At 38.9% G+C, this 115,343-nt stretch carries 108 protein-coding genes and 2 pseudogenes (1 of these 110 running past the window's edge); 89 read left to right on the forward strand and 21 right to left on the reverse strand.

What is annotated here, in order from left to right; translation table 11 throughout:
* The 3 genes from OMU_RS23105 to OMU_RS23260 all read right to left on the reverse strand — a co-directional run.
* The coding region (locus tag OMU_RS23105) for a hypothetical protein (RefSeq protein WP_016177938.1) at positions 1-699 on the reverse strand (699 nt) is incomplete at its 3' end.
* 162 nt (positions 700-861) lie between these two features.
* Positions 862-1,326, reverse strand: coding sequence for a GNAT family N-acetyltransferase (locus OMU_RS00165; RefSeq protein ID WP_051122615.1), 465 nt, complete (start codon positions 1,324-1,326; stop codon positions 862-864).
* Between the two features lie 240 nt (positions 1,327-1,566).
* Positions 1,567-1,713 carry a hypothetical protein gene (locus OMU_RS23260; RefSeq protein WP_016177940.1) on the reverse strand — a complete coding sequence of 49 codons (147 nt, stop codon included), beginning with the start codon at positions 1,711-1,713 and terminating at the stop codon, positions 1,567-1,569.
* A gap of 405 nt (positions 1,714-2,118) precedes the next feature.
* Here OMU_RS23260 and OMU_RS00170 point away from each other — a divergent pair, with 405 nt between their 5' ends.
* The 15 genes from OMU_RS00170 (at position 2,119) to OMU_RS00245 (ending at position 20,511) form a co-directional block, all read left to right on the forward strand.
* Complete coding sequence (locus tag OMU_RS00170; RefSeq protein ID WP_016177941.1) at positions 2,119-2,778, forward strand: WxL domain-containing protein; 660 nt, start codon at positions 2,119-2,121, stop codon at positions 2,776-2,778.
* Positions 2,779-3,086: 308 nt separating this feature from the next.
* Positions 3,087-3,428 (forward strand): EF2685/EF0750 family sortase-dependent surface protein, encoded by a 342-nt coding sequence (locus OMU_RS00180; protein WP_016177942.1) that lies wholly within the window; start codon positions 3,087-3,089, stop codon positions 3,426-3,428.
* Positions 3,429-3,633: 205 nt separating this feature from the next.
* Positions 3,634-5,697, forward strand: a complete 2,064-nt coding sequence (locus tag OMU_RS00185; RefSeq protein WP_016177943.1) for a pectate lyase-like adhesive domain-containing protein — start codon at positions 3,634-3,636, stop codon at positions 5,695-5,697.
* Between the two features lie 785 nt (positions 5,698-6,482).
* The gene (locus OMU_RS00190) at positions 6,483-6,722 is read left to right on the forward strand and encodes an AbrB/MazE/SpoVT family DNA-binding domain-containing protein (RefSeq protein WP_016177944.1); all 240 of its coding nucleotides are present in this window, start codon (positions 6,483-6,485) and stop codon (positions 6,720-6,722) included.
* The gene (locus OMU_RS00195) at positions 6,722-7,069 is read left to right on the forward strand and encodes a type II toxin-antitoxin system PemK/MazF family toxin (protein WP_016177945.1); all 348 of its coding nucleotides are present in this window, start codon (positions 6,722-6,724) and stop codon (positions 7,067-7,069) included. Before OMU_RS00190 ends, OMU_RS00195 begins: the two co-directional genes overlap by 1 nt.
* Before the next feature lie 540 nt (positions 7,070-7,609).
* Positions 7,610-8,518 (forward strand): tyrosine-protein phosphatase, encoded by a 909-nt coding sequence (locus OMU_RS00200; protein WP_016177946.1) that lies wholly within the window; start codon positions 7,610-7,612, stop codon positions 8,516-8,518.
* 551 nt (positions 8,519-9,069) lie between these two features.
* Complete coding sequence (locus OMU_RS00205) at positions 9,070-11,133, forward strand: BglG family transcription antiterminator (RefSeq protein WP_016177947.1); 2,064 nt, start codon at positions 9,070-9,072, stop codon at positions 11,131-11,133.
* A 2-nt stretch (positions 11,134-11,135) separates the two neighbouring features.
* On the forward strand, positions 11,136-11,417 hold the full coding sequence (locus OMU_RS00210; RefSeq protein ID WP_016177948.1) for a PTS sugar transporter subunit IIB: 282 nt from the start codon (positions 11,136-11,138) through the stop codon (positions 11,415-11,417).
* Positions 11,418-11,434: 17 nt separating this feature from the next.
* Entirely contained in the window at positions 11,435-12,709 is a 1,275-nt protein-coding gene (gene ulaA / locus OMU_RS00215; RefSeq protein ID WP_016177949.1) for a PTS ascorbate transporter subunit IIC, read from the forward strand.
* A 35-nt stretch (positions 12,710-12,744) separates the two neighbouring features.
* A complete protein-coding gene (tkt, locus tag OMU_RS00220) occupies positions 12,745-14,721 on the forward strand; it encodes a transketolase (RefSeq protein ID WP_016177950.1) in 1,977 nt (658 codons plus the stop codon).
* 662 nt (positions 14,722-15,383) lie between these two features.
* Entirely contained in the window at positions 15,384-17,393 is a 2,010-nt protein-coding gene (locus OMU_RS00225) for a BglG family transcription antiterminator (protein ID WP_016177951.1), read from the forward strand.
* Complete coding sequence (locus tag OMU_RS00230; RefSeq protein ID WP_016177952.1) at positions 17,386-17,856, forward strand: PTS sugar transporter subunit IIA; 471 nt, start codon at positions 17,386-17,388, stop codon at positions 17,854-17,856. Before OMU_RS00225 ends, OMU_RS00230 begins: the two co-directional genes overlap by 8 nt.
* On the forward strand, positions 17,843-18,142 hold the full coding sequence (locus OMU_RS00235; RefSeq protein WP_016177953.1) for a PTS sugar transporter subunit IIB: 300 nt from the start codon (positions 17,843-17,845) through the stop codon (positions 18,140-18,142). Before OMU_RS00230 ends, OMU_RS00235 begins: the two co-directional genes overlap by 14 nt.
* 1 nt (position 18,143) lies before the next feature.
* Positions 18,144-19,421: a PTS transporter subunit IIC gene (locus tag OMU_RS00240; protein WP_016252563.1), complete on the forward strand. Its 1,278-nt coding sequence runs from the start codon at positions 18,144-18,146 to the stop codon at positions 19,419-19,421.
* Positions 19,422-19,518: 97 nt separating this feature from the next.
* Positions 19,519-20,511: a phosphotriesterase family protein gene (locus OMU_RS00245; RefSeq protein ID WP_016177955.1), complete on the forward strand. Its 993-nt coding sequence runs from the start codon at positions 19,519-19,521 to the stop codon at positions 20,509-20,511.
* 156 nt (positions 20,512-20,667) lie between these two features.
* On the opposite strand, the gene OMU_RS00250 is transcribed toward OMU_RS00245, so the two are convergent.
* The 5 genes from OMU_RS00250 to OMU_RS00270 all read right to left on the reverse strand — a co-directional run bounded on the left by OMU_RS00250 (position 20,668) and on the right by OMU_RS00270 (position 22,785).
* The gene (locus OMU_RS00250; protein WP_016177956.1) at positions 20,668-21,099 is read right to left on the reverse strand and encodes a phage holin family protein; all 432 of its coding nucleotides are present in this window, start codon (positions 21,097-21,099) and stop codon (positions 20,668-20,670) included.
* An 89-nt stretch (positions 21,100-21,188) separates the two neighbouring features.
* Positions 21,189-21,746 (reverse strand): DUF2922 family protein, encoded by a 558-nt coding sequence (locus tag OMU_RS00255; protein ID WP_016177957.1) that lies wholly within the window; start codon positions 21,744-21,746, stop codon positions 21,189-21,191.
* A gap of 44 nt (positions 21,747-21,790) precedes the next feature.
* A complete protein-coding gene (locus OMU_RS00260; protein WP_016177958.1) occupies positions 21,791-22,174 on the reverse strand; it encodes a hypothetical protein in 384 nt (127 codons plus the stop codon).
* Between the two features lie 157 nt (positions 22,175-22,331).
* Positions 22,332-22,565, reverse strand: a complete 234-nt coding sequence (locus OMU_RS00265) for a DUF2922 domain-containing protein (protein ID WP_016177959.1) — start codon at positions 22,563-22,565, stop codon at positions 22,332-22,334.
* Positions 22,566-22,581: 16 nt separating this feature from the next.
* Positions 22,582-22,785, reverse strand: a complete 204-nt coding sequence (locus tag OMU_RS00270; protein ID WP_016177960.1) for a DUF1659 domain-containing protein — start codon at positions 22,783-22,785, stop codon at positions 22,582-22,584.
* A gap of 894 nt (positions 22,786-23,679) precedes the next feature.
* Between OMU_RS00270 and queG the strand changes: the two genes are divergently transcribed.
* Positions 23,680-24,822, forward strand: a complete 1,143-nt coding sequence (gene queG, locus OMU_RS00275; protein WP_016177961.1) for a tRNA epoxyqueuosine(34) reductase QueG — start codon at positions 23,680-23,682, stop codon at positions 24,820-24,822.
* Positions 24,823-24,922: 100 nt separating this feature from the next.
* Here the strand turns inward: queG and OMU_RS00280 are convergent, their stop codons facing one another.
* Together OMU_RS00280 and OMU_RS00285 are read right to left on the reverse strand one after the other, a co-directional pair.
* Complete coding sequence (locus OMU_RS00280) at positions 24,923-26,218, reverse strand: PTS sugar transporter subunit IIC (protein WP_016177962.1); 1,296 nt, start codon at positions 26,216-26,218, stop codon at positions 24,923-24,925.
* Positions 26,219-26,229: 11 nt separating this feature from the next.
* Positions 26,230-26,847 (reverse strand): AAA family ATPase, encoded by a 618-nt coding sequence (locus tag OMU_RS00285; protein ID WP_016177963.1) that lies wholly within the window; start codon positions 26,845-26,847, stop codon positions 26,230-26,232.
* Positions 26,848-26,886: 39 nt separating this feature from the next.
* Between OMU_RS00285 and OMU_RS00290 the strand changes: the two genes are divergently transcribed.
* The 12 genes from OMU_RS00290 (at position 26,887) to OMU_RS00335 (ending at position 35,822) form a co-directional block, all read left to right on the forward strand.
* On the forward strand, positions 26,887-27,579 hold the full coding sequence (locus OMU_RS00290; RefSeq protein ID WP_016177964.1) for a MurR/RpiR family transcriptional regulator: 693 nt from the start codon (positions 26,887-26,889) through the stop codon (positions 27,577-27,579).
* A 301-nt stretch (positions 27,580-27,880) separates the two neighbouring features.
* Positions 27,881-28,048: a hypothetical protein gene (locus OMU_RS23110; protein WP_016177965.1), complete on the forward strand. Its 168-nt coding sequence runs from the start codon at positions 27,881-27,883 to the stop codon at positions 28,046-28,048.
* Positions 28,049-28,388: 340 nt separating this feature from the next.
* Positions 28,389-28,685: a hypothetical protein gene (locus OMU_RS00295; RefSeq protein WP_016177966.1), complete on the forward strand. Its 297-nt coding sequence runs from the start codon at positions 28,389-28,391 to the stop codon at positions 28,683-28,685.
* 4 nt (positions 28,686-28,689) lie between these two features.
* On the forward strand, positions 28,690-28,971 hold the full coding sequence (locus OMU_RS00300) for a hypothetical protein (protein WP_248620878.1): 282 nt from the start codon (positions 28,690-28,692) through the stop codon (positions 28,969-28,971).
* 519 nt (positions 28,972-29,490) lie between these two features.
* Entirely contained in the window at positions 29,491-29,646 is a 156-nt protein-coding gene (locus tag OMU_RS22745; RefSeq protein ID WP_016177968.1) for a CAT RNA binding domain-containing protein, read from the forward strand.
* Between the two features lie 132 nt (positions 29,647-29,778).
* The gene (gene rarD, locus OMU_RS00305; protein ID WP_071879952.1) at positions 29,779-30,699 is read left to right on the forward strand and encodes an EamA family transporter RarD; all 921 of its coding nucleotides are present in this window, start codon (positions 29,779-29,781) and stop codon (positions 30,697-30,699) included.
* Positions 30,644-30,976: a PTS sugar transporter subunit IIA gene (locus OMU_RS00310; protein ID WP_016177970.1), complete on the forward strand. Its 333-nt coding sequence runs from the start codon at positions 30,644-30,646 to the stop codon at positions 30,974-30,976. Before rarD ends, OMU_RS00310 begins: the two co-directional genes overlap by 56 nt.
* Positions 30,969-32,315 (forward strand): PTS sugar transporter subunit IIC, encoded by a 1,347-nt coding sequence (locus tag OMU_RS00315; RefSeq protein WP_016177971.1) that lies wholly within the window; start codon positions 30,969-30,971, stop codon positions 32,313-32,315. The genes OMU_RS00310 and OMU_RS00315 overlap by 8 nt, the downstream gene beginning before the upstream one ends.
* A 19-nt stretch (positions 32,316-32,334) precedes the next feature.
* Complete coding sequence (locus OMU_RS00320; protein ID WP_016177972.1) at positions 32,335-32,643, forward strand: PTS sugar transporter subunit IIB; 309 nt, start codon at positions 32,335-32,337, stop codon at positions 32,641-32,643.
* Positions 32,640-34,127 carry a M81 family metallopeptidase gene (locus OMU_RS00325; protein ID WP_016177973.1) on the forward strand — a complete coding sequence of 496 codons (1,488 nt, stop codon included), beginning with the start codon at positions 32,640-32,642 and terminating at the stop codon, positions 34,125-34,127. The genes OMU_RS00320 and OMU_RS00325 overlap by 4 nt, the downstream gene beginning before the upstream one ends.
* 400 nt (positions 34,128-34,527) lie before the next feature.
* Positions 34,528-35,112, forward strand: coding sequence for a hypothetical protein (locus tag OMU_RS00330; RefSeq protein WP_016177974.1), 585 nt, complete (start codon positions 34,528-34,530; stop codon positions 35,110-35,112).
* A gap of 191 nt (positions 35,113-35,303) precedes the next feature.
* Positions 35,304-35,822: a class I SAM-dependent methyltransferase gene (locus tag OMU_RS00335; RefSeq protein ID WP_123864336.1), complete on the forward strand. Its 519-nt coding sequence runs from the start codon at positions 35,304-35,306 to the stop codon at positions 35,820-35,822.
* 116 nt (positions 35,823-35,938) lie between these two features.
* On the opposite strand, the gene OMU_RS00340 is transcribed toward OMU_RS00335, so the two are convergent.
* Complete coding sequence (locus OMU_RS00340; protein WP_016177976.1) at positions 35,939-36,757, reverse strand: helix-turn-helix domain-containing protein; 819 nt, start codon at positions 36,755-36,757, stop codon at positions 35,939-35,941.
* A 441-nt stretch (positions 36,758-37,198) separates the two neighbouring features.
* Here OMU_RS00340 and OMU_RS00345 point away from each other — a divergent pair, with 441 nt between their 5' ends.
* The 12 genes from OMU_RS00345 (at position 37,199) to OMU_RS00400 (ending at position 56,087) form a co-directional block, all read left to right on the forward strand.
* The gene (locus OMU_RS00345) at positions 37,199-38,032 is read left to right on the forward strand and encodes a DNA adenine methylase (protein ID WP_016177977.1); all 834 of its coding nucleotides are present in this window, start codon (positions 37,199-37,201) and stop codon (positions 38,030-38,032) included.
* Positions 38,033-38,034: 2 nt separating this feature from the next.
* The gene (locus OMU_RS00350; protein ID WP_016177978.1) at positions 38,035-40,284 is read left to right on the forward strand and encodes a DGQHR domain-containing protein; all 2,250 of its coding nucleotides are present in this window, start codon (positions 38,035-38,037) and stop codon (positions 40,282-40,284) included.
* A gap of 938 nt (positions 40,285-41,222) precedes the next feature.
* A complete protein-coding gene (locus tag OMU_RS00355) occupies positions 41,223-42,836 on the forward strand; it encodes a type I restriction-modification system subunit M (RefSeq protein WP_016177979.1) in 1,614 nt (537 codons plus the stop codon).
* A complete protein-coding gene (locus OMU_RS00360; protein ID WP_016177980.1) occupies positions 42,826-44,019 on the forward strand; it encodes a restriction endonuclease subunit S in 1,194 nt (397 codons plus the stop codon). The genes OMU_RS00355 and OMU_RS00360 overlap by 11 nt, the downstream gene beginning before the upstream one ends.
* A gap of 11 nt (positions 44,020-44,030) precedes the next feature.
* Positions 44,031-47,183, forward strand: coding sequence for a type I restriction endonuclease subunit R (locus OMU_RS00365; protein WP_016177981.1), 3,153 nt, complete (start codon positions 44,031-44,033; stop codon positions 47,181-47,183).
* A gap of 10 nt (positions 47,184-47,193) precedes the next feature.
* Entirely contained in the window at positions 47,194-50,040 is a 2,847-nt protein-coding gene (locus OMU_RS00370) for an AbiH family protein (RefSeq protein WP_233421613.1), read from the forward strand.
* Positions 50,033-50,989, forward strand: coding sequence for a restriction endonuclease (locus OMU_RS00375; RefSeq protein ID WP_016177983.1), 957 nt, complete (start codon positions 50,033-50,035; stop codon positions 50,987-50,989). The genes OMU_RS00370 and OMU_RS00375 overlap by 8 nt, the downstream gene beginning before the upstream one ends.
* A 161-nt stretch (positions 50,990-51,150) precedes the next feature.
* Entirely contained in the window at positions 51,151-51,981 is an 831-nt protein-coding gene (licT, locus tag OMU_RS00380) for a BglG family transcription antiterminator LicT (RefSeq protein ID WP_016177984.1), read from the forward strand.
* 101 nt (positions 51,982-52,082) lie between these two features.
* Positions 52,083-54,008: a beta-glucoside-specific PTS transporter subunit IIABC gene (locus tag OMU_RS00385; protein WP_016177985.1), complete on the forward strand. Its 1,926-nt coding sequence runs from the start codon at positions 52,083-52,085 to the stop codon at positions 54,006-54,008.
* Positions 54,009-54,992, forward strand: coding sequence for an ADP-ribosylglycohydrolase family protein (locus OMU_RS00390; RefSeq protein ID WP_016177986.1), 984 nt, complete (start codon positions 54,009-54,011; stop codon positions 54,990-54,992).
* Between the two features lie 233 nt (positions 54,993-55,225).
* Entirely contained in the window at positions 55,226-55,573 is a 348-nt protein-coding gene (locus OMU_RS00395; RefSeq protein ID WP_016177987.1) for a hypothetical protein, read from the forward strand.
* Positions 55,574-55,589: 16 nt separating this feature from the next.
* Positions 55,590-56,087 (forward strand): type II TA system antitoxin MqsA family protein, encoded by a 498-nt coding sequence (locus tag OMU_RS00400; protein WP_016177988.1) that lies wholly within the window; start codon positions 55,590-55,592, stop codon positions 56,085-56,087.
* 199 nt (positions 56,088-56,286) lie between these two features.
* On the opposite strand, the gene OMU_RS00405 is transcribed toward OMU_RS00400, so the two are convergent.
* Positions 56,287-56,799 (reverse strand): hypothetical protein, encoded by a 513-nt coding sequence (locus OMU_RS00405; protein WP_016177989.1) that lies wholly within the window; start codon positions 56,797-56,799, stop codon positions 56,287-56,289.
* A gap of 452 nt (positions 56,800-57,251) precedes the next feature.
* Here OMU_RS00405 and OMU_RS00410 point away from each other — a divergent pair, with 452 nt between their 5' ends.
* Both OMU_RS00410 and OMU_RS00415 read left to right on the forward strand, forming a co-directional pair.
* Positions 57,252-57,482, forward strand: coding sequence for a hypothetical protein (locus OMU_RS00410; RefSeq protein ID WP_016177990.1), 231 nt, complete (start codon positions 57,252-57,254; stop codon positions 57,480-57,482).
* A gap of 13 nt (positions 57,483-57,495) precedes the next feature.
* Positions 57,496-58,929, forward strand: coding sequence for a MucBP domain-containing protein (locus OMU_RS00415; protein WP_016177991.1), 1,434 nt, complete (start codon positions 57,496-57,498; stop codon positions 58,927-58,929).
* Between the two features lie 184 nt (positions 58,930-59,113).
* Here OMU_RS00415 and OMU_RS00420 read toward each other — a convergent pair whose 3' ends face one another.
* The gene (locus tag OMU_RS00420; RefSeq protein WP_016177992.1) at positions 59,114-59,419 is read right to left on the reverse strand and encodes a YrhK family protein; all 306 of its coding nucleotides are present in this window, start codon (positions 59,417-59,419) and stop codon (positions 59,114-59,116) included.
* 175 nt (positions 59,420-59,594) lie between these two features.
* Positions 59,595-60,470 carry a thymidylate synthase gene (gene thyA, locus OMU_RS00425; protein ID WP_016177993.1) on the reverse strand — a complete coding sequence of 292 codons (876 nt, stop codon included), beginning with the start codon at positions 60,468-60,470 and terminating at the stop codon, positions 59,595-59,597.
* Between the two features lie 832 nt (positions 60,471-61,302).
* Between thyA and OMU_RS00430 the strand changes: the two genes are divergently transcribed.
* The 8 genes from OMU_RS00430 to OMU_RS00465 all read left to right on the forward strand — a co-directional run bounded on the left by OMU_RS00430 (position 61,303) and on the right by OMU_RS00465 (position 68,006).
* On the forward strand, positions 61,303-62,187 hold the full coding sequence (locus OMU_RS00430; protein ID WP_016177994.1) for a sulfite exporter TauE/SafE family protein: 885 nt from the start codon (positions 61,303-61,305) through the stop codon (positions 62,185-62,187).
* 22 nt (positions 62,188-62,209) lie between these two features.
* Positions 62,210-62,524: a pyrimidine/purine nucleoside phosphorylase gene (gene ppnP / locus OMU_RS00435; RefSeq protein ID WP_016177995.1), complete on the forward strand. Its 315-nt coding sequence runs from the start codon at positions 62,210-62,212 to the stop codon at positions 62,522-62,524.
* Between the two features lie 136 nt (positions 62,525-62,660).
* Positions 62,661-63,434 carry an HAD hydrolase family protein gene (locus tag OMU_RS00440; RefSeq protein WP_016177996.1) on the forward strand — a complete coding sequence of 258 codons (774 nt, stop codon included), beginning with the start codon at positions 62,661-62,663 and terminating at the stop codon, positions 63,432-63,434.
* A gap of 32 nt (positions 63,435-63,466) precedes the next feature.
* On the forward strand, positions 63,467-64,318 hold the full coding sequence (locus OMU_RS00445; RefSeq protein ID WP_016177997.1) for an aminoglycoside 6-adenylyltransferase: 852 nt from the start codon (positions 63,467-63,469) through the stop codon (positions 64,316-64,318).
* A 207-nt stretch (positions 64,319-64,525) separates the two neighbouring features.
* The gene (locus tag OMU_RS00450; protein WP_016177998.1) at positions 64,526-65,371 is read left to right on the forward strand and encodes a PRD domain-containing protein; all 846 of its coding nucleotides are present in this window, start codon (positions 64,526-64,528) and stop codon (positions 65,369-65,371) included.
* Positions 65,364-66,785, forward strand: a complete 1,422-nt coding sequence (locus OMU_RS00455) for a PTS transporter subunit EIIC (RefSeq protein ID WP_016177999.1) — start codon at positions 65,364-65,366, stop codon at positions 66,783-66,785. Before OMU_RS00450 ends, OMU_RS00455 begins: the two co-directional genes overlap by 8 nt.
* Positions 66,754-67,539 carry a ChbG/HpnK family deacetylase gene (locus tag OMU_RS00460; RefSeq protein ID WP_016178000.1) on the forward strand — a complete coding sequence of 262 codons (786 nt, stop codon included), beginning with the start codon at positions 66,754-66,756 and terminating at the stop codon, positions 67,537-67,539. Before OMU_RS00455 ends, OMU_RS00460 begins: the two co-directional genes overlap by 32 nt.
* A gap of 2 nt (positions 67,540-67,541) precedes the next feature.
* Complete coding sequence (locus tag OMU_RS00465) at positions 67,542-68,006, forward strand: PTS sugar transporter subunit IIA (RefSeq protein WP_016178001.1); 465 nt, start codon at positions 67,542-67,544, stop codon at positions 68,004-68,006.
* 58 nt (positions 68,007-68,064) lie between these two features.
* Here OMU_RS00465 and OMU_RS00470 read toward each other — a convergent pair whose 3' ends face one another.
* A complete protein-coding gene (locus tag OMU_RS00470; protein ID WP_016178002.1) occupies positions 68,065-69,381 on the reverse strand; it encodes a sensor histidine kinase in 1,317 nt (438 codons plus the stop codon).
* A gap of 4 nt (positions 69,382-69,385) precedes the next feature.
* Positions 69,386-70,060, reverse strand: a complete 675-nt coding sequence (locus tag OMU_RS00475; RefSeq protein WP_016178003.1) for a response regulator transcription factor — start codon at positions 70,058-70,060, stop codon at positions 69,386-69,388.
* Positions 70,061-70,202: 142 nt separating this feature from the next.
* Here OMU_RS00475 and OMU_RS00480 point away from each other — a divergent pair, with 142 nt between their 5' ends.
* The 3 genes from OMU_RS00480 to OMU_RS00490 are packed head-to-tail and all read left to right on the forward strand — an operon-like array spanning position 70,203 to position 74,094.
* Entirely contained in the window at positions 70,203-71,717 is a 1,515-nt protein-coding gene (locus tag OMU_RS00480) for an ABC transporter permease (protein ID WP_016178004.1), read from the forward strand.
* Between the two features lie 54 nt (positions 71,718-71,771).
* Positions 71,772-72,431 carry an ABC transporter ATP-binding protein gene (locus OMU_RS00485; protein ID WP_016178005.1) on the forward strand — a complete coding sequence of 220 codons (660 nt, stop codon included), beginning with the start codon at positions 71,772-71,774 and terminating at the stop codon, positions 72,429-72,431.
* A 25-nt stretch (positions 72,432-72,456) separates the two neighbouring features.
* Positions 72,457-74,094 carry an aryl-sulfate sulfotransferase gene (locus OMU_RS00490; protein ID WP_016178006.1) on the forward strand — a complete coding sequence of 546 codons (1,638 nt, stop codon included), beginning with the start codon at positions 72,457-72,459 and terminating at the stop codon, positions 74,092-74,094.
* 197 nt (positions 74,095-74,291) lie between these two features.
* Here the strand turns inward: OMU_RS00490 and OMU_RS00495 are convergent, their stop codons facing one another.
* A complete protein-coding gene (locus OMU_RS00495; protein WP_016178007.1) occupies positions 74,292-74,606 on the reverse strand; it encodes a helix-turn-helix domain-containing protein in 315 nt (104 codons plus the stop codon).
* A gap of 262 nt (positions 74,607-74,868) precedes the next feature.
* On the opposite strand from OMU_RS00495, the gene OMU_RS00500 reads away from it, so the two are divergent.
* A complete protein-coding gene (locus OMU_RS00500; RefSeq protein ID WP_016178008.1) occupies positions 74,869-75,450 on the forward strand; it encodes a hypothetical protein in 582 nt (193 codons plus the stop codon).
* A 10-nt stretch (positions 75,451-75,460) separates the two neighbouring features.
* Positions 75,461-76,318 (forward strand): LysM peptidoglycan-binding domain-containing protein, encoded by an 858-nt coding sequence (locus tag OMU_RS00505; RefSeq protein ID WP_016178009.1) that lies wholly within the window; start codon positions 75,461-75,463, stop codon positions 76,316-76,318.
* A gap of 294 nt (positions 76,319-76,612) precedes the next feature.
* Here OMU_RS00505 and OMU_RS00510 read toward each other — a convergent pair.
* A pseudogene (locus tag OMU_RS00510) lies at positions 76,613-77,798 on the reverse strand (IS256 family transposase).
* Positions 77,799-78,552: 754 nt separating this feature from the next.
* On the opposite strand from OMU_RS00510, the gene OMU_RS00515 reads away from it, so the two are divergent.
* A complete protein-coding gene (locus tag OMU_RS00515) occupies positions 78,553-79,416 on the forward strand; it encodes a hypothetical protein (protein ID WP_016178011.1) in 864 nt (287 codons plus the stop codon).
* 403 nt (positions 79,417-79,819) lie between these two features.
* Here OMU_RS00515 and OMU_RS00520 read toward each other — a convergent pair whose 3' ends face one another.
* Positions 79,820-80,767 carry a sugar-binding transcriptional regulator gene (locus OMU_RS00520; RefSeq protein ID WP_016178012.1) on the reverse strand — a complete coding sequence of 316 codons (948 nt, stop codon included), beginning with the start codon at positions 80,765-80,767 and terminating at the stop codon, positions 79,820-79,822.
* A 201-nt stretch (positions 80,768-80,968) separates the two neighbouring features.
* Here OMU_RS00520 and srlA point away from each other — a divergent pair, with 201 nt between their 5' ends.
* The 13 genes and pseudogenes from srlA to OMU_RS00580 all read left to right on the forward strand — a co-directional run bounded on the left by srlA (position 80,969) and on the right by OMU_RS00580 (position 92,133).
* Complete coding sequence (srlA, locus tag OMU_RS00525; RefSeq protein WP_016178013.1) at positions 80,969-81,502, forward strand: PTS glucitol/sorbitol transporter subunit IIC; 534 nt, start codon at positions 80,969-80,971, stop codon at positions 81,500-81,502.
* Positions 81,503-81,523: 21 nt separating this feature from the next.
* Positions 81,524-82,540 (forward strand): PTS glucitol/sorbitol transporter subunit IIB, encoded by a 1,017-nt coding sequence (gene srlE, locus OMU_RS00530; RefSeq protein WP_016178014.1) that lies wholly within the window; start codon positions 81,524-81,526, stop codon positions 82,538-82,540.
* Between the two features lie 21 nt (positions 82,541-82,561).
* Positions 82,562-83,617 (forward strand): zinc-dependent alcohol dehydrogenase, encoded by a 1,056-nt coding sequence (locus tag OMU_RS00535; protein ID WP_016178015.1) that lies wholly within the window; start codon positions 82,562-82,564, stop codon positions 83,615-83,617.
* Between the two features lie 18 nt (positions 83,618-83,635).
* On the forward strand, positions 83,636-84,631 hold the full coding sequence (locus OMU_RS00540) for a 2-hydroxyacid dehydrogenase (RefSeq protein WP_016178016.1): 996 nt from the start codon (positions 83,636-83,638) through the stop codon (positions 84,629-84,631).
* A gap of 17 nt (positions 84,632-84,648) precedes the next feature.
* Complete coding sequence (locus tag OMU_RS00545; RefSeq protein WP_016178017.1) at positions 84,649-85,047, forward strand: transcriptional regulator GutM; 399 nt, start codon at positions 84,649-84,651, stop codon at positions 85,045-85,047.
* Entirely contained in the window at positions 85,044-86,291 is a 1,248-nt protein-coding gene (locus tag OMU_RS00550; protein ID WP_016178018.1) for an NAD(P)H-dependent oxidoreductase, read from the forward strand. Before OMU_RS00545 ends, OMU_RS00550 begins: the two co-directional genes overlap by 4 nt.
* Positions 86,292-86,324: 33 nt before the next feature.
* Positions 86,325-86,681 (forward strand): PTS glucitol/sorbitol transporter subunit IIA, encoded by a 357-nt coding sequence (locus OMU_RS00555; protein WP_016178019.1) that lies wholly within the window; start codon positions 86,325-86,327, stop codon positions 86,679-86,681.
* Positions 86,682-86,718: 37 nt separating this feature from the next.
* Positions 86,719-86,811 (forward strand): annotated as a pseudogene (locus OMU_RS24050) (hypothetical protein); the annotation flags it as partial.
* Positions 86,812-86,877: 66 nt separating this feature from the next.
* Positions 86,878-87,669 carry a sugar-binding transcriptional regulator gene (locus tag OMU_RS00560; RefSeq protein ID WP_370447998.1) on the forward strand — a complete coding sequence of 264 codons (792 nt, stop codon included), beginning with the start codon at positions 86,878-86,880 and terminating at the stop codon, positions 87,667-87,669.
* Between the two features lie 361 nt (positions 87,670-88,030).
* Positions 88,031-88,492 carry a hypothetical protein gene (locus OMU_RS00565; protein WP_016178021.1) on the forward strand — a complete coding sequence of 154 codons (462 nt, stop codon included), beginning with the start codon at positions 88,031-88,033 and terminating at the stop codon, positions 88,490-88,492.
* Positions 88,493-88,654: 162 nt separating this feature from the next.
* Positions 88,655-89,218: a methyltransferase family protein gene (locus OMU_RS00570; protein WP_016178022.1), complete on the forward strand. Its 564-nt coding sequence runs from the start codon at positions 88,655-88,657 to the stop codon at positions 89,216-89,218.
* Positions 89,219-89,358: 140 nt separating this feature from the next.
* Positions 89,359-90,504, forward strand: coding sequence for a cation:proton antiporter (locus tag OMU_RS00575; RefSeq protein ID WP_016178023.1), 1,146 nt, complete (start codon positions 89,359-89,361; stop codon positions 90,502-90,504).
* A 165-nt stretch (positions 90,505-90,669) separates the two neighbouring features.
* Positions 90,670-92,133 (forward strand): IS1182-like element ISEfa7 family transposase, encoded by a 1,464-nt coding sequence (locus OMU_RS00580; protein ID WP_016178024.1) that lies wholly within the window; start codon positions 90,670-90,672, stop codon positions 92,131-92,133.
* Positions 92,134-92,362: 229 nt separating this feature from the next.
* Here OMU_RS00580 and OMU_RS00585 read toward each other — a convergent pair whose 3' ends face one another.
* Positions 92,363-92,710 carry a DUF488 domain-containing protein gene (locus tag OMU_RS00585; RefSeq protein WP_016178025.1) on the reverse strand — a complete coding sequence of 116 codons (348 nt, stop codon included), beginning with the start codon at positions 92,708-92,710 and terminating at the stop codon, positions 92,363-92,365.
* 154 nt (positions 92,711-92,864) lie between these two features.
* Here OMU_RS00585 and OMU_RS00590 point away from each other — a divergent pair, with 154 nt between their 5' ends.
* From OMU_RS00590 to OMU_RS00615, 6 genes are all read left to right on the forward strand, one after another.
* Entirely contained in the window at positions 92,865-93,230 is a 366-nt protein-coding gene (locus OMU_RS00590; protein ID WP_016178026.1) for a potassium channel family protein, read from the forward strand.
* Between the two features lie 385 nt (positions 93,231-93,615).
* On the forward strand, positions 93,616-94,719 hold the full coding sequence (locus OMU_RS00595) for a hypothetical protein (protein ID WP_016178027.1): 1,104 nt from the start codon (positions 93,616-93,618) through the stop codon (positions 94,717-94,719).
* 589 nt (positions 94,720-95,308) lie between these two features.
* The gene (gene licT, locus OMU_RS00600; RefSeq protein WP_016178028.1) at positions 95,309-96,142 is read left to right on the forward strand and encodes a BglG family transcription antiterminator LicT; all 834 of its coding nucleotides are present in this window, start codon (positions 95,309-95,311) and stop codon (positions 96,140-96,142) included.
* 333 nt (positions 96,143-96,475) lie between these two features.
* Positions 96,476-98,323, forward strand: a complete 1,848-nt coding sequence (locus tag OMU_RS00605) for a beta-glucoside-specific PTS transporter subunit IIABC (protein ID WP_016178029.1) — start codon at positions 96,476-96,478, stop codon at positions 98,321-98,323.
* 28 nt (positions 98,324-98,351) lie between these two features.
* A complete protein-coding gene (locus OMU_RS00610) occupies positions 98,352-99,761 on the forward strand; it encodes a glycoside hydrolase family 1 protein (RefSeq protein ID WP_016178030.1) in 1,410 nt (469 codons plus the stop codon).
* Between the two features lie 147 nt (positions 99,762-99,908).
* The gene (locus OMU_RS00615) at positions 99,909-101,057 is read left to right on the forward strand and encodes a cation:proton antiporter (RefSeq protein WP_016178031.1); all 1,149 of its coding nucleotides are present in this window, start codon (positions 99,909-99,911) and stop codon (positions 101,055-101,057) included.
* 47 nt (positions 101,058-101,104) lie between these two features.
* Here the strand turns inward: OMU_RS00615 and OMU_RS00620 are convergent, their stop codons facing one another.
* Complete coding sequence (locus OMU_RS00620; protein WP_016178032.1) at positions 101,105-101,704, reverse strand: YczE/YyaS/YitT family protein; 600 nt, start codon at positions 101,702-101,704, stop codon at positions 101,105-101,107.
* 78 nt (positions 101,705-101,782) lie between these two features.
* Here OMU_RS00620 and OMU_RS00625 point away from each other — a divergent pair, with 78 nt between their 5' ends.
* The 14 genes from OMU_RS00625 to OMU_RS00690 all read left to right on the forward strand — a co-directional run.
* Positions 101,783-102,442: a cyclic nucleotide-binding domain-containing protein gene (locus OMU_RS00625; RefSeq protein WP_016178033.1), complete on the forward strand. Its 660-nt coding sequence runs from the start codon at positions 101,783-101,785 to the stop codon at positions 102,440-102,442.
* 700 nt (positions 102,443-103,142) lie between these two features.
* Positions 103,143-105,806: a pectate lyase-like adhesive domain-containing protein gene (locus tag OMU_RS00630; protein ID WP_016178034.1), complete on the forward strand. Its 2,664-nt coding sequence runs from the start codon at positions 103,143-103,145 to the stop codon at positions 105,804-105,806.
* Between the two features lie 8 nt (positions 105,807-105,814).
* The gene (locus OMU_RS00635; RefSeq protein ID WP_016178035.1) at positions 105,815-106,207 is read left to right on the forward strand and encodes an EF2685/EF0750 family sortase-dependent surface protein; all 393 of its coding nucleotides are present in this window, start codon (positions 105,815-105,817) and stop codon (positions 106,205-106,207) included.
* A complete protein-coding gene (locus OMU_RS00640) occupies positions 106,182-106,907 on the forward strand; it encodes a WxL domain-containing protein (RefSeq protein WP_016178036.1) in 726 nt (241 codons plus the stop codon). Before OMU_RS00635 ends, OMU_RS00640 begins: the two co-directional genes overlap by 26 nt.
* A 38-nt stretch (positions 106,908-106,945) precedes the next feature.
* Entirely contained in the window at positions 106,946-107,725 is a 780-nt protein-coding gene (locus OMU_RS00645; RefSeq protein WP_016178037.1) for a WxL domain-containing protein, read from the forward strand.
* Between the two features lie 25 nt (positions 107,726-107,750).
* Positions 107,751-108,488 (forward strand): WxL domain-containing protein, encoded by a 738-nt coding sequence (locus OMU_RS00650; RefSeq protein ID WP_016178038.1) that lies wholly within the window; start codon positions 107,751-107,753, stop codon positions 108,486-108,488.
* A gap of 69 nt (positions 108,489-108,557) precedes the next feature.
* Positions 108,558-109,643 carry a WxLIP family cell surface protein gene (locus OMU_RS00655; RefSeq protein WP_016178039.1) on the forward strand — a complete coding sequence of 362 codons (1,086 nt, stop codon included), beginning with the start codon at positions 108,558-108,560 and terminating at the stop codon, positions 109,641-109,643.
* A complete protein-coding gene (locus OMU_RS00660) occupies positions 109,621-110,382 on the forward strand; it encodes a class A sortase (protein WP_016178040.1) in 762 nt (253 codons plus the stop codon). The genes OMU_RS00655 and OMU_RS00660 overlap by 23 nt, the downstream gene beginning before the upstream one ends.
* 21 nt (positions 110,383-110,403) lie before the next feature.
* The gene (locus OMU_RS00665; protein ID WP_016178041.1) at positions 110,404-110,997 is read left to right on the forward strand and encodes a hypothetical protein; all 594 of its coding nucleotides are present in this window, start codon (positions 110,404-110,406) and stop codon (positions 110,995-110,997) included.
* Positions 110,978-112,420, forward strand: a complete 1,443-nt coding sequence (locus OMU_RS00670; RefSeq protein WP_233421610.1) for a helix-turn-helix domain-containing protein — start codon at positions 110,978-110,980, stop codon at positions 112,418-112,420. The genes OMU_RS00665 and OMU_RS00670 overlap by 20 nt, the downstream gene beginning before the upstream one ends.
* Positions 112,421-112,509: 89 nt before the next feature.
* Positions 112,510-112,986 carry a MarR family winged helix-turn-helix transcriptional regulator gene (locus OMU_RS00675; protein WP_016178043.1) on the forward strand — a complete coding sequence of 159 codons (477 nt, stop codon included), beginning with the start codon at positions 112,510-112,512 and terminating at the stop codon, positions 112,984-112,986.
* A gap of 11 nt (positions 112,987-112,997) precedes the next feature.
* Positions 112,998-113,708: a B3/B4 domain-containing protein gene (locus tag OMU_RS00680; protein ID WP_016178044.1), complete on the forward strand. Its 711-nt coding sequence runs from the start codon at positions 112,998-113,000 to the stop codon at positions 113,706-113,708.
* 124 nt (positions 113,709-113,832) lie between these two features.
* Positions 113,833-114,816, forward strand: coding sequence for an AraC family transcriptional regulator (locus tag OMU_RS00685; protein ID WP_016178045.1), 984 nt, complete (start codon positions 113,833-113,835; stop codon positions 114,814-114,816).
* 134 nt (positions 114,817-114,950) lie between these two features.
* A protein-coding gene (locus OMU_RS00690; protein ID WP_051122610.1) for an MFS transporter crosses the window boundary here: on the forward strand, positions 114,951-115,343 show its 5' end (the start). Its footprint extends 948 nt past the window's final position; only the first 393 of its 1,341 coding nucleotides appear in the window; its start codon is at positions 114,951-114,953; the stop codon falls past the right edge of the window.

A 115,343-nucleotide genomic window follows, 5' to 3' on the forward strand; every position in this document is an offset into this window, starting at 1 on the left:
AGACGACGAACTAGACGAAGACGACGAACTAGACGAAGACGACGAACTAGACGAAGACGACGAACTAGACGAAGACGACGAACTGGATGAAGACGACGAACTGGATGAAGACGACGAACTAGACGAAGACGACGCACTAGATGTAGCCGACGTACTAGATTCGGTACTTGAATCATCAGGATTTATAGGAGGTGTAGGAAGAGCTTCGTCTACGGTAATTTCTACAGGCATTCCTTTTTCACCTTGACCATTACTATTTATAATATAAAAAGTAACAGTAGCTCCACCTTCTGCAATTCGATCTGGGGCAAGGTCTATTTCCCAATTTGGAGATTGCAGAATGGTTTCCCAATCGTCTCCCTTACCAGTTGCATTAGGATTAGACGCACCAATAATTGCAGCATATAAAACATAAAGATTGGTATTCTCAGTTATAGGCCCAATCGTCAGCCAATCGTTTTTGACTTCACCTTGAGCGTTATATTTATCACCTGGATAATTATCGCTCTTAGAATTTGAATTTATTTGTACGTATTTATTCCAGTTGTAATAGGCATCTTGAACCTCAGGATCATCCCAATGTTCGATGATATTCGTATTAACGTCGGTAATTGCTAGGGCTTCTTGATTTAAAAGAAAGCCATAAGCAACTACTAGAACAACTACAATAAACGAATAAAATTTTCTTTTATAAAACATATTCCCGCCTCCTATTGTTGAAGATCATTATAGAATATCAGGGCAGGAATATAATTATTTTTTGTTGAAAATAAATTAAATCTAATTTGCTTGTTAGAAAAATCGAAAAAATAAAAAATAAAATTTACAATTGATTTATTTTCGGGAGTTTCATGACTATCGCTAACTAGAACAATTGCCTTTTTTTAAATCTAGAACCATGTTGTACCACGTTTCTCCCGCATGTTGTGAATCAGAAACGCCCTCTAGTTTGTAACCATTTTTTTCGTAAAAGGGAACAAGTGATTTTAAACAAGTTAGTGTGATCCCATCTCTTTTCTTGTTTCTCGAAATATCCTCCAATTCAGTAAGTAGTTTAGTAGCAATGCCGAATTTTTGGAATTGAGGATCAACCACTAAACTTAGAATAGTTTGATAGCCGCCAACGGCTGGATTTTTAACGGTTTTTTCAAATAGATCATCATACAAGTATCTTTCTGGGATAACTGGTCCAACGACATAGCCTACAGGATTATCAGATTCAGTTACAGCCAATATAAAGCTGTCATTAATAACTTCAATCCGTTCTTTCATTGACTCTGAGGAAGTAGCTTCTTCGGAAGAGAAACCTGATTTTTCAATGTCCATGATTCTCTCGAGATCTTTCAAAAACGGTGATCTAAAATTGAAAATCACAAAATCACTCCTTAAATGTATTGTTAAATCAATGTATAGTTTAGCATATTTAGATTATTCAGATAATAAGGTTTAATAGGGTTTGATTTTGTGAATACCATTTTAGAACATCCACAATCGAAAAAAAATCAGAATAGCTTCACTAGAATGGGACTGCTAAGAAAAGAAAATCAAGAGGCTGTAGTAAAAAATTCATTGATAGTCTTTCAATTCTAGAAAACCTTTGATTCCTGCAAAGATACCTAACAATAAGATAACAGGGTTTGTCTTAATTCCAATTAGAATTAAAAGCAAGCTTAGTGCAAGATAACCGTTCTTTTTATCAAAGCTAATGTTCATTTCATCACCTCCTTTTGGTATTGGATTCGAGTCAATTTTAAAATTAGTTTGACAGTTTTGTCTAGGTAATCATCTTTACATCGACATTCTTATTTTTGGACATTGGTTATCCTCCTATGATTGGGTTTGGCGATTTAATCACAGGACAACCAAATGTTTTTTTGTGTAAAAAATAGTTTATGTTCTCACTCAGAACGAGTAATCACGTCTAATATTATCGAACCTCATTTCTTCTAAAATGAATACAAAAATAACGATAAAAGACGTGAGTTTCTAACGAAGTCAAAGAAACCTCAAATTTTTTTCCGAAATCAGGAAAAATTTCGAACTAGAAAAAGCCGATTCCTCATGTGAGACTTAATTTAAGTCAGATTAGATCATTTGTTATTTGGGAGGGATTGAAAAATGAAAAAAGCTTTGATTACAACGGTTGCACTTGGTTTGTTGGCAGTGAGTGGGTCAAGTGTAACTGCTTTTGCTAATGAGTCTACGAGTGTCGGAAGTAAATCAGACGTTACGTTGACAGCGGGATCTGGAGAAGATGTGGACCCAATCGTTCCAGACGACACTCATGACGATGATCCAAGCACTGGAGATACCGGCGCGCTTTCAATTCCGTACGCGTCGAATATCACATTTGGTCAACAAGAAATTAAGCAAGGAGACACAGATTACTTTGCATTAAACAAAAAACCCCATGTACAAGTGAATGATACCCGCGGAGGAGCAAAGGGATGGGCACTTGGGGTAACACTTTCACCATTTATGGGTGAAAATGGCAAAGAATTGTCTGGTGCGAAAATGTCGCTTTCTAATGGGAAGATAGTTACAAAAAACAATCGCTCAACAGCTCCAGAACTAGCGGGAACCACCTTTGAGTTAAGTGAAGACTATCAAGAGGTTATGAGTGCTAAAGAAGGACAAGGTGCGGGGGCCTTCGCGGCAGTTTTTGAAGGAAAAGATGGTCAAAACGAAAACGTCAGGCTTCATGTTCCGCGGGCAGGTCTGGAAGCACAAAACTATACAGCAGATTTAACGTGGGTATTGACTGATGCGCCAGCGTAAGAAGCTTGGAGGGTGGGGGAAGAAATTTTCCCACTTTTTTATTTATGCAAGTCGTATGGGGGTACTTATTTTTTCTTGTAAAGTTTTCGCTGCGGTCGAATGGTGTTGAATGGATTGGCGGTTCATCCTTTAAGAATCAGGCTTCTGAGTCACAAACAGTTGTGCGGCAGCTGAAAGAAGAATCAGAGCGGCACTTTCAATTAAGGATTTCTACAGAAGAATTTGATGGAATAAAAGAAACTAAGAATTATTCTTGGTGTAATCGCTGATATTTGTAAATTGAAAAAAAGTTAGAGTGAGGGAAGAAAATGAAAAAAGTTATTCGCCTATTTCTATTTTCGTTAGTAATCTGTATCTCTACGCCAATAGCGGAGGCTGAACAAGTCAAAAGTGAAGCAGGTATATCATTTTATCAGCCTAGTAATAAAAATCAAACGATACCAATGGAAAAGGTAACGATGAATGATTCTAAAAATACTGCACCTCAGGAAAGAGTAATCGCACCAGAATCAGGTTCTAAAATGTACCCAAAGACAAATGAAGAAAAATCCTTATTACTCGGAAGTATCGGCGTATTGATTTTATGTTTGTTTTTCTTCGTATATTTTTTGAAAAATAAACTGAATGAGAGTTCACAGGAAAACACATAGTAAAAATCAGGAAGCCGAAAAGCAGCTATTAATAAATAGAAAAGCTCAAACATCGAGCTATAAGTAAAAGAGGCAACACGTCCAAATGAATGCCGAAAATCAATTACTCTGGCGAGGGAAAGGTAATGTGAACGTTAATTTGGCAGAAAATATTTTTTATTAGTCGACCCTCCTATCAAACTAGTAGAAATAAAGGAGTATTAGAATGAGAAAAATTTCAGAAGTAAGGTATCTTTTACCAATCGTTTTACTGTTCGGAATTTCAATCGGTTGTGGAAGGACTGTTGGAGCGACTATCGTTGAAGAAAACACCAATGATTCTGCTGAGAATGCAATACTTTCTAATCGGCCAGAAGACACAAAAATGAGTGGAATCACGAATGATGGATCATTAGAACCTAAGAATGTACAAAGTTCAACGAAAAATTCTGATATTTCTGTACCTGGAAAAGGACAAAATACAGCTAGTAGTTCTGAAACAAACGCTTCTGTAGAGTCCAATCAAACGAAAGAAAGTTCAGGACTAGTAGAACAACAAGCGGATAAAAAAGTTGCAGATCAAGCAACTGTGAACGTAGACACATATGAAGAGTTTAAGGCAGCTTTACTTGATTCGAACGTCCAGACAATCTCTTTAGAAAACGACATCAAAATACTAGATTCTTTCAATTTTATCGGTAATAAAAAAATTTCTGGTAATGGACATACACTCGATGTGAATTATCAAAGTGTAGGTGTAGCGTTGAGTAATGCAGTGTGTACCATTGAAGAGATTCATTTGATCAATCAGCCTATTTATTCTTTTTTTTGGTCGGAGTATCCGGGTGTAACGGTTAACTATAAGAATGTGACTTCCTCCGGTTATCAGTTTATTTATTTGGCCGCTGGAACTGCCAATCTTGAAGGCAATATTGAAGCAAGTGCCAATTTGCAGGAAATTTTTCAAGGACAAAAACTAAATGTTGGAGACCATTCGAATGTGACATTTAAAGACACAGCGAATGCAATTGCCATCTACTCTGGTGACGGCTTGACTGTAGGAGATGGAGCAAATTTTACCGTTGATGCTCAAGGACTAGGAATGTTTATGTACAATGTAAATGGCAAAATTGATTTACACGGAAATGTTGAGATTAATTCTGCGACAGATTCAGCTATTCGAGGCGGAGCAAACAATGGGTCATTGATCATTTATAACGATGCTAAATTGAAGGCTACCTCCAAAGTAACGGATGAAGAAGCCATTTTGCTGTATAACGGGTCTGTCATTGTAAAAAGTAATGGGACCTTGGTGGCAACGTCAGAAGGCCTGCAATCTACTCTCCAAACCGGTAACAAATTAGAGTTGCAGGAAGGATCGAACTTTATGATAGCCAACAGTAAAGGAAACGCCTTGGGTGCTTGGGAGCTTAAGACGAAGGTATCACTTTCTTCTTCTCAAGGGGTAAGTACCTGGAAAATTGGTAATATAGGAACAGAGATGCCAGATGCGATATATCAGGGACCATTGTCAGCCAGTTTTACCTTAGATACTTATACGACTGGGCAGCATACTCTGGATTTGGCATCGAATAATTCAACATTTAAAGCAGATTTTGATTCAGGGAAAGTTGCAAAAATAGCAGGTGGAATCTATTCAAAGAAAACCGAAATTGCACCAACAACTATTGATAAGTTAACCACGGAGAGCACACAAGTAAGCGGAACTGCTGAACCGGAAGCGATACTTGAGATTAAAGCGGATGGCAAAGTTATAGCTAGTGGGACTGTCAATAAAAATGGTGAATACAAGCTTGCGATTCCCAATCAAAAAGAAGGAACAAAAGTCGTTGCAGTAGCAAGGTCGGGAGGCTTAAGTGCTGAAGCCAGCACAATCGTCCAAGCTGTTGGACCACGTATTGAACTACCTGATGTGATTAATTTTAAGTCTCAAGAAATACCTCCTCAAGATACGCTGATCAAGTTTGTTGGTGATCAGGAGATTAACGTTTTCGATGATAGTAAGAAGAAATCAACAACATGGACACTTTCAGTTCGAGAAGATCAGCCATTGAAGAACGAATCTGGAGAACTGCTAGTTAATCGATTGGAGATCTATAACCAAGGAAAACTTTTTCAAATCACCGATGAAAATCAACCGCTTTTCGAAGGAAAGGGTCAATTTTCGGTGAAACTTGCAGACTGTATGCGACTAGCCTTGCATCCTGCAGACAAAATTGGTTCTTATAAAGGTGCATTGATGTGGACTTTTATTAAGGGACCTCAGTAAAGATTGAAGGGAATAATAATCAAACTAACTGTTAAGTGATTAGATTGTTGCAGGATAGAATAGTAGGTCTATCTAAAAAATTTCTAGTTTTACACATAATACCCTGAACTAGCAAAAAGTCGGTATAAGTTGTCAAAATCCCAATGCTTCAGTCACATTTATAAATAGGTCGAATTGGTGGAGTGGTTTGATACCGCTGCTAATTATTTGGATAAAACGGTGAGAAGTAAAAGGCAATTCGAATACTAATAGTGATGCACAATATATTAATGAAAGTTCAGTATTTTCCCACACAAAGTCAGTCCATGCTGCAAAGTCGCTTCGGCGCTTGCAGTATGGACATTTTTTTATTTATTGTACATTGTGCTCCTAATCGTCCTTATCCGGCAAATCCCCAACATCTCGCTCAAAGACCCGTAACCATGCGATCTTTACACCGAAAGCAAAGGCGTTTCTACTTAGCTTCTTTTTATTGGTATTGGATAAGACATCCCAAAGTAGTTTTATAATTGAATCGCTCTACATCACGGATTAGGCAGGTTCGAGAAGCTTGGCAACGCTCGTGATATAGATAAGATAAAAATAAAAGCTGAACATTCTGCGTAATTTAGTTTAAAGAACTTCTAAACGTCCTTTTCATGATCAAGTTAGAAAAGAAAACTTTTGAGTTAGAGAGAGAAGAAGCTTGACAGATCAAGATTTTTAGAAGTTCTTAAGGATCAATTCCAATCTATTGCTCCGCCCTAATTAAAAAGTTATACTTGTTCTAACGGGAGGCGATTAGTATGGATGTCGAAGTAAAAAAAATTGGTAATTCTGTCGGAATAATTTTTCCTAAAAAAGCCCATATGAGTGAAGGAGACAAGTTTACTTTGCGAACGTTTAATAATGCCTATGTGTTAACTCCAAAAATTAAAGACATATACTATAATGACGATTTTTGGGGCGATGTTAGAAACGAAATGACAAAAGAAGATGTTGAATGGGATGAGTTTGACACTTTGCCATCGGAGGAAACGGATTGATGTATATCCCTCATCAAAGAGATATTGTCTTTATTAACTTCGATCCATCTTTAGGTGCTGAAATAAAGAAAAGAAGACCAGCAGTTGTCGTAACAAATTATGAGTTTAATCGACGGACTGGATTCTGTTATGTCTGTCCAATTTCCTCGGTGAAAAGAAAAGCGCCATTGTATGTAGATTTAATAACAAATGATTCGACGGTAAATGGGCAAATATCCGTCCATCAAATGAGATCATTGGATTTTTGTAAACGAAATATAGAAAAAAGGGATACCTGTGAAATCAGCTGTTTTGCTGATATTTTGGAAAGAATAGAAGCTTTTGTAGCAATAGAAAACGAAAGCTAATGACATCCTCAATCAAGCGTTAATGGTTGCGGCAGCATTCGCAATAATAATGACGATCAGCAAAAATAAAGACAATAAAAAAATCGTTAAATTGGTCACCGCCTTAAACGGTGCTGCAAAGGGAGATTGTTAGCGCAATCTCTCTTTTTCGTTTCTTTATATCCTAACTACCCGTAATTTTGCACAAAAGAATCTCTATAAAAAATAAGGACAAAACTGGTGTTAGGATACTTTAGTAGACACATTTTAGAAGAGGCCCATCATAGCTTCGACTGAAAGAAAATTCACCAAATAAAAAATATAACCAAAAAAGACTGCTATTCCAAAATATCAAGAAATTGTGCTGCTTTATAAAAAAACAATCTCTTAACTTGATGCCACTTCAATTCGGGTAGTTTCGCATCTTATCCTTTCTACATCTCATCCAACCAAGCACATCAAGCTTTACAAAGAGTTTTCAGTATATTGACCTAATTTTTACATTCATTTAGTATTCTTAGTTTTGTAACAAATACAAAACAATGTCATAAGGAGAGTATTATGAATTTGAAAAAAGTGGTGTTATCTTGTGTTACAGTTTTAACTATTGCGTCCTTTGGGGGACACACGGTTCACAAAGCGGCTGAGAAATCCAAAGAACAAACAACTTCTCTTGCCTCCGAAAAGAATACTAGCAAGAAAATTGTTCTAGTGGGATCAGCTAACACGAGGGATTTGGGAGGAATCGTCACAAAAGATGGAGCGGTGATTAAAAAGAATAAGCTAATCCGTTCAGGTGAGCTGGCTGACCTTGTCTCATTAGATAAGGAACGATTGGTTCATGATTTCAAACTAACAAACATTGTCGATTTTCGTACGGATAGCGAGGTTGCGTCAAAACCTGATCCAGAAATTGAGAATGTTAAAAACTACCATTACGGCGTCATGAAAGACAGTGGTGCTACCGCTAGTAAAGACGACTTTTACAAAAACTTAGACAAGGTTAATGGTGTTGAATACATGGAGAAAATCAACGCAGAGCTTGTTACAACACCTACAGCCCGTGAAAATTATAAGAAATTTTTTGATGTCCTGCTTGATACTAAAAATGGCTCTACTCTCTGGCACTGTACTGCTGGAAAAGACCGAGCTGGTTTTGCGACTATGCTTGTACTAAGCGCCCTAAATGTCGATAAAAAGACGATTTTCGAGGACTACCTACTATCAAATAAGTATCGGAAATCGGAGAATGAAAAGACCATAGAACAAGTCAAAGAAGCCTCAAATGATAATAAACAGGCAGTTGAAAATATTACTGCCATGATGGAGGTTCGTAAGAATTACTTACAAACTGCCTACGATACAATGGAAGAACAATATGGCGGCGTTAATGGCTATTTGAAAAAAGGCTTGGGATTAACCAACGATGATCTTAAAAACTTAAAAGAGATCTATCTTAAGGACAATTAAGGGAGCCACTAAAAACTATAAAAAATCACTAGCTTGATCGACAATCTTATTCGTTTTCTAGATTATACTATTGGTTCCAACTTTCATTGGCACATTGGGTAAACTCTTATTAAAAATTGACATAAGTATCTACAAATCGAATAGATTAAACGTTGAAGATCAATCATCTTAATCGGTGATTGGTCTTATTTTTTTATAGCTAATTAAAAGACAAAACATTCTGAGATTGTATTGGAAAGTATTATTACTAGATAGTCGGTTTACAAGTGGATTTTTCGTAATTGGTGAAGATTAATTTATTCCTTTTTTTGGTTTTACTAATTTTAATAGATTAACAATGAATCAAGAGCATTTTATAGAGGTATAGCGAATCAACATGATCAAAGTTCAGTTTACATTTTTACCTTTTTTTGTTATTTAAAACACTATAAATAAGCTATATGGCTATTGCAACTGTTTAAATTTTGTTAAGCGTTAAAACAAAAGATGAATTGAATAGCAATTGAAGGATGTAAACGCAGCCATTATATTTTAGGTAGGAGCTGAGGAAAATGATTGATAGTCAAGATTTATCTATTCTTCAAGAGATTGCTTTTAGAGATCAAAGGAATACAGCAGAATTGGAAAGAAAATTTTTACTAACAAGGAGGCAAATTACTTATTCTATTAAAAAAATAAACGAACTGCTTTCTGAAGGTAATCAGGAATTGGTCAAAGTCTCTAGCAGCGAGCTCATCTTGGATAATAAAATCCAAAAATATTTACAAAATTATTTTTTAGAAATGGAATTTTTTTCGGACGTCTATCATTCGAAAGAAAACCGACAATTGATGATCTTATTAACACTTTCTTGTTCATTAGAGTATTTGTCGTTGGACCACTTAATTTTAATGTTGGATAGTAGTCGATCAACCGTAGTAAATGATTTGAAGGAGGTAAAACGAAGGCTCAAAAAAAGTGAAATCAACGTTGGCTACACTCGAACAAAAGGATATTTTTTAGATGGTGATGAAGCAGATATTCGCTATCTTGTAATGAAAACAGTGATTAACTTTCTTCATCAGGATAATGGGGAGCTTTTTTTAGAAAGTTTCTTAAAAAAGCAATTGAATATTGATTACTCAGAAATAGAAAGCAAGATCTTAGAGGCGAGTGCAAAATATAATATCTCTTTTTTCGAAAACAAACTCAAGGAATTTACTTATTGTTTTATTCTGTTGAGTCAGCGATTTAAATATGAACAGCCTCAAAAGATGATTAGTGATTTTATCGATCATCAATCGAACGAGTATCAGTTTAGTCTTCATGTGTGTAATTTTTTTCAAATAGAATTATCAGAAAATATTCTTTATATCTCTGCGTGGATTCTAGGTCTATCTGCTGGAAATATCGATAATAGAACGTCAGATCAACCAATGATCGTAAAAATCATTCAACGACTAATCGCACGTTTTGAAAGCTTGTCAGGTATTCGTTTTTTAGATAAGGATGCAGTTACTCGTAGATTGTACGAACATTTTAGGCCTAGCTATTATCGGTTATTTTATCACTTGCCTATCATTAATCCTTTAGCTCATAAAATAAAAAAAGAGTATCCAGAAATGTATGCCTTAGTTAATGAAGCAATTAGGCCTTTGCAGCCTTTGTTTGACAGAGAACTTCCAACAGATGAAATTGCCTTTTTAACAGTACATTTTGCTGCATCTGCTTTTGAAGAACAGGAAGAGCACGTAAAAAGGAATCGGGGGTTGATTTTGTGCCCCAATGGCATTGGAACATCAATTATTTTACAAAAAGAATTAGAGTCCTTATTTCCTAGTATAGAGTTTGTCGTGCAAGATTTTCGTAGAAAAATAGCATCTGATAGTTTTGATATTGTTTTTACGACTACCATCACCACTGACATGTTGAGTATGAAAATTCCATTTATTGTCGTCAATCCAATCATGACATCAAAAGAAAAATTTGAGTTGATTGGACGTGTGTATGAGATTTTAAATGACGAATCATTACTAGACTCAAAACTCGCGGAGACACTTAAAGTGGTGAAAAAGTATGTAACGAGAGAACAATACGAAAAAATTGAAAATGAGCTGCTTATTCAAGCAGATGTCAATCATTCTAGAATCATCATCGAAGAAGGAGGTGAGTATCCGTTGTTAAGCGAAATTACCAACAAGGATCTTGTGAAACTACAGGTAGAGGCAACGAACTGGGAAGAAGCAATCCGTAATTCTACAGATGTCTTAGTCAGTACGGGGGTTGCCACACCTAGCTATATTGACGGAATGATTCAGACAACGAAAGAAACCGGCCCCTATATTGTTATTACCAAACACGTAGCCTTACCACATGCTCGACCTGAAGAAGGAGCGAGAAGAATCGGGATTAGTATTTCTACTTTAAAAACACCTGTAGTCTTTGGTAATAAGGAAAATGATCCAGTGAAATATGTTTTTGGTTTAAGTGCTCTGGATAATCAGACTCACTTAACTGCAATGTCGGAACTGGCAGAATTGTTGGATCAAGAAAGCTTCTATCAGGTATTGGATAATGCTACAAATCCAGAAGAAATCATTGAGTATATCAAAAATTTTGAGAAAGAGAGGATGTAGGAATGATTAAAAAAGCATTGATTGCCTGTAGAACAGGGATGGGATCAAGTATGATGCTGAAAATCAAAGTGGATCAAGTTGTAAGAGCCAAGTCGTTTCCATTAGAGGTACAACATAGCACTTTGGATGATGTGAAAAGCTTCAAAGGAGATTTATTGATCACAATGGCTGACGTAGCAGATGAATTAAAAGGGCAGGTTCCATATATAATCGGGATCAATAATTTGATGGATAAAAAAGAAATCGAGACAAAATTGCAGGCATTTTTTGATAGTCAGGAGTAATAAAAGGGGGAAAAACAATGGAAATATTAAAGGTAGTGGTGTTTGACTTACTCGCTTCGGCACCAATTTTAGTTGGTATTATTGCCTTAACCGGGTTGTTATTACAAAAACAGCCTGCTGATAAAGTCATTTCAGGCACATTAAAAACAATTGTTGGATTCTTAGTTTTCGGGGTTGGATCGGCGGCGGCGGTAACTTCCTTAGATAGTTTTCAAGCCTTGTTTGCGGAAGGATTTGGGCTAAAAGGAGTTCTGCCACTAGCTGAGGCGGTGACTGCTTTAGCTCAAGATAAGTTCGGTACTACGGTTTCATTAGTCATGTTGATCGGGTTCTTGTGTAATTTGCTGGTTGCTAAGTTTACGCCATTAAAATATATCTTTTTAACAGGACAGCACAATCTTTATTTAGCCGCTTTATTGACAATCATGTTTAAAGCACTAGGAATGAGCAATTCGTTGACTATTATATTTGGAGGAATCATTTTAGGGATTTGTGCGGGCCTATTTCCAGCCATCGCTCAGCCATACATGCGAAAAGTTACTGGTGATGATGAGCTTGCAATGGGACACTATGTAACTGTCGGTTATGCCCTCTCTGGATGGATTGGATCAAAAGTCGGAAAACCAGAAGATAGTACTGAAAACTTAAACTTACCTGGTTGGTTAACAATGTTTAAGGATTACGTAGTAGGTGTCTCAATTACAATGATTATTTTCTTCTATATCGCGGCGATTGCTGCAGGGAAAGGAGCAGTAGAGGAATTATCTGGTGGAGTGAACTGGTTGGTCTATCCACTATTTCAAGGCTTGGGATTTTCAGCGGCACTTTATGTAATTATTACCGGAGTTCGACTGTTTCTGGGAGAAATTGTCAGCGCGTTTGTTGGAATCTCTGAAAAATTAATTCCTAACGCACGCCCGGCTTTGGATTGTCCAGTGGTCTTTCCATTTGCGCCGACAGCGACTGTAATTGGTTTTCTAGCAGCTTATGCTGGTGGATTAGTCACTATGGTTGTTATGGGACTAATAGGTACAATCGTAATCATCCCAGTAGCAGTTCCATACTTTTTCATTGGTGCGACCGCAGGTGTATTTGGTAACGCTACCGGTGGTTGGAAAGGATGCGTGGCAGGCTCCTTTGTAGTCGGGATTTTAATTGCTGTTGGTCCAGCATTAATTTACCCAATTATGGAAAATATTGGATTAACTGGGACATCTTTCCCAGAAACAGACTTTAACATTGTCGGACTACTTGTCTATTATATCGGACAATTATTACAAAGTGTATTTTAAATTTCAATTATCGTGAATTTAATGGAGGAAGTCAAATGAATAAAATTGATATAGAATCGGTTGCTACTATGAGAAATCTGGTTGTTGATAGTGTTGAAAATGCAAATCATGGTCACATGGGTGCGCCGCTTGGTGCTGCACCTATGGGCTACGAATTATTTAGATATCATATGAACCACAATCCTAAAAATCCAAAATGGTTTAATCGAGATCGTTTCATTTTAACTTCAGGTCATGGCTCGATGCTGTTGTATTCGTTATTACATTTATCCGGTTATGCTCTATCAATGGATGATATTAAACAATTTAGAAAACTAGACAGTAAGACACCAGGTCATCCAGAAGTATTCCATACACCAGGAGTAGAGGCAACGACAGGACCGCTAGGACAAGGCTTTTCAATGACAGTCGGGATGGCTATTGCTGAAGCGCATTTACGAGACCGTTTTAATAAAGACGATTTTGATGTAGTAAATCATTACACATATACCATATGCGGAGATGGTGATTTAGAAGAAGGTGTTGCATTAGAAGCAGCTGCTATCGCTGGAAAATTAGGACTTGGAAAATTAATCGCCCTTTACGACTCAAATGACGTTACTTCAGATGGACCATTAACGCAATCAGCTCATGAAGATACTCAAGAAAAATTTAGAGCAATGAACTGGCAAACGCTCTATGTTGCTGATGGAAATAATTTAGATGAAATTTCCGCAGCAATTAAAGAAGCACAAGCTGAAACGACGAAACCAACGCTAATTGAAGTAAAAACAATCATCGGATTCGGCTCAACATTGCAAGGAACTGAGAAAATCCACAGCAACCCCGTCGGTGCCGAAGAAGCTAAGAAAATCAAAGAAGCAATCGGCTGGGAATATGACGATTTCTTTGTACCAAAGGATGTAAAAACGAATTTCGATGAAATTGCTATTAATGGTGAAAAGCTAGAAATGCAATGGAATGAATTAATGAACGAATATACAAATAAGTATCCGGAATTGGCAACAGAATTAGAAAAGGTGATTAATGAGAAGTTTGAATTAAATGAAACAACTTTAACACCATTTACAGAAGAAAAAATGGCGACAAGAACAGCTAGTGGAAAAATGTTGAACCGAATTTACAAAGATTTACCAATTTTAGTCGGAGGTTCTGCCGATCTAGCTTCTTCAAACAAGACAACGATTGAAGGATTACCTTTTATGGATGAAGAAAATCATGAAGGACCAAATATCTATTTTGGTGTTCGCGAATTTGCCATGGCATCAATTTGTAATGGATTGACATTGCATGGTGGATTAAGAGGATATTGTGGAACTTTCTTAGTATTTTCTGACTATATGCGCTCTGCCATTCGTCATTCCGCATTGATGGGTGTTCCTGTGACCTATATCATGACCCATGACAGTATACAAGTTGGGCAAGACGGACCAACTCATCAACCAGTAGAACACCTGGTATCTTTAAGAGCGATGCCTAATCTAGTTGTTTACCGACCAGCAGATGCTAACGAAACAATCGTTGCATGGAAACTGGCAGCTATATCTAAAGATCGACCATTCCTAATCGCTCTTGGAAGACATGATGTGCCGGTAATTGAGAATGTCAATTTCGAAAATGCCGAAAAAGGCGGATACGTCCTATCTAAAGACTCAGACAATCCAGATTTAATTCTAATTGCAAGTGGTTCTGAAGTTGAAATGGCGCTGTTAGCGAAGGAACAACTCAATCAGTATAAAGTAAACGTTGTTTCATTGCCTAGCTGGGAACTATTTGATGCACAAAGCGAGGAGTACAAAGAATCCGTGTTACCAGCAAATGTTGATAACAAGTTATCAATTGAACTGGGCTCAACAATTGGTTGGTCCAAATATGTAGGCGCCAATGGAGCATCAATCGGCTTAGAGAAATTCGGAAAGTCTGCTCCTGCAGGAGATTTGTTGAAGGACTACAATTTTACAGTCGATCATATCATTGAAGAAGCTCAACTGCTAATCGAAAAAAACAAATAGTTTGATTCAAGATGAGACTGAAGAAAAAGTCTTAAGAATAACCAATCATTAAATCAGAGTCGAACGATCTTGCCCCTATCAATAACGATAGGACTTGATTGTTCGGCTTTTTTTCACGCAAAGTCAGTCCATACTACAAAGCCGCTTCAGCGCTTGCAGTATGGACTCTTTTCATCACATAGTTGTTCTCCTCAATTCTTGTGGTGGTAGATACATCCAGAACACTACGAGAATGATTAGGCAATCGCATTTAAAATCACTACTACTAAAAAGATGTTCGTGCAATTCCTAAGGTATATCTGTGTCTGGCTTCACGTAGCCTTTCTTATCTCGAATTCACGTCACACCATCTTTATGTAAAGAAAGACTTGATCTAATAAATATGAGGACGATTCGTTCTTTTATAAAAAAAAATTCAAGATATAATAGAGTTATAAGGAATGAGTAATTCTATTTTTTAAATATAAATGGAAATTCTTATGCATTAAAAAACACTTGTAAAACGTGTGCTTTTTGACATTTAACAAAATAAATTAATTAATAGATTCAATACAAATGATTTATTACCAGTATTTTTATTAAAAAAATCTTTGCCGATTAAAGTGAAGATGAATCGTTATTTTTAAGATGATTTCCAGAAAATAATGGAAGGAAGTGGCCTCATGATAAAACAAAGAGTTCGGGAATTATTACTATTATTGTTAACGACCCCAGAAATCTCAGTGAAGCAATTGGAGAAAAAACTAGAGCTAACTTCCAGTCAGCTGAGTTATACCATTAAAAAGGCGAATGAATTTTTGTTCGAACATAACATAGCTTCGATCGAAATTGGAGAAGGAAGAATTCTTTTTGCTGATGAAAATAAAAGTGAACTAACTAAATTGTTAAATTTTTCAAAGAGAAGAGACTATTTTTCAAAAAAGGAAAGAGTCTTGATCCAACTATTAATGTTGTTTGGGAGAAAAGAGCAAGAGTTTATTGGAATTGATTACTTAGCCGCCATTTTAAAAGTAAGCCGTAATACCATTACCAGAGATCTAAAAGAAACTAGAGAAATGGCGACAATTCATCACGTGACTCTTTCACAAAATACCAATCTTGGATTTTATTTTATAGGTGAGATAAAGGACTTACAGAAGTTGCTGTTAGAAACAATCTCTACCGCATTAAATCACTATTTTTCCGATGTTCGAGAGTTGATTGGAACGCTGACTGAGGAGGCAGAAGTTCTTTATTTTCAAGAAAAAATCAAATTGTTGGAGAATGAGCTGTCGGTAAGATTATCTGCTCAAAAAAATTCTGAGTTGTTGCTTTTACTAATTATTTTGTCTCGTTCAGACACCATCTACATCACACCAGAACAGAATTTGTCAGATGAGAATCTGAGGAAAATGAATGATTTCCTATTGGAAGAATTGGGCGAGAAATTTTCTAGAAAAGAAAACAGCTCATTCATCTCATTATTCTTGTTATCATCAACACTGATTAAAGTTGATAAAGAAAATAAGGATTTTAAAATCGATCGGCTGGTGGTGAACTTCATTCAGCTTATGGAGTTTAGCGGGATCTATTTTGATGAAGGTGATCAGCTTAAAGCGTTTTTGTATCAACATATATTTTCTATGTATTACCGTTTATTGTTTGGCTTCCAAGCAGAAAATCCTCTAAAGCAATACATCATAGAAAATTATTATGGACTTCACACTATTGTTTCAAAAAATTTAAACAAAATCAAAGAGCTCAGTCCATTTGAGATTTCTGAGGATGAAGTTGCCTATTTGACCGCTCTGATTGCTGGAAATGTGCGCTACATGGAGTCGAAAGGCGAAAAACTATTGGGGGTGGTTGTTTGTTCTTATGGAATGTCTGTTTCTCAATTATTGAGGCTGGAATTGAAAAAACATTTTCCGCAAATTAGTTTTCTCGATGGTCTTTCCGTTTCAGAAATCCATAAACTGGATATACCAATAGAAATTATCTTTTCAACGGTCCCACTTCAAGGAGATGTTCCTGTATTTATTATTGATTCTAACTTGGAAAAAATTGATTTTGATCAGTTAACCGTCGCTGTTGGGAAGGCCTTTCCTGAACACTTTGGTTATAAAGAGGAGCAGCTGAAAGAACTGAAGGATGTAGTTAACCGGTATGCAAAAGTTCAATCGATCGAGTTTCTAATGGCAGAATTTGAAAAAGTTTTGTATCGACAAAACAATCATTCTCTAAAGCTAAAACATTTGAGTGATTTTCTCTCCGCTCATCAGGTTCATTTTAAAAAGACTGTTGATAGCTTCGATACTATTTTAGATATTCTTGCGAGCGGCATGCTGATTGAAGGCAGTATTTCACCAAACTATATTACAGCTCTTAAAAAAGAAGGGTTCCATGAGCATCTCATTATCAAGGATGGTATTGCTTTACCCCATATAAAAGACGATCAGCATATTTACGCTACAAGCATTAGTTTATTGAAATTGGAGCAGCCTATTTTATTGGCGAATGAAGAAATTTCGATTTTTATTTTGTTAGCAGCAGATGAAAAAAAAGAACATTTAAGAGCTTTCGAAGAATTATTCTGCATTCTTGAAAATGAAAAGCTGTACGATGCTTTGCTGCAGATCAGCGATTACGATTCGTTAAATAAAGTGCTAAAGGAAGTGGATGTAGATGAGTAATTTATTGGAAGATGAAGAAACTGTGCAATTGAATATTGAGGTTGACTCATGGGAAAGCAGTATACGAGAAGCTGGTAAACTCCTTGAAAAGGCTCACTATATTTCTTGGAAATATATCGATGACATGATCGCAATGGTTCACTTATATGGACCGTATATTGTCGTTTTCGAAAATGTTGCTTTGGCTCACGCCCAATCAGGAAGTGGCGTTTACAAAAGCGGGGCCAGTCTAATTACGTTGAAGCAGCCAATTACTTTTGGAAATAAGGACAATGATCCAGTTTCAATTGTGATTGCTTTGGCTTCTGTTAATCACTCAGACCATTTAGAATTTTTAAAAAAAATTATGATTGCTTTTTCGAAGGGGGTTAAGGAAAAAATTTTAGCTTCTGAAAATGGGGCAGAGGTAATTGAGATAATCAATGAATATGGTGAGGAGGAAGAAGAGTATGAGGAAGGTTAATATTTTATGTGTTTGCGGGGCAGGTTTGGGAACGAGTTTAATGGCTAAAATGAAAGTGGACAAGCTTCTAAAAGAAGTAGGCTTAAAAGCAAATGTTGAAGCAACAGATGCTGGTAGTGTACGTGGGCAAAAGGTTGATCTTATTGTTACCACAGAAGCAATCAGTAAAGCTTTAGGAGAAGTCGCAGGGAGCAAGATGGTGACCGTGAAAAACTTTGCTGATAACGCAGAGTTTCGGAATTCAGTTCTGCCGATCTTGAATGAATTTATGGAAGCGGGTGAATAGCATGGGGATTTTATCTTTTTTGATAAATGATGTCATTACGCAAGCACCAATTTTTCTAGGACTTGTTGCTCTGATCGGGTTGCTTTTACAAAAGAAAGATGCTGCGGAGGTTTTTACTGGAACGATAAAAACCATTACAGGGACAGTTGTTCTTTTAGCAGGGGTGGATTTGTTTCTTGGCGTATTGCTGCCATTAATGGCTCTGCTTCAAGAAAAAGGGAATTTTACTGGTGTGATGCCAGATAATCAAGCACCATTTGGCGTTGTAATGACCAGCTTCGCAAAAGAAATACCAATCGCCTTTGTCTTAGGTTTTCTTATCCATCTTTTACTGGTGCGAGTTTTACCCTTTAAGAACACGAAGAATGTATTTTTAACAGGACATATCATGCTATTCTTATCTGGTTTTTGGGTAGCCATTCTAGCTTGGAACTTTGGCTTAAAAGGAAGCGGTCTAATTCTAGCCGGTAGTATTTGTACAGGTTTGATCTTAACGGTATTTCCTGCGATTTCCAGACCCTTTACAAAAGAGATTGCGGAAGACGAATATACGTTAGGGCATATGTTTAATGTCAGTGTTGTTGTAGGTTCGTTATTAGGGAATCTGTTTAATAAATCCAAAAAGAGCGATGATATTGAGTTACCAGGATTTTTAGCTAGCTTTAGTGATTTTTCGATTTTATTGTCTACTGTGATGCCTTTGATTTTTATTGGGATTGGTCTAGTTGTTGGAGAATCAGAAGTGACAACACTGAGTGGTGATATGAACTGGTTGATGTTCCTTATCATGCAAGGAATTAAGTTTTCAGGAAGTATTATGATTACGTTGTTCGGTGTTCGGACGTTCTTAGGATCGATTATTCCCGCCTTTCAAGGTATTTCAGAGAAGCTATTGCCAGGAGCGATTCCGGCATTGGATTGTCCAGTCTTTTATCCTTATGCACCAGTCGCAGCTATTATCGGTTTCTTAGGTCATGCAGTAGGTGCAATTATTTCTGTCGTGATCATGGTTTCGATTGCTGCACCTGTAATTCCATTGCCTAGTGCACTATTTATCTTTTTTGAGGGTTCTTTAGCTGGCGTTTTTGGAGATCGAAAAGGAGGCTGGAAAGGCGCGTTACTGGCAGGAGTTGTTGTTAGTCTGATTACTCACATGGGTGTGGCAGTGATCGCAGGATTACAGGAACCGCTATTACCATCTGGTTTGGTCTTTGGGAGTGCCGACATTGTTCTTATTTCACCAATTATTTATTTCTTTAAATTACTATTTGGTATTTAGTATACGCTTAATAGCCAGTCTGTGTTTAAGCCTAGCTGTTATTCTCCAGCTAGGTTTCGTTTTTGAATAGTAGAATATTGAGGAAAGGAAGATTGAAATGAGTATTGTTCGAACCTTTCTAGGAGACATTGATGCAAATGAGCTGGGCTTTACGTATTCTCATGAACATATCGTTTGTATTCCTCCTTATTGGAAAGAAAGAAAAGCCGATGATTTGCTGCTGGATAATAAACATAGTTCTCAAAAGGATGTTCAGGATTTTGCCGATTTAGGTGGAAAAACGATCGTTGATGCTACCGCTATCGATTATGGTCGCTGTGTGGAAGATGTGGTTCAAATCTCGAAGGAAACGGATATAAAAATTGTTGGAACAGCCGGTTTTAATAAAAGCTTTTTATGGGAAGCAGCAATTAGCGAAAGATTAAAAAAAGTCGTTGGTAATTATTCTACTTTTGCGGATTGGATTGCTCAAAGTACCGTTAATCAATTAACGGAACATGTGGTCAAGGAAATTGAAGAAGGGTTGGAGGGTACTAGCTATCGGGGAGGCCAAGTGAAATTTGGTACTGGATACAATCGTATTACACCTCTAGAAGAGAAAACTATTCGTGCAGTAGCCCGTGCGCATCATGAGACCAAAGCCCCCATCCATTCACATACAGAAGCTGGAACAATGGCATTGGCTCAAATAGAAATATTGCGCGAAGAAGGCATTAATTTACATTATCTTTCAATCGGACATATGGATCGGAATCTGGACCCTTATTTGCATCAACAAATTGCTAAGACGGGTGCGTTTTTATCCTTTGATGGCATTGCAAAAATAAAATATGCACCAGAATCTGCTAGGATCAAAGCCATTTTAGATTTGGTCAAGGCCGGTTATGAAGATCAGCTATTGATTTCTGGCGATACTGCTAGAAAGTCCTATTATAAACATTATGATTATGGCTTAGGCTTGGCTTATATCAAGAAAGAATGGGTGCCAAGATTTATTGACGAGGCAGAACAACAACATCTGGATGGGGAAAAATTAATTGAAAAATTTTTTGTAGAAAATCCCAAAAGATGCTTTAGTTTTAAAGACTAGAAATCAGAAATATATTTGATTTAAAAGATGAACAGCTGACTATAAGTTCTTACTCAAGTTATGAGGATTTTATTCGAGAGAAGAAAATAGAAGGCGAACTAAATAGCGTTACCATACAACGATCCTCCTGCGACAGCCGCTGCAGGAGGGCGTTTTTTATTGTACATTATTCTCTTGATCATCCTTATCAGGAAATTCCCCGACATCCTGTTCAAAAACTCGCAGCCATTTCTGCAGCCATGCGATTTTTAGTCCAAAGGCATGGGCATTTTCTAAGATCGAACCGATCTCATACAGAATCAGAAGAGCGGTCCAAATTAAGGCGACATTGATAGGTAAATCAATACCTACAACAGGTGCCAGTTTGTCTAAAGCAGCGGCACAGATAATTGTTGAGAACGTGATGAACTTGGTAAATAGTCCATATAGATTGATAGAGGAGACCCACGTATGGCTTTTCAGTGCTTTGGCATAGCCGGTAAAAAGATCTAAGCCAACCATCGTCAAAAAGACACCCATGATCGGGACACTTCCGCCGAATAAATAGTGGACGAACGTTCCTCCTGATAGAATTGCTAAAAGCGTCATTTCAAATTCCTTCTTTCAATAGATTTAATCAACACCTACGATCGTAACAGTAGGTGTCATTTGTCCTACGCTAGATAGAATGGAGCAATCTAACTACTTGATTCATGATTCGCTGGGTCGTCTTTATTCCGTTGTTTTCGCCTGAACATTCGTTGGAGCAGGCCTTTTTTGTCGTTTGCCTCTTTTCTTGTTGGCTGTTCAGTCGATCGGTTGGCAGGTGCGGCTACAGTTGCTGGATGTGCGACAGGTTCATTCGTTTCTAACGATAATTGTGTTTTACTAAATGGCACAATCGCCACAGGAAGCTGGAGCTGCATGTACTCGGATTCTGACTGATTTTCTGATACTTCAAAACAGCCAACCTCTTCACAGGTCGCTTCATAAAACGGTTCAGTTTGATCCACATCAATCTCGTTTTTCAGGTCAAACAGCGTGGTTACCTTCGTAGAGACAAACTTTGCCGTGACAACAGAATCAAATAGTTTTACGCCATCTTGTTCAAAAAGGTCTAAGGTCGTTAATAGTTCGCAAGCTTCTTTGATTTCTTCTGCCGACAAGCTCGTATCCACGTCCTGATAGGTCCAGTTGTATTTTTTTCGGTCACTGTTTAAAAAGGTGGTGACCAATTTTGTAGATTCAGTGATCATTTTTCATTTCTCCTTTCATTCTTTCTACGTAGGCTTTGATTTTTTCAAGGCTCCGTATTTTCTTCAGGCCGTACAATTGAAACCAATGAACGAGCGACAGAAAAGACTTTCTTGCCAAAATTTCTCAAAGGGAAGACCCTCATCGTCAGCCGTTTCCATTCAGGTGCCGCAAAGTAATCCTGAAAATAATAAAAGAAGCGCTTCATGGTACGTGTTGCTTTGGTGTTCATAAACAAATAGCGGACAAGATCGCTGAGAATGTTCGCGAACTCCTGCGCACCAAGTCTAAAACGGATGCGTAAAGCCATAATATATTTAATCGTTAAGCTGCTGTTCTGGGTTTCTTGATAATAGGTCATGATTCGTGTCTCAAGTGTTTCGGGTTTTAGTGTAAAAATCTGTTGGTGCGTTAAAGTTAGTTCATTCATGGATCTTATCCTCCTTATTTGTTTTAAAGTAATAATTTTTTCCAAGAGAAAAAATTAGTTCGATTCGAATGCCGTATATCATTCCTTTAAAATTGCTAAAGTAATAGAGAAGAGCGGTACGTCTACCGATCTTCTCAAATTTAGTCAAACGTTGATGCTACAGTTGTTCCTGTGTGTTATCAAATAGGATCGTTTCAGTTGTTTCCACGTATTTCGCGCTTTCGACTGTGTTGAAAAGGTCCGTGCCGTCTTTATGGAAAAGCTTGATGCCGGTTAGACGTTGCAAGAGGCTTTTGACTTCGCCTGCTGTCTTATTTGGATCAGGGTTATTCAGGCTCCAGGTTTGTTTTTTTCCTAAGCTGGTTGTAAAGGTTGCGACAAGTTTAAACATCTAATTTCCTCCTTCTTTATTTGGTATATCGTGATTGGCTAGTTAGGATCACGCCGTCTAGGTTGCTACCATCTGGTGAAAGTTCTGTCAGGATGGCGCCAAGCTCTAGCACCGCTTCTTCGGTTGGTTCATCGATGACGTTTTGGAAATTCACCTTTCTTAATTTGTCTTCACCTGCATCGATTTGTACTTGTAATTTGTTGCCGATTTTTTGAATCATTTTTCATTCCTCCGTTATAGTATTTTTTGTTCCGGCCGGTGACTTAACGATAAAGGTGAAATGCAAACTCGGTCAAAACCGGTAAAATTACATTTGAGGGTCAAAATTGCAGGAGTTTTCAATCTCTTTTTTACACAAATCCTATAAGAACGGGCTTTTACTTTGTGAAAAATGAAAGAAGCCTGCAATTTTCATAGCCTTATGCAATTTTGCCCACTTTGACACATTTTGGGTTTTATGAATGGAGTAGGAATACTGATATGTCAGCTTTTATACCTGAAAAACCTTACGAAAAAAGTTAAAAAAACCTATTGATTGCTCGTTTTTCTTAATATTTCCTTAATAATTAGCAAGTAAGAGGTTCTGTAAGAAGGGACAAAAATAAGGGAGTTTTCGACTTTTTATGGACAAGTTATCTAACGGTAAGCATACAAATAACCCACTATGAATCTCACAAATGAGTTCCACAGTGGGTTTAATCGTTTATGACTGAGCGTCACTCTCTTTATGTTTCAACAAATAACTTACTTAAGTACTCCATTCACATCGTAAGTAACATAAGGCAACGTATCTGACGTACTGCTGTCATAAAAGGAATGCTGCTCCTCACTCAGAATCAATATTCCTAATACACAGGGTACGGTTAAATAGAGGATGATCTTTAAGAAGCGTTGACTTCGTTTGCTGAGGAAATGGAAAAGAAACAGGGAGGATTTCTTTTGCTAGTAAGAAACATGTGATATAGTAAGGCCTGTAAATTCGTATCAGGATCTCAGTTCTACTTCCTGCTTTAGCAGGTCTAGTAGAATGACATGCGTGGTGAGAGACGGATTCATTTTTTCTTTTTTTGAAAAATGAATTCCTTCATACGAACTAGAAACTAGGAGTGGAACAATGCAAACCTTAAAAGAACGGATCATCGCTGAAAGTAAGCAGCTTGGTATCGATAAAATCGGCTTTACAACAGCTGATCCTTTTGATTATATGGAGGAATCCTTGCTGGAGCAGCGCGCGCTTGGTCATACCTCTGGCTTTGAACATCAAAATATCAAAGAACGGTTGTATCCAGAAGAAACCTTTGAAGATCCCAAAAGTATCATCGCGATTGCTTTGGCGTATCCGACTAAAATCCACGACAAGGTCCCTCGTGATGAAAAACGCGGACAATTTGCCCGTGCTTCGTGGGGAACGGATTATCACTTCATTTTGGAAGAACGGCTGACGAGATTGATCGACTTTATCAAAGAACAGGCTGAAACGGAACAGGTTCAGGCTCAATGGCGTTTTGCTCCGCAGGTGGATACAGGTGAGCTGGTGGATGTGGCAGTTGCACAACGCGCGGGTCTGGGTTTTATCGGACGTAACGGCTTGCTGATCACGGAAGAATACGGCTCTTTCGTCTATCTTGGTGAAATTATCACGAATATCCAATTTGAACCAGACCAACCAGTTCCAAACGGTTGCGGCGATTGCACCCGTTGCATTACCGGCTGTCCAACTGGTGCCTTATTGGGAGACGGTCGGATGAATGCTAAAAAGTGCCTCTCTTATCAGACTCAAACCAAGGGCATGATGCCGGAGCAATATCGAAAGAAAATGCGTAACGTGATATACGGCTGTGATATTTGTCAGCTCGTCTGTCCATACAATCGCGGCAAAGATTTTCATTTTCACGAAGAGATGGAGCCAAAAGTCGATGAAGTCCATCCAAAACTTGCACCGTTACTATCCATCTCAAATCGCGAGTTCAAAGAACAATTCGGACACCTAGCCGGCTCTTGGCGCGGGAAAAAACCGCTACAACGCAATGCGCTGATCGCCTTAGCCAACCTTGGTGGCAAAGAAGCGCTGCCAGAGATCCAAGCCTGTCTACAGGATCAGCGACCAGTTATTCGAGGCACCGCTGTCTGGGCGTTGGGGCAGCTGACGAAGAAAGCGCCAGAGGAAACGATTGGTTTGTTGCAGGAATTGAAAGAAACTGAGACTGACTCAGAGGTTTTGACTGAGATAGCGAATGTTTTGGAGAGGCTAAGTTAAGTCAAAAAAGATCGAACACGAGTTATTGGTGTTCGATCTTTTATTGAGTTTTTGTTTAGAGGGAGTAGACAACTTTTCTGCAAAAAAATTTATCCTACAGCTATTCATCCACCAACTTGGTTTTGTTATTCTCCATAACCTTGAAGAATGGATAATAGATCATAGCACTAATCAAGATCAACACCAAACAGAAGACGATATTTCGCCAATCCATACTTGAAAGATACGCCTGTGCAAAGAACGGGGTGAAGGAAGGATCAACGATAAATCCAACTCCGATCAAACCGACACTTTGAGCGAAATAGGTCAGCAGCAGAGAAATAATCGGTGTGATTAAAAATGGGATCGCTAGAATCGGATTAAAAACGATTGGAAGACCAAAAATGACCGGCTCATTGATTGAACAAATGCCGGGTATCAGCGACAGCTTCCCGATTGTTCGGTATTCTGAGACTTTACTTCGCATCATCAAAAGAATTAAACCGAGGGTTCCGCCTGCACCACCTAAAACTGAAATACGAAACATTTGCAGATTCATTAGATGAGTCATTGTTTCTCCGTTAGACATTTGTTCAGCATTCAGTCCTGTTTGCGCCATCCCCAGAGTAAAAACAATTGGGAAAATAATCGATGAGCCATTAATACCGAACAACCATAATACATTTCCCAGAGTCACGATCAGTAAGAAACCGCCAAGACTTCCTGCTATATTCGTTGCCGGTGTTAAAATGTTCATCACCGTTTCGGGGAAAATCTTTTTTGTTGTGACTAAGAAAATCAGATTAATCCCATAAAAGAGGATAATATTCGTTAATAGCGGAACGAGCGTGTTAATGAAGGTAGCAACCATGGGTGGTACAGTATCCGGCAATTTTAATTTGATATTTTTGACTTCAAAGATTCTGTTCACTTCCACCACGAGTAGACCAATGATGATCGCCACGAACAGCCCGTTTGTACCTAGGTAGTTCAGGTTGATGTTTCCTTCTTTAACCGGAGTACATACCATCAGAAAAATGACGGAGGCCACCATCCCATTCATGGCTGGATTAATCTTGTATTCACTGGCAAGGGAGAAGGCGATCCCGAAAACGCTGATCAGTCCGATGATCCCCATAGTCAAATTGTAAGGAGCGGTGATTAAATCATAATTAGCTACCGCAAAATCCTTCCAACCAGCCATGAATTTCATAAAAAAATTGGCTGTCGCTGGATTGTATTGATCTATGTTAATCGGTGGATTCGCAAAAATCAGAAAAAATGATCCAATCACGATAAAGGGGAGACCAAACATCATCCCGCTCGAGATGGCTTTAAGGTGCCGCTGATTCCCAATTTTTGCCGCAAAAGGGCTAAGCAAATCATTAAGCTTCGTTATGACAGTAGAATTTTCCATGATTCGTCCTCCTATACTTGCCAAGGATTGAAAACAAAGGTACTTGGCACGACATGCTGCGGGTCATACTTTTTAATGATCTCTTCATATTGTTCTTTATAGTCATTTTCGACCTCTGCTTGAGGAATGACTTTGCTTGCTTCATGTAGGAAATGTTCTGACCCGCGCCCCATTTCTTGTCCGCGCGTGGTGTGTTTGTCCAATGCGATGTCTGGTATTTCAGGTACATAACCCATGGCGAAGCTTTTTATCACGATATTTTTGAGCAAATCAGAGGAACGATCCTTTTCTGAATCGCACAAGTACCGAATAGCGTGAAAGAAAAACATTGCTCGGTCAGATTCATTATATTGAAATTCTTTACGCATCTGGTTTAAGTTATTGATCATAATTGCTGCATACGGATTTCCCATTCCTACATCCTCAACGCTGATGGCTAATAAACGTCTCCACAGCTTCTCTTCAAATTGAGGTGAGGTAATATACATTTCATAGGCAAATTCACAGGCCGCTTTTTCTTTTCCTCTGCGGATGGATTTTTGTAATGCTGAGATGACTTCATCACCTTGAAGACCATTTCGTGTCGTCATTTTTGCCCATGGATCTTGAATAAAATTATTTTCTGTCATGTTATAATACTCCTAACTAAAGAATTTGAGGTGGACCTTATGGATACTGAAACGCTGATTGATAAGTATCAGTTGAATGATTCAGAAGCAGCCGTTTTACGTTTTATGGATAAAAATCGTGATTCACTAAGAGATTTAGGTATTCGCGATGTCGCTAGAGCTTCTTATGTTTCAACGGCGACCATCGTAAATATGGCGAAAAAAATCGGCTATTCCGGTTATAGTGAGCTGGTCTTCGCGTATGGAAGTAAACCATTGGCAACGAACCCGACGAAGAATTTCTCAGATGAAGAAAGAGACACGTTTGTTCGCCTGCTAACTGAGTATAAAGAGAAACGAATCATGATCCTAGGTTCAGGCTTTTCACAAAATATCGCGAATCATTTTTCTGAAACACTGAATCTCTATGGTTTCCGAGCAACGGCGAATAGCCATCTTGAATTCCTGCGGGAAAACGTTGAAAAGGATGTACTGATTTTTATTGTCTCTAACTCAGGCGATACCTTTCGGTTAGCGGATCTCGCTCAAATGGCTAAAAATCATCATATTGATCTGATCGCCTTTGTTGGCGAGAAAAATTCAAAAATAGGGCAGTTGGCAACTTTGACTATCAGCACGGAGACGTATGCCCCGCGCGTCTTGTCCGCATACCAGCCAAACCTTTTCTTCGGAACGACGCTGAATCAATTCGAACTATTACTAAGTGAAGCGTTAAGATCTATCTTTGATTAGAAGAACGATGTGGCCACTGTTTCTTCACTTATCAGTATAAATATCGGATAGCTAAATGTAAGTGTTTTCCGTCGGATGTGAACATGTTTAGAAATTTACAAACGGGTTTAAGGAGTTAAGTGAAGAATGGCTGCCATAATAAATAACGTCCAAGATGGCGAATGTTTTGGAGAGGCTTAGTTGAGGGAGAGAATCGAACACGATTTTCAAAATGAATGATCAGATTCGATTATGGATATAGAGAATATTGAACTTGCATTACCAATAAAATATACAAGAGAAGGATTGGAGGAGATGTTACATGACTGAGAGAGAAAAAGTAGAGGCGATTATGATCAAGTACAATCGTAATTTTTCAGAACTCCAAAATAAGGCGACTGTCAGAGAGATTAAGACAGTATTTAAGTATATTGGTGACGAGTCCAACCGAAAACAACGTGAATTAATTGGTCTTGATAAAGAAAAATAAGCGATTCTATTTATCATTGATTTTTCAAGATATTCAAGTTTCTTGAAAACGGCAAAAATCGCTACGATTGTTCTATTGCAGAAATTAAAAGAAACTAAAACCGATCCAGAAGCTCTGACCGAGATAGCGAATGTTTTGGAGAGGCTCGGTTGAGTTTAGAGGATCGAACACGAATCAAAGTGTTTGATCCTTTTTTTCGAGAAAAATTCTTAAAAAATAAGTCATTTTGTTTAAAAATAAATCGTAATTGGGGTTTTTATATCGTGAAATCAGCTAGTCCTTATCGATTGCCTCATTGTATAATAATGACGGGAAAATTGTTGTTAAGGAGGATGAAAAGGTGACAGTAGAATATCAAAAAACACAATTAACTTATGGCGGGTATCGATCTGAACGCGCAATTTGGATCACACTGTTGAACGGTCAAAGGGCATTAAAGTTCAATATACTAGACCGAAATGGAAACGTTTTATATAGAGTTGAACAAAAAAGCGATGCAGATGGAGCGATCGATAGTAAGATTACTTACGAATCACTAACTGAAGAACAAAAAGAAGAAATTCAACAAATTCTTGAAAAAAATGAACCCCACTACAATTGGTGTGACGAAGAAATAGAAGAGGTATTTTGGCTGTGAAATCGTGCTCTTAGATGAATCAGTGAGACATGCACGAAGGGACAATGAGATTGTGGTCAATTACGTCATTTTCTCAAGCTATGAAGAAGATGAAGAAGGAAATAAAATCGATGATCTATTTGAGATAGACCATTATGATATAGGCACGATAACGAAAGCGGAGATCGAAAACGGTCTTGTTCAAAAACTTCTTAACCATAAGGAATGGGATACGATCGAAATGAAGATCATAGAAAACGGTCAGATTGATCATTGTCTGTTGGAGTTTGAAGAGCGGGATGAGTGAGTTCGAAATTAAAAAAATCTACCCCAAAACGGATAAATTGGGGTAGAAAAAAATTGTTGGGGTATTAACTTTTAATGGTGTATAGAGTAAAGCGATCAGCATCATTTTTCTGACCATAATCTCAAAAAAAAATCTTTTGTTCGCTTGACAGGCTAATCCGCTTTCAATAAAATGGACTCAGATATTTAATTAATCAAATAAAAAAGGCACTCTACATTCTGGTGGACCCCAGAATATAGAGCCTTGAAAAGTCAGCGCCAACTGACCAATCAAGTTGCCATAGTCAGTGTATCACACCGACCTCATTATTGTACCAAATTTAAGCTTTTTTTCTAGTCTTTTTTGTGGGGAAATTTCGAGGTGCGGTATACGTTTATTTCGCTATGTCAAAGGTATTGGGCAGACCACGCCCGATACCTTTTTTTTGTGTTGCTTTGCTCGCAATAGAAGTGAGCCAGCCTCTTAGTGAAATCGCTGACGTTTTATTTGAAATCATTACTTATCAGAAAGGGTGGGAATATGGTGGTTCTTCAGGTGTTGACGCATAATGTCGTGGTGGCTCGTGAAGGGAAAGGAGAGTGGGTCTTGGTGAAAAAGGGCATCGGGTTTGGCAAGAAGAAGGGAGACTCGGTCGTTGCAACGAATCTTGAAAAGAAATACCGAAAAATTGAATAGTTCAACCATTTGGAGGGTGACTGTTAGGCAGGCTTGATCCATTTCACAAAAAGTGTGAGATGTGTCGGGCCTGCTTTTTTGCTTTCTCCGATTGGTTGATGAAAAGGAGTTGGTTCTATCAAAAAAGGTCTTATTTATGGAGTGATTACCTACACGATCTGGGGTTTTCTGCCGATTTTTTGGAAGCTGCTAGAAGGCATCGACTCGTTGGAGTTGTTGGCATACCGCATCATTTGGTCATTTATAGTGATGACATTGACGTGTTTTTGTTCTTTCAAAAAAGAGAGGCTGGTCCAGCAATTATTGGTGGTGTGGCGAGATGCCAAGGTGCGGCGGAATCTGTGTCTAGCGGCGCTTTCGATCGGCGGCAACTGGGGCGCGTTTATCTATTGTGTCGCCAGTGGTCAGACAACTAGTGCAAGCTTTGCTTATTTTTGTTCGCCGCTTTTTACGGTGTTCTTTGGGCGCTTTTTCTTCAAGGAACAGCTGAATGTCTGGCAGCGATTTGCGGTGGTGTTAATGATGGGAAGTATCTTCACCAAGCTGGTGGCAGGTGCGTCGTTATCCCTCGTGCCGCTGTTGATGGCGTTATGTGTGGCTTATTATGGCGTGTTGGAAAAGCAGGGGGCATTAGATCCGATGTTTCGGATGTGGGTGGAGACGGTGATCTTATTACCGGTAGCGCTGGTGATCGTGTGGGTCACCAAGATGCCGTTGGTGTTGCCCATGTGGGAAGGCAATCTGTTATTGATGACCAGCGGCGCTGCGACAGCGTTGCCCTTGATTTTATTTATGGCTGCCAGTAAACGTCTGCCCCAGACGGTGTTGGCGATCCTGCAGTATTTGAATCCTGCCTTGATGTTAGCGGTATCGGTGTTTTTGTTTCGGGAGCCGTGGCATCTCAGCGATCTGTTGACCTATAGCTGGGTCGTGGCAGGAAGTATCGTATTTGTGATTGGTCTTATGCAGCATTCTACTAACAAGGAGGACGAAAAACATGACAAAAGAAGAAGTACAACTGACGGCGTTTCAGATCATCAGCATCGCCGGTGATGCGATGGATGATTTTTATCAAGGGATGAACGCCTATCTTGAAGGAGTCAATCTAGCCGCTGCGGTGGTGGCGATGAAGCGTGGACAAGAGCGCATGGCGGAAGTGCACAATATCCAAACAAAGCTGATCCAAGCAGAAGTCAATGAGGAAGAGGTACCGTATTCTCTGGTGATGACACATGCGCAGGACCATCTTGCCAATGCGATCTCGTGGAGTCGGATGTGTCAGCTGCTGATTGATCAGATGGAACGTGAGGAGGTGGAAAGCTATGAGTAAACAATTACAGAAGTTCTCCAATGTCTTGGAAAAGCTCTTTGCACCTTTGGCGGCGAAGCTGGCGGGCAATCTTTATTTGCAAGTGATCGCCACATCCTTCATGACGATTCTGCCGTTGATTTTGATTGGTTCTTTTGCGTTGATCTTGTCTCAGCCAATCGTGGATTATCATTTGCTATCTAAAACGGATGTCTTTTATCCCGTGATGAAGGGCTGGGCGCAGGCGGCGGAGGTCTATGGCTCGCACCTGAATTTCTTGTTTGGGGTGACACTAGGCAGTCAGGGTGTCTACCTGTCATTAGCGATCGCCTATAACTTGGCGCAAAAACGTCAGATGAATGTCTTTTTAACCATGCTGGTGGCACTGGTCTCCTTTTTAGTGGTGAATAGCCAATACGTGGAGTGGAATTGGGACACAGCTTACTTTGGAGGAACAGGCCTCTTTTCAGCGATCATCACAACCTTTGCGGCGGTGGAGCTGTACCATCTGCTGGTGCGAAAACGCGTGGGGTATATTGCCTTTCCAGATACGGTGCCGGCATCGTTGAAGGAATCTATCGGAGCGTTGGTGCCATTAGCGGTGGTATTTTTGACGATGGTATTGATCCGCATGATCTTTGCGGAGGTCTTCGCGACATCAGTACCAAAACTGTTGATGATGATCGGACAGCCGTTGAATCTGGCGGTGGATACGGTCTTCGGGGTCTCCCTTGCTTCGGTGGTCTCGCAACTCGGCTGGTGGTTTGGCATCCACAGCAGTGCCATCTTGTCGGTGGTGATGCCGTCCTTTGATGCCAATACCTTAGAAAACGCGGCCGCTTATGCAGCAGGAACACCATTAACGGAGCTGCCTCGGATCGTGACGAGTTCGTTCTATTTCAATTTTGTAGCCATCGGTGGTGGTGGCGCGACATTGGGCTTGGTGCTGTTGATGCTGCGAAGCAAATCCATTCAGATTCGTACGGTGGGCAAGCTGGCGATCATTCCCGGAATCTTTGGGATCAACGAACCGGTGTTGTTTGGATTGCCGATCGTTTTAAACCCGATTTTCTTGATCCCGTTTCTACTGACCCAAGTGGTAAATATTTTCTTGTGTTACGGAGCGATGGCGGTAGGCTTGGTCAATCGTACGCTGATCAATGTCAGCTCCACAGTGCCGGTGGGCGTGGGGCAATGGTTATCCAGCCTTGATTATCGGGCAGTGATTCTGACGGTGGTATGTATCGCCGCCAATATGCTGGTGTACTATCCATTTTATAAATTGTTTGAAAAAGAGAAGCTGGCAGAAGAACAGCTGCCTTCAGAACAAAACCCGGAAGACGCAATCGAAGTTTACTAGAAAGAAAGGAAGAATGAACATGAACGTATTATTAGTTTGCCAAGCGGGGATGAGTACCGCGATCTTATGCAAGAAAATCAGTGAAGTAGCAGAAAAAGCCGGACAGTCCCTCCACATCGAAGCAGTAGGTCTGGAAAAGGTCGGCCCAAAATCACACGAAAAACAGCTGGTGATGCTGGCACCTCAAGTCCGCTACGCAGTACCAAATGTCCGCAAAGAAGTACCCGCTGAGATCCCTATCATGGTGATCAACTCCACCGATTTCGGCTTGATGAATGCAGAAGGCGTTTATCAAAATATGATGACAGTGATGGAGAAACGCAAATGAAGGTATTAGTAGGATTCTTCAATTCCGAGAGCAACGAGCATACGCCAAAAACCATGAACAAAGAAAATTTTCTCTTTGCAGAAGGCAACGACATGATTTCTAAGATGGGCATTCAGCCCATCTTTGATAATCAAGGTATCCAGCTAATCCCAGGTTTCTATGCAAATGGTCATCCTGGCGGCTTGATCGAACGAGAGGCGTTTGACTATATCCTAGAGCATTTTCTAGCAGCGGTGAAACAGCAGATATGTGAGATCGACGGCATTTATCTCTATCTTCATGGTGCCAGCAAGGTAATGAATCTGCCGGAAGGATCAGCAGAGTTTGTGATTTTACGAGAGATCCGAAAATTAGTAGGAGCATATCTGCCAATCGCCGTGGTGATGGACCCTCACGGCAATGTGACGGAAGAATTCGCGAAGATGACCAATCTGGTGACTTGCTACCGCCACTCGCCACATACAGATATTCAAGAAACATTCGACAAAACAGCGACCCTTTTCTGTGAAATCCTACAAGTACGCACACGAGTAATCCAACCAGTCTGTCGCAAGCTGCCAATCATCGTAGGCGGCGAACGTTCGGTGTCTTCAGACGAACCAGTCCGTTCTATCAATCAAAAGCTCGATGAATTTGAACAAGACGAACGAATCCTTTGCGCGTCCTTTCATGTAGGCTATGTCCGCCATGACAGCGATCGCTTAGGCTGTGCCATAACAGTAGTACCAGCCGATCAACGCTATCGAAGCTACGCCCAAGAAAAAGCCGATGAACTATACGACTTTATCCTGCGCCGACGGTATGAGTTTCACTATCACGGCAATTACGGAGAACTAGCACAGGTGTTAGCCGAGGTAGAGAATATGGCGGAGAAACCAATCTTTATCACCGATTCAGGAGATAACTGCGGTGCCGGCAGCGATGGCTACAGTACAGTGATCCTGCGACAGTTATTGAAGACACATCCCGATTGGCAGAAACCAACCTTGATCGCAGGCATTATTGACGAAAAAGCAACCACTCAGCTAAATCAACACGCGTTAGGAGAGGCAGTGCAGTTCAAATTAGGAAAAGACCTCGACGAACGATCCAAAGCAATACTACTAGAAGGAACGATCGTCTCAAAAGGAGTAGTCAGTCAAGATTACCAAGAAGACCCCATCACAGGATGCGTGATCGGTGTAAAATTAAAGCACTATCCCCTCACGGTGCTAGTGCAGCGCGAATCAGTGAGCTTCACAGAACTAGCGCAATTTATGTGGGCAAATGTCCCCATAGAAGACTACGAAGTGATCATAGTAAAACAAGGCTATATCTCACCAGACTTCGACGCCTACGGAGCCCATTGCGTGATGGCCTTAACCGACGGCCCAACGCAACAAGCAACAGAAAAGCTGGATTTTAAACAAATCCAGCGCCCAATGTTTCCTTATGATGAACTAGAATACGACTATACGAAGAAGACTGATGGGGGCTTTAAGTAGCGGTTAATCACTAAAATTTAAAAATATGGAAACTTCCTTCCGTGATTTGTCAATTGATTGTTGAATTGCGGGAGGTTTTTTGTGATGGCTATGGTTTACGAGCGAATATCGTCTCAAAATTCTTCAATTGTTATTTGGGTTGAATAACAATTCGTTTTCCGCGATCCAAGGAGTTTTTGCTACAAGATTATTTAAACATATACTTGTAGAAATATTAATCTCAAATAAATAGCAGGAGAGATTCTATGGAAAAGAGATTCATGGGGTGACTATTTTTGTTGTCTTCATTCTTTTATAATAGATTTATGAAAGCGAACGCAAAGAGTAGTTCTTTTTGGACTTGTCCGTTTAGCTAACGAGAAAAAATTAGTATAATAGATACTGGATAGTAGGTGATGTAATGAGAAAATATGCAATAGCAAAAGTAATTAGTATCGATAACAGAGTTCCGATGGGCGCATCTAAGGCCTATTATGGTCATAGTGTGATTTTTCAAGATATTTCTAGTGGCACCCTTTTACAGTGGGATACTAAAACGAAATTGAAATACGAAAAAGATGAGATTATCAATTTTACCTATGATGAATTAGATCAAGTAACACCTATGGACCTGTTCAATGAGGATGAGGAAAGAGTCGCTATCTCAAATCCAAGAAAAGTACAGTCCTTGGACCTGCTTCTAGGTAGAAACCCTGTTAAAACGCGGACCGACTATTTCTTTGTTACGAGTGTTCGAACCATAGGAGAGAAGTCTTATGTGGTGCTAGTTGATAGCTATTTAGATCAAGCATTATTTGAAACAGAAGAGCCGGAAAGTTTCAAAAAAGGGAACGTTGTCAAGCTTAGGTATAAACAAACAAAAAGTGCCACTGAGGCAGATGTAACAGAAGAGGACTTACAGCATGTCGTTTATTATTTAGTAGATGTTGAAGTGAAGTACAATGTAAGTAATGAGAGAAATGTGAAATTAAAAGACCGTAGATAAGATGGTATTGGATTTGTAAGGACACCATTCCAGACTATGAATCTAAGAAACATCATTACTTTAGATTGTGTCAGAAAGGACAAGCCATGAATCGTTTCTTTATCCTAATAATAATAGTAGTGGGACTATTTTTCATTTACAAATACCTTCTAAACCAATCGAAAGAGCCATCCGGTCGGGTAGGGAGCGTCATGATGAAATTATGGAATAAAGTTTACTTACCCATGGCAAAATGGAGCCTGTCATTTTTACCAGCAAAACAATTTCACCACATTTTAGATATAGGTGTGGGAAATGGCGCAACCACGTACTACCTCAGTCAAAGATTCAAGGCCGAGTCAATCATTGGAATAGATATTTCAGAAAAAGCTATCGAACAAGCAAAGAGATTACACTCGGATCATACGATCACGTTCAAACAAGCAAACATCGAGAAAACAGACTACCCATCAAATAGCTTTGACCTAATTTGCGCCTTTCAAAATCATTTCCATTGGAATAATTTGCGAGGAAGTCTTTTAGAGATAAGAAGAATACTGACTGATGATGGGATTCTTCTTATAGGCTGTGAGTATTCTAAAGTGAAATACTTTTTGCCTGAGTTGAAGGTGCCGGATGTGTTTGGGGAGTATTTGGATGATGTTGGATTGCGGTTGGTGCAGGTGGAGCGTGAGCGGGATTGGGTGGTTTATGTGGTTGGAAAGAAGTAGACTGAATAATTCTGTATGAGAGGGCTAATAGGATGGAGCTCTCTTTTTTTTTCATACATAAAAGAATAAACCACAAAAGTTCTCTTAAAGTAAATGACCAACTTTTGTGGATAGTGTTAAGAATAGATTCGAGGTTCTTTATAGCTTAATTCAATTTTTTCAGGAGATAGGACTGAGTTGTTGATTAGTTTGGAGTACATTAAAGTATGATTCTCAGATGTTCTCTTTTTCGTAGTAAATCCTCTCTCCATCAATAAAACTAGCTTTACCAATTCATTTTCACTTGATGTGTATTTGGAAATTTCTAGCTTTCTTCTAAGTAAAGAAGAATCAAGATTCGCATATGGATATTGTGTTTTTACAATTCGGTTAAAATATGATTCGACATGAAAAACAATCAAGTTAAATCCGATTTTTTGAGCATAAACCTCAAACGCGTCAATTAGTTTAGAAAAGATTGACAAGAAATAATTTATATCTATTGATTGCTGTAAATTGTAGAAGTCAAAGTCAACAATTTCGAAAGTTAAACCTTCTAGGGTAACATTAATCCTCACATTGCCTGAGAAATCCTTTTTTGAACGTCTATCAGCATGAAAATTCAACTTTTGATTATCGCTATAAGGTCCGAAATGTAACCTTAACCCAGTTGATTCTTTTACTAATGATGACAGTATTTCTAGGTTTTTTTCATCGAAACATCTATCAATTATTTGTTCATTAAGATATTCACTAAATTTATAAACCTCTCCTAATTCAGAAAAAGAAACATTTAATACTTCCATTAATCTTGTCACAACGTTGATTGATACATTTCTAAATGGATCATTCATAATATCCCTTAATCCTTGACGAGTAATTCCCACCTGTTCTGCTAGCCAACTTTGGCTAATTTTTTGTGTTTGTATTATTTCCTTAAGATGATTTTTATACATATTATCCCTCCTGGCTTTGAGTATATATGACTAGATTCAAAAAAGAACTGTAAAATTCAGTTTACATTGACTGGAAAGGATAGACGGTGTGTCAGACACAGACTGTTCAAGCTTAGGATACTTAATACTTACTATTTTAATTCGATAAAATATAGATTACGAGTATAAAAGATACTTTAGCAGGGATATCATTGGCATCTTATATTTTGCTTAACCCCATAGAAATACCTATACAGAGAGATAAGTTCCTCCTTCTTAGATGACTAAGAATGCTTTAATACCATTGTATAAAATAACTTTCTTAGATACAAATGCTATCTGAAAGTAGATAATAGTAATAAAAATTCTTATAAATCATTTTCTTTTTAACGAATAATAGTATAATAAGACATGTTAAATACTATTGAATTTTTTTAAAATTGAAAAAACTAGGGTGAAAGAATGGAAAATTTAAAAGAAGAAATTGTAGCAAAGCCTTTTTTAAGGTGGGCTGGAGGGAAAAATTGGCTGATAAAATATTTAGATAAAATCACTAAGAATTTAAAGTATAACAATTATTACGAGCCTTTCTTAGGAGGAGGTTCAATCTTTTTTTCAATGAATCCGCGTGAGAAAATATATATTTCGGATCTAAATGAAGAGCTAATGAATGCTTACAAAATTGTACAGAAAGAACCTAATAGATTAGTTGAAGAATTAAGATCATACGACAACAACGAAGAATTTTACTATGAAATGAGAAGTAAAAAAATAGAAGATCCTTTTTTTAAAGCTGCAAAATTTATTTACTTAAATAAAACATCTTTCAATGGTATTTACAGGGTAAATAATAATGGAGATTATAACGTACCGTTTGGTTTTAAAACCCAATATAACATTGACGAGGAAAATTTTTATGCAGTAAGTAAACGGCTTAAAAAAGCTAATATTCACTTTGGTGATTTTTCCGATAATGTAAGGAAAATTAGTGAAGGGGATTTAGTTGTGTTGGACCCGCCGTATACTGTTTCTCATAACGAGAATGGATTTATTAAGTACAATCAGAAGCTTTTTTCCATAGAAGATCAATATCGATTAAGTAGATTTATAGATCAAATAAAGGCTTCTGGAGCATATTATATACTGACAAATGCTGCTCACGAGACTATTATTGAGATCTTCGATAAAGAAGGAGATTACAGATATAATTTTTCTCGAGCAAGTTCAATTGGAGGGAAAAACGCTAGTCGAGGACAGGTAAAAGAGTTTGTATTCACAAATATCAGGGAGGGATAGAATTGGAAAGTAACGAGGAAATTATTATTGTTTCTGACAAAGAGTTATCTTCAAAGAAAAGACTAATGAATCAAGAGTATGATTTTCATAGTGTGAAACACGATAATGTTGAAGAATACACTGAAAATGGCTGGGAAATTGCAAGAAAATTTAAGACAGTTACAAAGTTAAAAAAAATGAAGCCTGAAAAAGAAATATTTATTAATAGGATTTGGAGACTATTTCATGATCTAGGATTTGATAGAATGAATGAAGCCCCCTTCAAGATCGCAAATACTAATGTGGATGTATTGGCTATTGATGATGAAACTGTAATGTTTGTTTTCTGCCGTTTTTCAGAACACGCTCAGACTAGAACAAGTTTGTTGGAAGATATAAAGCAAATTTGTGACAATAAAAAACATTTCATTAATTATGTACAAGGGTTAGCAGATGGAAAGAAAAGAAAATGTGCCTTTATCTTAATAACTAAGAATCTTATTTTAAATGATCAAGATATTGCCTACATGGAGAAAAAACTTGTTCACTTTAATGAGGAGGGCATAAAATACTATGAAGAGTTAGCAAAACATTTAGGAAGCGCTTCAAGATTTCAACTTTTAGGGTACTTATTCTCAGGACAAAAAATACCTGAAATGGACAATAAAATACCAGCTATTGAAGGGAAAATGGGTAATCACAAATATTATTCATTTTCAATTGAACCTGAAAAACTCTTAAAAATGGGTTATGTTTTACATCGAAACAATGCGAATAGGCAAATGATGCCAACGTATCAAAGAATAGTAAAGAGAAATAGATTGAATTCTATACAGAAATTTGTAAAAGATGGAGGCTTTTTTCCAAACTCATTAATCATTAATATTGAAAATAAGAGTATAAATTTCGATTACTCAGAAAAGCAGGTTTCTGGTGCTGTGTCTAAAATTGGAATACTTCATCTTCCTAAATTGTATAGATCAGCATATATTATTGACGGTCAACACAGATTATATGGCTATGCAAACTCTGACTTTGCTAAGAAAAATTCTATCCCAGTTGTTGCTTTTGTGAATTTAGGAAAAAGTGAGCAGATAAAACTTTTTATGGACATAAATGAGAACCAGAAAGCTGTTCCTAAAAATTTAAGAGCTACTTTAAGTTCCGATATTTTATGGGCTTCGGAATATTTATTTGAAAGAAAAACTGCTTTAAGGTCCAGAATAGCACAGAATTTAGCAGAGGATTTAGATTCTCCGTTATATCAGAGAATAATTGTTGGAGAAAATGCAACAACTGAAAAATGTAATATAACTTTAGATACAATCCAACAAGCACTAGATAAAAGTGATTTTCTAGATCAATATGCGAAGAAAAACAACGAATTGATAAAAGAAGGAACGCTAGATACTGGTAGTAACGATGAAACAGCCGTTATACTTCTAAAGTTCCTAAAAAGTATTTTTCTATATTTTGAATACAATTTAAAAACTGAATGGAATGAGGTAGATAGATCAAAAGCCTTTTTGATTACTAATCCTGGCATATATAGCTTAATAAAGATCACAAACGATATTGTAAACTTTTTAGTTACTGAAAAAGAATACAATTTCAAAAATATGAATAATGAGGAAATTGTTGAAACGGTAAAACCTTATTTAGATGTCATTATTAAGTTCTACAAAAATGTTGATGAACAAGAAAGAACTAAAATAAAAAAGACATATGGTAGTGGAGGAAAACAATTATATTGGAGGACCCTACAACGAGAAATAAAAAAAGTATATCCTGATTTTTCTCCAAAAGGCTTAGATGAATACTGGAAAGACAATGATACTAGATTTAATGAGATCACCTATTCCTACATAATGAGGATAGAGTTGTTCATGAGAGATGATTTCAAAGCGAGGTTAGAGTCTAAATATGGAGAAAACTGGTTCAATTTGGGACTACCTAAATCAGTCTACGATAAAGCCAACCAACTTGCCTCGGATAAAGATTTCGGTAAACCTAAAGACCAAGCAACAGATCCTTGGACATGCCTTCATTTCATCCACTTTAGAGAGATAGCACTTGGAAATTGGCAGGATCTTTTCTCTGAAAAATACACATTACCTGAGGAGAAAGGAAGAAATGGTAAAAAAACTGAGAAGACTAAATGGATGGCAAAGTTATCTACTATTCGAAATGAAAATTCTCATGTTTATACCAGTGTCAAAGAGGAAGATTATAAATTTGTTGAAAAAATATATAATTGGTTGGTTAAAGGCTGAAATGAATTAGAAAACGAGGCCGCATCGAAAGTCCACTCAAATTTGTCGACTAAATGGTGGAAATTAAATAGTTAAGAGCTTTTTACAACCAAAATTTTCTGAATATTTTGATATCAGATAATTTTTGAACGGAAGCGTAGTTTAATAAACCTATCTTTGTTACGAAGGGTAAATAGCATACTTTTTAATTTTAAAGGAAAATATCTTGATGACCATCAACTGATTGAGTATTATAGTTCAGTTTTGAAGATGGTCGTCTCTCCAGTTATTGTGTAACTTTATCGTACGTAAATATAGCAATTTAAGGAGTGCATTTTCATTTGAAAATGCACTTTTTGAAAACTCTCATTTTCATCAAGTATTTTATTGTTTGTGATATTTGTATTGTTGACTGGACTATTGATATTTCCGATATTTACCACAGAACCTTTCTCATTTTTAAAACAAAATAAATTTACGGAGAAAATAGTTAAACTACCAAATATTGTTAGAGACATTATAGTTAAAGCTATCTTTTCTTAGTTTTCAACTCTTCTAATTCGAATTTTTTTCATTATATTTGAAATCAAATTTTGTTCGGCGAGGAATTGAAAAGATTAGGGTCGAACTTTGTTTATCCTAGGTTTTCTTTATCGGTTTAGTAATTGCGTTTTTTCCTCTTAAATTAATCTAGAAAATTTTTTCTTTAATTTTGATATTGCTGATTTGAACTATAATTTTTCTGCTTTCGCCCTTATTTCCCTTAAAATCCTATCTCGTTCTTTATCGCCTTAACAAAAATAAAAGGCTAAGAAATATTAGTTGTTAATTATATAGATAAGACCAAAGCCACTCTTTATATCACTTGAATAATAAAGTGCATGAGTTTATAGTCTCAGAATGGTAAAATAATAAGGTACGCAAATAATTGAATTTTATTTAAAAAAGGGAGTATATAAATGGGCGCAGAATTAAATCAACGTTTATTTAGTGCGGCGGATAATCTTCGCAGCAAAATGGATGCATCAGAATATAAAAACTATCTACTAGGATTGATTTTCTACAAATACCTTTCTGATAAATTATTACAACAAGTTGTGCTATTAGCCGACGAATCATTAGAGAAATATGATACACCAGAAAAGCAGACAACTCTGTATAAAGAGCTATTGTCTGATGAAGATTCCAAAGAAGATTTGATTGCAACAATCGTTGACACCTTGGGTTACGATATTGATCCAATGTATTTATTCAATGTATTAGCAGATCAAGCAAAACAAAATATTTTTCAATTAAATGATCTAAACAAATCCTTTGTGGATTTGTCTTCAAAATATGACCAGTTCAATGGCTTATTTGACGATGTGGATTTGCAGTCGAAAAAACTAGGTTCAGATGACCAACAACGTAATGTAACGATTACTGATGTTTTGAAGAAATTAAATGATGTGGATGTGATAGGACACGACGGAGACGTTATCGGTGATGCCTATGAATTTCTAATCAGTCAGTTCGCCTCAGAAGCTGGAAAAAAGGCAGGGGAATTCTATACGCCTAGCATGGTATCAGATATGATGGCGCAAATTGTTACTATCGATCAAAAAGACAAAAAGCTATTTAGCGTGTTTGACCCAACGATGGGTTCTGGGTCACTAATGCTAAATGTACGTAAATATTTAACTTATCCAGAAAATGTAAAATTTCATGGTCAAGAATTGAATACAACAACCTTTAATTTGGCGAAAATGAATTTGATCTTGCATGGCGTTGATTCAGAAGATATGAATTTGCGTAATGGAGATACATTGAACAAAGATTGGCCAACTGATGAGCCCTATACTTTTGATTCGGTTGTTATGAATCCGCCATATTCAGCAAAATGGTCAGCAGATACTTCATTTTTAGATGATTCTCGGTTTAATCGCTATGGAAAATTAGCACCAAAATCAAAAGCTGATTTTGCTTTCTTATTACATGGTTACTATCACTTAAAAGAAACGGGGACAATGGCGATTGTCTTGCCTCACGGGGTTTTATTCCGTGGAGCAGCAGAGGGTACCATCCGTCAGAAACTATTGGAAAATGGTAGTATTTACGCAGTCATTGGAATGCCAGCTAATCTATTTTATGGAACATCCATTCCAACTACTGTGATTATCTTAAAGAAAAACCGTACAACTCGTGATGTTTTATTCATTGATGCAAGTAATGATTTTATTAAAGGTAAGAATCAAAATAGATTGTCCGAAGATAATATTAGAAAAATTATTGAAACATACACTGATAGATCAAATGTGAATGACGATGGGAAATATTCTAAGTTTGCTTACTTAGCAAGCTTTGATGAAATTAAAGAAAATGATTACAACTTAAATATTCCACGATATGTTGAAACTTTTGAAGAAGAAGAGCTGGTTGATATGGTCAATATTGGAAAAGAAATAAAACAAATTCGTAAAGAAAAAGAAGTATTAGCAAGAAGTTTGTTTGAAATGATTTCAACTTTAGAAATAAGTCCAGAAAACGAGGATTGGATAAAAGGTGCACTAGAGGTGTTTGATCATGGAGAATAGAAAAAAACCAAAAGTACGATTTCAAGAGTTTAAAAATGATTGGTTGTATTGCAATCTAAAAGATATTTCGGATAAAGTTACCGAAAAAAATAAAAATAATGAATATACTGAAACACTCACTAATTCTGCCGAGTTTGGAATTATCAATCAAAGAGATTTTTTTGATAAAGATATTTCTAACAAAAAGAGTTTGAATGGTTATTACATTGTTCGAAATGATGATTTTGTATACAATCCACGTATTTCAAATTTCGCACCAGTGGGACCTATAAAGCGTAATAAATTAGGGAGAACCGGAGTAATGTCCCCTTTATACTATGTTTTTCGAACTCATAACATAGATAAACGATTTTTAGAATACTTTTTTGATTCAACTCTGTGGCATAGATTTATGAAATTGAATGGTGATTCAGGTGCGAGAGCAGATCGATTTGCTATTAAAGATTCAGTGTTTAAAGAAATGCCGATCCCTTTTCCTAATTTAGCTGAACAGAAGAAAATCGGAGAATTTTTAGATGATTTAACGCATGCAATCTCTCTTCATCAGCAAGAACTCACTACGCTAAAACAAACAAAACAAGGCTTCTTGCAAAAGATGTTTCCAAAAGAAGGAGAGAAAGTACCAGAAGTTCGCTTTCCAGGATTCACTGATGATTGGGAACAGCGTAAGTTGGGAGAAGTTGTTCAGATTGTTATGGGACAATCCCCAAATTCAGAAAATTATACAGATAATCCAAACGATTATATTTTAGTTCAAGGAAACGCAGATATGAAAAACAATAGAGTTGTTCCAAGAGTTTGGACTACTCAAGTTACAAAACAAGCAGAAAAAGGTGATCTGATTTTAAGTGTTCGCGCTCCAGTGGGAGACATTGGAAAAACTGATTATGATGTAGTTTTGGGACGTGGAGTTGCAGCCATTAAAGGAAATAATTTTATTTTCCAACAACTCGGAAAAATGAAAGAGAACGGCTATTGGAATAGATATAGCACAGGGTCAACATTTGAAAGTATTAATTCAAATGATATTAGAGAAGCTCTGATTATTATTCCCGACGTAAAAGAACAACAAAAAATTGGTGCCTTCTTCAAGCAGCTAGATGATACGATCACTCTTCATCAGCGTGAATTGGAACTTCTTCAATTAACTAAAAAAGCATTCTTACAGAAACTATTTGTCTAGGAGGTGTCGTGATGAAAATTCCTCATCGAGAAGAAGCAGAAGTGGAACGTCATTTAATTGATGTCTTAGGTGAAGGACATAATCAGTGGACCTATCGTTCTGAGTTGAAATCTGAAGATGATCTTTGGCGAAATCTACGACAAAAAATTGTTCAGAATAATTTATCTGAAATTGGCGAACATCCACTTACCGATAAAGAGTTTGAAACAATTAAGACGGAAATTTTATTGCGGACTCAGACACCTTTTGATGCGGCGAAATGGTTAAAGGGTGAGAATGGCATCGCTCGGATTACAATTGAGCGTGAGGATGCTAGTCTAGGCTCAATTTCTCCGATTATCTATTCCAACCAAGACATTGGTGGTGGACTTTCTACGTATGAAGTGGTGAATCAAATTGCGAAACAAGGGAGTAGTGCGGATGCGCGAGATCGTCGTTTCGATGTAACATTGTTAATTAATGGGTTGCCGATTGTTCAGATTGAGTTAAAACAAACGACCGCTAAAGATGGTGTATATCAAGCTTTTAATCAAATCAAGAAGTATTCGGAAGAAGGGATGTTTCGGAATAACATCTTTTCAACGTTGCAACTATTTGTGATTTCGAATGAACAAACGACACGCTATTTTGCTAACGCGATGCCAAAAGATATGCATAAGAAGTTCTTATTCAGTTGGCGGACAACAGATAATAAAAAAGTTGAGAACTTGTATGAGTTTTGTAAGCAAGTTTTGAATATTCCCAAAGCCCATCGGTTAATTGCAGACTATACAGTTGTCAGCGAGGATCAAGACAATAAGGTATTGATGGTACTTCATCCTTATCAGATACATGCAATTGAAGCATTGTTTACCGCGGCGAATAAACATCAATCGGGGTATGTTTGGCATGCGACAGGTTCAGGAAAAACACTGACGAGTTTTGTTTCAACGAAACTATTGGCTAGAAAAATAGGGATCGATCGCACGATTATGTTGGTCGACCGAAAAGATTTAGATAGCCAAACTACCAGCGAGTTTACCAAATTTGCTTCTGAATATAATACCGGCATCTCATCTGGAAGTGCTAAATCGAATAGTTTGATTGTTGGAACAGGGAGTGCGAAAGAACTAGGAGATACACTGCTAGCTGATGCCAATGCGAATGTCGTGATTGTGACGACACGTCAAAAATTAGATGCTGCGTTGAAATATGCTAAGAAGCAAGAAGAAAAGAACGGTACAAATCGTTATCAAAAATTGATGGGGCAACATATTGTTTTTGTTGTTGATGAATGTCATCGTGCCTTAAGCGCTGAAAACATGGAAGAAATCAAAGGATTCTTTCCAAAATCGACTTGGTTTGGTTTTACCGGCACACCGATTTTTGAAGTGAATAAAAAGCAAGCAAAAGGACAATTAGCACGGACAACGACTGATCAATATGGCGAGGTCCTACACACCTATACCATCAAAAATGCCCTAGAAGATGGTTCTGTTCTAGGATTTCAAGTGGAACATGAGAATACAATCGAAACGACTTCACTGGATAATAAGATTCACAACGAATTAAGTAAAGTCGAAAAATATGCGTCTTATTCTCCTGAACAGATTAATCTACTCGTTGATAATATGAATCCGATAAAGAAGGAAAGCTATATTGAACCAGCAGTTTACGAAAATAATGAGCACATTCAAAAAGTAATTCATAAAATTTTCCGTCCTAATAATGCGTACACGAAATTTGATTTTCGAAATGGTCGTCCTACCAAATCAGCCATTCTAACAACCAGTTCCATTCAGATGGCGAAAAAGTATTATCGAGCAATTAAAGAAATGACAAAAGACTCGGATTGGATGAAACGAGAGTTTCCGAACCAACCGATTCGCGAAGGTCGGACAATGGATGATCCAGATTTTCCACGAATCGCCATCACATATTCCTTAGATGAAAATACAGATAAGGCCAAAGAACAACAAGCTGAAATGCAAGGAATTATCAGTGAGTACAATGATTATTATGGTACCGCTTGGAATTTAGCAGAGATTGAACGGTATAATGGCGATATTAATAATCGTTTAGCTAGAAAAAAGGCGGAGTTTAAACAGTTCGGCAGGCACATTGATTTAGTCATTGTGGTAGATCGGTTGTTAACCGGATTTGATGCACCGACAATTCAAACATTATTCGTTGATCGGAATTTGGAATATGCTGGCTTGATTCAAGCATTTTCTCGTACCAATCGAACCTATCCAGAAAAGACGAAAGGGTTGATTGTGACCTTTAGAAAACCCAACACGATGGAAAAGAATGTCGAAGATGCAACCATACTTTATTCTAAATCTAATGAAGAATCTTCTCTAATCTATCCAACGTATAACGAATCAAAAAAACGTTTCAAAAAAGCCTATCGAAAGTTACAAGAATTCACGATTGTGCCTGGAATTAGTGAAGATACACCATTAGAGACACGTGTGGATTATGTCAAAGCCTTTCAGGAAATGAATAACTCTTACGAAGCGTTGGTGACTTATGATGAGTACAATGAGGATATCGTAAGTTCGGACGCTCTGAAGAATCAAGTTTCTATTTTGGAAGAACAAGTAGGTGTCTATCAGACTGTAAAAGGATCATTGATGGAAGTACCACCTGTCGGAATTGATCCACCTGATTTTTCGTCAATAGAGTTTTACAGTGACAATTCGATCAAATTGTACGATATTGATTCTTCATACATTGATCAGCTTCTAGGTACCTATGCGGCGAATAGTCCGGATGTTCGTGAAGAAATCGAAAAAGCACTGAAAAAATTAAATAAGAAAGAATGTGTCAAAGATGTGTATCGTCAAATTTTAAATGCATTTGATGAAGATCAAATTGAGCCGAATGAAGATATTTTTGTGGTAAAACGTCATTATTTTACTCAAGCGATAGATCAAATTGTTGGTCATTTTGCGGAAGAGTGGTTCGTCTCAGGCGATGAACTTCAATCTTCAAGAGTGCAATATATCATTGGTGAAGATCCGATTCCAAATATCAAAGGGATTATTGAAAGTAAAAACTTTGAAGGGTATAAATCGCTTAATCCAGAAGCTAAACCATTCAAATATCCACAAGAGATGAAACGTGCATGGCGGGGAGTTCTTGATGAAGAATTGATACCATTGGAAGATGAGTTGAGGTAGTTTGAAAGGTGTGTTAAATGAAGTGGACGTTGAGGGAAGGAATAAGGTTGTCGTAGTCGGAAATGGGTTTGATATAAGCGTAGGACTAAAGAGCTCATATAAGGATTTTATTGAGTATATCAAAGAGAGACATCATTTCTCTGAGGATTTAGAGCTTTATGAATACAACCGGTTATTCTTAAGAAAATACGAGGATTTCAAATTAAATTGGTCAGATTTTGAGAGTCTATACGAAGAGACAGTAAGAAGTGTCAATAATCGTGTACAACATGAAGATTTACAGGATTCTTTTGAAATTACAGTAATAAATGATTCAATAAAAAAATTAGAAAGAGATTTTCATGATTACATTTCTGATGAATATCAAAAATGGCTAAAGAAAAATATATTGCCACAATACGGCTCATCAGCGAAAAAATTTTCTAAAAATATCAATCCTGTTATTAAAGACTTGCTTAGCGACAGTGATGCTTTTTTTATCAATTTTAATTACACAAACACTCTAGAGGATCTTAGTGAAGATATCATATTCGAAAAGGTTATGAGTGATGATGAAATCACTGATGAAAGTGAGCGACGAGCGAAGGCAAACAGAGAGATAAAGAAAATTCAAAACAGAATTGCTCATATTCATGGCAGTATAGAAGATGACAATATTCTTTTTGGTGGCGGTTTTGCTGACAGAGAAGATACAAAAAATATCCATTACTCGAAATCTTTATTGAATGACAAACTATTTAGAATAAAAGAAAATGATAAATTAAGTTCGACTCGTAAAGTTATAATGGATGAACTTGACAAAAAAAGATGTGAGGAACTAATTTTCGAAGATTCCGCACAGTATGATAGTAGTGGAGTAATAGAAAAAAACAGTAACTACAAACGAGAAAACAAATTCGATCTATATATCATGGGGCATTCGTTGCAAGGAAGTGATTTTCAATTTTTAAGTAAGATACTTGAAGATGCGGATAGAATTTTTATTTTCTATTATGAAACTGATTATACAACTAAAATGGAAGAACTAATTAGAAGGTTAGGTTCTTCAATTATTGAGAAAGTAAAATTAGTTCCTTTTATAGAAATATTATTTGAAGATGAATTATTAATTAACAATTTTGGGATGTATCAAACTATTGCTCCTTTTCTGATAAATAAATTTCCAGAAGAAAAGATTTTAGATGATCTTTCTCTGACCTCCAACCATTTCATTTTTAAACATATCACTGATCTTGAAATCACTAATGAGAACGTAGATATAGTTTTAAAATTGATAAGTAGTCTCAATAAAAAAAGAATAAAAACCCCAATTAAAAAAATCTCGTTTTTAGGTGAGATGGAAGAACATGAGATAGAAAGTCTATGCAAATCTAATGCACTCATTGAAATGTTAGAATCTGTGGAAAAAGTTTCGTTTGAAGATACGGGTATTAGTATTGATTTTTTGCTTACCTTAATAAAACAAGGGAACGATTTGAAACAGTTAATCATGAACCATTGTGTTTTCTTGAATAACAACGAATCTGAAATTGATCTATCTGTATGCGAGAGTTTGGTAAGGTTTGAAATAAAAGATTGTACCTTCAATCCAGAGAGAGCTGTTCAAAAGCTTTTATTTAATTCTGTAAAGTCTATCAATAATTTAGAAAAAATCATTATCGAGAAAAATGCCAATATCGTAATAGACAGTTCTGTTTTTGGAAGTGCTAAAAATTTACTGGAGCTCTCGATAGTCATGTCTGATACTGATGATTATGAGAATGAAGTTCATTTATCCAATTTAGAGCTACTTTACATCGATTGCTCAGCCTCTAGTTTTCCAAACATAACGGTAGGAAATGAGATAAAAGAGATTACTATAGTTGGTTATCAAGAAGAATTCTTAAGTTTGTCTTCTTTGCTTAAAGATAATGAATCACTATTTGGATTTCCTAAATTTGAGACTTTGCAATTAAATAGCCCAGATAATATTACTACATTTAAAAATATAGATGTGGATGTACCATTAGATATTTTTTCAAAAGATATTAAACTGATTATTGATGAGGTTTCTATCTATATTGATGATTATTACAAACAATATAAATTTAAAACAGAAGAGTCTCCTTCAAAGAGTAATACAAAGGAAATTATTGAAGAAACGATTCTAAATATTATAAATCCGAATAAAAAGAAGAATCAAAGAATATTTTCGGAATTCAAAAAATGGTATGCCGAAATATCTGGTTCGTCAGATGATTCTGTTGATAATGAATTTCTGGATACAGTAAAAAATCATTTATTGGATGCAGATGATGCCACAAATATTTCAAAAGATAATTCTAGCGTTGACAAGAATATCGCTGCAAGTTCAAAAATTGAAGTCAAAGAGAAGATTGATTTTTCAGAAATTGACAAGTTACTCTTTGAGTACTCTCACGGTAAGATAAATACTGATAACTTGTTACTTTTTTTGAATAAAAAAGGTAAGAGTAATTTAGTAATAGAAGTTTATAAAAGTATCATTGACGATCTGGAAAATAAATCCGATTTTACTCAATTAGAAGTTTTTGATCTGAAAAAACTTCATTTTGAAAGGGCGAAATTAGAAATAATTAAACGTTTTTCAGAAGAATGGTTTGTCTCTTCAGATCAACTAGACTTTTCTGCTTTGGAATATGAGAGAGGAATGGACCCCATCCCTAATCTCAAAAAAATAAACAAAAGTAATAGGTTTGAAGAATATAAAGTATTACACCCAAATACAACTTCTTTTAAATATCTACAGTTACTGAAAAGTGCTTGGCAAGAGGTTTTGGACGAGAAGTTATTACCTCTGGAAGAGGAATTACGTCAGGAGGCAACAGCTTATGAATAGAGATTGGCGAAAACTTAAGCATTCAGCTAATGGTGTTCCTACAAATGATTCCTTGCTACCTTATGTCTTGGAAGCCATAAAAGATGGTGGTGAATTCCATAAAAAAACAATCATCAAACGTGTAGTAGAGTTTCTTCAAATTCCTGAAGATTTATTAGAAGAAAATTATCCAGATACTCCACATAAAGACAGTATTTTGATTGATCGATTTGGATGGGCATTAAGTAGTCTGTACATTTCTGGCTTAGTTCAAAGACCAAGACGTGGTGTTTATAGGATTACTGAATCTGGACTTGCTATGTTAGATAAGCATGGAGATAAACTTACTAAGAAAATGTTAGAAGAATTGCCTGCTTTTAAAGAATATAAAAAAGAGTTGGACATTCGAAATGAGCGGATTGGAAACAAGATTTCTATTCCAGAAGCAGAAGAAAAAGAGATTCAGGTGGAGAGTATCATAAATAATCAAAATAATGAGTTAGCCATTGAACTTTTGAACAAAGTTCGTCAGGTTGAGCCTTCATTTTTTGAGAAGTTAGTTGTTGATCTACTTGTAGCAATGGGATATAGCGGTAAAAATGGAGATGCCAAAGTGACCACTCAGAGTAACGATGGTGGAATCGACGGGATTATTAATCAAGATCCGTTGGGAACGAGCACTGTTTACATTCAGGCGAAACGCTATAAAGATGGAAATACAGTAGGACGTCCAGCAATACAATCTTTTTACGGTGCATTAGCAGGTGTAAATGCTGATCGTGGGGTCTTTATTACTACATCTAATTTTGCTAAAGGTGCGCAAGAGTTTGCTAAAAGCCAGGGAATTGTCTTGATTGACGGAATTAAGCTAACTGATCTTATGATGCAATATGGTGTCGGTATTGAAGTAGCGAAGGTCTACAAGCAATTTCGAATAGATAGTGATTATTTTGAAGAGGATATGATTTAAACTATCATACTAAAAGCTGTTAGAATGACGAGTATCGTTCATTTTAACAGCTTTTTCTAATGGTTTTGATACCTATTTCATCTTATCCCTCCTTGACTTTCCCCAAAGAACCCGTATCATAACTTATGAAAGTTTGCTGAGGCGGAGGATGGGGAGAGAGCTTGCTTAGAATTAAGAAGATTTTTAACAACAATGTGGTCTTGGTGATTGATACGAAGGGTCTGGAGCGGATCTTGATCGGCAGAGGGATTGCCTTTCGGAAACGGGTTGGCGAGACAGTTGAGAAGAATAAGATCGAGAAGACGTTCGTGGTGGATTCTCCGAATGTGGCGGATCGGTTTGTGCAATTGATCGAAGAAGTCCCGATCAATCGGCTGGAGATGGTGACGGTGATCGTCAAAGCTGCGGAAGCGGAGCTGGAGCGGACCTTTGATGGGAATACCTATATTGGGTTGGCGGATCACATTAATTATGCGGTGAATCGGTTTCGGAATGGGGAAACGATTCAAAATGCGTTGTTATTGGAGATCAAGAAGTTTTATCCGAAGGAATTTGCGGCGGGCATGAAGGCGCTGGAGCAGATCAGCTATTATGAGGGGATCGAGCTGAATGAGGATGAGGCGGGATTTATCGCGCTTCACTTTATTAATGGCGGCTTGAACAATGATACGGCTCAGACGTTGTTGACAACGGAGATGTTGCAAAAGGTGGTCTTGATCGTAGAGGATGGTTTAGGGATCGAACTGGATACGGAATCACTGAATTATGTTCGTTTCGTTACCCACTTGAAATTCTTTATTCAACGTGTCATAATAAATGAACCAAGACAGGAAGCGGTGCCGGAGATGTATGAACAGGTGGTTCAGTTTTATCCGAAGGCGACGGAGAGTGTCGGGATCATTAAGCAATATTTACAAGAGAAGCTGGCCTGTCGGATTTATCCGGAGGAGGAGATGTACTTGATTCTCCATGTCCAGCGGCTAATTAAATAAACGGGATTGTAACTGATTATGCAGGCAACACCCAAGCAAGGGATGAAGAGTCTCTTGTTTGAGTGTTGCCTTTTTTATATGCCAAAAAAGGGGGAAGCAACATGGATAAGTATCAAAGCTTGGTATCATTTATTTTGGAAAAGGTCGGAGGAAAGGAGAATGTGTTAAGCGTCACGCATTGTATGACGCGACTGCGTTTTACCTTGAAGAATGATTCGTTGGTCCAGCGTGAGGAAGTGGTGAAATCAACGGATGTCATGAGTGCGCAATTTGCCAGCGGACGGTTTCAGGTGGTTGTCGGGACAAATGTGGCGGATATTTTTCAAGTGGTTCAGGAACAGTTGAATGGGAAAACGGTCGCGGCGGAAGAAGAGAAAAAAGGGTTAGTCAGTACGTTAGTCGACACGATTACCAAAGTGATCACGCCAGTTTTAGGAATTTTAACGGCTTCAGGTTTGCTGCAGGGGATTTTGGCTTTATTGACGGCGACGAATGTTTTGTCGGTCAATGATGGGGCGTATATTATTTTGCATGCGATGGGGCAGGCGGTCTTTTACTTTTTACCTGTCACATTAGGCTACACGAGTGCGAAGGCCTTCAAGATGAATCCGTTTGTGGGGATGATGCTTGGAGCAACCCTGCTGATTCCAGAGCTGATGACAGGGCTGACGAGCGGCGATGCGCTATATACCCTGTTCAAGGAGACGCTGTTCCAAACGCCGGTCTTTAACACCTTCTTTGGAATTCCGATTCTGTTTCCGGCGAATGGTTATCAATACACGGTTATTCCCATTATCTTTATTGTCTATGTTGGTTCAAAGGTCGAAAAATGGCTGAAAAAGGTTGTGCCGGCAGTGATTGCTCACAACGTGAATTCGTTCTTAACGATCTTGATCACGGTTCCTTTAGCAATTTTGGTGGTTGGTCCGGTGACGAATGTTCTTAGCTCATTAATCAGTGCAGGTGTATCAGGTTTATATGGGATTTCTCCTGTCGTGACTTCGTTAGTCGTAGCGTTGCTCTATCAACCATTGGTTATTTTTGGGTTGCATTGGCCGATTTCAGCAATTGGGATTACAAACTTGGCACAATCAGGCGTGGATTACATTTTCCCAATGTCCTTTACCGCCAATTTTGCGCAAACCGCTGTAGTATTGGCTGTCTTTTTACGGACACGCTCGAAGGATCAAAAGGCCTTGGCGATTCCAGCGATGGTATCGGGCTTGTTCTGTATCATTGAACCGGCGATCTACGGCTTTAGTTTACCAGTCAAGAAACGTTTTGCCTTTTCAATGCTTGGCGGTGCGGTTGGTTCGTTGATCTTGGCTTTGACTTCGACAAAAATGTACGCGATGTCCTTTGGGATTCTAGGCTTTGCGGCCTTTATTGATCCGAAAAGCGGCAGTATGAATGGCGTCATCATCGCAGTTATTGCATCAATCGCGACTGCGGCGGTGCCGTTCGTGTTAACCTATATGGCCTTTAAAAAAGAAGAGGATGTCATCGATCCAGAAGAAAAAAGTCTCGTGAAATCTGAAGTGTTGGTTTCACCATTACAAGGAGAAATCAAACCCATCGAACAGGCAGCTGATCCAAGCTTTGCATCAAAAGCATTAGGCAGCGGTTTTGTGATTGTCCCAGAAAAGGGCGAGGTGGTTTCGCCGGTCACTGGTACGGTGGAAACTGTTTTCCCAAGTGGTCATGCTATTGGAATCATTAGTGACACGGGGATCGAAGTATTGATCCATATCGGGATTGATACGGTGGAATTAGAAGGTCAAGGCTTCCATCCATTAGTAGAAAAAGGACAATCTGTCGTTCAAGGCGAGAAAATTCTAGAAGTAGATTTGGAAAAAGTCGCCGAAGCAGGTTATTCGATTGAATCCTTTGTGACGGTTACGAATTCTGATCAATTTCTAGACGTGCTTAGCCAGCAGGAAGGGCATGTGAAGCTCAATGACAAGGTCATGACCGTCATTCCTTTCAACAATCAAGCAGAAGCAATTAACTTAGCGGAGGTAAATTAAGTGAGAAAAAAGATTTGGGGCGTACTTGCCGCCGGAGCATTAGGAGATGCGATGGGAATGCCGACAGAATGCTGGTCGCAGGAAAAAATCCGTCAGAACTTTCCTGATGGGGTAACCGAATTAATCGCATCAAACGAAAACGATGTGTTTGGACGCAAATTAGCGGCAGGAGCGATCACTGATGATACGCTGAACGTGCTGATGATCTTATCCATGATCAAGAAAAACCACGGGCAGATTCGCGTGGCGGACTATGTCGCAGAGCTGCGGGAATGGAACGACAATTCAGGTGTTTCCGCCTTTGTTTCCGGTCCATCGACATTGAAGGCTTTGGATAAAATCGCCCAAGGTGTGCCGATCAAAGAGACGGGTGTCACAGGAACAACCAACGGGGCATCTATGAAAATTGCCCCGATCGGACTAATCAGTGATTATCGTGATTTGACGACACTAGTAAAAAATGTCGCGGAAATCTGCCTGCCAACCCACAACACCAAAATCGCCATCGCCGGAGCAAGTGCGGTAGCAGCCGCGATCAGCTACACAGTTCGCGGGGGACAATCAATCGAAGAAATTTGGTCAGTGGCTTTTGACGCAATTAATGCCGCCAAAGAATACGGACACGATTTTCCAGCCGCTTCACTGACCTTCCGCATGAATCAGTCACGCAAGATCCTGCGTCAGGAAGCCGACGAAGCCGTCATCCTAAAACGACTATACGAAGAAATCGGGACGGGAATGGAAACTATCGAAACCATCCCAAGCGCCTTTGTCATCGTCGAATTAGCCAAAGGCGATCCATTAAAAGCCGCCCAACTAAGCGCTTCTCTGGGATGGGATACCGACACGATCGGTGCCATCAGTGCCGCAATTTGCGGCGGGATGAATCCACAGTTGCCAAAGGAAATGATCCGGCAGATCGAAGAAGTTAATCAGTTGGATTTTGAGGAGTTGACTGATGATGTCGCTCCGTTTGTGAAGTAGTAGGGTGAAATAAAAAAATAGCCACAAAAACTTAATATCGGAAAATACAGTTCCGAATAAAGCCGTCAACGATCTGAAAATGTTGACGGCTTTTTTTCGTGACACTGATTAAAATGGTGAATCGATGTGTTTAAAAAAGCGTAATTTTATATAGGAAAGGTTATAAAGCTATTTACAAGAATTTTTTTCTTAACTATAATTGGGTTACTCAAGGGTAACCTTGGAGGGCGGATATGGTAGAATCTCGAGAAATAGAAAATATTATTAATGCATTCAAAAAGGACTATAAAAATGGCCGATGTCGCATCATCCCGAGAGAGAAGAATCAGGATACACTCAACAGGCTTCAATGGATTGAGGAAGAGGCTTTGTATTACCTTGAAAAGAATCTAAAAGTTGAGCATTATTTATCGGGACCTGAACAACCGCACATTAAAAGAGGTAGGCTACAGACAGGATCGGTCTGGAAATTCTTGATGCCTGTATTTTCACCGAAGGCCAAGATTAAGCTAGAGGCTTATGTCAAATTTCATTATTGCAAAGACGGAACGATTTTTATTTCATTTCATGAATCAATCTAGAAGGAAGGTGCCTTAAATGGAAAGAATGTGTTACGAGTGTGGAAATGACAGCTTTAAGGAAATTAATGTGCTAAAGAGCGTAAAGGTCAAAGAATTGGAGCTTGAAGTCGAGCATCGTTATTTTGAATGTTCAAATTGTGGGGAAAGATATGCTGATTTTGATCGTCCAAATGAAAATTTGATCCGAAATTATAATGAGTATAGGCAGCGTAAAAACTGGTTAATGCCTGAAAAAATACGCGATATTCGTAAAAAGTATCATTTGAGTCAAAAAGAATATGCTAGTCTTTTAGGCATCAGTTATTCCACATTAAGCGCTATAGAAAATGGTTCCTTGCAAAGTAAAGCCCATGAATCTCAATTTATTTTGTCTCAAAGTGCGATGGGAATGAAGCGTTTGGTCAGCAGGAACAAGGAAATGTTTAGTGCAAAAAAGATAGCTGAGTTACTTAGTTTGTTGGATCGATTAATAGTTGAGGAATACGAAAAGTTAGGAAGCGAGTCTGTGATTTGATTGTTATGGCATCATTCATACTCCTGAAAAAGCTTTTGTGTTAGTGAAACAAGAGGAAAGAAGGCAAGGTGAGTAAATTTGAGGTGAACTTCATATTTTCGAGTTTTTCGTCAAAATTTGCACGAAACTTCAAATTTTTGACCATCAGAAACAAGAGTCGTAAACGATTTATTTCGTTTGCGGCTCTTGTTTATTTCATTTATCGCTTTGCCTCATACTTCAATAAATACTCATGTTCTTCTTTAATAAGCTGTTTGATCTCGTTGGAATCGTCGGCACAAATATTCGGAATTTCCAGTGCGCTGGCTCCGCAATGGGATTTTTTCTCTCCGTCTGGGTAAGTGTAGCTGTAGATATGTGTGTCGGGTTCACCGGCGCAATATTCGCAGGTGTTGTCGATGCAGCCGGGGGTTTTGCTGGGATATTTTTCAATGTTGGTACGAACAACTTCGGCAAATTTTTGTGAGTAGTCGTTGCAGGCGGAAAATCGCAGCGCAAAAAAGTGAGAGAGCTCTTTTTTGTTTCGGATGCCTATTTTGGCGATCTGTTTATTGTGCCGGCTATGCTTGAATGAGATATGCGAGCGTTCCTTTTTGGGGTTATAACCGAGTTCGGATAGGTAAACGATAATATCACGGTATACTGATTTGTCTTCAGCGTCTAGTGTGCGTAAAAAAGAATCGATCAGCTCTTTTTGCTTCTTGGTTTTCATCCATCAACCCTCCAGTAAGTAGTAGGCGTTTTCCTTTTTTTCGATGAGTTAAGTATAGCATGAAGAATGAAATGACTCCTGAAAATAACTAATTAATAACTTGTAAATAGTAGTGTTCGTTGCTAGATAAGTGCTTTTTTTAATAAGTAATTATTTCTAATAAAAAAATGATGTAATTTTGAATTTAATTTGGTATAATTTAAAAATCTTATGAAAGCTTGTGTTCTTGAGGTAAGCGAATTTATTTTTTTTCACACAATTGATTCACTAAAACCTTAGACTTTCTTTAGAAAACAAAAGGATTACTTATTGGAATGAATAGGCTCTTTATTTGTCTGCCATTTCTTTATTTGTGCGTAAACAAATTATCGGAGCCGCCAGATTGAATAATTTGTACTATTGCAAGAATCTCGAGTTCGTATGAAACAGGCTCTATCTAAGGTGAAAGGGAAATGACAATCGGTTCAACTACCAGTAATAGCATGCTACAGATAGGAGTGGTCACTTTGAAATATTTAGAAATCATTGGATTGACTATTGTCGTAGTAGCGTTAGGGTTGTGGGTTCTTTATTATACTCGCTGGCTTGCTTTTCGCAGGGAAAATAGGAAGCAAGAACAGAAACAAGTAAAAGATCACTATCAGACTGCGGAAGCAGCTTCTGGAATTAAAAAACATAAGTGAAGGAGAAAATGGAATGAGAAAGCATTATATTCGCTGTTTGGCTGTATTTTCAATGATTGTTGGGGTGCTTCAATTTGGAGTAGCAGAAAGTTTTGCGGAAGCATCAACGGCAACAGTCACGACAGAGTACGCTTTATATGATACGTTGTCGCCGACAGAACAAAAGAATCTGGTTACTAAACAGCCAGAAGCAACAATTACACATGATGAGGAAAATTTCCGCTTAATTTATCAGAAAAAAGCCGCTCAGCCGGTAAATCAAACGAATAAAACTACTGGAGCAACCTTGCAGCAAATAAATACGCATTCTGTCCTGCAAAGTTCCTACAAATCACTGCCAAAAACAGGGGAGCAGAAGCAAAATAAAATCATTGTCTATTGTGGAATGATATTACTAGCTACGGGTATCCTCCTATTGGTTTGGAAACGCCGTCAAGCTAAAAAAGCGCTACTAGTATTAGCGCTATTTGGAGGAACTGGGTTTACAAGCATTGCGGCAGCGGCAACACCTGAATTACCCGCAGCGAAAACAGAAACACTAGCCAAGGGCAGTGCATTTAAACCCGATACTTCCGTTTCAGACTACGATTATCTCGGCTATATCCATTCGTCCAACAATCACGAGTCACCAGTAGTTCCTGAGAAAAAAGAAGGCACAGTATTGGTACATTTTGTGGATGAAAATGGCAATACAATCGTTCCTGATGTGACGTTAACAGGAAATATTGGTGAAAAATATACATCAGAAGCAAAGACGATTAATGGCTATAGTTTAAAAGAAATTCGAGGAAACGCAACCGGTACATTTACTGATCAGCCACAAGAAGTCACTTATGTGTACACGAAGGAACCCGTCAAAGGAGCGAATGTCGTTGTTCGTTATGTTGACGAAGAAGACAACACAATTGCCCCAGCTGAGACGTTAATGGGAAATGTTGGTGAAAAATATACATCAGAAGCAAAGACGATTACCGGCTATATTTTAAAAGAAGCTCCAGAAAATGCAACCGGCACATTTACTGATCAGCCACAAGAAGTCACTTATGTGTATGAAAAAGAAAAACAGTTAGGGCGTGTAATCATTGATTTCAGCAAAGTAACTTCAAACATTGGTAGAGACTTCTATGTCTATATAGACGAAGATGGGGTACCTAAATGGACCAGCGTGAAGGCGGAAGGATTCGTCTTATATGACACGAATTACCGTATACCAGATAATGGAAAGCTTGAACTTGAAGGAGAAGTGGGAACCAAAGTGGTAGGTCCAAGTGGATTAAATCTGGAAGTTTCTGGATATCTTCAATTAGGCATTGTCTACCTTGATTCAAAGGGAGTGGAACAAGTAGCAGAAATGCAAGGTTTTAGAATTTCATTCAACGAAGAGGCACCTTTGACCTATACCGAGGAAAATCAAACGATTGTCTATAATATGTACTATCCAAACTAGAAATAGGCTACAGCGGCTTAGTAATTTCGCTGTAGCCATTTTTTTAGTTTGTAACAGACTTTCTTCCGCTTTTTAGCAATTAAATAAGGGGATGCCGTCATTTTTGCGATCTGTTCATCATAGAAACTGTTCTTTAGCTTTTACTTAGAAACACAATTTTCCGTTTCTGCAAAGTAGGGTGATGTTACGATTTCTTTTTTTCTTCTTTCAGATCATCGTAGATAAAAATATTCTTGATAATTCGTAAAATCGGACGGATGGTCAGGAAGATCGAACCTGCGAGGTAAAAGTACATGCCGATTCGATCAGGGATCGAGGTTAGGGCTGCGACACTGCCGAGGATGTAAAAGAAGCCGGTTAATAAGTCGACTGCCAGAGAGAGAATTGTATATCTGTTTTGAAAATACACACGAAATCTTTTTCCCTGTATCTCAATATCTTCTTCGATGGCGGTTTCTACTTCATGAGCTTTACGTTCAATTTTGGGCATGAGGATAATCAAACCTTTCTGTTTTTGTATAAAGGTTCATTGTACTATCAGTTGGTAAAAATCTGAAAGATGTTGCTTGTAAGATAACTAAATAATGGATGGAATAGATTAACGATGGATATAAAAATAGAGTCGCAAATGATTTTTGATCTTTTGCGACTCTATTTTCTATTAGTTATTCCGCTATCTCATATTTAATCACGCCGTTATGCTCGTAACCTTCCAGCTTCACATCAGATAAGCGGCGTTCAAAGAATGAACGTTTGTGGCCATTCTCATCGAATTTATCTGGTAAGACAAGCGTTGGTTCGCTGTCTGGGATTGGTTGAGACAGCTGTTCTTTTAAAGCATCGATATGGCGATCGTAAACGTGAGCGTCATCGATACACCAGTGCATGGTACCAAGCTCAAAGCCGAGCTGGTCGGCAATTAGGCGATGCAGGACCGCGTATTGGTAGGTGTTGAAGGGTTGGCCTAATGCCATGTCAGCGGAGCGCTGTTTGACATGCAAATCAAGGACACCATTGTTGACCTTCCAGTTGGTTGCCCAGACACATGGTTCTAGAGTCATTTCGTCTAGGTCATCGACATCCCACAGGCTAGTCATGATACGGCGAGAGCCAGGATTGTTTTCTAATTGATGGAGCACGTATTCGACCTGATTAAGCTTTTCTTCACGGTCTGGCAGCTTGCGGCATTTTTTGGCTAATTGATAGCCGTATGCTTTGCCGATGGTATTGTTGTCGTCAACCCACTCATTCCAGACTTTACAGTTGTGGTCTTGCAGCCAGGTTACGTCGTTGGATAATTCTTGCCAGATCCATTCCAATTCGATCAAGGGCGTTTTTTGAAAGACGCGTTTTGATTTCAAGATTGGGATACCGTCTGAGGGGGTGATCTTAAAGTTGACGCCTTGGATAAAACGAGTAGGAGCAGGGCTGCCATCGGCGTATTTTGCCCGAACCAAGGCAGGATCTTGATCCGTGCCGTTTTCAATAATATCCATGACGATGTCGCGATAAATTTTGTCGAAGCCAGTATATTCAGTCACAAGAATTCTCCTCTTTTTTTGCTTTTGTCTGAGTTTAACATATTTGCGGGATTTCGTGGATTAAATTTTTTTCAGTATTTGTTTTATCCTAAAAGAAAGTAGAATAGTTGTTTCAAATGACGAGTGTGCGACTTTTTCATTTAAAAGATAACTTTATAAATTGGTCTATCTGCAAGGTTACTCGAAAAAGAGTATGATCATAAAAATGAAAATAGAACGGATAAAACAGTAAAATAATTCATATTAGTGAAAAAAGTTTTGAAAAATTATTTTTTTATGACTATAATTGCAAATGAAAAGTCGCAGCAAGGATAACTGGAAGGACTCAATCGAGTAGAGATAGTTTCTTTTTATTTTTTGTAAATGTGAAATTAATAACAATAGTGAAACGCTGTGTGCTAATAAATGTTTTGAGTAGATGAAACTAGCTTATAGTGAATTTATTACATATTTACAACAGTTTTCTCTGTTTGTCACGAGTCTATTTTAGATTTATTTAGGCGCTTTGTAGTAGCTGATTTCTTTTTTATATCGGTTAAAGTTAAAAATATCACATTTTATATATCAGGAAAATGCTAATAATGATAGTGTTTTTTTCGGACAATAATAAATGAGCAGCTGTAAATTAATCTGGATGTTCTATTTTATTCAATTTCATTTAAATGAAATTGTTTATTGAGAGGCTGCGGCATTCAAGAGGGTTAGGGAGTTAGTAAAAAGGTAAAAAATTGTGCAGTATGAAATAAACGTACATACCTATAGAATGCGTAAAGCAGACTAAATGTATGGGATGACTGCTCTTTTTTAATAATTTTCTAGAAGGAGTTAAAGTATGAAAACAGTATTATTGGTTGTATTGATCGGGTTCATTGGTCTACATGTAAGTGTCTTCGGCAGGGACATCTTCAAGCATCGGAAAGACTTGGGTGATGAGAGCATGCCTATTTCCATAGGTATTGGGTTTATTACTGATTTCTTTGATACATTAGGTATCGGTGCTTTTGCCCCAACGACACTTTTGGTGAAGGTTACTAGGCAGCTAGATGACGATCGAAAATTGCCTGGAACCTTAAACGTCAGCCATGCATTATCATGCTTGTTGGAAGCGCTTATTTTCATTACGGTGGTAAAGGTTGAGCCATTAACCTTGTTTTTATTGGTTGCTTCAGCTACCGTTGGCTCTTGGATTGGTTCGAGATATGTCACAGGACTTCCTGAGCAAAGAGTACAATTTGTTATGGGATTGGCGTTGATTGTAACCGCGATTTTGATGACGTTAAAGCAAACAGGGATGATCAATATTCTTGGAGAGGGAAATATAGCTACTGGATTAACAGGAGTTAAGTTGATTATTGGGATCGTCGGAAACTTTGCTTTAGGAGCGTTGATGACTATGGGTGTTGGGCTATATGCGCCTTGTATGGCTATGGTTTACATGTTAGGGCTGAGTCCGCTAGTAGCCTTTCCTATCATGTCGGCTTCTTGTGCTGCATTGATGCCGGTTGCTAGTATTAATTTCATTAAAACAAATGAATATGCTAGAAAGCTTAGCTTGGGGATTACTATTGGAGGAATTATTGGAGTCATTATCGCTGCGAAATTTGTGACAGGGCTAGATATTACTGCTCTTACGTTGATCGTGATTGTAGTCATTATCTTTACCGGCCTTACGTATCTGCAAAAAAGCTACAAGACAAAAGTTGCGCGAAATGTATAGATTTTAAAAAAGGAGAGTATGTATGTTCGAGAAGGTTAATGTAGAATCTAAAGCAAATATTTATTTTGATGGGAAGGTCACCAGTCGTACGATTCATTTGGAGGACGGCGAAAATGTTACGTTGGGCTTTATGTTAGCAGGAGACTATACGTTCAATACCCAGAAAAAAGAAATCATGAAGGTTACGCAAGGATCAATGACTGTTTTATTGCCTAATGAGGAATCATGGAAAACAGTTAGTGAAAATGAAGAATTTATCGTTCCTGCAAATAGTGCTTTTCAAGTAAAAGTCGAGAAATATGCGGATTATACGTGTTTCTATGTTTTTGAGGATTAAATAAATTATAAAAGGTATTGGAAGGCTGTAAAAGTTTTCTGGTGCCTTTTTTTGATCGTGAACATCGAACAGCTGATTTTTGCTTTTTCGGATATGCTACAATGAATGTGATGAAGCTGAAGGAGCGGGTGAAGGAATGGAAAAGAAGTTGTTTTTCTTTGATATTGATGGGACTTTGACAGATCGTAGTACAGGACAGGTGGTGCCTAGTGCGAAGCGGGCACTGGAGCTTTTAGAGGAGCAGGGGCATTTTGTTTCGATTGCTACGGGACGTGCGCATTATAAGTGTCGCGGCTTACTGGAGGAGCTGGGCCTGGAAAACATGGTATGCTCAGGCGGTATGGGTGTGGTGATTAAAAATAAATTGGTGAAAAATACGCCGTTGGATAAAAAAGAAGCGTTGGCAGTGATTCATCAGGCGGAGGAACAAGGTGTCGGTGTATTAATTGCGACGGATGATTCGGAGAAGGTTTATGGGAAAAATGATCTTTTTCGGCAGCAGGTGGGTCCTAGACAGGAGTCGACGGAATATTTTATCGATCCGACATTCAATGTGGATGAAGCGGCGGATATTTTTAAGTTTTATTTGGCATTACCGAAAGAGCAGGATCACTTGATCCCAGAGCCGAAGAATTTTTCGAAGCTGCGCTTTGTGCCTGAGTATACGATGTGTCAGCATGACAACAAGAAACAGGGCATTCTCGATGTTTTGGAGTATTTTGACAGACCGGCGCAGGATGTGGTGGTCTTTGGTGATGACGTGAATGATCTGGTAATGTTTGACAAGCGTTGGACGAGTATCGCGATGGGCAATGCGGTGGATGAATTGAAGGCACAGGCGGATTATGTGACTGATCGCAATGTTGATGATGGGATTTATAATGCTTGTCGGAAGTTTGGCTGGATTTAACGATAATTGATTGATAGAAAAGAGGGTGTGGAATGGAAAGTGCAGCGTTTTATAAGAAAGTCGAACAGCGTTTTGTCAAATGGGCGCAAGAGCAGTCGGATGTTCATGTAGCTTATGTAGCTGGTTCAAGAGCACGGATTGATCATGGGGCTGATGCGTATTCTGATATGGATATCCAAATGTACGTGGATGATCCGAAGCGGTATCTTAATTCGAAGGATTGGATCGAAAATCTTGGTAAGTTGAATACGGCAATTCCATTCGAAAGCGGTGCTGGGTTGGAATGGCTGTCCCTATTTGAAGGCGGCTTTCAAGTGGATTTTGTGATTACCTCGTACGCGAACTATCAAACCGAGTTAGCTAAGAATGAGCCGCTTTACTGGTTTCGTCGTGGAGCACGAGTGCTACTGGATAAGACGGGAGAGGCTCAGCGGCTGATTCCTGAAAAATTTGAATGGCCAAAAGCTTCTCCGATCACGGCAGAGGCCTTCGATTATACAGTGAACACTTTTTGGTTTCTTGCCTTGTATTTGGGCAAACAGATTTTACGGAATGAATTATGGACTGTTAAGCTGCGGGATACCGAATGTAAACAGGTGCTGCTTCAGACAATCGAATGGTACGAGAAAATGGTCCATGGCGAAAATTATGATACATGGCATGCTGGTCGCTTTATCTATGAATGGGTAGATGAGGAGATCTTCCATCAGCTGAACGGTGTATTTGGTCATTTTGATGCGGCAGACAGCTGGCGTGCGTTGCAGGAAACGATTGCGTTGTATGAAGGGCTATCACGTAAGTTGGCGGAGCATTATCACTATTCTTATCCTGAGAAGCTAGTAGCTGAAGTAAAGCAATGGCTTGTGACGCATGAGGAACTATAACCTTTTCTCTTTTTTTAGAACACATAAAAATTTTGAATGAAGAAAAATGATTTGATATGTTGACAACGTTTTACTAATCAACTATATTTGTAGTGAAAATTAAATAAAAATGGATTGTTACTCTTTGAGGCATTACCATTCTCTTTGAAATAAGGAGGGTGTAGTGTGCGCTCAAAGAGTTTTTTTATTGGAAAGGCGGAAGAGTAAATGAAAATTATTAAGAAAATTAATAATAATGTCGCTGAAGCGATTGATGGCAATGGCAACCATCTGATTGCTTTTGGCAAAGGATTAGGATTTCCTAAAACGCCTTATGAGTTGATGGATTTGACCAAGATTACCATGACATTTTACAAGTTAAGCGAGTATTTTGAAGGATTATTGAGGGAAATACCTGAGGAGATTTTGAATTTGAGTGCGGAGATTGTCAGCATGGCACAAGAAGAATTAAATGGGCAGTTGAATCCGACGTTGGTATTTAGTTTGGCGGATCACATCCAGTTTTCTATTCAGCGTCTGACAACTTATAAAAATGTTCGCATGAATTATTCCTACGAGATTGCGCAGATGTACCCAAAAGAAAGTCAATTGGCGGAAAAGGCCGTCAAAATGATTCAGGAGCAGACACATATCGTCTTGCCGAAAGGGGAATTGACGAGTATCACCATGCACTTTGTCAATAGTCAATCAGAGTACAAAATTTCTCAGGAAGAAGTATTGATTGAAGAAATTATTCAGCAGACGACCAATTTAATTGAGCAGGATCTGCACATTGTGATCGATCGTGATGAGTTTAACTACAATCGTTTTTGCATGCACATGTTTTATTACCTGAAGCGGATGCGCAGCGGCGAAGAGCTGATTGGACCTGGAATGGAGATGCTGGATTCGATCAAGGAGCAGCACCCGGAAATCTATCAGCTGGCACAAAAGGTTGGCACATTGATTGCACAATTTTATGGCATTGAATCAAATGAAGATGAACTGGTCTATTTAATGATTCATATGAACCGATTATACGAAAAAAATGTAAGGAGAAAAAACGATGACTAAATATAATGAATTAGCACAAACTATTTTAGAAAATGTTGGCGGCGAAGAAAACATTTCAAACATGACCCACTGCATGACACGTCTGCGTTTTAACCTGAAGGATCAAAGCAAAGTAAATGAAGAGAGCTTAAAGTCAACGAGTGGTGTCTTAGGTGTTGTCCAATCTGGCGGACAATATCAGATCATCATTGGTCAAACTGTCAATAAGGTCTACAATAATTTGCTGGAGCTGACTGGTAAAGCGCAGGAGCAGGAAGAAGTAGAAGCGAAGGAAGAAAAAGAGCCTTTTACTTTAAAGGGGTTAGGAAATAAGGTTTTGGATTATTTGGCAGGAAGTTTAACACCGTTAATTCCTGTGCTGATTGCGGCCTCAATGTTCAAAATGGTCATGGCCGTTTTTGGACCATCCATGCTGAATTGGATTCATGAGGGCAGTTCTTTGGCTACGTTATTGACGTTTGTTGGTGACGCGGGATTTTATTTCTTCCCGGTTTTCTTGGGGTATACTGCTGCGAAAAAATTTGGCGTTACGCCAGTTTTAGGGATGTTTTTAGGAGGCGTTCTGCTTCATCCGACGTTTACGCAAATCGCGGCAGATGGAGCAGCTTTTGATATTCTCGGAATTCCAGTCGCTACTCAGAATTATGCCAGCACGGTGCTTCCAATGATTCTTTCGATTTGGATCATGTCGTATGTAGAAAAATTCTTTAAGAAGGTAATCCCGTCTACTTTAGGAACAATCTTTACGCCAACGTTGACGATGGTGGTCATGCTGCCAATCACGTTGATTGTCTTAGGACCTGCAGGATTTGTTGCGGGGGAACATATTAGTAAATTCTTGTTATCACTAGATGCGATTGGCGGATTCTTGGCTGTAGCAGTGATTGCGGCATTGTGGCAATTTTTGGTAATGACAGGGATGCATTTGCTGATGATCTCAACGATGATTACACTCTTTGCCCAAAACGGACAGGATTCATTGGTAACACCTGCGGCGATCATTTCCAGCATGTGTGTGGCGGGAATGTGTCTAGGCTCCTTCTTGCGCTTACGCAATAAAAATGAAAAGGCGTTGGCCTTTAGTTTTCTAGCTGCTTGCTTAGTCGGCGGTGTGACTGAGCCGGGTGTTTACGGTTTAGGTGTGCGTTACAGAAAACCATTCATTGGACTGATGGCAGGTGGACTTGCCGGCGGTCTTTATGCTGGGTTGACGGGAGTGACTGCCTACACCTTGATTCCAGTGGCGAATTTTGCCTGCTTGATTTCATTTGTTGGTGGGACTAATGCCAATATGATCAATGGTTTTGTTGCCTGCGGGATCGGCTTTGTCGTATCTGCGGCAGCGACGTATGTTTTAAGTATCAAGGAGGACGTAAAAGAAAATGACGAAGTACTCGAAGAAAGTATTGTTTAGAGCTGACGACCTCGGCTATTCAGAAGCGGTCAATTATGGGATTGAAAAAGCAGTAAAGGAAGGCTTAATCCAGAGTGTAGGAGTCATGGTAAACATGCCTGCTGCGCTTCATGGTGTAGAATTGTTAAAAAAAGAGCCGATCGCCTTTAGCCAACACACCAATATCTGTGTTGGAAAACCTTTGACTGATCCTGAGAAGATTCCTTCTTTAGTAGATGCTGATGGAAACTTCAAATCGTCAAAAATCTATCGAGAGGCAAAGGAAGATTTCGTTGTTCTTTCAGAGGTCAGACTGGAGATTGAAGCGCAATATCAACGATTTTTAGAGCTGTTTGGCAGAAAACCGGATTATTTTGAGGGCCATGCGGTAACCAGTGCCAATTATTTTAAAGCGATGGAGCAATTTGCGGCGGAGCATGGATTAAAGTATTCTGGATTGCCTCAAGGTCAGGGGCCGAATTCTTTGACGGAGGATGCCTTTATCGATATGAATGGAACGAGGGTCTATCTGTATATGGAATCGATGCAGGCTGATTATGATCCTTATCGTACATTGGAGAAGCTGCTTGCCAATTTACATGACGACGGTGTGGATATGATGATTTTCCATCCTGGCTATTTAGATGATTATATTCTAAAGAATTCTTCGTTATTGATTCCACGAACTGCCGAAGTGGCGTTTCTCACTGATCCAGCAGTTAAGGCTCGTTTGGAGCAATTAAAGATTGAACTGATTTCGTATAAGGAAGTGTAGTAATGTTTTTTAAGAAGAAGAAAAAGCTAGATGCTTTTGTAACTGGTAAGGTTGTCCCTTTAACTGAGGTAAAGGATGAGGTTTTTTCAACGGGAATGATGGGTGAGGGCCTAGCTATTTACCCAGCTGCTGGACGGATCGTTTCGCCTGTTGATGGAGTAATAAAAGCGGCGAATCTGCAGATGCAGCACGCTATTGGGCTGGAAACGCAAGAGGGGATTGAATTATTGATCCATGTAGGACTTGATACAGTTAGTCTCGCAAATGAGGGCTTTGAATTACTCGTATCCGAAGGTCAAAAGGTGAAGGCTGGCGAACTGCTGCTGCGCTTTGATCGAAAAGTGATCTCTTCTGCGGGATTGGATGATGTAGTTATGCTGATCGTTACGAATCCAAAGGACTATCAGTTTGATTTTCAAACGGGTATCGAGGTAGTCGATGGAGAAGAAATTGGTACGTGGAAGTAAATAGATAGAAAACGGAGCTGTGACAGGATTTTTGTCACAGCTCCGTTGATTTTGTGTACTATTTCATCGGCAGTTTGATCTGAAAGACGGCTCCTCGCGGCTCCCAATCGCGTACGGTCAGCTTGCCTTTGTGTTGATTAATGATTTGCTTAGCGATGGCAAGGCCTAAGCCGTAGCCACCGGTTTCTTTGGAGCGGGAGCGGTCTTCGCGATAGAAGCGTTCGAAGATATGCTTCTTGTCTTCATCACTGATGGATGGTCCGTTGTTTTTGACTTCAATCAGCCAATTGTCATTGGAGATTTCTGATTGCAGAATGATTTTTTCGCCAGCTTCCGTATATTTCAGCGCATTGTCCAGCAGGATCACCAGTACTTGATGGATGCGTTTTTCATCGATCAGCATAGGCTGATCAGCGTAGTTTTCCAAAACGAATTGTTTATCGTTCATTTCGGCGATCTCTTGAAAAGGCTGGGCTAATTGCTGAATGAAGTCTTTAGGATCGACGGCCTCTTTTTGCAGCAGCAACTGATTGGAATCGCTGCGGGCTAAAGTCAACAGGTCTTCTGTCAAACTGTTCATGCGGCGTGTTTCATTCAAGGCTTGAGCAATTGGCTCGGATTCTTCTAGGATCGTGTGGTCGGGTTTGGTAAAGAGCTGCTGCAGGCTGTTCTGAATAATCGCCAGCGGCGTGCGCAGCTCGTGAGAGGCATTTTCGACAAATTCCTGCTGTTTGCGCCACGAATGCATGATCGGCTGCATGTTCATTTTTGAAATATAAAAACTGATACCAATCGAGATTAGCCAGAAGATGATCATACAAATAATCAAGGTGGTCTCGAAGGTCTTCATGGAGTCCGCGATTTGATTGGTATTTGATAAAAATTGGATATAAGCGATATTTTCCGCATTCTCTGCTTTAATTGTATAGGAATGGAAGGAGAGCTTTTGACTAGCTTCTCCAGTATTTTTTAAGCTTAATGATTGAACGGAATCCAAATTTTTCTTATCTAAGGTTAAATTCTCTAGCTCGGTAAAGCGTCCACCTAATACATCCTTGTTGAGAATTTCGCCGTCCTTAGACCAAAGGATGATCTGGGTATTGAAGCGATTGTTGCCATCAGGACCTTTATCCATGCGCTGATCGTCAGGCATTTGCGCCAAAAAGGGATTGCCCTGCTGATAGCGGTTGATCTCCATCTGGATCAGGTGGCTATTTTCCGCCATTTGAGTTAGAGAAAGATCGGTTTGACGATAGGCTGAGCTTTGCAGAAGCTGCAGAGTAATAAAGCCTAATAATAGAAAGATTCCCGCAAATGCCGCGACATTAATGAAGAAAAATTTTAACCGTTGTTTTCTCGAAATTTCTGTATTCATTGAATCATTCCTTTTGTAAGATGTAGCCGACATTCCGCAGGGTTTTAAACAGATGATCGGTACCTGACGGCTTCAAATGTTTGCGCAAGTGGCTCATGTAGACTTCTACGACAGTTAGCGTGGTATCGGAATCAAAGCCCCAGATACGATCAAAAATCTGCTCTTTGGTCAAAATCACACCTTTGTTTTGGATAAAGTAGACTAAAAGATCGAATTCTTTTCCTTGAATCGGCAAGACCTCATCATCGACGGTCACTTCTTTAGTTGAGAGATTGCAGGTGATATTTTTATAGGCTAACTGATTTTCAGCAAATATTCCCAGCGAGCGTTTTAGTAATGCTTTGACTCGCATGATCAGCTCTTCTCGGTAAAAGGGCTTGGTTAAATAATCGTCTGCCCCTTTTTGAAAGCCAGTCACCTTATCCTCTAAGCTGTCCTTGGCAGTTAAGATCAATACAGGTGTCTGGATATTTTTTTCCCGCATTTCTGCTAACACCTCATAACCGTTCTTCTCTGGCAGCATCAAATCTAGCAAAATCAAATCGTACATCCCGCTTTCGGCCTCGAACAAACCTTCTTCGCCATCGTAAACTTGGGTAATGTCACCTAAATCGGCTAAAATTTCTTTTATATTCTCTGAAAGTGTCGTATCATCTTCTACTATTAATAGATTAATCATCGAATTTTCTCCCTCTTCATTTATTACTTCCTCAGTGTACCATGCTTTCCTAAATCAACCTTAAAACTTTTTACATCCGGCTTAAGCTTCGGTTAAGCCAGCTTGCTTATTCTACAGACAGACAAATGAAGGGGGAACCACTATGAACTATATGAAACGGGCGATTCAAAGCCTTTGGGCCAAAAAAGGGCGCAGTATTATTATGATCGCCGTCTTTTCGGCGATATTGATTTTCGTCTTGGCGGGATTGACGATCCGCAGCGGGGCAGACCTGGCAACAACGAACGCGAAAAAGAGTGTCGGGGCGACCGTCACTTTATCGACGAACCGTGAGGCGATGTTTAAGCAATCCGATTCAGAAGATGAAAATAGCCGACCTGATCCCGGCAGCTTCGAACGAACGCCGGTAAATCTGAGCGATGCGAAAAAAATTGCGAAATTATCGAATGTAAAATCCTATTCCTTTGAAGCCAGCACCTCAGCGGATAAAAGCTCAGGAATCGAACCGATTTCCAGCGACAGTGATGCCAGCAACGATAGTACAGAAAATACGGAGGAGTCAACTGACGAACAGATGGCCGGCTTTGGCGGAGGCGGTGCTCCTGGCGGCATGAGCCAAGGTGATTTCCAAATCAAAGGAGTTTCTGAAAGCAGCTCTTATAGCGAATTTTCAGCCGGAACCGCTAGTCTTGTTGAAGGGGAAGCGATCACCTCAGAAGATGAAGGCACCAATAATGTCTTGATTGAACAAAGCTTGGCCGAGGCTAACGATTTAAGTGTTGGTGATACATTCAAAATTAAAGACACAGATGACAAGGATGTCGAAGTAACTATCAAAGGAATCTACAAAACCAGCGATTCTGGGGATAGCATGAGCGCTCAGTTTAACTTTATGAACCCATCGAACACGATCTTTTCTTCTTATACCATGGTCAATACACTGACCGGTTCAGAAGGAAAAACGATCGATTCAGCCGTCTATAACCTAGAAGATCCTAAAGATATGGATAGCTTCGTCAAACAGGCGAATAAATTGATCGATACCGATACTTTTAGTTTAGAAACAAATGATCAAATGTATCAGCAAATGCTGCAACCATTAAACAATGTCTCAAGTTTCGCGAAAAATATCGTGATTCTAGTCGCAGCAGCGGGAGTGATTATTTTAACGCTGATCATTATGCTGTCGATTCGCGAACGAAAATATGAGATCGGTGTTTTGCTTTCATTAGGCGAATCACGGATGAAGGTCATCTCACAATTTTTCGTTGAGATTTTTATCTGCATGATCTTTGCTTTGGGTATTGCGGCAGCCAGCGGAAATGTCGTAGGAAATGCCGTCGGAAATCAGTTATTAAGTCAACAAACAACATCGCAAAATACGGAAGGACAAGAAGCCAATGCGGCAGGAAATAATGGCGGCCCTGGCGGACAAGGACAAATGCCTGGCGGTGGAAATGGCGGTCCACGAGGTGGCGGTCAAATGGGCGGCAATCCATTTACCCAAACCGAGGAAATTCAAGAGCTGAACATCTCTGTGAAGCCAATGGAAATTCTTAGTCTTGGAGGCATCGGACTGGGAATCAGCCTATTTTCAATCGTCTTATCATCCGCAGGAATTCTGCGATTGAATCCGAAGAAAATCTTGATCTCTTAGACGTAGATGATCAGTTATGAAAAACGAAGGTGACAAATTAAAGGAGGAAATTTTATGACATTAGCTACCAAGGATTTAAGCTATTGGTATGAGAACAACGGCCCATTATTCGAAAAGGTGAATTTAACCTTTGAAAAGGGCAAGATGTACGCCATTTTAGGCACTAGCGGATCAGGGAAAACAACTTTTTTATCCCTGATCGCAGGCTTGGATACCCCAAAAAGCGGAGAAATTCTTTATGAAGATACTTCTTTGAAAAAAATCGGGCTGCGGGAATATCGGCGCAAGGATGTGTCTATCGTTTTTCAAGCCTACAATCTTCTGCCTTACATGTCGGCAGTGGATAATGTAGTGACGGCGATGGAGATCGCCCAAAGCCAGCAAGCGGATAAGAAAGCCTATGCTTTGGCAAATCTTGAGAAAGTCGGCATTACCAAAGAACTGGCAGAGAAAAAAGTAACAATGCTATCTGGTGGTCAGCAGCAGCGGGTCGCAATTACGCGGGCATTGTGCTGCGAACATGATTTGATTGTAGCCGATGAACCAACGGGAAACTTAGATGAGGCGACCTCAGGTGAAATCGTCAAGCTATTCCAAGAAATCGCTCATGAGCAGCAAAAATGTATTATTTTAGTCACCCATGAACAGGAAGTTGCTAAAGGCTGCGATGTCGTGTACGAATTGAAAAATCAAATGTTTCGTCAGGTTTCTTAATCAATGCTTGAAAAGGAGGAAGTGAATGAGGGCAACACTAAAGAAAGTCAGTTATTTTATTGGTATGACGGTCTGTTTAACCGGCTGTGGTGTCAGCGGCTCAGTCTCGAATGAGGTGGACACGGAAGAACAGCTGTCCGTCTCCCTGAATGATGAGTGGCAGGAGGAACAAACGGAAAAAGAGAAAAAATATCAGACTCTACTAAAAAGCGGCGAGTACACAGAAGACAATATCTATGTCCAGCTTGATCCTTACGATGCCAGCCCACTTTCGGCGCTGCTGCTTTTCCAAACAGAAGACGCAATGACCGTTGATATTTCAGTGGCCGGCAAGGATGAGGCGACGACCATCAAGAACAGCTTTGACGACTATACAACGGATCACAGTGTTCCGATTTTAGGTCTGTACCCAGACACAGAAAACGAAGTGACGGTCACATTGACGGACGAATCCGGCAACAGCATGGAGAAAACGGTAACGATAAAAACAGGAACGTTAGCGAAATCCATTGCCAACATAGATGTCAAAGAAGCGGATACAACAAAAATGGAACTAGGCGACAGCGAACTCACCTTTGTTGTGCCAAGTACGAAACGCGCCTATGCCTTTGATGCCAACGGCGATGTTCGCTGGTATTCGACCCGCTATAACAGTCATATTTTTAAAGAATTAGATAACGGGAATCTGCTTTATTTGACCAAAGAATCCAATGACGCGGATACCTACAATGTGCTGCTAGAGACGGACTACTTAGGGAAAATCTATCACCATTACGATTTCTCAAGCTCTAGCGCCGCAAACGATACAGGTAAAAGCGAAGGAGAAATGACCGTGATCCATCATGATGGTATTGAGCTGCCAAGCGGAAACTTCTTACTGACAGTCAATGATGGCAGTAACTATATTGAGGACACGATGATCGAGCTGAATCGCGAAACAGGGGAGATCGAGAAAACGATTGATCTGAAGGATATCTTACCGGAAGCCTTTTACGAAGACTACGATTCGACGAGTCGCGAGGACGGAAAGGTCGATTGGTTCCACCAAAACTCAGTAGAATACGATGAGGCAGACGACAGTATTATTATTTCGGGGAGGCATCAAGATACGATTATGAAGATTGATTATTCCACGAACGAGATCAAATGGATCATGGGCGACAGTAGCGGCTGGCCTGATAGCTATCAGAAATATTTCTTAAAAGGGGATGTCAAAGCCAGCGGCGGACAGCACGCGGCGATCGTCCTGCCGGATCAAGACGACAACGATGAGACGACCGATATTTTATATTATGACAATAACATCTCGGTTACCCGCGGGGATGAAGAAACCTCTGAACAATACTCAGAAGCCCGCCAGGTTCGGATTAACGAAGCAGAAATGACGATCGAAGAAGTTTGGACCTTTGGTGAAGAGCTAGGGGAGGATTACTATACCAAGATTATCGGCAGTGCACGCTACTTAAGCAACACAGGCAATCGCCTCGTTAACTTCGGCTACCGTGATGAGGGCCAGACCAGTTCAATTATGGAAGTTACGGAGGAAGGAGAAACCGTTCTGAACGTTGACCTTACTGATTTCCCAACCAGTGCTTGGGCCTATCGCGCAGAACGATTCTCGCTGTATAATGAGGATTGGATGTATGAATTGAAGGAAGAATAAATGAAAGCTGCGGAAAATTTCGCAGCTTTTTTAAGTTTAATTAATGATTAGTTTTTCATAAATGAAAGAGAATGGCATGTTATTTGTGGACACGACCACACTATTTTCGAAGAGGGTGAAGATATCACTTTTAATTTGTAAAAAATATGGGTTTCTAAGTTGATCTATAGAATATACTGCTAGTAAACAAGTAATCTTTAATTTTTACTAATCGCTATTATCTGCTTGAATACCTTGATTATATCTTCTCGTCTATCTAAAGAATTCAAATCATGAATTATTCTGCTGATATCATTATCATCCTTTTCGAAAGAGAAGAACGAAGGATAATCAATATTGAAGGCTCTAATTATTTTATCAAGTGTTTCAATTTTTATATTTTCAATTTGTCCTCTTTCAATTTTTCCTAAATAGGATAGATCTAGTCCAGCTAACTCAGCCAAAAATTCCTGAGTCATTCCATTTTGTAAGCGTAACTCTTTTATTCTTGCAGCTACTTTTGAGCTAAGCATCGGTCCCACAACCTTTCGTTAATTAAAGATTAAAGGTTTGTCTGTTGTTTTATTAGGTCTTCAATAACCTAAAAATTCTCTTTTTTATATGAATAAAAGGTTTCTAAAAACCTATTTCTGTGCTATATTGATTTTGTAGTAATTGAAACGTGTCTCTTTTAGATTTTTTTGCATATAAGAGAATATAGGTAGAGCATTAAATTCAAAAATTAGACATCGATTGATTATTAAAAAATTTGATCTTTTGTGAGGAGGACAACTGATGGAAGAACATTCAATTAATTACAAAAGCATGAATTGTCTGGCTCTAATTAAATTTGGACATCGAATAGGACACGGTTGGTATCGAATATTGGTAAAAGCTGAAAAGGAACTTAGCGAATTTGGTGTGTCGATTGAACGAGTAGAAAGAAAGCAAGGGATTCTTTCGCTTGTTACTGATTTAGAGCCAAGTGAACAGTCTTCTCAGATCCAAAATATCCTATATGAGGCAGAACTAGCTAGTGAAATGACTTGTGAATGGTGTGGCAACTATTCCGTTTCGCAAATATTTATTGATAAGGAACTTTTTACAATCTGTGAAGGGTGTGAAGAAAAATGTGAAAGTCTAGATGGTGTTGAAAAACGATTGCGTATGAATAATAGTCAGGATCTTGAAAAGGTAATTGTACGCATGAGCCTCGAAATCCAACGATTACAACATCAACTCGAACACTTTAAAATGGGGTGTAATCATTATAAGAAGAGAAGTGAAAAATTATCCGAAAGATTGAAAAATAATCGTAATGATTTTCATAAGAAAAAAATACAAGTTGTGACTTCAAAAGAAAAAAGGACTTATTAAGGAGAGTATTATGAAAAAGAGAAGAGATATAAAGCAGCAAACAGTTATTGAAAAAAGAAAAAATTTGGGTAAAAACCTTGGAAAGGGTTTAGCTTTAAGTGCTTTTACAATGGCAGGTGTACTCATATTAAAGGGACAAGACATACAAGCTTCAGAAATGGATGGTAAATGGGAAGCGCGATCGATTGAGCAAATCAAAAAGGATGTTGAAGGAAAAAAAGAATATACTATTGTTTGGGGAGACACGTTAAGCGGTATTTCTTTAGCAACGAATGTCACAATGGAAAAATTAGCTTCATTGAATGGCATTGGAGATTACAACTTGATTTATGCAGGGAATAAGTTGGTGTTTGAAGGCAATGTCGTAACTGTTCAAGATCAAAATGGTGTAGTGACTGATCAACAACAAATTACGGAGTCGGATAAAATAGTTCCGAATCAACCGATTGGTGAGTCTGTAGGTCAGGCCTCGCCAGCTCCAAATATGTCAAATACACAGAACCAAACGAATGTCGCATCCTCTGATCCGGCTTCGACACCTTCTGGTAATGGTGAAAATAAAAATGACGGAACAACAGGCAATGGAAGTTCATCTGGTGGAACAAATAATGGTGGAGTGGTGACTAATCCTACGCCAACTCCAACACCAGACCCTGATCCTACACCGACACCGACTCCAGAGCCACAAGTTCAATTCACAGTCTGGTTCTACGCTTATGAAGGTGATGATCAATCAAAGAATATCGAAAAAGGAAGTCGATTATTCTCAACAGAGGGTGAGGCAACAAGCTTTATTGATGGGTATGCGGATAGTTTGTTAATGGAAGGAATTGCTGGAAGTTATGGGGTAATGTCCTGGGAATCCTAGATTGAAGTGAAAACACTTATAAGGTATAAGTGCAGACTGTAAACAAAAGACGTCTCGAACTCGTAATTTGAGTTTGGGACGTCTTTTTATCTGATTTCTTTCGAAATTCAAGACAAATAAAGGCTACTTGCCTTTCCATAGCCAGGTGGCTAATTTCTTTAAATTCATTGCGGGGTTGTCAACTAAACTGTGGAAGTTAAATAGTTAAGAGTTTTTAACAACCCAAATTCTCTTGGCTATTTTTAAAATCAGATAAATTTTAATTGGACACATAGTTGAATAAACCTACCGTTGTTATGGAAGGTAAATCGCATACTTTTCAATTCTAGAGGAGAAGGTCTCGTTGATCATTAACTGATTAAGCACCATAGCCCAGTTTTGGATTTGACCACCTGACCACTTCGCGTGTAATTCTTTCGTGCGTAAATAAAGTAGTTTTAGGAGTGCATTCTCATTAGAGAATGCTCCTTTTTTTGTGACTTTTCTGAAGCTAGAGTGAACACTTTCAACCGCATTGGTAGTGGACATAATTTTTCGAATGGCACTACCATAATCAAATAATTGTTCAATATGTGCAAAATTCCGTTTCCAGACATCTACAGCACCAGAATAATGAGACCACCGATTTTGAAAACTGTCAAAAGTAGCATGTGCAGCGTTTAGAGACGAAGCACCGTAGAACTTTTTCATATCTCGGCAGACTTCCTTATAGTCCCTACTTGGAATATAACGCAATGCATTTCGAACAAGATGAACAATACAACGCTGAACAATTACCGATGGAAAGATCGCTTTTGCGCCTTCTTCAAGACTAGAAACCCCATTCATAGAAATGAAAAGGACCTCTTCGACATCACCTGCTTTCAATTCATCGAACACTTGCATCCAGCGATTTTTAGATTCTGTTTGATTTAACCATAAACTTAAAATTTCCTTATTTCCTTTGAGATCATAGCCAAGAATGGTGAATACAGCACATTCTTTGGTTTCATAATTTTCTTGTAAAGTAACATACATACAATCAACGAATAGAAAGGCATAGCACTTGGCTAGGGGGCGGCGGGCTTGCCATTCTTCCAATTCAGGTAGAATAGCGTCAGTGATATCTGAAATTATTACATGGGAAATATCAAAGCCATAAATATCTTCGACGGTTGCGGCAATATCTCGTTGACTCATTCCTCGTGCATACATGGAAAGAACCTTCCCTTCGATATCGGAGACATCTCGTTTTCGCTTATGAATTAACTCTGATTCAAAGGGAACATCAATAGCTACTTCACTAAAACTGGTTTTAAGCGTTTTATTTCCATAGCCATTTCGACGGTTATCGTGTTCCTTAGGCTCTTTAGAATGGACATCATAACCTAAATGGTTATTCAATTCTCCTTGAAGCATTTTTTCAAATAAGGGACCCAAACACCTCTTTCAAAGCATCTTGCATGTCATCGACAGATTCAGGTTGATAGGCATTCAGAATGGATTTAGCTAACTTTTCGGCATCAGGATTTCTTTTCTTTCTGCAACTTCAATTTGTTCTAACAAATGGATTGCTGAAATGGCATTTTTCGTTTGTCTTTCATATAAAAAGAAGACAAGTGGATTTCCTAAACCATCTATCAATGCATGAATTTTCGTTGTTTTCCGTCACAGGTATTACCAATATGCTGTTTCACATTGCTCAGTTTGCCATATTTTTCACATGCATTAGGTTGATCAGCTTTTATTTATGTAGAGTCGATGCTGATATTGTTGCTTTCGCTTAAAGAATTAGAAAGATTGCTATTAATAAACCACTGTCTCTTAAGAATAAAAGCGAGTGTAGACAATTTTCTGAAAATCGTATCGGTCTTCTGGTAGGCCACACAGATACGAGCGCTCCAATTAACCTGAACATATCGCATCTTTGCGGAGTTTTCAGATATGTCATAGTTCATTTTAAAATATTTTTTTACAAATTACCTAAAGTGTTCATAGACATAAATATTAATTAAAATAACGTATAGTGATTAATTAACGAAGCTTTTTCAAGGATAATCATCCTTGTTGAAGAGAAAAAAATCCTATTTTTAAATTCATAAAGAAATGAAAATTTTGTTTTTGTTGAAAAGAAAAAAATACAAGAAGAACAAGGAATAGAAAATGTAGATGACTCTGTAGGAATCATTGACTTAATTCTATTTTTGGTGTAACTTTTATATTAATATAAAAGTTACAGTGAATGAGGAATGGAAATGAACAATGAGGATAAATCGAAAAAGAAAAGTGCCTATAGTCTATTAGTCCAATTATCCAAAAAAATTGAAGCAGACATAGAAGAAAATGGTACTAATTATGACGCACTTTACATGGTAATGCTCTCATGGGAGGAAGAGGCAAAACGGCAAAAAGAAATTGTTAATCGTTTAAGGATAACAGCTAAAAATAATAAAGAGAATTTTGGAAAACTAAAAGAACACAATCGGAAAGCAAATGAAGAAATAAAAAATTTGAAAAGTGTATATTTAGAGTCAGAAAAAGAAAAGCAAAATCTGAGGCTGGAGTACGAAAAGGCGAAGAAGAGAATAAAAGAGTTGGAGAAAATAAGTAAAGAAGAATTAGAATATTACCGTAGAGATTTGGATCTAGATGATCAACTTAATAAAAAGAAAAGATATCTTGAGGAAAAAGAGCATGCTATTGATCAAAAAATTAATAACTCTGCTCTTGTTCACAATAGAAAAATTAATAAGTTAAATAAGGAGGTAATTGATCTGAAGAACACTATTAAAGAGCTAAAAGAAATAAGACCATTTATTTACCAGAAAAGGCGGGAGAAGAAAGAGTTAACTTCAGAAATGAAGGAAAAAAAGCGAGAGGAATTACGTGGTAAACGAGGCGGAAGTCAATTAACGGATAAACAAATAGAACGCTTGTTACTTATTTATAAAAATAGAAAGCAAATTCCTGTAGCTCAGGCAATTAGTAAGTTGGCTATTTCACGTAGAACCTATTACAGAGTGATCAATTTAGATTACACTTATGAGAAAACTAGGAATAGGATTAGAAAAATTGCTGACAAACTGGGGATAGTTTTACCTGAAAAGAAAAAAGAATAATTGAAAAGATTTAGATGCTATTGATTCTTGACGTATATAAAATGGTTTTATCTCAGAAAACAGAAGGATTTTTGGTTAATTTAGTGTATAGTAATGAAGTTAAAACCAGTCTGATTATAATAAGCTGCGAAGATTCGAACATTCTTGTTAACATCTATCTTACCGAGTTTTCAACCAACCTTGGAGGGACCATACAGAGCCTTTTACTTGTAAAATGAAAATTGAATATATTTCCTAAAGGAGTATTCCAAAAGCTGCGGAAATTTTTCGGGGCTTTTTGATATGGGTTCGATCATCTTTTTCTCGGACTAATCCAAACAAATATTTTGTAAAATTTGGTGCGTTTAACTGGCTATAAAAGAGGTGCATCTATAGAAGCACCTCATGACACGAATGGAATAAGTTATAGTTCTGCTTTTAGGATTTGTTTGGCGATGACATCTGTAGTGATCAGATCAGTAATCAGATGATTGACACAAGAATAATAAACACCGGACCATTTATCCTCATGATACGCCAATGCCACAACCTGCGGAATTTTCTTAAGATCTTCAATACTAATACCAATGACATTTGTGTTGGTGTCATGGTCGACCTCCACACCGTTTTTATCAAAAAATCGGGAATTCATGTCACCAACAACGTGCAAATCCTCCAACTCCTTAATATCCGTTTTGGTAATATAGCCAATTTCTTCCATAGTGTTGATGTGGTAAGGCGAGGAGATACTGACAATTGCCATATCAACTTGCTTGGCCTCGTCTAAAATTTCACGAATATATTCATTGTTTTCAAACTCAGAACGAATGGTGGAATTGCTTACTAGGGCAGGGGTGTATAAATATTTTGATGAGCTTCTTGTCTTACGTGCGAATTCATAACACAGCTGATTGGAATGAATATCAAAATTGTTTATCCCCATCCCTCCGATGAGCGGAATAAAAACCTTATCAGAATAGGATTCAAAAGGAAACTGAGTGACTAAGGATTTGATTGATTTCCCCCAAGAGAGCCCGATTGATTGAACGTTTTCGATCTTCCCCTTAATTGCCAGAGCGGCTGTTTGTCCTAAAACTTTTTCTATTTCTGAAGCAGATAAATTATTCGTATCAATAACAGTTGCGGATTTTAAACCAAACTTTTCTTCTAGTTTATTTTCGAGTTCAACAGAGTAGACTTCTTCACTATTAAAGAAAAATTCGATAAATCCTTGGTTTCTTGCGGCGACTAGCCATTTGGAAATGAGCGATCTAGAAACGCCTAGTTTCTTTGATATTTGTACTTGTGTTAAGCCTTCTTTGTAATAGAGGGTAGCTACTTTGATTAAATTTCGTTCTTCAGATTTATTCATTAAAAAACCTCCTTTTCAATAACACCGTTTAATCCTTTCTTTGATTTTATACCAAAATCGATTAAAAAAAAAGATTAAAATCCCAATTGACATCTTTTGTGTCACCTGCTATTATGAACTCGATCATATCGGATGACACAATTCGTGTCAAATGATATGAAATCGCGCGCGCGTATCAAATTCTACAACAGGAGGAAGGTTATGGATTTTTTAGTTAAGTTATCAGACGGTTTTATTGGGATGTTTCAAGCAGGTGCTGAAACGTTTGTTGGTTTTCTGACAGGAATCATTCCACTGCTGATTACGTTGATTCTTTTTATAAACGCTTTGATCAAGATTATCGGCGAGGAAAGAGTTTTCGGATTTATGCAGATGTGCACGAAGTTTTTTGTTCTAAGATATACATTAATTCCATTCTTAGCTTGTTTTTTCCTGACAAATCCGATGTGCTACACATTCGGTCGATTTTTGAAGGAGGAGCATAAGGCTGCTTACTATGATTCAACTGTCTCTATGCTTCATCCGATTGTCGGATTATTTCCTCATGCGAATGCTGCTGAACTTTTTGTCTATTTAGGAGTTGCTCAAGGTTTCGCGAAAGTTGGTAGTCAAAGTGAACTAGGGCTGAGATATCTTCTGGCGGGCTTTGTAGTCATTCTTATTCGCGGTGTGATCACCGAACGAATTGTTGCCATTTTATCAAGTCGAGATAAGAAAAAAGCAGTCAATGCTTAGACCGAACGCGGAGGGGAAAAAATGAGTAAAAAAGTGATTGTTCATAAAGGAAAGGGCGGATGGGGCGGCCCATTAACTCTTACTCCTGACCATAAGAAACGATATGTGATCAGCGTTACAGGTGGAGGAATTCATCCGGTGGCTGAGAAAATTGCTGAATTAACGGGAACAACAGCCGTTGATGCTTTTAAAAATCCAGTTGAAAAGGAAGAAACGCTTGCGGCAGTGATTGATTGTGGCGGAACAGCCCGTTGCGGTACCTATCCGCGAATGAGGATTCCGACAGTCAATGTTAAATTGCAAGCGCCTTCTGGACCGCTAGCGAAATTTATGACTGAAGATATTTTTGTCTCAGGAACGACTATCAATGATCTTGAGTTAGTCAATGGTGACGGTACTGAAGACGCTGTTGTTGAAGAAATCAAAACAGAACCGATGGCTTCGACTGTGGAAGAAATGCCGAAGGAACAAGCAACAACCGAATCCAACGGCAACGGAAATGAGAAGAAGGGCTTCATTGGGTTCATTGACAAAATCGGTCGAGCAGCCGGCAACTTCATTAATATTATGTATCAAGCAGGTCGAGAAACGATTGATACAGTGATGACGAACATTCTGCCGTTTATGGCGTTTGTTGCTACGTTAATCGGAATCATTAATTATACTGGCATCGGTGATTTGATTGCGAAGGTCTTGTCACCGCTCGCGGGAAGCTTGATTGGTTTAGTAATTTTGGGTTTGATTACTAGTTTGCCATTTCTATCACCATTGTTGGCGCCGGGGGCTGTCATTGCTGCGGTAATCGGACTTTTGATCGGGACGGAAATTGCCAATGGAACGATCCCGCCCCACTATGCGTTACCTGCGTTATTTGCAATCAACTCGCAGGTTGGTTGTGATTTCGCGCCTGTTGGAATGACTTTGGGAGAAGCTGATCCTGATACGATTTCTACCGGTGTTCCAGCAATTTTATTTTCACGTGTGATTACAGGTCCATTGGCGGTCGTTGTGGCCTATTTCATGTCATTTGGACTTTAAAAAAAATTAGAGGTGAGTAAATTGATTCCAGACAAAATCAAATTTGGATGTTTAGTAGAAAAGGGCGTTGCAGAAGTAAAAGAAATGCCAATGCCAGAGCTTTTGGCAGATGAAATCTTAGTGAAGCAGGATGCGTGCAATATCTGTACAACAGATTATCAACAATGGCTGGGCTTGCGTGAGCACCAAGGCTATCCCATGGCAGGCGGTCACGAATGTTCGGGAACGATCGTGGCTAAAGGTTCTGCGGTAGGCGACACCTATGATGTTGGTGATCGCGTGAGTGTTGTTTACGATTATTGCGGGTATTGTGATGAATGCAAGCATGGAGAAGTGACCGGGTGTGAGAATATCAAACAATTTGGTCACAACTACTCAGATGAGTGCTATGGAATCTTTGGCTTTGCCAATTATTTCGTCAGAAAAGCAAAAAGCTTTGTCAAGATGAATCCAGATTTGTCGCCGTCTGAAGCGGCGTTTGTTGAGCCGTTATCGTCTGTTATTCAAAATATGAAAAAACTTCGTGTGAAATCTGGAACGGATACAGTTGTTGTTATCGGCGGAGGCACAATGGGATTATTAAATGCTGAAACAGCGCGCGCTTTTGGCGCAAGGGTCATCGTTTCTGAACTGATGGAGAAGAAGGTCGAGATTGCAAAATCAATGGGCTTTGAAGTAATCAATCCAAAAGAAGTTGATCCAGTCCAAAAGGTAAAAGAACTGACGAATGGCAAAGGAGCTGACATTGTGATCGTCGCAGTAGGAGTTACACCGGCGAACAATCAAGCCCTGCAAATGGTCAAACCGAAGGATGGGAAAATATCCATGTATGCCGCAGGTTATCCTGCCCCTGAAATGGATGTTGATCCAAACAAGGTTCACTATATGCGTTTGGAGCTGATCGGCACTTATGGTTCTACTTTAGAGGATTTTTCTGACGCTGCTGAAATGCTGAACACCGGCAGGGTAGATGTTTCGAAGCTAGTAGAAACACAAATTCCATTAGATGAAATCCAAAAAGCGTTTGAAACAGCAAGCACACCAGGAAACTATCGCGTTTCAGTAATTTTAAATTAAAGAATAGGAGAAGGTTAGATGGCTAAATGTTTGGCAATTGCAGATTTATTCATTGATCAGAAAATGATGAGTGACGGGTTACTTTTATTGAAGGAAAAAGGTATTGAGGTTGAAGTGAAGGAATGGAAGCACGCAGATTTAGAAGCTCTCCAAAAGGACAACATCACACTGGAAAAACAGGGCAGTGAAGCAGTTGATCTGCCAGCTTATTTAATAGAAGGAATCGAAGAGTACGAATACATCATTACTCAGTTTGCCCCGATCGGTAAAAAAGTGATCGACAAAGCGACTAGTTTGAAATTTGTCGGTGTGCTGCGGGCCGGAATTGAGAACGTCAATCGCCAGTACGCGGAAGAAAAAGGGATTACGGTTTTTAATACACCTGGACGAAGCGAAACGAGTGTTTCTGAATATGCGGTAGGCTTAATGCTTTCTGAAATTCGCAATATCGCTCGCGCCGATCGGAAATTACGCAACGGCGAGTGGGAAAAGCATTATCCGAATGGTGTATTGGCTCCTGAATTGAAGGAATCCGTTGTTGGATTAGTCGGTTACGGCGCGATCGGGCAAAAGGTAGCGAACTTGGTACGACCATTTGGCGGCAAGATCATTTTCTTTGATGATTATTTCACTGGAGAAAGCGAAGATACGCAGGTTTCCTTGGATGAGTTGGTTGTTCAAGCTGATATCATTTCGATGCATTATCGTTTAACGCCTGAAACAAAAAATATGTTGAATAAAGAGCATTTCAAAAAAATGAAGTCTTCGGCAGTCGTGATTAATAGCGCCCGTTCAGGATTGATCAATGAAACAGATTTGATCGAAGCGTTACAGACAAAAGAAATCACGGGAGCGGCAGTCGATGTTTTCGAACAGGAACCCTTACCAGCGGATCATCCGTATTTGACCTTAGAAAATGTAACGATCACGCCGCATATCGCGGGATCGACCATTGGAAACTTTGCGAATTCACCAAAAATTTTGGCGAATCGCATCCTGAATGAGTATCTATAAGAGATAGGAGAATACGTATGGCTGAACTTCGCTTAGCATTGCTGGTGGTCCTGTTGCTGGCGCTCAATGTATTCACATCACTGAGACATTCGAACTACTATAAAAAGACAGTCGATAATCTCGTAAAAGAGAACAGTCAAGGCTTCTTAGGAATTGGAATGTCTCAAAGCAGGTTTAAAGCAAGAAGCATTGTATTGATGGTGGCGAATCCAAACGGCGTGATTGAAGAATGCCAAGTAATGACTGGATTGACGATCTTTGCGAAGTTCAAGCGCTATTCAGCTATTGAGAAGCATCGCATTGATACGATTCCGGAAGCTGTTTTAAAGGTGAAGCATGAAGAAGCGTTAAAACAATCAATCGATTTCATTAAAAATGAAATAAAAACAAAGAAAACATCGGAGGAAAGAACATGACATTATATGGAAAATTGTTAGAGAGAGAACAAAATGGCGCGCCAATCAAGGTTGGGGTAATTGGTGCAGGGCAAATGGGCTACGGCATGGTTTCACAAATTTCAACGATTCCAGGTATGATTGTCGCAGGAATCAGCGATATTAATTTAGATGCGGCAAAAAGAGCGGCAGATGCCTACAATGCCAGTGCGGCTGAAAAAGTAAATATTTTGACAAGTACAGACTTTAAAGAAATCGTTCACTCACCAAATGTTGAAGTGATTGTCGATGCGACAGGTGTTCCAGAAGCAGGAGCGAAAATCTCATTGGAAACGCTGATTGCCAAGAAACATTTAGTGCTCTTAAATGTAGAGATCGATATTACCGTGGGACCTTTAATGAAGAAACTCTACGATGCCGCTGATCTTGTTTACACTGGTTCAGATGGTGACGAGCCTGCAGCAACCGTTCAAATGTATGAATTTGCCAAAAGTATGGGGATGGAAGTCCTTGTAGCCGGCAAAGGAAAAAACAATGCCTTAAAAGTAAGCGCGAATCCAGATACTGCCCAGGCAGAAGCAGACTCCAAAGGGATGAACAGCCACATGCTGGCCGCATTCCAGGATGGGACTAAAACAATGGCTGAAATGAACCTCTTGTCTAATGCGATTGGCTACGTTCCAGATGTTGTGGGGATGCATGGAATCTCAGCGGACTTAGACGGAACAGTCGAAAAATTAAACTTGAAAGAAAACGGCGGCGTTTTAAATAGCTTTGGCGTTGTCGAATATGTTGATGGGATTGCTCCAGGAATCTTCTGTATCGTGAAAGGACAAAATGAAGGCGTTCAGCACGAGCTAAACTATTTATTGAAAAAAGGCGAGCGTGATCATCATATCTTATTCCGTCCGTATCACCTGTGCAGCTTGGAAACACCATTAACTATCGCGCGAGCAGTCTTAGAACATGATACAGCCATCGTTCCTTTAGGTGCACCAATTTCCGAAACTGTTGCAGTGGCAAAACGTGATATTAAAGCAGGTGAAAAAATCGATGGCATCGGCGGGTATTGTGTTCGCGGTGTGTTAGAAACACATGCTGACATGAAGAAAAACGGTAACGTGCCAATTGGTTTAGTCGGAGGGACTTCAGTTGCCAAACGTGACATTAAAGATGGCGCCTTTTTGACGATCGATGATATTGAGTTAGACGAATCAACGACTGTTTACAAATTGCGTAAATTACAAGATGAAACTTTTGCATAGAAATCTATTTTAAGACGAGTTAGGAGTCTGATTATGTACAAAACAAAAATCATAGAAATCGGTCCGATCGTTGAGGATTTCGCAGAAGAATTTCTATTAGTCTTATTCGGTCCGCAAGCAATGGCAGAACTGAGAGACATCTGTGTCATTCATGAAAGTTCGGAAGAACCGAAAGACGTAATCCAGAAGAACGGACGGTTGACTATTGGAGAACAGGAATATCGTATTCTTGATGTGGGTGAAGAGGCGAATCCAAATTTTGAGTCACTAGGACATATTTCTATCTATTTTAGAGATGGCGAAAATAATGAAATTCTGCCTGGTGCAATTTTAGTCGAACCAAAGGTATTTCCAGTATTAACTGTCGGAGATGAAATCTCATTTGAATAGTTCAAAATCAGTTAATCCATAGTAAAGGAAGGGAATTATGAATACTTTTGAAGAAAAAAATATTATAAAAATTGCTTGCTTATACTACGAGGATGGACTGACACAAGCTCAAATCGCTAAGATAATTGGCGTTTCCCGTTCTCTTGTTTCTAAGCTTTTACTGGATGCAAGGGAACAGGGGATTGTAGAAATTACGATCAACAGTAAAAATGAGTATACCTCCAAATTGGAACGCTCTTTGGAAGCAGTCTATGGATTGAAAACCGCCATGGTCATTGATTCTAAGGATCTCACGAATGAAGAGGTTGAAAAAGTAGCTGCCAACTATGGTGCTCATTATTTGAACAATCGTTTGAAGTCAATTGATCGTATCGGAATCTCGTGGGGGAAAGGAATCCGCCGTATCGTTGATTCTATTATTCATAGCTCCAACATGGCAGTCTCTGTCGTGCCATTGATTGGTGGAATGGGCGATTCACATGTTAATATTCATTCCAATCAGCTGTGTCATGATCTTGCCCGAAAAATTCGAGGGCAATCAAAATACCTGTATACGCCTGCGATGCTACCAGATGAGCAATTGGCGGTCGCTTTAAGAAACAATCAAACGATAAAATCAGTTCTTGATGATGGTTCCAACGTTGATTTTGCGATTGTAGGTTTAGGAAATCCTTATGCGGGAAGTACAATGGAAGAGATAGGCTATCTGACTGGAAAAGATATTCAACAGTTGAAAAAAGATAAGGTTGTGGGGGATATCAATTCCAATTTTTTTAATGCTAATGGCCAGAAAGTTGATAACGAGATCAACAAAAGTATCGTGGGAGTTACGTTGGAAAATATCAGAAAAATGCCTCAAGTAATGACGATTGTGGATGACATCAGAAGAACGGATATTGCAAAAATCGCCATTGAGACAAATCTGATTAATATTCTTGTAACGACAGATAAAATTGCTCAGGCGTTGTTGGATGCAGCTGTGGAATAGAAATTTAATGATTTGAGAAGAGCATGATAAAATAGATACAAATACCTTGTAAACGATCAATTTCGAAAGTTTGTGAGGTATTTGTTTTTCTATTTAAAAAGAACAACAAACCTTGATCTTTAATGGGTATATCAAATGATCATGAACTAACGTGTTTTCCTGAGTATTTTACGATTAAATTCTTTTTTGAAAATGTCTTATTAAACAATAGTTTTATTTAATTTAATTCCTATTAATCATGTTTTCTATATTCACGAGTTGAAAATTTACCAATTTTGACACAGAAAATGAGTAGAAATTTATTCTGTACTACTATAGAGTAATTAGTAACAAGTTTTTTTAGATTATGGAGGCTGAAGGAATGGAAAATAGAGATTGGTACCAAAAAAGAGAAGGGCAAGCAGAGCATTTGGTTTATTTAGACAATGAAGGCAAGGAATTGGAAAAATTGATCAATGGTGAGAAAACAATGATCATTCGCGGTTCGGCTGGTAAGAAGAGTCCGCTTGGTGGGCGAGCAAAAGAGAACGATATCCTATATTTTGTTGAAAAGGGCGGAAATATGGAAATCACTCACCGCGGTCTGCTAACCAAAGTGATTGAGAAATACAAAATGACTCCTGAAGAATCAACGGAGTTTATCGAAGGTTTTGGACAGGAGCTAAATTTATCTGAAAAACAAAAAACTAGATGGTATGGAAAAAAGTGTATCGGACTCTATGAAGTTAGCCATTTAGAGAAGATTGAACCCTTCTATTATAATCGCGAAAAAAATATGGATGATTGGATTATTACAGACAACCTTGAGGATATTCAATTGTAAAAAGGATAATTTTTTTATTAGCCACCCAATGACTAGGCTCAACGGTCATTGGGTGGTTATTTTTACGGGAAGTAAGTTAGTAGATTTGTTGTTGACGGGAGAATGTTCATATGAAATAATATACATATGAATATAAATTCATATGTAAAAGGAGGAATTCACATGCTAATACGTGTTAGTGCATTGCTGGGTTTAACAGCCTTCTATTTGATTTACCTTGGGAAGGCATGGGTGCTAAGAAAACAGGGAATCAAGGTTAACTTACTGGGTGACAAACAGAGTTCGCGTGAAAAGTATTTTGAAATTGTTTTACGAATCATGACTGGATTTGGTGCGCTTATTCAGTTTCTTGCGCCATTCCTATTCGCTGTTAATCAAACAGGCTGGCGATATGCTGGATTAGTTCTAACTTTTTTAGGAGTAATTTTATTCTTTATTGCGGTCAAAGCGATGGGATTGAATTGGCGAGCGGGCTTTAATGAACAACAACGAACAGAATTAGTGACTACTGGAATTTATCGATTTAGTCGAAATCCGGCTTTTGTGGCCTTTGATTTGTTGTATCTGGGTTTTGCGCTGATATTTCCGAATCTCCTTATGATTGTAATGGCGGTGTTGGCGTTGTTCCTGTTTGATTTGCAGATTCGCGGAGAGGAAAACTATTTGACCACTGTTTTCGGTGAGCGCTATCGGGACTATCAAAAAGCGGTGAGAAGATATTTGTAATGCAAAAATTTACAATGCATTTCCATTGAATCCAATTATTTTCCAATCGATTTCATTTTCGGTAGACTAAAGAGGTTGAGACAATTTCACGATTAAAGTCAAAATGATTTGTTATTGTGAAATGTGAGGGGATGAAGGAAATGGCATTTATCGGTGTTTTATGTTTGATTTTAATCAGTACAACAGTTGCGAGTCACTTTTTTAGAAGGTTCGGCATACCTGCGGTGATCGGCCAGCTGTTGGTGGGAATTTTGTTAGGAACGGCTGGCTTCAATTTGGTTCATCCGGATATTTTAGTAGAGGATTTTTCTGAGATAGGCGTAATTCTATTGATGTTTTTGGCTGGGATCGAAAGTGATTTGTCCTTGCTTAAGAAATATTTTCGTCCGGGGATGTATGTGGCCGTTTTAGGAATTCTTTTTCCGGTTTTGTTAGGAACGCTTGGCGGGATTGTTTTTCAGATTCAACTAAATGAGTCCTTTTTCTTAGGGCTGATCTTAGCGGCAACGTCTGTCAGTATTTCGGTTGAGGTTTTGAAGGAACTAAATGTGATCAATACTAAAGAAGGGTCGACGATTCTTGGCGCTTCTGTGGTGGATGATATTTTAGTCGTCTTGATTGTCAGCTTGAGTATGTCCTTTTTAGGGGCACAGGGTGGAAATGATCGGTCATTGGGAGTCATGCTGGTAGAACAGGTGCTATTTTTTGCCGGTGTATTCTTTTTGATTCGCTGGGGCGCGCCGTATCTGATGCGGCTGAGTAAAAAGCTTTTAGCGGAATCTTCAGTGATCATTGTTTCACTGATTCTGTGTTTGAGTATGTCCTATTTAGCCGATTTTATCGGTTTAAGCTCGGTGATCGGCGCATTTTTTACTGGCGTTGCAATTGGTCAGACAAAGGATTGGAAGGATGTCCAAGTTAACGTGGAGGCAATCGGTTATGCGGTATTTATCCCAGTTTTCTTTGTAAGTATCGGATTAGAGGTTTCCTTTGCGGGAATCAGCAGACAATTGTTGTTCATATTACTTCTGACGATAATCGCGATTGCTTCAAAGCTTGCTGGCGGCTTCATTGGCGGAAAATTGGCTGGATTTGGCAATAACAGCAGCTTGATGGTAGGTTCAGGAATGGTCTCGCGAGGAGAGATGGCCTTGATCATTGTGCAGCTAGGCTATCAAAGCGGATTGGTCACAGATCATTATTATTCAGCGTTTATTTTGATTATTCTGTTTACGACTTTGGCTTCACCTTTCTTATTAAAAAGCTTTACACGTAAAATATATTGATTAAAAACGACTACCTAATTGGGCGTATGCTGATTAGGTAGTTTTGCGTTTATTAGCAATAAAAAAACTGTCAGCAGACTGTAGACAAAGTCCGTTTTATGGATGATGTCTACAGTCTTTTCTTTTATAATAGATTTATGAAAACGAATGCAAGGAGTGATAGTTATGATGTCTAAAAACAATACGAACGGTAGAAATCAATTTGCGATGCTCACGATTGATGATCTGGTTCCTCAAGATCATCTCGTTCGAAAGATTGATGCCGCGCTTGATTTTGAATTTATTTATCCAATCGTCGAAGCCACTTACTCCGATTTAGGTCGCCCAAGTATCGATCCAGTGATTCTTATCAAATTGGTGTTTATTCAGTATTTATTCGGTATCCGTTCCATGCGGCAAACCATTAAGGAAGTCGATACCAATGTCGCTTACCGCTGGTTTTTAGGCTATTCCTTCGAGGAGAAAATCCCCCATTTCTCAACTTTTGGAAAGAATTATGTCCGCCGATTTAGAGAAACGACGGTGTTTGAGGATATTTTTGCCTATATTTTAGAACAAGCAGTTAAAGCAGGTTTTGTAACAGAGGATAATTTGTATCTTGATTCTACCCACATCAAAGCCAACGCCAATAAACATAAGTTTACGAAAGAAATGACCCACGATGAAGCGAAAGCCTATCAGGATGAATTAGAAGATGAGATCAATCGTCAACGAATAGAGGCTGGAAAACGCCCTTTTACTTTGGACCTAGAAAAGGAAGTGAAGCTGAAAGAAAGAAAAATAAGTAAGACTGATCCGGAAAGCGGCTACTACGTCAAAGGCGAACGAGAAAAACAATTTGCTTATTCTGCCCATACTTCATGCGACGACAACGGATTTATTCTCAGCACAATCATCACTCCTGGAAATATTCATGACAGTCAAGTCGCCTTTCAACTCGTCAAACAATCGAAGAGACTTTTTCCTGAAATCAACTGTGTTGTCGCTGATGCTGGGTATAAGACACCTAAGTTTGTTCACTTTTTGACTCATTTGAATCTTCGACCTTGTTTGCCTTATTCAAGGCCCAAAGGGAAAAAGGGGCTATTATCAAAAAACGAGTTTCTCTATGACGAGTATTATGATTGTTACATTTGTCCGCAGGATCAAATGCTCGCTTTTTCAACGGTTACTCGAGAAGGGTACCGAGAATACAAATCCAATCCAAAAGAATGTGTGAACTGTCCTCTGCTAAACCAATGTACCAAAAGTAAAAATCATCAACGAGTCATCACGAGACATGTTTGGGGAGATCTGATGGATGAAGTGGAACATCTTCGCCTAACGGATCTGAATAAATCAATTTACAAAAAACGGAAACAAACGATTGAACGAATATTTGCAGATGCAAAAGAAAAGCATGGGATGCGTTGGACCAAGTATCGAGGCTTGGAAAAAGTCGCGACGCATACGATGCTAGTGTTTGCTGCAATGAATTTAAAGAAATTAGCCACCTGGCTATGGAAAGGCAAGGAGCCTTTATTTTTTTGTTCAAAAATTCGAAACGAAGTAGATAAAAAGCTGTTCCAAGCTCGAGTTACGAGTTTGGAACAGCTTTTGTCTACAGTCTGTGTCAGTAATTTTTACTGACAGGTGAAGCAGATTATGCTTATGAGAATGGAAAGATTGTCCTTTTGAATCTTATGCCTCAAGATTTAGGTAACAGTTAGGGCCACGATCCCGATTTCTTCTAACCCAAACAAGTTTTATTCTCGCCGCGCATAGGAGCGCATAGGTTTCAGTTAGACATACCTATCGCTATATTTTCCAATATTATGAGTCAATAAGTCAGAAGGATGCTCATCAGGCTCACTGTCTTTTATTGAAGAAGGTCGTACAGGACTTGAGCATTGTTTTCCGTTTCATTTTTTGCGCCGTAGACTAGGGTGATTGTTTTATGTTGCTTGATAATTTCCTGTAATTGCTTCAGAGCTTCTTTTTGTGGACCGCTTTGTAATTCTTGGCGATACTTCTCACGGAACTCCGGATATTTTTCGGAATCGTGATTGAACCATTTACGTAACTCAGGACTGGGCGCGATTTCCTTCAGCCACAAATCAATTTTTTCCGTTTCTTTGGATTTTCCTCGCGGCCATAGGCGATCTACTAACACGCGGTAGCCATCAGTATCTTCTGCTGGTAGATAAGCTCTTTTCAGTTTTAACATGTTGAACACTTCCTTTGCTCTTTTATTTTAACAAAGACAGTGATAAAGAGTGAGTAAAGTAACTTTTGTGGATGAGAGATTTTATGCTGCTGCGAATATCTGATAAAATAGGGTAGCTGAATATAATATATAACAGATCTGAAAGGCGGTTCTCATGGTTGCATTTTTATTATTATTTAGAAGCTTGTGGCACATCTTAAAAATTTTGTTTCGACAGGAAGAACAAAAGGCGATCATGTTGGCGCTGTTGTTTATTTTGCTGATTGGGACGGTTTTTTATCATAATGTCGAGGGGATGACCTATCTCGACGCATTGTATTTTTCCGTCATGACTTTAGCGACAGTCGGGTATGGGGATTTAGCGCCCCAGACAGCTTTAGGAAAACTGTTTACGATTATTTATGTGCTGATTGGTGTCGGAATCATCACGGGCGTGATCGCGAATTTCAGTCGGGCTTTGGCTGAGTATCATAAACAGAAAAAGCATCATGAGAAAAGCGCATCGGTAAATAAGGAGTAACGGTTTTTAACAGCCAAATAAGATGAAAGCAGGCAACGGATAACTCATGCGTTGCCTGTTTATGTGCGTTTTTTAGCTTAATATTGATTAAGCATGCTTCCAGATTTTGGCTTTAACGGCCATATATATTCTTCTTTTTGCTGAGCTTGTCACGTTTGCAAGGACTAACCTAAATTCTCAATTTTTTTTCAGGAGTGATTTATTTAAAAAAATCGCGGTGAAGCAATTTTGCTTGGGTTACGTTCTATTTATTACGCGAAAAATCCTATTTTGCGAATTCAAAATTTTAATTTTTGCGAAGATTTTAAAATTGGTAATGGGTTATTTAATACGCTATCATTAATACATACGAAAAATCGCTAACGATGAAAAGGAGAGGTCTAGCATGGAAGTAAAGAAACTTCAACAACGGCGATTATTTTGCTCTAAGCGTGATACCGTTGAGAAGAAAGTGAATCAATATTTCAAGGAAACACAGGATGCAGATTCTGTCATTGAATACGCGATCGCTATCATGGTGCGTCATGCCCTTGTTTTGGGAGATTTTTCATTGTTATTTCAGGACGTGATCCGTGAAATTTATAATGATGCGAAACCAAGCGAGACGTTGAGAAAGTTCTCACCTTATTTCCAATCCTATTTTATCGATTCAGAGTGGCAACAGATCATAAAACGTTTATTTATCAATGAGAAAAAATATAAAAAGGCAACGAAAAGCATGCGTATTCAAGCAGGCTATTTGAAGAATTGCGGCAGTGCAACTGTTACACATAAGTATGAAAGTTACACTCTCGTGAGTATTTATAAGGACGCCAGTGGAAAGAAACATACATGGAGATTACGGGATGCGGACCCAAGAAACAGTATGGAAGAAACGAAACGGATACTTGAGATTTTGACAAATCTGACAATCTTTCAAAAGGATGGCTTACGCCGTTTTGCTGAATTCATGGATTATGATTGTATCGGTACCACGATTGTGTCTAGTTCGAAAGCGCCGAAGGAACAAACGCAGGAGGAGTTGGAACGTAATCATGCTAAGGTATCTGTCAAGGTTGGTGATTCAACTGGTGATGAAGCGAACCTGATTGATGGCTGTGATCTGAATACGCTTAGCAAAGAGACCTTGATCGAACTGCTCATGAGTATCTATAAAGAAACAAATGCGGCTATGTTTGAGGAGGAAATGCTTGAAGACTGTTCTGAAATTGACCCGCCACTCGGTGTTCAAACGAGTTTAGACGATCGGATTGTTTCATCGAATGAGAAGACGTCTGCACAGTTATCCAATACAGATGAAACTGAGGAGAAGAATCCAACCATTGCATTAGCAGGTGCTGGGATTGAGACGAGCGCTGAAAATCATATGTTGGAAAAAACCGCTGATAATAGAAAGATTAAACAGTCGAAGAAAAAGGACAGAAAACTCTTAAAGAATTTCCAGAATAGTCGGAAACAGAATAAAACTAAAAGACACTATTTAGAGTGATAGGGGAGTCTTGAATCGCTTTAATGTGCGGGAAATAAACGAATATATTATATCGCCATTTTTTAAGGAGACTCTTTCATGAGGTAGACACCTTGCTGATCAAAGCGTATTATTTGGTGAGGAATCTGTCATGAAGGGTTTATTTAGTATGGGTAAATTAGCTCATGATTTTGAGAATTTTGAGGTTAAATGCGAACGATTTTTGACGTAATGATTGGGGACTTGACTAGACACGACTAGAGTAATTTTCCGTTCGCTCAACGGTCTTTTTATGCTGCTGATAATTAAAAATCAGCGTATAAATAACTAGCTAAACGGCACTATTCAATCTTGATGAAACAGTTTTATCAAAACGGGTAACAATACCAGTAGTGATGTGACCATGAAAATCACATTAAAAAAACATTGACAGGGTTAATCATTCGTGATAACCTTTTCATAAGTTCTTGATGTTATTACTTCGGGTAAGCATGCGGGAATGAAATAAAAATTGTTGGATGTTATCACTTTATGTGAGCAGGACCTATTTACCGCACAATGGACGTGTATGTAAATGGGCTTTTTTTATGGCTAGCGAGGGATTTAAATCATGATCATTAAACGGGTGTTAAATAATAATACCATCATTTCTTCAAACAGCAAGGGTGTTGACGTGCTGCTGATGGGTCGGGGCATCGCCTTTGGGAAGAAAAAAGGGCAGGCGGTCGAACTTGAGCAGATTGAAAAGACATTTTTGCTGAAGGATAAGGAAACACAAAGTAAATTTACAGAGTTATTGATCAATGTGCCGATGGAGCATATTTTGGTTTCAGAGAAGATCATCAATTTTGGAAAAATCAAATTGGGAAAAAATCTAAATGAAATCATTTATGTGAATTTGACCGATCATATCCATTCAGCGATTGATCGCTATCACGAGGGAATTATCTTGAAAAATCCTCTGCGCTGGGATATCGCGCGATTCTATCCGGATGAATACGCGGTTGGTGAAAAGGCGATCGAGGTTGTTCGAAATGATTTAGGGGTCTCTTTTGAAATTGACGAGGCTGCGTTTATTGCGATCCATTTTGTCAATGCGGAGATGGACAAAACTTGGGAGTTTGCCTATGAAATCGCTGAGATCACGAAAAAGATCGAAACGATTATTAAAACCCATTATCGAACAGAGTTTGATGAAAGCTCATTAGACTATTATCGCTTCATCACTCATGTGAAGTTTTTTGCGCAGCGTCTGTTAGCAGGAGATCACTATGATGATGAAGATGAGGAATTATTGAATACATTACGACATAAATATGAGGGTGAATACGCCAGCGCATTAGAGATCAAGGACTATGTACAGAAGGATTTCGAGTATGAGCTAAGCTCAACCGAACTCCTCTATCTGACAGCCCACATTCGACGCATCACCAGAAATTTGTAACTAGGATTGTTATCCCAACGGAGCATGACCTAGAGCTTGTCTATAAGGCAGCTTTAGGTCTTTTTTTGCCACTTCCACTTTTAGTAAAAGCGCTAATTAATGATTTGAAATTAGTTACAGCTCAAGCCACATAGTGGAATGGTATGCGCACCGAAATCGAACTCATTTTTCTCGCCTTTGGAAAAATGAATTCCTAACTAGGAGGTAGCTGACAGTTCAAGTCTCCGTAACTTATCAAAAAAACAATGCTCTAAAAATTTTAGTCAAAAGTTTCATGGAAAAAGCACACAAAAAAATGAATAGAAAGATTTTCATTCAGAAAAGAGGAGAAAAATGAAATATCAACAAACAGCTAAAGAGATTTACAATGCCGTTGGCGGCAGTGAAAATATTCAAACAGTGACACATTGTGTAACACGTTTACGTTTGATTCTTAAAAACCAGGATCAGGTCAATGACGAAGAAATGAAGGCTATTACTGGTGTGATGGGGGTTATGAAAAAGGCCGGACAATATCAAGTGATTTTAGGAAATGATGTAGCAAATTATTACCGAGCCTTCACGAAGTTAGGAAATTTCAGCTCAGAACCAGTCGAATCAATGGAAAAGAAAAACTTATTTGAAAATCTGGTGGATGTAATTTCAGGATGTATGTCACCATTGATTCCGGCTTTGCTTGGCGGGGGAATGATCAAGGTTCTGCTGATTGTGTTGCCGCTGATAGGTGCCTTGAGTGAATCGTCTTCCACGTATGCCGTATTGTCCTTTTTTGGGGATGCACCGTTTTATTTCATGCCGGTGATGTTGGCATTTACTGCTTCGCAAAAATTTGGTGTGACACCGATGCTGGCAGTTGCTGTAGGGGGAATCATGCTACATCCAAACTTTGCGGCGATGGTTACAGCGGGCGATCCAGTAAGTATCTTCGGCTTGCCGATCACATTAGCGAGTTATGGTTCGTCGGTCATTCCGATTTTAATCATGGTTTGGTTGATGAAATACATTGAAGCCTTCTTTAACCGAATCATTCCAGCGGTGATGAAAAATTTGTTGCAGCCGCTAGTCGTTCTTTTGTTATCTGGAGTAATTGCGTTAGTCATGGTTGGCCCATTAGGTACATTTGCTGGGCAAGGGTTATCAGCGGCGGTTATTTGGATTCAAGCAAAAGCGGGCTGGTTGGCGTTAGGCTTGATGTCAGCGTTGATGCCGTTGATCGTTATGACAGGGATGCATTGGGCGTTCGCACCGATTTTCTTGATTGCTTCTCCAGCGACACCGGATATGTTGATTTTACCGGCGATGTTGGCAGCGAATATTGCACAAGGGGCAGCGGCGATTGCTGTTTCTATGAAGGCGAAGGATAAAAATCTTAAACAGGTTGCGTTAGGAGCAGGGATTTCTGCGTTGTTGGCAGGGGTAACAGAACCTGCGCTATATGGTGTGACGCTGAAATACAAGAAACCGTTATATGCGGCGATGATCTCTGGTGCTTTATGTGGAATCTTCATGGGGATTACTGGGGTGGAATCTTATGCCTTTGCGGTACCATCACTTGTGGCGTTGCCGCAATTTATTAATGGGGGTATCGATGGGAATTTCATCAATGCCTGTATCGTTGCCGCGGCTTCCATCGTGCTGACTTTTGTTTTGACTTGGTTTTTTGGGATTGAAGAGGAAGTAACAACCGAAGATGCTGTTTTAGAAGTGGTTGAAAGTGGCAGCAGCGATCCGAAAAAAGTGTTGGCACCTGTTAAAGGAAAAGTAATTCCATTAGAAGAGGTCAATGATTCTGCGTTTTCCAGCAAAGTTATGGGGCAAGGTATTGCCATCATTCCAGAGGAAAATACGATCGTTGCCCCATTTAATGGGACAGTATCAGCGCTTTTCCCGACAAAACACGCGATTGGTTTGACTAGTGAAGCTGGGATGGAGTTATTGATTCACGTAGGAATTGATACAGTGGAATTAAATGGGAAGTATTTTGAAAGTTTGGTTGCTACCGGTGATACGGTAAAGGCAGGTCAACCATTATTGACGGTTGATTTTGCGGCTGTCAAAGCGGCAGGCTATGATACGGTGATTCCAATTGTCGTGACAAATAGTGATACCTTCATTGATGTGGTGCCAAAGGACGAAATGAAAGCGGCCGATTATGAAGATGCCGTATTATATGTGATTTAAGTGATAGTAAAGATGGGAGCAGAGAGCTATGAGTAAATTTCCAAATGATTTTTTATGGGGCGGTGCAGTTGCCGCCAATCAATGCGAGGGGGCTTATTTAGAGGATGGCAAAGGTTTGACCGTGCAGGATGTGACGCGCAAAGGCTGGCACGAACCCCCTACAGAAGAGCCGATGGCGGACAATTTGAAATTGGTCGGGATTGATTTTTATCATCGCTACAAGGAAGATATTCGTTTATTCGCTGAGATGGGCTTCAAGTCATTTCGTTTATCGATCGCCTGGGCTCGAATCTTTCCACAAGGAGATGAGCAGGAACCTAATGAGGCTGGGTTGGCCTTTTATGATCAGGTTTTTGACGAGTGCTTAAAATATGGCATTGAGCCGTTAGTGACACTTTCTCATTATGAAACGCCCTTGCATTTAACAAGGACCTATGATGGCTGGCGCAATCGTAAAATGATCGATTTCTTTGAGCATTACGTTCGCACTGTTTTCGAGCGTTACAAGGACAAGGTCAAGTACTGGCTGACCTTCAATGAAATCAATTCGATCACCCATGTGCCGTTTCTTAGTGGCGGTATTAATACGCCAAAGGAACAATTAACACAACAGGACATTTATCAAGCCATTCATCATGAGCTAGTTGCTAGCAGTCGGGCGGTTCAAGCTTGTCATGAGCTGATTCCAGATGCGCAGATTGGTTGCATGATCTTGGGGGTTCCGGTTTATCCATTGACACCAAAACCAGAGGATGTCTTGAAATCTCTGGCGACAGAACGAGAAAATTTCTTTTTTTCAGATGTTCAGGTCCGCGGGTATTATCCAAGCTATTCGAAACGACTGTTTAAAGAAAAGCAGATTGAGCTGGACATTCAACCACGGGATTTGGAAGACCTGAAGCATACAGTTGATTTTATTTCTTTCAGCTATTATATGAGTGTTTGTGATTCGTCTGATCCAACGAAAGAAGCCGGTGAAGGCAATATCATTGGCGGCATCCCGAATCCTTATTTGAAGGCGAGTGAGTGGGGCTGGCAGATTGATCCCAAAGGACTGCGTTATTACTTGAATATCCTCTATGATCGCTATCAAAAACCAGTTTTTATCGTGGAAAACGGCCTAGGAGCGGTGGACGAGCTGGTGGAGATGGAAAATGGCGAAAACACCGTGATTGATGATTACCGGATAGATTACATGAATGATCATCTCGTTCAAGTCGAAGAGGCGATCGAAGACGGCGTCCCTGTGATGGGCTATACGTCTTGGGGCTGTATTGATTTGGTCAGCTTTACAACGGCGGAAATCAAAAAACGCTATGGTATGATCTATGTGGATCGCAACAGCGATGGCACCGGGACATTGCAGCGTTACAAAAAGAAAAGCTTCAACTGGTATAAAGAAGTGATTGGCTCAAACGGCGAATCACTAGTCAAATAAGCGACCCGCTACAAGCCAAGTATTCAGCAAAATGAGTACTTGGTTTCTTTTTGCCCTCAGATCATTTTTCCGATGGACTTCCTAGTTGTAAACGAATACAATTGCATTAATACTAGCTTTTCAGTAGGCAATTGTGGAGGCGAAGAGATGGAATTTATTGGGGTTTTGTGTCTGATTTTAGTGAGCGTTACCGTAGCAAGTCACTTCTCAAGAAGAGTAGGTATACCAGCGGTGATTGGACAATTACTCGTAGGGATTGTACTGGGAAACGGGGGATTAAAAATCGTTCATCCAGATATTCTGGTGACGGATTTTTCTGAGATCGGGGTCATTTTACTAATGTTTCTAGCAGGTATTGAAAGTAATTTGCCTCTGCTGCGAAAATATTTCCGCCCTGGAGTTTTTGTGGCTTTACTGGGGATTCTGTTTCCGCTGTTATTAGGGACAGGGAGTGGGAGTCTTTTTGGTGTTCCAATGAATCAGTCCTTTTTCTTCGGACTGGTTTTAGCCGCAACTTCTGTCAGTATTTCGGTGGAGGTCTTGAAGGAGCTGAAGGTGGTCAACACAAAAGAAGGCTCAACGATTCTCGGTGCTGCTGTGGTTGACGATATTTTGGTAGTATTGATCGTCAGCTTGTGCATGCCGCTTTTAGGCGTGGAGAATGGCAATGAAAAGCCGCTTGGTTTTATGCTGCTGGCACAGGTTTTGTTTTTCATAGCGGTCTTTTTCTTGATTCGGTGGGGCGCTCCGTACTTAATGAACTTGAGTAAAAAAATCTTTGCCCAGTCTTCAGTAATCATCGTGTCTTTGACCTTATGTTTAAGTATGTCCTACTTGGCTGATTCCATTGGATTAAGTTCAGTGATTGGTGCTTTTTCAACAGGAATTGCCATCGGTCAGACCAATGTTTGGAAGGATGTCCGCTACAATATTGAAGCGATCGGCTATGCGGTGTTCATTCCAGTCTTTTTCATCAGTATCGGCTTAGAAGTTACCTTTGAAAATTTATCGAAGCAATTGCTTTTTGTCCTTGTTTTTACTACTATTGCTATTTTTTCAAAACTGCTCGGCGGATATTTAGGGGGAAGATTTTCTGGATTTGATAATCAGAGCAGCTTGATGGTGGGCTCGGGAATGGTCTCTCGAGGTGAGATGGCCTTAATTATTGTTCAATTAGGGTTTCAGGCCCATTTGGTTGTAGGAAAATATTACTCAGCGATTATTCTAGTAATCCTATTTACGACATTATCCTCGCCTTTTTTACTAAAATACTTTACAAAAAAACTCTATGCATGAAAATTGGCAGCCTATCGAATTATAAAGCGATAGGATGTTTTTCTTCATTAATTTTTTGCATAAGCGATCACTGGTGACAATAAAAGAAAACTAATAAGTGTTCCTTCTCGTACCATCAAAGTCAGATGGAAAAAATAAGTTAAAACTAATGCAATCAGGATACAAAATAGATCAATACTATAGCGATAAGATTTAAAACTGCGCTGAGTTCGTTCGGAAAGAAAGAGACAAAACGTCTCGATTGGAAATTTGAGTAATTGGTATTTCAAAACCTTTCCTGTCCCGATCCCCGCGATAATTGTTCCTAGAATAAATAGCAGGCATTTTAATAGATAGGAATGTAACGTAAAAAGCGGAAAAAGAAAATAAGTAAACAGATTGATGGTTGAGCCGAAAAACAGCAAGGCAATACTCATTATCAGATAATTTTTTATTCTTAGCTGTGGGTCCAGCAGCAGACAAGCAATCAAAAATAGAAAATTCAATCCAGCAGTGATTGTGCCGATCTTTATTTGGCTAAATTCGGCAAGTGTGGCATTTAGCGAGTTGAAGCTGCTGATGCCGATGCTGGCTTTTAAGGTCAAGCTGATGCCAAAAGCGCTGATCAGATAATACAGAAACGAGAGAGTTAATTTTTTTTGATTCATGATAGTTGTTCCTCCAATAACTAATTGATAGGATGAGTATGACGGAAATAAAAAGTTGTAACTAGGAGATGTAGCCTAATGAGAAAAAAAGAAAAGTATACTGAGGCAACTTGTCAGCTAGATTTTCCTTTTTTATCGCCATCGATTTTAAGCCAAAGTTTTTTGATGGACTTTGATCGAAATGAAAAAATTGTTGATCAAATGCTGGAGCTGCGATATTTATTTATTATTTTGGAAGGAAAAGCACGGATTATTCAGCAAGAACCAAATGGGAAAAGTATTATTTTGCAGTTTCTGGAAGTAGGGGATCTGATTGGTGAGCTGACCTTAGTAAAAGCTGAAGAAGCACCTAAGGATGTAATCGCCATCGGAGCAGTTCGCTGTTTGGCTATTCCATTAAATGTAGTCGAGACCACTTTAATGAAGCGAGTAGAATTCCCTACATTTATCGCTCAATACATAGGAAAGAAATTATTACTGCGAATGGAACATTTTTCTCATGCTCAAACCTTTGAGTTGAAATATCGCCTAGCTTCATTATTGTTGGAAGTTGCGGTAAATGATCAATACACTGAAAACAATACGCAGATTGCTGATTATCTAGGCGTCAGCTATCGTCATCTGACCTATACATTTAAATTTTTGCGTGAAAATGGGTACATTGAAAGGAATAAGATGGGTTATTTGATCCATCCAGCAAAGCTGCGCAGATTGATCAAAGCAGGGAATGAAGCTTAAAAAACCAAGCAAACAAAACCTTATATTTCAATAAAAGGAAAAAAACTCCTGAATTTTAAAAAAATTTAGGAGTTTTTTGTTTTGGATAAATTTTTTTTGGTATAGGTGAATAATTTTAATAACCAGATTGAAATTATTCTAAAATAGATTGTTATTTAATCTGCCTTTTTTCCTCTTGTTCTACCCCGCAAACAAAACAAGATTTATAGGTTCAACGCTTGAAAATTGATTGAGGCTTGGAAGGTGAAGGGATTTCATTTCAATCGTGTTAAAAGCTGATTGATTTGTAGCTCAGACAGATTGAAAAAAATGTGAGGTGAACAAGAATATTTCAAAAGGATGTCCTCTTTATCGCTGATACTTTTAGTTTACAAAGAACCAAATAGCACTAAAAGAACGCTCAGCCCTGTCTGTGTGAATAGCTATCTGAATTACGAAAAGCGACAAAACAACGTTTAGAGGAATTTGTATTTAATGTAACAAATCCACTTCAAAGAGGATAGAGCTAAATTCGTAATCTTTTTGTAATGTAACATAGATTATTTATTTAACAAAAAATATACGTAATTCGCTTTGGTTTTGCTAAAAATAAATTGAAATTGAATTGGTTATAAGTTAATTCTCAATTTATTTAAAAATAATTATAAAAACTGGCTATTAAATGTGATAGGATTTTGATTGTGAAGGAGGTGAGAAAGAAATGAACCAGCGGAGAATAATTTTTTTCTTGTTACTAATTATTTTACTCCCAAATCTGAATGTCTTTTCTGCAGGTGCTGAAGAAATAACGAATTCTACCAGTTCATCTGAGAAACCGAACCAAAGTATAGAGGATAGCATGAAGCTCAACGAAATTGCAAATCCTGCTGAAACCGATACAAGCAAGGTGGATGAAACGACAGAGTCAACAGCGTCTTCAGAAGAAGCGAAAGAAGCAACAAAAGATTCTGAAACAGAAGAAAAAACGACGGAAAGTTCAGAAACAAAAGAGGATAGTGAAGAGGTCGAAAAGGCTGATTTGCGCCTTTTGGCAGCCAATGAGGCGGAAGTAAGTACATGGGCTGATTTTGTAAATGCTATTCGAGACGAAACCATCACCAAAATTATCCTTGCCGCAAGCTTCGATAATCCTAGTGCATCAGATACAAGGCTTTCTGCCTATGCCAGAAAAAATGATTTAGAGATTGACGGGCAGGGGCACCGAGTGAATTTTAAAGATTCGTCGATCTATTTAGCTTTACCACAAAATGCTATTGGGTCCTTCCACATGCATGATATTGTGTTAAATCAAACCTATGCTGGAGCCTATTCAGAAGACATCGTCGGAACTCGATTGATTACTGCGAACGGTGTCAAGTGGAAATATCGATTTGGGAATATCACCGCTGAGTCGGGGGTGCAGCGATTAGCCAGAGCCTCTCATTCAGAGGTGAGAGTATATGGCGATATGGATATTAATACACGAGCGGAAAATTTCTATTTAGGCAGTCTTATTATGGAGGATGGAACCCAATATAAAGGGAACGTAAACTACTATAATTTCTCTGTCTTTTGGTACAACGATGCAGCGAATGCTGGATCAACCGGAGCTTCCAGAGAGTTTACAATCGGGAAGAATTGTCGTGTCGACGTTGGACAAACGCAAACTGCGGGGCGTACATATCCTGCTGTTTATCATCATTATCTTGCTCTAACGGTTGGCGAAAACAGTGTGTACAACGTGGATATGCCAGGAAATGCGGTACGTTTTGATGATGCTGGTGCCGGAATGACAATCAAAAAAGGTGCTGTCGTGAATTTGACGAGTAAACAAGCATCTGGTTCAGTAGTGGCCTTTAGTAACAATAATACCTATCTGAATGCAGAACCTGGGAGCTATCTTTATGTCATTGGGACAAGTAGTCAGCCTTTGATCAATTTAGCAGCGGATGCTACAGGAATCGCGAGTGTCAATCGAACAGGGAATTCCTTAACATTAAACAGCCCTGCTCAATATGATTTGCGAAATTTACATGATAGTCGAACGGCGGTAAATGTTGCTTATGGGAATACTGCAAATAATAAATTCTCTATTCTTGATTCAGATATCGATTTATGGAAGGTCGGTGTTCCAGTTCTTGGACCATCTAATGAAACCTATGCTAAAGTTCCAAGTCTTGAGGTAGTTGGAAGCGGAAGCGGAGAAGTTGTAACGACATCGGTGGCTTCACTGAATCAATTCAAACAGGCAAACTACCGTCGAATTTCAGGAATGAATCAGAATCCAAAGATTGAATGGACGCCGGTTACAGATGCGGATAAAACAATTAAGGGTCGTGTGATTATTGGGGAAGTACCTGATAATAATGGTTTAGTCGCTGGAGAAATCAAATACATTCCGGTCTATGCCTCAGAGAATCAGGCGAAGCTCACTTTGACTGATACTTATGGGAATGTTCGAGACAATCTATTCACAGATGTAAATGGCTATGCTTCTTACTCAGATACAAATGACCCGATTCAATTTCAAAAAGCTGGTGAAAAAATTTCAGGTATCGCTGAACGGGGACCTTGGCTCACACCTGATCCAATTGAAACCACCGTTATTGATGCAACACCACCAGAACCCGCTAAAGTAGATCATTCGGACGCCATCCAAAGTACGACTACTAAGCTAACGGGAACTGGGGAGCCTAATAGCATTATAACATTAACCGTTAATGATCAGCCATCGGGGATTCCAGGACAGCTGGTCGGCGCGGATGGAAAATGGGAAATTGATATCTCTAGTTTGAATCTTGTGAAGGACGATGTTCTTCAATTCTTTTTACAAGACCAAAGTGGACCTATTACTGAACTTAGTGAAGCAGAACGTCCAAGCACAAATAACGCGATCGGCAATATCAATCCAAAAACTGATTTGAATTATCGTGATGCGACATTCAAGGCAGCGACAAAAGCCACCGTGGTAGGGTATCTATCTTTGGCCTCAGTGCCGGAAGGACTAGAGTTTGGAAACAATCAAGTGTCGAACAAGACACAAGAGTATCGTCCAACAGTCAATGGTGATCTGGTTGTTTCAGATACTCGCGGCGGAGCGAAAAAGCCTTGGCGCTTAACGTTAAGTCAATCAGAAGAACTGACAAACGGCACGATATCGCTTGGAGATACGCTTTATTACACCTCTCAATTAGGGGAAAAGCAAATTACGACAGCGACACAAATCGTGGAGTCGGGAACCTTTGCCTCTGATGGCTCAAAGAATATATCGGCTGATTGGCAAGGTAGCAACGGGTTCAAGCTGACGGTTCCGGTCGAAAAACAACGTGTCGGAGACTATTCAGGAAAATTGTCATGGAAACTAGAAGATGTCCCAGGAAATTAGGTGAGTAGATGAGACGATTAGTTATAAATAGTTTATTGATCATGCTGGCGCTCTTTACTACTGTGCCTGTCTTTGCGGCAGATGCTAACTATGATAGTAACGGGGTTACAGCGTTTTACGGAAAATATGAATACCCAAAAGATGAACCAGAAAAAGAACAGCCGTTGGAAAATGAAGAAGGCAACCAAGCCTCCGTGAATGGAGAAACACGCGGAACAGCAGGTGAGACGACAAATCAATTAATAAGCAGATTACCGTCTTATAAAGGAGAAGGCACCATCATTCCGGCGACGGGAGATACCTCAAATCTATTCGCTACATTGAGTGGTTTTTTCTTATTGTCACTCGTCTTTTTTAAACTGAAGGAGGAGGAGAATGGTGAAAAAAATTCAATTATTTAGTTTTCTTCTCCTGCTCTTTACAACCTCTGTTGGACAAAAAGCTGTACTGGCTGATACTACAGATACGCATATGAAGTACCAAAGCGGTGGAGAGACAACGGTTAAGCCGCTTGATCCTTTACTGCCGGACCCGTTAAAACCAGTGGTACCTGTTGATCCCACTAATCCAGCTGGTCCGATGGAAGGTACTGGCGGCAGTCTTTCCTTTGATTTTGCCTCTAGCTTTCAATTTGGAAGTCAGGCAATTTCGACTAAAGATGAAACATATTATGCGCTGCCGCAGGAATACACTGATTTTGACGGAACGAAGAAAAAGGGCCCCAACTATGTTCAAGTAACGGATGTTCGCGGAACTGGCTCAGGTTGGCAATTGAGCGTGAAACAAAATGGTCAATTCCAAACCGCTGAAGCGCAAAAGCTTGCAGGTGCTGAACTATGGCTTAAAAATGGTGAAATGATCTCGACTCTTTCAGATTCTTATGCGCCAAGCGCCAAGGAAACGATCGAAATGCCATTGGATTCGGAAGTCAATGTTATAACTGCGAACAATGAACAAGGAATTGGCACTTGGCTGTATCGGTTTGGCTCAGATGAAACCAGTGGCGGACGTTCGGTTCAGTTAAACGTTCCCGGCAGCTCGGTAAAATATGCAAAAAAATATCAAACTTCCCTAACATGGAGTTTAAAAGATGTACCTTAAGGAAACCTAAAAAACTTTATTACGAGGAGAACATGACGATGAAAAACGTAAAATTAATGACAGTCGCAACTTTAGCAGCGTTATCTTTATCAACTGCTGGCGGACTGATTACACAGGCGGACACAGTTGATTACGATTCAAATGGTGTAGTGGAATTTATTCCAAATACTGACCCGACAAAACCAGTTGACCCAACTGATCCAGACCCAACGAACCCAGTGGATCCAGTTGATCCGACTGATCCAACAGGTCCAAAGCCAGGAACAGATGGTCCGTTGTCGATTGATTATGCTTCATCATTAGACTTTGGGGTAAATAAAATTACCAATAAAGATGAAGTCTACTATGCAAGAGCTCAACAATACAAAGATGGACATGCGGCAACACCGAACTATGTTCAGGTTTCTGATAATCGCGGAAACAATGCCGGATGGACCTTGAAAGTAAAACAAAATGGCCAATTCAAAGCAACCGGTACATTGAACGATACATTGACAGGCTCTCAAGTAAAACTTGTTAGTCCGACCGTAAACAGCAACTCAACAGCTGTGTTTCCAACAGCAGCGGCAACGATCGAGCTTGATCCAGCTGGGACAGAAAGTTTAGTGATGTCAGCGAAAGTGAATCAAGGTGCTGGAACTTATTCTAACCATTGGGGAAAAGTTGAAACAGTTAAAGAAACAGATAAAGATGGAAATGAAGTGGATGCTGAAGTAACAAAGGCTGTCACGTTATCAGTACCCGGCAGTACACCCAAAGATGCAGTGAAATACAGCACCTCATTAACATGGAGCTTATCAGACGTACCAGGCAACTAACACTAACTTAGGAGGATGACTACAAATGAAAAAATTTGGTTCTTTATTTTTAGCTACTGCTATCTTAGCAGGAATCACCTTAGCGCCAGCTGTGAGTTTTGCGGCTGATGGCGGGGAATACGATACAAACGGTGTGATTACTTTCACCCCCAATAACGGAACTACTGATCCGGTTGATCCGGTGGACCCGACCAATCCGGTTAAGCCAGTTGATCCAACTGATCCAAGCGGGCCAAAACCAGGTACGACTGGCCCATTGTCGATTGATTATGCGTCAAGTCTAGATTTTGGTTCACAAAAAATTACTTCTAAAGATGAGATCTATAAAGCAAAAGCGCAAAAATATCTTGATAAGGACAACGTAGAACAAACGGGGCCTAACTTTGTACAAGTAACTGATAATCGTGGAACTGAAAAAGGTTGGACATTGCAGATGAAGCAAAACAGTCAATTTACGACAGCAGATGCCGACGAGTTGACAGGCGCAGAAATCACTTTCAAAAACGGGAACGTCGTGACTGCCTCCGATTCAGAAAAACCAACAGGACAGGCAACGATTGTCGCTGATCCATCTGGAGATTTGAAAAATGTTATGTCGGCGAAAGATGGTCAAGGTGCTGGAACATATTTACTTGATTGGGGTACAGATGCCGCAACCGCAGCTGAAAGTATTGAATTGAGCGTACCTGGCTCAACAACGAAATATGCGAAGAAATATTCAACAACATTTACTTGGGTTCTTAGTGACACACCAGGAAACTAATTAAAAAAGAAGAATGAAGAAGGGGTGTTTTCCAGCATCCCTTTCTTTCACTGAAAGGATAACGGTACGATGAAATTTAGAAAATTTGTGATGCTGGCAGTTGCCATTTTAAGTAGTTTGATGCTGACGACTCCGGGGATCGCATCGGAGTTCAATTTTGCGGTGACTCCTAAAGCGTCAGAAAATCAAATCGACAAGCAAAAGACGTATTTTGATTTATTATTGGCTCCTAACCAAGAGGATACCCTGACTGTAGACCTGCGGAATGATACAGATAAAGAAGTCGTGATCGAAGCACAGATAAATAGTGCAACAACAAATGGCAATGGTGTCGTTGAGTACAGTAAGAATGAGATCAAGCCTGATGAAACATTAAAATACAATATAAAAGACTATGTAGAAGCGCCCGAAGAGATCACACTAAAACCGCAATCAGCGGCTGAATATAAAGTAAAAATACATATGCCAAATGAAAAATTTGCTGGTGTCATTGCCGGCGGGATCACGTTTAAGGAAAAAACAACGGATCAAACAAACATTTCTTCAGATAAAAATGATAAAGGCTTGGCAATCAAGAATGAATATTCTTATGTTGTAGCTTTATTAATGCGCCAAATAACTGAGAATGGTTCACCAGACTTGAAGCTGCAGCGCGTGATTCCTAATCAACGAAATGCGCGTAATGTCATTCAAGGGAATCTGCAAAATCCTAATGGGACCTACTTGAATCAATTAGCGACTAAGACGATTATCACAAAAAAAGGCAGCTCTGAAGCACTTTATACGGATGAACAATCCGATATGCAAATGGCGCCGAATTCCAATTTTAATTTATCAGTACCGCTAAAAGGGGACCGCTTAAAGGCTGGAAAATATACCATGAAAATTGAGGCGTACGGTCAACAGGATCAAAATGGCAGCTATTTACTTCAAAAAGAAGGCAGCCAGAAAGAAGAAAACTATCGCTACCATTGGACGTTGGAAAAGGATTTCGAGATTAAAGCAGATGTGGCTAAAAAATTAAATGATTCAGATGTCACGATCAAGAAAGATTATACATGGTTGTACATTCTAATTGGAGTAATTCTGCTATTACTGATCGTCATATTCTTAGTATGGCGCAAGAAGAAAAATGACAAAAAAGATCCGGTTTAGCCTCATTTTGATCTACTGTACGGCAGTAACATTATTATTTCTGCCATTTATTAAGCAAACGCTGATCATCTATCGAACGCAAAATGTCATGATCAGCCAGAAAAAAACAGTCACGCCTGCTGAAGAAATCCCATTAGAGGCTGTTCAGCCGCCAGATTTATCAGCTGTTTTAGCCTTTAAAGAAAACCAAACATTTCAATCAGCTGGACAGCTCGTTATCCCAAAAGTCGAGATCGGTCTGCCGCTTTTTTCAGGAGTGACGAATGACCAGCTTTTGGTCGGTGCAGGAACATTATTTCCAGAGAGAAAAGCGGAAAACCAAAATATCGTTGTGATTGGCCATCACTTAGGACGAAATGAGTTATTGTTTGGCAAATTGTTGGAAATGACTGTCGGCGATACGGTTTATTTGGAATATCAGAACCAGTTTTATCAATACAAAGTCAGTCAGACGAAAATGATTCATCAAACCGAACTTCAGGTTTTAGAAGACAATGGTAAAGCCGAGCTAACATTGATTACCTGTGATAAGCCGACTCATACTGAGCAGCGTTTTGTGGTAAGAGGTGAGCTGGTTCAGCAACCAACAAAAGTGATTAAACAAAAACTGATTGAACATAAAAACCGGATACAGCATAAAAACAATCGACAAAATCAAAGCTACTGTATAATTGTATGGATTCTTTTTCTAGTTAGTTTAGCGATTGGAACAAGAATGATCATTAAAATCAGCAGGTAGTCTCATGGAAGGAGTGGTAAGATGAAAAAAATGATGGCAAAATCATTGGTGGTAGTCTTTGGAGCATCGATTTTTCTATATTCAGAGCATGCATTAGCCAATACTGTTATTTATGATCCGCTGAATCCGCACAATACGATCACTCCAATACCCAATGCTGACCCTGAGCCGAGTGAATACCTGATAGATGGCGAAATAACGATGGAATCTGCTGAGTCGACGCCATCGCAGGATCAAAAAGATAATACAAATGTGGAAAACACGCAAAATAATGAAGTTCAAAGCAGCACCGTTCAAGTCGAGAGTCAGTCAGTAGCCTTATTGCCGACAGACGAGCTGAAGCAGGAGGAGAAAACAGAAGATTTCTCAATACCAGATCCTTATCTGCCAAAAATGAAAAATCATCATAAAAATCAAGTCCTGATGTTAGATGATGATTTCTTTTCTTCCACGAAAAGTACAGCTTTGCCTCCTGATAGCGGCGGAGGCAAGGCTGGATCACTTAATAACTTTGCGGATATCGCGCAAAGTGCCTACTTACTATCAGGTGTCGTCTTATACGGCGAAGCGAACGGAAAATTGGCAGCAAGGATGAGTGATTATTTTGCTGGATAGTTTATTAGCAAAGGAAGAGTGGCGGAAGTATCAGCTTTTACGGCAATTAGAGCGAAGTTCTTATTTTGCGTTGTCTAAAAAAGAGATCATGGATCATTTAGAGATTTCCAACTATGTGCTTAAAAGTACGATAGAGCAGTTGATCCAGGATCTTGAAAAATATGGTTTGGCTCAGGAAATTCATGTTTTTTTAGAGGAACCCTTTGTTCAATTAGAAATTACCGGAACGGCCAGTTCTGAGACACTTTTAGAAAAATATGTGGAAGAATCAATTGGCTTTAATATTTTATTGAGGGCTGTTTTAGGAAACTTCAAGTCATTGAATGAGTTTTCCGAAAAATCAATGATCAGTTATCCGATTGCATACAATAATTATAAGCTATTGAACAAGTATCTTGCTAAGTACGAGATGACCATCGATAAAAAATTCCGAGTAAGCGGTGAAAATGAAAAGATTATCCGTTTATTCTTAACCGAACTTTTTTCACGTGTATACAAAGGTCGCTGCCAAATTTTCGATCAATCGAAGGACGGTCATTTTGAAGCAAAACAAATGACACTGGAAGATGGTAAGATGACTATTCATCAAAGAATCGGCTTGCAGCACTACCTTCACATAACGAATTTACGAATCAAGCAGCGAAAGTTTGTTGAGAGACGAACCGCTGATGTTTTATCCAGAGAAGCTATCAAACAAGCTATGGAAGAGTCATTTTTTGAACGGGTTCCAATCGAATCTCGCGAAGCAGAAGTGATTGCCTTTTTGAATTATTATTATTCTCGCTCAGAGGAATTGAGTAAAAATCTACGATTGAATGCGAATAAGCAAATTATGACGTGGAGCAAAAATTTGCTGACAAGCCTTATTCAATATTTCCCTAAGTTAATTGAGAGTTCAGAAAAGTATGAATGTTTTCTGATGAGGAGTCATATTTTGCATTTTCAATTGAAGGAGGTCAGCCAAGCCAGTGAGACGCTGCAGCCAGAAATCAACATCGCTTACTTTCAGCAAAATTATCCAACAATATTAGAATTTTGCAGGGTATATGTGAAGCAGCTGCAAGAAAAAGATTCTGAATTGTATAAAAAGAAGAAGCAGGTTCTTTTTCAATATCTTTTTCTAATTTTAGATTCATTTCCAAAAGATGTTTTGGTTGAACCCATCAACGTATACGTCGATTTTTCCTTCGGCAGTCTGTATAATCAGTTTATTACGGAGAATCTCAATTTCTTTCATCTAGTTGGAGCAAAGATTATTACAGATGTTGAGGCTGCAGATATTCTATTGACTGATTCCAGAGATTTAGGAAACGCGTATCATATAGATTGTGTCGTTTGGCTTTCTCCTCCGCGCCCGCTAGATTGGGCGAATCTAGGACAGAAAATCATTCAAAAAAGAACAGAAAAATCGAATATGACGTAGAAAGAGTATTTCTTTCTGCGTTTTTTTGATTGATTTTTTTGTTGCATTTGCAACGAAAACGACTTATAATACGTTTATAGGATAGGAGGTTGAAAAGGATAGAAGTTCTTAGAGATATAGGAAAGATCGCCAGAGCCTTAGATTCCATCGCAAACATCGAGTTTAAGGAGTACCAACTTTCCAAAGGCCAGTATTTATATTTGATACGAATTTTCGAAAATCCCGGCATCATTCCAGATAGATTAGCCGAAATGATCAAGGTGGATCGCACGACGGCTGCGCGAGCGATTAAGAAGCTTGAGGAAAAAGGTTTTATTAGAAAAGAAGCAGATGACGTAAATAAAAAAATTCGACGGTTATTTGTAACAGAAGATGGCGCAAAGCTAGTTCCGATCATTCAACTAGAAAATCAATATTCCAATCAAATCGCTTTGCAAAACCTGTCAAAAAAGGAAATTGAAGCATTTTCCAAAGCATTAAAAATTGTGGCAGCAACGATTGACAAAGAGTGGACCTCCGTCAAAAAAGGCAATAAAAGACCCTATCTGGAGCAAATAAACGAATGAGGAGCAAACAAATGACAAACTTTATCGCAGATCCTTCTTTTTGGGAGATTTTCCCTGAAGCGCAAATCAATGTATTACTCGTAAAAGGAATCAGAGACAATCACTCGAAGGAAAATGATTCTTACTTGACCAAATTATTAGCAGAAGGAAAAGAAGCCGCCAAACAATTTCTAACAGAGGAGACCTTTAGTCAAAACCTCGTCGTTGCCCAATGGCGCGGCGCCTTCAGTCAATTCAAAACAAAAAAGGGCGCTCGTTCGTCAATTGAAGCGTTACTGAAAAGAGTCAGTCAGGATCGTGAGTTTCGACTCATCAATCCGCTAGTCGATATTTACAATAGTATCTCATTGGAGTTTGCCGTTCCCTGCGGCGGGGAAGACCTGCAAAAAATTGTAGGCGATATTCATTTGGGTCAAGCAGCTGGCGGAGAAGCGTTTTTACCTTTAGGCGCTGAAGCTGATGCCCCCGCTTTACCAGGAGAGATCATCTATTATGACGAAGAAGGTGCAATTTGCCGCTGCTTGAATTGGCGAGAAGCTCAACGGACGATGCTGACAGAAGAAAGTCAAGACGTCATTTTCTTTATGGAATCGATCAATGCCGAGCAAGCAGCACGTGCCAATGAAGCAATGCTGGAATTGAAAAAGCGGATCGCTGATTATTTTGGCATTGAAGGAACGGCCTTTATTGTGGATTCGGAGCATCCGGAAGTGAATAGTTAAGAGTTGAAAGCAAGGTTTTCTTTTACCTTGCTTTTTGTATCGGGGTTCAAAGGTGAAGAAGCCTTTTTCTTTTGTAGACGAGCGTGCTATTCTTGGAGGAAAGGGATTATTTGGAGGTGTTGAAATGAACGAGACTGAATTGAAGGAAATGCTTTGGGAAGAAAATGAAATCGAAAAAATCCAACGCACCAAAGGCTATAATGTCAATGATCAGAATTTACCGTTTGCTGAGGTTGAGATTCCTAAAATGCCTGGCAGTAATTTTTTTAAAGAGGGGAATATCTTTATTAATAAGCATCATCGTTATTCGGAGATGCCCAGCCATACTCATGAATTTGTGGAATTCAACTATATGCTATCAGGAAGCTGTGTCCAGTACGTGAATGACAAGAGAGTTGAGTTGAACGAAGGCGAAATTATCTTGTTAGATAAGGAAATCGTTCAACGGATTGAGCCGTTAACGCAAAAGGATCTATTGATTAACATTTTATTGAAGGATGAATCAATCACGACGGACATTGTTATCAACATGGTAAAATCAACGGGATTGGTCAATGAGTTTTTAATGAATGCTTCGAATAAAGCAGGGAAGCATGACGCATTTATCCATTTTCATTGCGGGAAGAATCAGGAGGTTCAGGAAATTATTCAACGCTTGATTTTGGAGTATTACCAAAAGAGAAAATACTATATGCGAGCCGCTAATTTATTATTGTCCCTGTTATTGATCGAGCTGACTCGGGTGATCGAAGAAGAAAGCTTGGATAATTATCAGGAAAAGGATGAAGAGATCATCAATATTTTGAAATTTGTGGACAGTCATTTTCGACAACTGAGCTTGAATGATTTGGCTAAGAAATTTGGCTATAATTCCAACTATATGGGAAATAAAATAAAAAAAGAAACGGGACGAACATTTCAGGAGCTGATTAATTCACTCAAATATCAAACTGCGTTGGAGTTGATGCAGGAAACAGATAAAAGTATTGAAGAAATTGCTTATGATGTCGGCTTCTATTCATTGCCTTCACTCTATAAGCTATTTGCGAGATTTACAGATAAGACCCCGAAGCAGATGAGAAATCAATTGCTGAAAAACGATAACTAAGAGACTTTCCTTTTTTGAAGGAAAGTCTCTTTTCTGTAGTTTGGATAAAAAATACCTGTTTTTAGACCATAGTTGAAAAGGTGTAATGCGCTTACAATGAATTCATAAGTTGATCAGCTGATTAGAATGATGAAATGGAGTGTGTGATTGTGAGTAAAAATAGTGATACAGGAAATTCAACAATAAAAAGGTATTCACCTTTAGCGACTGCGGCGGGGATAGGCTCTATGTTAGGTTCTGGGTGTATCGTCGGATTGTCTGCAACGATCCCTGTCTGGCAAAAGGGTTTAGAATTAACGACTGGGCAAGTTGGAATCCTTTCAGGCAGTCTAACATTTGCGATTGCTTTTGGGTCAATGTTTGCTGGAAATATTAGTAAGCGCTTTGGTCTGATCCGATCATTTAATTGGCTAAATCTTTTTTATGCTATTGGTGCAATGATTTGTCTTTTTTCAAACAGTTTTTGGATGTTATTAGCTGGTGTGATCATCATGGGCGGCTCTTCCGGTGCAGATCTGCCAATCAGC

Source organism: Enterococcus avium ATCC 14025, assembly GCF_000406965.1.
Lineage (GTDB): Bacteria > Bacillota > Bacilli > Lactobacillales > Enterococcaceae > Enterococcus_A > Enterococcus_A avium.

What these genes read in the sequence shown, in the direction of transcription:
- OMU_RS00165 (WP_051122615.1), bottom strand. Translation starts at nt 1,326, where the DNA reads ATGGACATTGAAAAATCAGGTTTCTCTTCCGAAGAAGCTACTTCCTCA.
- OMU_RS23260 (WP_016177940.1), bottom strand. Translation starts at nt 1,713, where the DNA reads ATGAACATTAGCTTTGATAAAAAGAACGGTTATCTTGCACTAAGCTTG.
- OMU_RS00170 (WP_016177941.1), top strand. Translation starts at nt 2,119, where the DNA reads ATGAAAAAAGCTTTGATTACAACGGTTGCACTTGGTTTGTTGGCAGTG.
- OMU_RS00180 (WP_016177942.1), top strand. Translation starts at nt 3,087, where the DNA reads ATGAAAAAAGTTATTCGCCTATTTCTATTTTCGTTAGTAATCTGTATC.
- OMU_RS00185 (WP_016177943.1), top strand. Translation starts at nt 3,634, where the DNA reads ATGAGAAAAATTTCAGAAGTAAGGTATCTTTTACCAATCGTTTTACTG.
- OMU_RS00190 (WP_016177944.1), top strand. Translation starts at nt 6,483, where the DNA reads ATGGATGTCGAAGTAAAAAAAATTGGTAATTCTGTCGGAATAATTTTT.
- OMU_RS00195 (WP_016177945.1), top strand. Translation starts at nt 6,722, where the DNA reads ATGTATATCCCTCATCAAAGAGATATTGTCTTTATTAACTTCGATCCA.
- OMU_RS00200 (WP_016177946.1), top strand. Translation starts at nt 7,610, where the DNA reads ATGAATTTGAAAAAAGTGGTGTTATCTTGTGTTACAGTTTTAACTATT.
- OMU_RS00205 (WP_016177947.1), top strand. Translation starts at nt 9,070, where the DNA reads ATGATTGATAGTCAAGATTTATCTATTCTTCAAGAGATTGCTTTTAGA.
- OMU_RS00210 (WP_016177948.1), top strand. Translation starts at nt 11,136, where the DNA reads ATGATTAAAAAAGCATTGATTGCCTGTAGAACAGGGATGGGATCAAGT.
- ulaA (WP_016177949.1), top strand. Translation starts at nt 11,435, where the DNA reads ATGGAAATATTAAAGGTAGTGGTGTTTGACTTACTCGCTTCGGCACCA.
- tkt (WP_016177950.1), top strand. Translation starts at nt 12,745, where the DNA reads ATGAATAAAATTGATATAGAATCGGTTGCTACTATGAGAAATCTGGTT.
- OMU_RS00225 (WP_016177951.1), top strand. Translation starts at nt 15,384, where the DNA reads ATGATAAAACAAAGAGTTCGGGAATTATTACTATTATTGTTAACGACC.
- OMU_RS00230 (WP_016177952.1), top strand. Translation starts at nt 17,386, where the DNA reads ATGAGTAATTTATTGGAAGATGAAGAAACTGTGCAATTGAATATTGAG.
- OMU_RS00235 (WP_016177953.1), top strand. Translation starts at nt 17,843, where the DNA reads ATGAGGAAGGTTAATATTTTATGTGTTTGCGGGGCAGGTTTGGGAACG.
- OMU_RS00240 (WP_016252563.1), top strand. Translation starts at nt 18,144, where the DNA reads ATGGGGATTTTATCTTTTTTGATAAATGATGTCATTACGCAAGCACCA.
- OMU_RS00245 (WP_016177955.1), top strand. Translation starts at nt 19,519, where the DNA reads ATGAGTATTGTTCGAACCTTTCTAGGAGACATTGATGCAAATGAGCTG.
- OMU_RS00250 (WP_016177956.1), bottom strand. Translation starts at nt 21,099, where the DNA reads ATGACGCTTTTAGCAATTCTATCAGGAGGAACGTTCGTCCACTATTTA.
- OMU_RS00255 (WP_016177957.1), bottom strand. Translation starts at nt 21,746, where the DNA reads ATGATCACTGAATCTACAAAATTGGTCACCACCTTTTTAAACAGTGAC.
- OMU_RS00260 (WP_016177958.1), bottom strand. Translation starts at nt 22,174, where the DNA reads ATGAATGAACTAACTTTAACGCACCAACAGATTTTTACACTAAAACCC.
- OMU_RS00265 (WP_016177959.1), bottom strand. Translation starts at nt 22,565, where the DNA reads ATGTTTAAACTTGTCGCAACCTTTACAACCAGCTTAGGAAAAAAACAA.
- OMU_RS00270 (WP_016177960.1), bottom strand. Translation starts at nt 22,785, where the DNA reads ATGATTCAAAAAATCGGCAACAAATTACAAGTACAAATCGATGCAGGT.
- queG (WP_016177961.1), top strand. Translation starts at nt 23,680, where the DNA reads ATGCAAACCTTAAAAGAACGGATCATCGCTGAAAGTAAGCAGCTTGGT.
- OMU_RS00280 (WP_016177962.1), bottom strand. Translation starts at nt 26,218, where the DNA reads ATGGAAAATTCTACTGTCATAACGAAGCTTAATGATTTGCTTAGCCCT.
- OMU_RS00285 (WP_016177963.1), bottom strand. Translation starts at nt 26,847, where the DNA reads ATGACAGAAAATAATTTTATTCAAGATCCATGGGCAAAAATGACGACA.
- OMU_RS00290 (WP_016177964.1), top strand. Translation starts at nt 26,887, where the DNA reads ATGGATACTGAAACGCTGATTGATAAGTATCAGTTGAATGATTCAGAA.
- OMU_RS23110 (WP_016177965.1), top strand. Translation starts at nt 27,881, where the DNA reads ATGACTGAGAGAGAAAAAGTAGAGGCGATTATGATCAAGTACAATCGT.
- OMU_RS22745 (WP_016177968.1), top strand. Translation starts at nt 29,491, where the DNA reads ATGGTGGTTCTTCAGGTGTTGACGCATAATGTCGTGGTGGCTCGTGAA.
- OMU_RS00310 (WP_016177970.1), top strand. Translation starts at nt 30,644, where the DNA reads ATGACAAAAGAAGAAGTACAACTGACGGCGTTTCAGATCATCAGCATC.
- OMU_RS00315 (WP_016177971.1), top strand. Translation starts at nt 30,969, where the DNA reads ATGAGTAAACAATTACAGAAGTTCTCCAATGTCTTGGAAAAGCTCTTT.
- OMU_RS00320 (WP_016177972.1), top strand. Translation starts at nt 32,335, where the DNA reads ATGAACGTATTATTAGTTTGCCAAGCGGGGATGAGTACCGCGATCTTA.
- OMU_RS00325 (WP_016177973.1), top strand. Translation starts at nt 32,640, where the DNA reads ATGAAGGTATTAGTAGGATTCTTCAATTCCGAGAGCAACGAGCATACG.
- OMU_RS00330 (WP_016177974.1), top strand. Translation starts at nt 34,528, where the DNA reads ATGAGAAAATATGCAATAGCAAAAGTAATTAGTATCGATAACAGAGTT.
- OMU_RS00335 (WP_123864336.1), top strand. Translation starts at nt 35,304, where the DNA reads ATGATGAAATTATGGAATAAAGTTTACTTACCCATGGCAAAATGGAGC.
- OMU_RS00340 (WP_016177976.1), bottom strand. Translation starts at nt 36,757, where the DNA reads ATGTATAAAAATCATCTTAAGGAAATAATACAAACACAAAAAATTAGC.
- OMU_RS00345 (WP_016177977.1), top strand. Translation starts at nt 37,199, where the DNA reads ATGGAAAATTTAAAAGAAGAAATTGTAGCAAAGCCTTTTTTAAGGTGG.
- OMU_RS00355 (WP_016177979.1), top strand. Translation starts at nt 41,223, where the DNA reads ATGGGCGCAGAATTAAATCAACGTTTATTTAGTGCGGCGGATAATCTT.
- OMU_RS00360 (WP_016177980.1), top strand. Translation starts at nt 42,826, where the DNA reads ATGGAGAATAGAAAAAAACCAAAAGTACGATTTCAAGAGTTTAAAAAT.
- OMU_RS00365 (WP_016177981.1), top strand. Translation starts at nt 44,031, where the DNA reads ATGAAAATTCCTCATCGAGAAGAAGCAGAAGTGGAACGTCATTTAATT.
- OMU_RS00375 (WP_016177983.1), top strand. Translation starts at nt 50,033, where the DNA reads ATGAATAGAGATTGGCGAAAACTTAAGCATTCAGCTAATGGTGTTCCT.
- OMU_RS00385 (WP_016177985.1), top strand. Translation starts at nt 52,083, where the DNA reads ATGGATAAGTATCAAAGCTTGGTATCATTTATTTTGGAAAAGGTCGGA.
- OMU_RS00395 (WP_016177987.1), top strand. Translation starts at nt 55,226, where the DNA reads ATGGTAGAATCTCGAGAAATAGAAAATATTATTAATGCATTCAAAAAG.
- OMU_RS00400 (WP_016177988.1), top strand. Translation starts at nt 55,590, where the DNA reads ATGGAAAGAATGTGTTACGAGTGTGGAAATGACAGCTTTAAGGAAATT.
- OMU_RS00405 (WP_016177989.1), bottom strand. Translation starts at nt 56,799, where the DNA reads ATGAAAACCAAGAAGCAAAAAGAGCTGATCGATTCTTTTTTACGCACA.
- OMU_RS00410 (WP_016177990.1), top strand. Translation starts at nt 57,252, where the DNA reads ATGACAATCGGTTCAACTACCAGTAATAGCATGCTACAGATAGGAGTG.
- OMU_RS00415 (WP_016177991.1), top strand. Translation starts at nt 57,496, where the DNA reads ATGAGAAAGCATTATATTCGCTGTTTGGCTGTATTTTCAATGATTGTT.
- OMU_RS00420 (WP_016177992.1), bottom strand. Translation starts at nt 59,419, where the DNA reads ATGCCCAAAATTGAACGTAAAGCTCATGAAGTAGAAACCGCCATCGAA.
- OMU_RS00430 (WP_016177994.1), top strand. Translation starts at nt 61,303, where the DNA reads ATGAAAACAGTATTATTGGTTGTATTGATCGGGTTCATTGGTCTACAT.
- ppnP (WP_016177995.1), top strand. Translation starts at nt 62,210, where the DNA reads ATGTTCGAGAAGGTTAATGTAGAATCTAAAGCAAATATTTATTTTGAT.
- OMU_RS00440 (WP_016177996.1), top strand. Translation starts at nt 62,661, where the DNA reads ATGGAAAAGAAGTTGTTTTTCTTTGATATTGATGGGACTTTGACAGAT.
- OMU_RS00445 (WP_016177997.1), top strand. Translation starts at nt 63,467, where the DNA reads ATGGAAAGTGCAGCGTTTTATAAGAAAGTCGAACAGCGTTTTGTCAAA.
- OMU_RS00450 (WP_016177998.1), top strand. Translation starts at nt 64,526, where the DNA reads ATGAAAATTATTAAGAAAATTAATAATAATGTCGCTGAAGCGATTGAT.
- OMU_RS00455 (WP_016177999.1), top strand. Translation starts at nt 65,364, where the DNA reads ATGACTAAATATAATGAATTAGCACAAACTATTTTAGAAAATGTTGGC.
- OMU_RS00460 (WP_016178000.1), top strand. Translation starts at nt 66,754, where the DNA reads ATGACGAAGTACTCGAAGAAAGTATTGTTTAGAGCTGACGACCTCGGC.
- OMU_RS00465 (WP_016178001.1), top strand. Translation starts at nt 67,542, where the DNA reads ATGTTTTTTAAGAAGAAGAAAAAGCTAGATGCTTTTGTAACTGGTAAG.
- OMU_RS00470 (WP_016178002.1), bottom strand. Translation starts at nt 69,381, where the DNA reads ATGAATACAGAAATTTCGAGAAAACAACGGTTAAAATTTTTCTTCATT.
- OMU_RS00475 (WP_016178003.1), bottom strand. Translation starts at nt 70,060, where the DNA reads ATGATTAATCTATTAATAGTAGAAGATGATACGACACTTTCAGAGAAT.
- OMU_RS00480 (WP_016178004.1), top strand. Translation starts at nt 70,203, where the DNA reads ATGAACTATATGAAACGGGCGATTCAAAGCCTTTGGGCCAAAAAAGGG.
- OMU_RS00485 (WP_016178005.1), top strand. Translation starts at nt 71,772, where the DNA reads ATGACATTAGCTACCAAGGATTTAAGCTATTGGTATGAGAACAACGGC.
- OMU_RS00490 (WP_016178006.1), top strand. Translation starts at nt 72,457, where the DNA reads ATGAGGGCAACACTAAAGAAAGTCAGTTATTTTATTGGTATGACGGTC.
- OMU_RS00495 (WP_016178007.1), bottom strand. Translation starts at nt 74,606, where the DNA reads ATGCTTAGCTCAAAAGTAGCTGCAAGAATAAAAGAGTTACGCTTACAA.
- OMU_RS00500 (WP_016178008.1), top strand. Translation starts at nt 74,869, where the DNA reads ATGGAAGAACATTCAATTAATTACAAAAGCATGAATTGTCTGGCTCTA.
- OMU_RS00505 (WP_016178009.1), top strand. Translation starts at nt 75,461, where the DNA reads ATGAAAAAGAGAAGAGATATAAAGCAGCAAACAGTTATTGAAAAAAGA.
- OMU_RS00515 (WP_016178011.1), top strand. Translation starts at nt 78,553, where the DNA reads ATGAACAATGAGGATAAATCGAAAAAGAAAAGTGCCTATAGTCTATTA.
- OMU_RS00520 (WP_016178012.1), bottom strand. Translation starts at nt 80,767, where the DNA reads ATGAATAAATCTGAAGAACGAAATTTAATCAAAGTAGCTACCCTCTAT.
- srlA (WP_016178013.1), top strand. Translation starts at nt 80,969, where the DNA reads ATGGATTTTTTAGTTAAGTTATCAGACGGTTTTATTGGGATGTTTCAA.
- srlE (WP_016178014.1), top strand. Translation starts at nt 81,524, where the DNA reads ATGAGTAAAAAAGTGATTGTTCATAAAGGAAAGGGCGGATGGGGCGGC.
- OMU_RS00540 (WP_016178016.1), top strand. Translation starts at nt 83,636, where the DNA reads ATGGCTAAATGTTTGGCAATTGCAGATTTATTCATTGATCAGAAAATG.
- OMU_RS00545 (WP_016178017.1), top strand. Translation starts at nt 84,649, where the DNA reads ATGGCTGAACTTCGCTTAGCATTGCTGGTGGTCCTGTTGCTGGCGCTC.
- OMU_RS00550 (WP_016178018.1), top strand. Translation starts at nt 85,044, where the DNA reads ATGACATTATATGGAAAATTGTTAGAGAGAGAACAAAATGGCGCGCCA.
- OMU_RS00555 (WP_016178019.1), top strand. Translation starts at nt 86,325, where the DNA reads ATGTACAAAACAAAAATCATAGAAATCGGTCCGATCGTTGAGGATTTC.
- OMU_RS00565 (WP_016178021.1), top strand. Translation starts at nt 88,031, where the DNA reads ATGGAAAATAGAGATTGGTACCAAAAAAGAGAAGGGCAAGCAGAGCAT.
- OMU_RS00570 (WP_016178022.1), top strand. Translation starts at nt 88,655, where the DNA reads ATGCTAATACGTGTTAGTGCATTGCTGGGTTTAACAGCCTTCTATTTG.
- OMU_RS00575 (WP_016178023.1), top strand. Translation starts at nt 89,359, where the DNA reads ATGGCATTTATCGGTGTTTTATGTTTGATTTTAATCAGTACAACAGTT.
- OMU_RS00580 (WP_016178024.1), top strand. Translation starts at nt 90,670, where the DNA reads ATGATGTCTAAAAACAATACGAACGGTAGAAATCAATTTGCGATGCTC.
- OMU_RS00585 (WP_016178025.1), bottom strand. Translation starts at nt 92,710, where the DNA reads ATGTTAAAACTGAAAAGAGCTTATCTACCAGCAGAAGATACTGATGGC.
- OMU_RS00590 (WP_016178026.1), top strand. Translation starts at nt 92,865, where the DNA reads ATGGTTGCATTTTTATTATTATTTAGAAGCTTGTGGCACATCTTAAAA.
- OMU_RS00595 (WP_016178027.1), top strand. Translation starts at nt 93,616, where the DNA reads ATGGAAGTAAAGAAACTTCAACAACGGCGATTATTTTGCTCTAAGCGT.
- licT (WP_016178028.1), top strand. Translation starts at nt 95,309, where the DNA reads ATGATCATTAAACGGGTGTTAAATAATAATACCATCATTTCTTCAAAC.
- OMU_RS00605 (WP_016178029.1), top strand. Translation starts at nt 96,476, where the DNA reads ATGAAATATCAACAAACAGCTAAAGAGATTTACAATGCCGTTGGCGGC.
- OMU_RS00610 (WP_016178030.1), top strand. Translation starts at nt 98,352, where the DNA reads ATGAGTAAATTTCCAAATGATTTTTTATGGGGCGGTGCAGTTGCCGCC.
- OMU_RS00615 (WP_016178031.1), top strand. Translation starts at nt 99,909, where the DNA reads ATGGAATTTATTGGGGTTTTGTGTCTGATTTTAGTGAGCGTTACCGTA.
- OMU_RS00620 (WP_016178032.1), bottom strand. Translation starts at nt 101,704, where the DNA reads ATGAATCAAAAAAAATTAACTCTCTCGTTTCTGTATTATCTGATCAGC.
- OMU_RS00625 (WP_016178033.1), top strand. Translation starts at nt 101,783, where the DNA reads ATGAGAAAAAAAGAAAAGTATACTGAGGCAACTTGTCAGCTAGATTTT.
- OMU_RS00630 (WP_016178034.1), top strand. Translation starts at nt 103,143, where the DNA reads ATGAACCAGCGGAGAATAATTTTTTTCTTGTTACTAATTATTTTACTC.
- OMU_RS00635 (WP_016178035.1), top strand. Translation starts at nt 105,815, where the DNA reads ATGAGACGATTAGTTATAAATAGTTTATTGATCATGCTGGCGCTCTTT.
- OMU_RS00640 (WP_016178036.1), top strand. Translation starts at nt 106,182, where the DNA reads ATGGTGAAAAAAATTCAATTATTTAGTTTTCTTCTCCTGCTCTTTACA.
- OMU_RS00645 (WP_016178037.1), top strand. Translation starts at nt 106,946, where the DNA reads ATGAAAAACGTAAAATTAATGACAGTCGCAACTTTAGCAGCGTTATCT.
- OMU_RS00650 (WP_016178038.1), top strand. Translation starts at nt 107,751, where the DNA reads ATGAAAAAATTTGGTTCTTTATTTTTAGCTACTGCTATCTTAGCAGGA.
- OMU_RS00655 (WP_016178039.1), top strand. Translation starts at nt 108,558, where the DNA reads ATGAAATTTAGAAAATTTGTGATGCTGGCAGTTGCCATTTTAAGTAGT.
- OMU_RS00660 (WP_016178040.1), top strand. Translation starts at nt 109,621, where the DNA reads ATGACAAAAAAGATCCGGTTTAGCCTCATTTTGATCTACTGTACGGCA.
- OMU_RS00665 (WP_016178041.1), top strand. Translation starts at nt 110,404, where the DNA reads ATGAAAAAAATGATGGCAAAATCATTGGTGGTAGTCTTTGGAGCATCG.
- OMU_RS00680 (WP_016178044.1), top strand. Translation starts at nt 112,998, where the DNA reads ATGACAAACTTTATCGCAGATCCTTCTTTTTGGGAGATTTTCCCTGAA.
- OMU_RS00685 (WP_016178045.1), top strand. Translation starts at nt 113,833, where the DNA reads ATGAACGAGACTGAATTGAAGGAAATGCTTTGGGAAGAAAATGAAATC.